Here is a 92,686-nt window from a genome sequence, read left to right on the forward strand (position 1 = left end):
CGCACCGCGCCTCCCGTCCCTGCGTCAGCGCGCTCAGGCGCTCAGCGTCGCGAAGGCGGACCGGTGCCAGACCAGCGGGCTGTGCGCGAAGTCCGACATGAGCCCGAGGACCCGGAGCACGACGATGTCGTGGTCACCCGCCGGGTAGGTGTGCTCGACGGCGCACTCGAGCCAGATCGGAGCGCCCTCGAGGAAGACCGACCCCGACTCGGACACCGACGTGTCGACACCGACGAACCGGACCGACTTGTCCTTCGACGCGAGCTGCCGGGTGACCTGCGCGTGCCCCTCGCCGAGGATCGAGACCCCGATGGTGCCTGCCGCACGCAGCACCGGCCACGTCGACGACGTGTGCTGCACCGCGAACATCACGAGCGGCGGGTCCTGCGACACCCCCACGGTGAAGGACGAGGCGACGAGCACGGTGGGCTCGTCGTCGACGACGGCGGCGAGCGCCGCGACCCCGCAGGGGAAGCCGGAGAACGCCTGACGGAGGGCACCGAGGTCGGGGGCCTCGGGCGAGTAGGGGCTGATCATGAGCGGGTTCCTTCCTGGAGGCTCGCGGTCGCGCCGAGGACGACGTCGCGCCACCGGGCGAGCCAGACCTCGGTCGATGCGGGCTCGGAGTACTGCTTGTCGTTGAGGTACAGGGCCGGAGCCGGGACGGTCGCACCGAGCTCGACGAGCACGGGCTTGAGGAAGACCTCGGGGGCGAGGGCGTGCGCGGGGCCGGCGCCGAGCATGAGCGGCACGGCGACGACACCGGCGAGGCCGTCCCCGGTGGCGAACTGGTCGAGGAAGAGCTTCAGGACGCCGGTGTAGGTGGCCTTGAACGTGGGCGAGGCGACCACGACGAGGTCGGACGCGGCGACGGTGCGCACCGCGTCCGACACCGCGTCGTCGCCCCAGCCGAGCAGGCCCGGGCCGAGGTCGATCACGTCGACGACGTGGTCGGGTGCCCGACCGGTGAGGCGTTCGAGCACGACCGTGGCCGCGTCGAGCGTCCGCGATGCCGGCTTGGGGTTGCCGGCGACGACGGTGGTGATCATCGATCTGCTCCTGCGGTCGGGGACGGTGTGCGACTGCAGTCCATCCGCCGTTCGTTTCGCCTCCGTGGCGCGCCCGTATCGGGTGGGTTACGCCAGGGGGCGCCGGATGCCACGGCGGGGAATGCCCTGGTCAGCGGGTGCCGCTCCGGGCGGGTCCATCGCATTCCGCCAGCGGGGTCCGCTCGGCCGACCGCCGACTTGTGAGAGACGCGTTACCGGAAGTCGGCGCGATTGCTTCCGGGGTGTTTCGCCCGGGCGGCGCCGCCGCACGGACACGCGGATCCGCACCGCTCCGGGGTGGGGCGGCGGGATCGCCCGCCCCGGAACGGCGCGGCACGGCGGCTCGTCGACGCCGTGGCGCCGGTGGCCTAACACCGGCGAAACAAACGCCTAACAGGACCGTTACCGCCGGGCACCCGCTGGCGGCCCGCAGCCCGTTACATTCGCATCAGCCCCACCGGAGCGGCCCCGTCATCCCCGACGCATCGCCCCCGGCGGAGCGCTCTCCCACACCCCGAAGTGACCGACGCCCCTCGTCGTCACGCCCACCCCGCGCCGCGGGGTGTTCGGCGTACCCGCAGCACCGGCAGCCGCACCCGTCACCCGTCCCCGCACCACGTCCTGGAGGTCCTCGACCGATGTCGTCCCCCGCACCCACCCGAACGCGGCTCGCACGTCCCGCGCTCCTGGCCGCCGCACTCAGCGGTGTGCTGCTCCTGTCCGCCTGCTCCGCCACCTCGACGGCCTCGAGCGGCTCGTCCGACGACTCCGCCGGGGTCGAGCACGCCACCAGCCAGATCACGGCGGCGAGCGTCGACCCGGAGTTCACCTTCGAGGGCAAGCCGTTCGACATGTCGAAGATCGCGGGCAAGACGATCTTCAACATCCCGAACTCGTCCGCCGTGCCGTTCATCGTGTCCGTCGACGAGGCGGGGCAGCAGCTCGCCGAGCAGTACGGCGCGAAGTGGATCGAGTACACGAACCAGGGCACGCCGACCGAGCAGTCCGCCGGCATCGACCAGGCGATCAGCCGGAAGGCCGACATCATCGTCCTCGCGCAGGGCGTCAACGGCGAGCTCATCGTCCCGGCGCTCAAGCGTGCGAAGGCCGCCGGCATCCCGGTGCTCATCAGCCACACGTACCAGACGGGTGAGGCGCTCCCCGACCAGCTGCAGGACCTCGTCGCCGCCCAGGTGACCGCGCCCTTCCACGAGGCCGCGAAGCTCAACGCCGACTGGGCCATCAAGGAGACGAAGGGCGCGGGTGACGTGCTCATCATCACCTCGTCCGAGGTCCCGCCGTCGGACGGCATCGTCAAGGCCATGCAGGAGGAGTTCGACGAGTACTGCTCGGGCTGCAAGGTGAAGGTGACGAACGTGCCGGTCGCCGACTGGGCGACGAAGATCTCGTCGACCGTCCAGTCCGCGATCCAGTCCGACCCGAACCTCGACTACGTCCTGCCCGTGTACGACTCCATGGCCCTCTTCGTCGAGGCCGGGGTGACGGCGGCCGGCAAGACCGGCCAGGTCTTCACGTCCTCGTACAACGGGACGCCCGCGGTGATGAAGATCCTGCAGGAGGGCAACGTCATGACGATGGACATCGGCGAGAACATGGAGTGGCTCGCCTACGCCACGCTCGACCAGGCCGGTCGCGTCCTGACCGACACCCCGATCATCGAGGACGGCGACGAGCAGACCCCGCTCAAGGTGTTCACGAAGGACAACGTCGACGAGGCCGGAACCCCGCCCGCGCCGAGCAAGGGCTACGGCGACGCGTACAAGACCGGGTACGAGGAGATCTGGGGTCCGGCGAAGTGAGCGCCACCCGGGAGGCACGGCGCAGCCCCGCAGCGTCCACTGCGGTCGTCGAGACCGGTGCGACCACCGCGCCGGTCCTGCGGATCAGCGGGCTCACCAAGCGGTTCGGCGGACTGACCGCGCTCGACGACGTCGAACTCGAGGTCCGTCCGGGCCAGGTGCACGCGCTGCTCGGCGAGAACGGTTCCGGCAAGTCGACCCTCATCAAGATCCTGTCCGGCACCTACGCGCCGGACCCGGGAGCGACGATCGAGGTCCGCGGCTCCCGGCTCCCGCTGCCGGTGCCTCCCGGGTACTTCCGCCGCGTCGGCATCAGCTTCGTCCACCAGGACCTGGCCCTCGTGCCGTCGCTCGGGGTGACCGAGAACCTCCGGCTCGCCACCGTCGTCGCCGGCCGCGGTCCGTTCGTCCGCTGGGGCGCCGAGCACCGGGCGGCCGCGGAGCTCTTCGCCCGCTACGGCGTGGACATCGACCCGCGGGCCCGGATCGAGGAACTGACCGACACGCAGAAGGCGCTCGTCGCGATCCTGCGGGCCGTCGCCGAACTGGGTGACGACCGGGCGCTCATCGTCCTCGACGAACCGACCGTGTTCCTGCCGAAGGAGGACGCGGACCTGCTCTTCCGCGTCGTCAAGGACCTCGTGTCCGACGGCCGCACGTCGGCCCTCCTCGTGTCGCACGACATGTCCGAGGTCCTCGAGCACGCCGACCGCGTCACGGTCCTCCGGGCCGGTCGGGTCCAGGCGCACCGGGACACCGCGACCACGACCGCGGACGAGCTCGTCTCGCTCATCGTCGGACGCGGGCTCGACGGCGCGGCCGCACGCAGTGCCCGCCCCGCCACCACGGGCGACGCGGTCGTGACGGTCCGGGACCTCCGGGCCGGTGTCGTCGACGGGCTCTCGTTCGACGTCGCGGACGGCGAGGTCGTCGGCATCACCGGGCTCGCCGGCTCGGGCGTCGAGGACGTGCTGCCAGGCCTGTACGGCGCCCGGGCAGCGACCGGGACCCTCACGGTCCGGGACGCCACGGTCGACCTCGGCGCCACCAGCCCGGCGACCTCGATCGCCCGCGGGGTCGTCTACGTCCCCGCCGACCGCAAGCGCGAGGGCGGTGCCCTGACCCTGTCCGTCGAGCAGAACGTGACCCTGCCCGTCCTCGGGAAGCTCCGCGGACTGCTCGGGCTGTCGCCGGCACGGGAGCGGTCGCACGTCGAGGGCCTCGTCCGCGACTGGGACGTCCGTCCCGCCGACCCCTCCGCGCTCTTCGGCACGCTCTCCGGCGGCAACCAGCAGAAGGCCGTCCTCGCGAAGTGGATGCAGGACGACCCGCGGCTCGTGCTGCTCCAGGAGCCGACGCAGGGCATCGACGTCGGCGCTCGTGCGGCGATCTTCTCGATGCTCCGCCGGACCGCCGACCAGGGCGTCTCGATCGTCTGCGCCTCGACCGACTACGACCAGCTCGCCCAGATGTGCGACCGGGTCGTGGTCCTCGCCCACGGCCGCGTCCACGACGTGCTCACCGGCGACCGGATCGACCGCGACGTCATCGCGGCGGCCGTCGTCGCCAGCCTCGTCGACCCCGCTCCCTCCTCCCCCGACTCCTCCCCCGTCAAGGAGACCGCCTGATGTCCACCACCGCCGAACCCGCCCTCGAGACGTCGATCGTCCGCCCCACCCGCCCGCGCTTCTCGTGGGGGCACACCGAGCGCTACGCCCTGCTCGGCGCCTGGCTCGTCATCGTGATCGCGTTCAGCATCGCGCTCCCCGACACCTACCCGACCCTCGGGAACCTGCAGAACATCCTCGGGTCCCAGTCGGTGCTGCTCATCCTGGCGCTCGGCTTCCTGTTCCCCCTGACCGCGGGTGAGTTCGACCTGTCCGGCGCCTCGACGATGTCGCTCTCCGCCATGACGATCGCCGTCCTCAACGCCAAGATGGACATCCCGCTGCTGCCGGCGATCCTGGTCGGCCTGGCGATCGGCGTGGTCGTCGGCCTGGTGAACGGCCTGCTCACGGTCGCGTTCCGGATCGACTCGTTCATCGTGACGCTCGGCACCTCGACGTTCATGATCGGGATCATCCAGTGGATGAGCGCGTCCTCGTCGGTGACCGGCATCGACCCGGCGCTCGTCCAGGCGACCGTCGGGTGGCGCGGGCTCGCCGGGCTGCCCCTGGCGTTCGTCTACGGCCTGATCGCCACCGTGGTCGTCCTCGTCGTCCTCAGTGCCACGCCGGTCGGTCGACGGCTGCTGTTCGTGGGCACCGGTCGCACCGTCGCCGAGCTCTCCGGCCTGAACGTCCGCCGGCTCCGCGTCGGCGCGTTCGTCGGCGCCGGCCTCACCGCCGCGGTGGCCGGGGTCGTCTACGCCGGCACGCTCGGCGGGGCGGACCCCTCGAGCGGGCAGTCGTTCCTACTCCCCGCGTTCGCCGCCTGCTACCTCGGGGCCACCGCGATCATCCCCGGGCGCTTCAACGCCATCGGCACCTTCATCGCCGTCTACTTCCTGTTCTCCGGCGTCGTCGGGCTCCAGATGCTCGGCGCCGACAACTTCGTCCAGCAGCTCTTCTACGGCGGTGCGCTCATCGTCGCCGTCGCGGTCTCCCAGACGATCCGACGGCACTCCGTCGCGAGCGCCGCCAAGGCCGCCGCCAAGCAGTCCTGACCCTCCTCCACACACAGAAAGCGAGTCCCCCATGGACATCGGAGTCTTCATCCCGATCGGCAGCAACGGCTGGCTCATCTCCACCACCTCGCCGCAGTACAAGCCCTCGTTCGACCTCAACCTCGAGATCGTGCAGAAGGCCGAGTCGTACGGCTTCGACTTCGCCCTGTCGATGATCAAGCTGCGCGGCTTCGGCGGCCCGAGCGGGTTCTGGGACGAGAACCTCGAGTCCTTCACCCTGATGGCCGGCCTCGCTGCCCGGACGGAGCGCATCCGCCTGTTCGCCACCACGGCCGTCCTCACGATCCCGCCGGCGATCGCCGCACGCATGGCCGCCACGGTCGACTCGATCTCGCACGGCCGCTTCGGGCTGAACCTCGTCGCCGGGTGGCAGAAGGCGGAGTACGACCAGATGGGGCTCTGGCCGGGCGACGAGGTGCACTTCAAGCGTCGGTACGCCTACCAGACCGAGTACATGCAGGTCATGAAGGAGCTGTGGGAGGACGGCGTCAGCAACTTCCAGGGCGAGTACTTCCAGATGGACGACTGCCGGATGCTGCCGAAGCCGACGTCGCACATCCCGATCGTCTCGGCCGGGCAGTCCTCGCAGGGCATGGCGTTCGCGGCGGAGTACTCGGACTACAACTTCTCGATGGGCGTCGGCGTGAACACCCCGACCGCGTACGCCGAGCAGAACGAGGCGCTCCTCGCCGCGCGGGAGAAGACCGGGCGCGACGTCGGGTCCTACGTGCTGTTCATGGTCATCGCCGACGAGACCGACGAGGCCGCGCAGGAGAAGTGGCAGCGCTACAGCGACGGCGTGGACGTCGAGGCCATCGCCTGGATGACCGGGCAGGCGCTCACCGACACGAACGGCGAGGACGGCAACACGGCGAAGCGGATCTCGCTGCCGGAGGGTGCCGTGAACATGAACATGGGCACGCTCGTCGGCTCCTACGAGCACGTCGCGGCGATGCTCGACGAGGCCGCCGACGTCGCGGGCACCAAGGGCATCATGCTCGTGTTCGACGACTTCCTGCAGGGCATGGACGACTTCGGCACCCGCATCCAGCCGCTCATGCGCACCCGCGAGGGCGTCGTGTCGTCGGCGCCCGCCGTCACCCCGAGCGCGGTCACCGCATGACGGCCGGCAGCACGGCGCCGACCCTCGAGGTCGCGGTCGTCCAGGCCGGGCAGATCCCCGCCGACGGCGACGCCGCGCTCGACGGCCTCATCGCGCTGTTCGAGCAGGCCGCCGAGGGCGCCGACCTCGTCGTCTTCCCCGAGCTCACCACGACGCCCTACTTCTGCGGCGTCCGGAACGACAGCCGCAAGGCCTGGGCGCAGCCCGTGCCCGGTCCGGCGACGGCACGGTTCGCCGAGGCCGCGCGACGACTCGGCACGGCGGTCGTCTTCGGCCTCTACGAAGACGCCGGCGACGCGCAGTACAACAGCGCGGTGCTCATCGACGCCGACGGCACACTCGTCCACGGCACCGACGTGCACGGCGACCGCGTGCCGGCGTACCGGAAGACGTCGATCCCGACGAACGCGATCTCCGACGTCGACGAGAAGCACTACTTCGCGCCGGGCTCGGGGCCGGTCGTGTTCGACGCGCTCGGCACCCGCTTCGGCATGCTCATCTGCTACGACCGGAGCTTCCCCGAGTACTGGCTCGCGTCACGGGCCGCGGGTGCCGAGGTGATGCTCGTACTCGTCTCCTCGATGGGGTTCCGCGAGACGCTCTTCACGCAGGAGCTGCAGGTCCGCGCCCTCGAGACGCAGACCTGGGTCGTCGCCCCGAACCGCGGCGGCGAGGAGACCGTGGACGGCAAGACCGTGAGCTACTTCGGCCGCTCGTCGGTCGTGTCGCCCCGCGGCGAGCTCGTGGTCTCCGCCCCGGCGCACGAGGCCGGCCCGATCGTCCGGGCGACGCTCGACGTCGCCGAGGTGGCCGCGGCACGCGACGACTTCCCGCTCGGCCGGGACCGGCAGCCCGGGGTGTTCCGCTACCTCGCGGACGCCCACGCCGCGGCGGTGCCGGCGTGACGGACGTGTTCGCCGTCGTGCGCGGGACGATCGCGCCCCAGCTCGAGCAGGCGCTGCACGACAGCCGCGCGAACCCGCTCCCGGCCGCCCCGTCGTCCCTGCCGGCGGAGCCGAGCCACAGCCACGCGCTGTTCGCCCGGCTCCTCGCGGCGACGGTCGACGCGGCACCGGCCCCCGCGGCACCGGCGGTCGCCCTCACTCCGGGGGCGGACTCCACGGCCGCGACGGCGTCCGACCCCGCAGCGGCGAGCGTCACCGAGCTCCTCGCGGCCTATCGCGACGGCTCCACCACCCCCACAGCCGTCGTCGAAGCCCTCGCCCCGCACTGGACGAGCGACGACGTGTGGTCCGACGCCGTCCTCCGCCTGGTCGACGGCGCCGAGCAGGCAGCGGCCGAGTCGACCCGGCGCTGGGCCGCGGGCGAGGCCCGTGCGCTCGAGGGCGTGCCGTTCGCGGTGAAGGACATCATCGACGTCACGGGGACCGTCGTCACGAGCGGCTCGCTGCAGACCGGGGACCGCGTGGCCCCCGCCGACGCCACCGTGGTCGCACGGCTCCGTGCTGCCGGGGCGATCCCGGTGTTCACGGCCGCGACGACCGAGTTCGCCTGCGGCGGCCCGCACAATGCCCGGTACGGCGCCGTGCGGAACCCGTGGGACCCCGAGCGCTGGACGGGCGGGTCGTCGACCGGCTCCGGTTCCGCCCTCGCCGCACGCATCGTCCCGCTCGCGCTCGGGTCGGACACCGGCGGATCGATCCGGGTGCCGTCGGCGCTGTGCGGGACGACCGGCATCAAGCCGACGTACGGCCTCGTCCCGCGCACGGGCGTCGCGAGCCTGTCGTGGACGCTCGACCACGTCGGACCGATGGCCCGCACCGCCGAGGACCTCGCGCTCGTGCTCGCCGTGATCGCCGGTGGCGACGGGCAGGACCCCACGACGCACACCGCGGTCCCGCTCGTCGAGGCGGCACCGGGACGGATCGCGGGGATGCGCATCGGCGTGCCCCGGGTCTGGTTCACCGAGCGGGTGGACCGTGCGGTGCTCGACGCGCACGCGGCCGCGGTGGACCGGTTCGCGGCACTCGGGGCCCAGATCGTGCCGATCGAGTTCGACGACCTCGAGGCGATCGACGCCGAGTGCTGGACCGTCTTCTACGGCGAACTCGCGGCCAACCAGGAGGCCAACGCCGCCACCGCCGACCTGTTCGACGCCGGCACCCGTGCGCGGTTCGACGTCGCGTTCACGCCGACGGCCGCGGACTACCTCCGGTCCCTCCGACGCCGTCCGCTCGTGCAGGCCGCGATGGTCGCACGGATGGACGAGGCCGGGGTCGACCTCGTCCTCACGCCGGGGATCGGTGCCACGGCGCCCCGACTCGACGACCTCACGATGACGGTCGACGGCGTGCCGTACAACCTGCACGACGTGATCCCCCGGAACACCCGGGTCTTCGACTACGTCGGCTTCCCGGCGCTCATGATGCCCGCCGGGACCGCGCCGGACGGTCTGCCGGTCGGCGTGCAGCTCGTCGCACGCCCGTGGGACGACCGACTCGTCCTGTCCGCCGCCGCCGCGTTCCAGGAGGTCACCGACCACCACCACCGGGTGCCGCCGGCATCCGCCACGAGAGGGTCGACCGATCAGTAACCGCACCACGGACGAGGACGGCGCCCGCCGACGCGCGTGGCAGGTGCTCTGCGCGTCGAGCCTGAGCGTCGTCCTCGTCTTCATCTCCTCGAGCGCCCTGCTCGTCGCGCTCCCCGACGTCAGCCGTGACCTCGACGCCACCGCCCTGCAGTCCAGCTGGGTCCTGCTCAGCTACATGCTCACCACGACGACGCTCATCCTCGTCTTCGGCCGGATCGCGGACCTCGTCGGGCGTCGCCGTCTGTACATCGCCGGCATCCTCGTCTTCCTCCTCGCCTCGCTCGCGTGTGGTGCAGCACCGGACGCCGCCGTCCTGCTCGCCGCCCGACTCGTGCAGGGCGTCGGTGCCGCGGCCATCGTCACGAACACCACGGCGCTCCTCACCGACGTGTTCCCGGAGTCGATCCTGTCGCTCGGCCTCGGGCTGAACGCCACCGTCGCCGCCGTCGGACAGGTCATCGGCCCGGTCGTCGGCGGCCTCGTCGCGGAGTCGTTCGGCTGGCGGTGGATCTTCCTCGCCGGGGTCCCGATCTCGCTCGCGGGGCTCGTCTGGTCGCTGCGACTCATCCCCCGCACCGCCCGACCACGCTCCGGCGAACGCCTCGACGTCCCGGGCTCGGTGCTCTCCGTGGCCGCGGTCGGGCTGCTGGTCGGTGCCGTGTCGGTCGGCGGTTCCGCGGGCTGGGCCGCCGTCCCGGTGGTCGCGATGGCCTCCGGCGCGGTGCTGCTCGGAGCGGTGTTCGTGTGGACCCAGCGCCGGGTCCCGCACCCGCTCGTCGACCCGGCGATCTTCCGCGACCGGGCGACCATCACGCTCTTCTCGGCCGCCGGCCTCTGCGCACTGTCGAGCTACGCCCTCGTGCTCCTGGCGTCCCTGTCGTTCCAGGCCGTCTCGGGCAAGGACGCCGTCGAGGCCGCGCTCTGGGTGCTCCCCACCCCGATCGGCACGACCGTGGCCGCGGCGAGCGCCGGGGTCCTCGCCCGCCGGGTGCCCGCGCGCACGCTCTCCACCATCGGCATGCTGCTCATCGCGGTCGGGGCAGCGGTCCTCGCGGGGTCGCTCGCCGACGACGGTGCCTACGCCGTGACGGCCGTCGGACTCGGTGCCGTCGGGGTCGGCACCGGGGTGTTCATGACGCCGAGCACCTCGGCCCTGATGACCCGCGTCCCGGAGCACCGCCGGGGCATCGCGAACGCCATCCGGTCAGCGCTGCAGAACGCGGGCTTCCTGTTCTCCACGGCGCTCGGTCTGGCGATCGCCACGAGCGGGCTCTCCGCCGCGCAGCAGGCCGCGGCGTACGACGGCAGCCTGCTCGGCCTGCCGGCGACCGACGTCCAGGCCTTCGTCGACGGCGTGCGCACCGCCGCGCTCACGTTCGCCGGGTGCGCGGTCGTCGGCGCGCTCATCGTCGCGTTCGGTCCGTTCGGCCCCCCGGACCGCCAGGCACCGCTCCGACCGGACACGTCCGGCCCGGTGCCCGAGCCGGGGACGAGCGCATGACCGCCACGACGGGCACCGACCGCACGCAGGGGCCGACCGCCGGCCGACGTGCCGGGGTCGCGCCGCGCCTCCAGGCCCCCACCAGCCAGCCCCACGACGGAAGCAGGACCGCATGACCGACGACCACGACGACTACGTCTCGGCCGGCTACACCGGTGCGCTCGAACCGGGCCGACGGGCGGCGCTCGTCGTCGTCGACCCGGTGAACGCCTACGTCGACCCGGCGTGCGGGCTGTACGCCGGCGTCGAGGAACCCGTCGAGCGGATGCGCGAGCTCACGGCCGCGGCCCGGGTGGCCGGTGTGCACGTCGCCGTCACGACGATGGCGCTGTCGGCCGACGGCTCCAACGCGGGGGTGTTCTTCCGGAAGGTGCCGGCCCTCGCGGCGTACCTGCCCGGCACGTCCACCGGCGCGTTCATCGAGGGGCTCGCGCCGGTCGACGGGGACACCCTCGTGCCGAAGCAGTACCCGAGCGCGTTCTTCGGGACCTCGCTGGCCGCCGACCTCGTCGCACGAGGGGTCGACACGCTCTTCATCGCCGGACTCTCGACGAGCGGGTGCGTCCGGGCCACCGCGACGGACGCCATGCAGCACGGCTTCGTGCCGATCGTCGTGCGCGAGGCCGTCGGCGACCGGCTGCCGAGCGTGCACGAGGCGAACCTGTTCGACATCCAGGCGAAGATCGGCGAGGTGTGGGGCATCGACCGGGTGCTCGCGCTCTGGAGCGCCGCGTGAGCACCGAGGCCCCGGTCCGCGGACGGCCCCGGAACGCCGCGGTCGACGAGGCCGTGTACACGGCGTGCATCGCGATCCTCGCCGAGGGCGACCCCCGTGCGTTCACCATCCGGGCGGTCGCCGACGCCGCCGGGGTGGGGGCGGCGACGATCTACCGGCGCTGGTCCAGCCGCGACGTGCTCCTCACCGAGACCGTCATCCGCCTGATGGAGGAGTCGATCCCGACGATCCTCGACGCCCCGATCGACGAGGGCGTCCTCGGGCTCACCCGCGGCTGGGTGCACGCGCTCGTCGCGACCCCGGTCGGCCGGGCGCTGCCGCTCATCGTGGAGCTCGCCTCGCACGAGCCCCGGGTGGCCGAGGCGGTCGCCGCGTGGCACCTCGACCGACGGGTCCGGGTGAACGCGATGCTCCAGCGGGCGATGGACGCCGGCGACCTGCGGCCCGACGTCGACCTCGGGATCGCCGTCGACCTGCTCGGCGGTCCGACCTTCTACCGCCGGGTGTTCGTGTCCATCGACATCCAGGCACCCGACTACCCGGTGCGCCTCGCCCGGGAGTTCCTCCGGTGGGCCGGGTGGACCGGCGACACCACGACCGTGGGGGTGGTCTCGTGACCGACGTCGCACCGGACGACCGACTGGACGGCACCGCGGGACGTCGTCCGGTCCCGCCGTGGACGGACATGGCCATCGGCGACGTCACGCCCGGGCACTGGATCGGCTTCAACCGACGCTCGGACGCAGCCCGGCAGGTGTCCGACCTCATCCGCGCGGACATCGTCGCCGGTCGGTTCACCGGACCGCTGCCGTACGAGTGGGAGCTCCTCGACCTGTACGGGACGACGCGGAACGTCCTGCGTGCCGCGCTGACGCTCCTCAAGGAACAGCGGCTGCTCACCCGGGCACCGCGGTCGGGCACGTTCGGCGTGCGTCCGGTGGCCTCGGTGAGCCTCGCCCGGACCACCGAGGAGGTCACGATCTACGGCGAGAACACCGGCGGCAGCGTGTTCGACTCCCCGCGGCTGAGCATCGTGCACCTGTGCGTCCAGCTCGTGCCCGCGCCCGAGACCGTCCGGCGGAACCTCGAGATGGACGGCAGCGCCGCGTACTTCGTCGAGAGCCTCATCTCGTTCGACGGGGAGCCGAGCCGGGTGCGGACGAGCTGGGTGCCGCAGGAGCGGTTCCCGGACCTCGTGTCGGAGCCGCTCACCGAGTACGTGCCGGACGTGCTCGTACGGCGGGTCGGGCAGCGGCCGGTCGCTCGTCGACTGCTGCTCAGCACGGTGAACGCCGACCAGTGGAGCGCGGACCTGCTCGACATCGATCCGGGTCAGGCGATCTTCCACATCGAGCGGCTGATGTGCCTGGCCGACGGGACCCCGGTGGAGTACGGGTTCTCGCGGTACCGGGGCGACCGGGCGGTGATCGACTCCCGCATCGTGTGAGCCTCGACGCCGTCAGAGGAGCCCGAACACCGCCTGCGCGCCGAGGCTCGTCCCCGCCACGAGCACCCACAGCGCGATCCCGAGCAGCATCGGTCGGAACCCCGCCCGCCGGAGCGCGCCGAAGTCCGTCGAGACCCCGATCGCGGCGAGCGCCACCGTGATGAGGAACGTCGCGGCGGTGGAGAACCCCGGGGCCGCTGCGGCCGGCAGGACCCCGAGGGTGCGGAGGAGCACGACCACGAGGAACCCGATCAGGAACCACGGGACCAACCGGAACACGCGGAACCCGCGGACGCCCCCGGCGCGGCCCGTGTCCACGCCGGACGCGACCTGCGCGCGGGAGGTGCGCCGTGCCTCCAGGCCGGCCAGCCCCACGACGATCGGGATGATCATGAGCGTCCGGACCAGCTTCACGACCACCGCCGTGTCGGTCGCCTGCCGACCGTAGACGGTTGCCGTGGCGACCACCGACGAGGTGTCGTTCACCGCGGTGCCGGCGAAGACGCCGAACGCGTGCTGCGAGAGCCCCAGCGCGTGGCCGACCAGGGGGAAGACGAAGACGGCGGCGATGTTGCACAGGAAGATCGTCGACATCGCGTAGGCGACGTCCGCGCTGACCGCGCCGATCACGGGCGTGACGGCCGCGATCGCCGAGGCGCCGCAGATCCCCGTCCCGACGCCGATGAGCGTGCGGAGGGCACTCGAGACCCGGAGGAGCCGACCGAGCCCCCACGCTGCGACGAGGCACACGACGATGGTCGTCAGCATCACGGGCAGCGTCTCGCCGCCGATGCGGAGCACCTCGGCGATCGAGAGCTGGGCGCCGAGCAGGACGACGGCGAACTGCAGGACCCGGCTCGAGGCGAACTTCACGCCGGGCTGCAGCAGACCGAGATCGCCGCCCGAGCCCGCACCGGTGCCCTCGTGGTGTCGTCGTCGGCGGACGAGCCACCCGACCAGGGCGCCGAGCACGACCGCGGGGACCGGGCCGCCGACGACCGGGACCTCGCGGCCGACGACGGTGGCGGCGAGCCCGATCACGAGGGCGAGCGCGACGCCCGGCCAGGCGGTGCGGAGGAACGGCATGGCGTCCAGCATGACAGGCCCACGGCGGACGGCAGCCGGCGTGCGGCGTCGCGGCTCAGCCGGCTGGCGGACGGCAGCCGGCGTGCGGCGTCGCGGCTCAGCCGGCCGGCGGCACCTGCCCCGTCATCACCACGCGCCCGGCAGCGTCGTCCCACCGGAACGTCGCGTCCGTCCGACCGCTCGCGTCCGCCGTCGACTCGTCCGGCTTCGCGTAGCGGTAGGCGACCGCGATCGTCGACGGGTCGGTCCGGCTGATGTCCGGGACGAAGCCGTACTGCTCCTTCGTGGCCGTGCCGAGGTACCGGCCGTCGTGGAAGAGCAGGATCGCGACGGGCGAGCTGCCGGTCGCGAGGTCCAGGCTCACCGTGACCCAGGACAGCGGGGCGCACGCCTCGTACCCGGACGTGTCGGCCCGTGCGGCGTCCCACTTCGCGTCCTCGAGCCCGGCCGGCAGCGGCAGGTCGGCGATCGGCTGGGCGGCGGCCTCGGCACCGGTCGACGGGCCGCACGTCGGCGTGGGGGTCGGAGTCGACGTCGGGGTCGGGCTCTCGGCGACCGCTGTCGGCGTGGCGGTCACGGTGCGGGTGGCGGTGGCGGTGGCGGTGGGGCCGGCGGTCGTCCCGCCGCTGCACCCGGTCAGGGCAACGGCCAGGACGGCGGCGAACAGGATCCCCCCGGTGGTGTTCACGGTGCGCATCCGGACAGGTTCCTCCTCGCCCTGCACAGAGTTCTCGGCGTATTCTGGGTTTCGGAAGCAACGACGATTCCGGCCATGCCCCGTCGTGTTGCGTTCCCCGACCTCGACGGGCCCCGACCCGACCAAGAGCCCTCGTGTCTGAACACCTCATCGAGTACGTCGCCCGTGACCGAACGGGCATCACCGCCGTCGTGACGACCACCAGCGTCATCGACGTCGACACCGTGATCAAGCACATCCACGCCGGTCACGCCGGGTACTACGTCGCGGCCGACTCGTGGAAGCGCACGCCGGTGCGGAGCCTGTCGTTCCTCGGCGGCGCGTACCTGTTCGCGAACTGGGACGGCTCGAAGCGGAACATGCTGCACGATCTCGCGCTCCGCGCTCCGACCCGGTCCATCGAGACGAAGCCGGTGGCGCGGCGTCCGCGGTTCTCGCGGGTGCTCGACGCGATCCTCGGCCGGCGGCGGTCCCACCGGCACTGACCGCACCGACCGACGTCCGAGCAGGATGGGGCCGTGCAGGACGTGACGGACGGGTGGGTGCGACGGCTCCGTGACGGGACCGCGCCGCGGCAGTGGCCGATCCACCTGGCTGGGGCGATCCTGGTGTTGGGTGCACCGGCACTCATCGTCGCGGAGTTCGGCTCGCCGGCCTTCGTCGAGCAGATGGAGCGCAGCAGTCGCGTCGGCAGCATCGTCCTGGTCGAGCTGTTCCTGATCGTCGTCGGCATCGTGATGTCGGTCGGCACCTGGTGGAGCGGACGTCGCGACCGACGGACACTCGCCCGCATCCGCGCGGGCGGTCGCGAACCCGCGTTCTTCCTGCCGGTGCTGACGAAGGGTATCCGGACCTCCGAGGACCTCCCGCGTCCCCGTCCCGAGGTGTGGACGCTCGATCGTGCCGGCATGCACGGATGGACGCCGGACCGGGAGGCGCCGGTGATCGATCTGCCCTGGTCACGGATCCGGACGATCGACCTCGCGACGAAGGACGCACGCGGCTCCCGCGTCGACTACGCGCTCTGGTTCGACCTCGTCGGTGGAGGCGAGCTGGTGCTGCCGCCGCGGACGGCCCTCGGCCGCCCGTTCGAGGTGGGTCCCGGCGGTCTGGAGACGCTCCTGCCGGTGCTGCGGTCGCTGCGGCGCGAGCTGGTGGGCTGACGGACGGGAGGCACGGTGCGGGCCCGCCCCGCGCCTCCCGTCCGCCGCCGGTGCGCGAGATCAGTCGTCGTCGCGGCGACGCGACCGTGTCCGCCGGAACCGCTTGCCGGTTTCCTCGTCGACCGCGATGCTGCCCGTCGGCAGGTTCGAGAAGTCGGGCGCGATGACGGTCGGCTCCGGGACGCCACCCGGGCCGTCGAGGACGAGGATGTTGCTCGTGCTCGTGAGCGTCCGCCCCCGGAAGAAGTCCGGGGACCGCACCCACCAGACGACCATCAGCACGACACCGATGAGGATCGCGCCGACACCCACCACGGCGACCGCTCCGATGCCGAGGATCGTGACATCCTTCCCGTCGTCGCCCTGCAGCCAGTCGGGTTGGGCGAACTGCACGAGTCCGTAGACGAACGTCACCGCGAGCGTCAGGCCGCCGAGCAACGGGACGAGCCCCCGCATGACGAAGTTCCGTGCGGTGTTGAAGAGCGTCCGTCGGTAGACCCAGACGCACGCGAAGCCGGTCAGCCCGTAGTAGAACGCGATCATCAGGCCGACGGAACCGATCAGGGCGGTGAGCAGGTTCGTCGAGATGACGGTGAACAGCACGTAGAAGCCGATCGACGCGATGCCCATCCCGATGGTCGACCAGGTCGGCGTGAGGAAGCGCCGGTGGATCCGGGCGAAGTGCGACGGCAGGGCCTTGTAGACCGCCATCGAGAGCGAGGTGCGGGCGGTCGGCATGATCGTCGTCTGCGTCGAGGCGGACGCCGAGGTGAGGATCGAGAACGACAGCAGGGCCATCGCCGCGTGCCCGAGGAACGAGTTGCCGAAGAGCGCCGGGCCGATCGCCGAGAACACGTCGTCCGCGTTGCCCTGCGCCCCGAGGCCGATGCCCTTCGTCCCGACGCCGGCGAAGGCGATCGCCGCGATCGACACGAGGGCGTAGATGACGAGGAGCAGGACCGTGCTGATGACGGCTGCGCGACCGGGGGTCTTCTCGGGGTCCTTCGTCTCCTCGTTGAGCGAGACGGCGGTGTCCCAGCCCCAGTAGATGAAGATCGCCGTGAGCATGGCGGGGGCGATGACCGACCCGAAGTCCATGCCGCTCGGCCACAGCCACGACAGCGAGGGTGTGATCGAGCCCTCGACGCCGTTGCCGGTACCGACCCGTACGAGCGCGACGGCAGCGAACATCACCAGCACGAGCACCTCGATGCCGAGCAGGACGTACTGCAGCCGGGCCGACACCTCGACGCCGACGTAGCAGATGAAGGTCATCACGGCGATCCAGGCCACCCCGGCGACGGTCGACCAGAGCGTGCTGTTCCCGAGGGCGCTGATCGCCGGGTCGTTCGTGAGGACGCCGACGAACGAGTACCCGTACGAGCCGGCGATCTGGGCGAGGTTCGCCATCACGATGACGTCCGCGGCGATGATCCCCCACCCGCCGAGCCACCCCGTCACGGAACCGAATGCCCGGGTCGCCCAGGTGAACGTCGTGCCGCAGTCGGGGTCCTCGCGGTTGAGCTCCTGGTAGGCCACGGCGATCATCCACATCGGGATGAACGCGAGCAGCATGATCGCCGGGGCCTTCACCCCGGCGAGGAGCGCTCCCCCACTGGCCACGACCAACCCGAGGCTCGCGGCCAGGCTGTAGGCGGGCGCGGTGGACGAGATGCCCATGACGACGCTGCCGACCAGGCCGATGGCGCCCGGTCGCAGTCCCTTCTCCGTGCCGACGGTCTCGGTCGACACCGTCACGACCCGTTCGTCTCGCATGACCACCACGCTCTCTCGATGGCGAGCGACGGAAACCGTCGCCGTCGCTCCACGACTCTGTGGATACGAGCACTGAAACTAGACCTCAGCAACGATTTCCGCACCTGGCTGTGTCAATCTTGATCCAGTCCCGAGAGGAGCACCAGCATGGAGGACGCCGACGTCGTCGTGATCGGTGCGGGCGTGGCGGGGCTCGCAGCCGCACGGGTGCTCGCCGGGGCCGGGCGCCGGGTCGTCGTGCTCGAGGCCCGGGACCGGATCGGCGGTCGGGTCCACACCGACCGGACCGACGGGCACGTGACCGACCTCGGCGCCTCGTGGATCCACGGCGTCGAGGACAACGCCGTGGCCGACGCCGTCGCCGCGTTCGGCATCCGCACGGTCGAGTTCACCGTCGGCGGGTACCAGGTCGACAGCCGGCCGATCGCGTACCACGGGCCCGACGGTCGTCGGCTCGAGGCCGGTGCAGCCGCCCGGTTCGCCGACGACGTACGCACGGTCGACCGCGCCCTGGCCGACGAGGTCGAGCGATCGGCGCCGCTCGACAGCTACCGAGACGTGGTCGCCCGGGCCGTCGCGGCGCAGGGCTGGGACGCCGAGCGGGCGGAACGGGTCAGCGAGCACCTCGAGCACCGGAGCGAGGAGCAGTACGGGGTCGCGAGCGACGAGCTCGCCGCGCACGGGCTCGACGACGACACGATCGCGGGCGACGAGGTGGTGTTCCCGGACGGCTACGACGCCCTGCCCGCACACCTCGCCGCGGGACTCGACGTCCGGCTCGGGCACGTCGTCGAGCGCATCGACCACGGGGACGGCGGGGTGGTGGTCACGAGCAGCCGCGGCCCGTTCCACGCCGAGGCCGTCGTCGTCACGGTGCCCGTCGGGGTGCTGCAGGCCGACGACCTCGTGATCGAGCCACCGCTGCCCGCACGGCACCGGCAGGCACTCGGACGGCTGCGGATGAACGCCTTCGAGAAGGTCGTCCTCCGGTTCCCGGAACGGTTCTGGGACGCCGACGTCTACGCGGTCCGGCAGCTCGGTCCGGCCGGACGGTGGTGGCACTCCTGGTACGACCTGACGCGGCTCGACGGGGTGCCGACGCTGCTCACCTTCGCGGCCGGTCCTGCAGCGCGGGCGATCCGGGGCTGGAGCGAGGAGCGGGTCGCGGACTCGGTGCTCGAGCAGCTCCGGCGACTGTACGGCGACGCCGTGGGGACGCCGACGTCGGTGCTGGTGACGGCGTGGCAGGACGACCCGTTCGCCCGGGGCTCGTACGCGCACATGCTGCCGGGGTCGACGACGAGCGACCACGACGACCTCGCGGTGCCGATCGCGGGGCGCGTGCACCTGGCGGGCGAGGCGACGTGGACCGACGACCCGGCGACGGTGGCCGGCGCGCTGTACTCGGGGCACCGTGCGGCGGTCGCGGTGCTCGGCCACGAGGTGCCGATCGACCGGGTCTGGACGGGCACACCCGCCGGGTGACCTGTGCGAGGATCGTCGAACACGCCGGCACGAGGGGTCCGGCACGAGGGGGAGAGCATGCTCGCGAGCGATGTGGCGAACGCGAAGTTCGCACCGACGAAGTGGCGCGAAGGGTACGACCAGCGCGAGGTCGACGACTTCCTCGACCGGGTCCGGGCGACCCTGGCCGGGTACGAGGCCGGACGTCCGGTCGACCCGCTGACGCCCGAGGACGTCACCCTGGCGCGCTTCCAGCCGACCAAGTTCCGCGAGGGCTACCGCCAGGACGAGGTCGACGACTTCCTCGACCGCGTGGTGGTCGCGCTGCGGCAGCACACCACCCGCCGCTGACCGGACCCGTCAGGCGCTGACCGGCCCCGTCAGGCGCTGACCGCGCCCGCGGCCTCCCCGATCCGCAGCCCGGTCGCCACGAGCCGCGCGACCGCCGGCGTCTCCCGCCCGACCGGCCACCCGAGCACCGTCGTCGCGAGGGGCGCGTCGAGCACCGGCACCGCGGCGTGCTCGGGCCACTGCCAGGCCCGGCTCGAGCGCGGGATCACGAGCAGCGTCCGACCGAGCGCGACGAGCTGCGCCAGCTGCGACTGCGAGTGCACCTCCGGCCCCGGTCCCGGCGGGTAGGTCCAGTCGGCGAGGGGCCACCGCGCCATCGGCAGGTCGGGGACCGACGACACCTCGGCCATCGTGAGGGACCGGCGGTCGGCGAGCGGGTGGGACGCGGGGACGATCGCGACCTGCGGCTCGGAGTACAGGTCGACCGACTCGATCCCGGCGAAGTCGTCGAACGGCCGGTGCATGACCGCCACGTCCGCCGTGCCGTCGAGGAGGAGTCCCGCCTGCTCACCGATCTCGCAGAGCACCACGTCGACCGGGACGTCCTCGGGAGCGGCGTCGAGCAGGGCCTGCAGGAACTCGTGCGACGACCCGGCCTTCGTCGCGAGGACGAGCCGCTGCTGCGGTGCCCCCGCACGTCGGGTCCGCCGGACGGCAGCGCGCACGGCGTCGAGGGCGACCGGGGCTTCGCGGAGGAGCGCCGATCCCGCGTCGGTCAGGGTCACGCCACGACGGTCACGGTCGAAGAGCCGGACGCCGATCCGCTCCTCGAGCTGCCGGATCGCCCGCGACAACGGCGGCTGCGCCATCCCGAGCCGGAGCGCCGCGCGGCCGAAGTGGAGTTCCTCGGCGACGGCGACGAAGTACCGGAGCTCGCGCGTCTCGACATCGTCCACGACCGGCAGCCTACGCCGACCGATACCCGGCGAGTATCACCACCCACCCGATCGGTGTTGGACGCGGGAACCGCCCCGGACCGACGATCGAGCACATGGACGACAAGACGACCGCGCTGGTGACCGGCGCGAACAAGGGCATCGGGTACGCGATCGCCGAGCAGCTGGGTGCGACGGGGATGCGCGTGCTCGTCGGGGCACGGAGCGACACCGGCCGCGAGGAAGCAGTGGAACGACTGCGGGCGAGCGGGGTCGACGCCCACGGGGTCCGGCTCGACGTGACGAGTGACGAGAGCGTGGCGGACGCCGCAGCAGAGGTCGAGGAGCGCTTCGGCCGACTCGACGTCCTCGTGAACAACGCCGGGATCTCTGGACCGTTCGACCCGGTGACGTGGACGCAGGACCCGACGACGCTCGACCTCGACGTCGTCCGGCAGGTCGTCGACGTCAACGTCTACGGCGTCGTCCGCGTGACGAACGCGATGCTGCCGCTGCTGCGCCGCTCCCCCGCGCCGCGCATCGTGAACGCGTCGAGCAGCATGGGGTCCCTCGGCCGCCAGCCGGGTCCGGTGATGGCCGCGTACGCCCCGTCGAAGACGTTCCTCAACGGCATCACGACCCAGTACGCGAGGGCGTTCGCGGACACCCCGATCATCGTCAACGCTGCATGCCCGGGGCTCGTCGCGACGGACTTCAACGGCTTCAGCGGCGACCGCTCGGCCGCGCAGGGCGCGGCGACCGCGGTGCGGCTCGCGACGCTGCCGGACGACGGCCCGCGCGGTGGCTTCTTCGAGGACGCGGGCGTCGTTCCCTGGTGACCACGGACACGACGGGAGGCCCTGCGCACGTTCCGCACGAGGCGGACGTGAGCAGGGCCTCCCGTCTGGTGCCCCGGTCGTCAGACCGCGGCCGGCGCCGTCTCCAGCGTGGCAGCGAACGGGTCGAAGTCCTCCGGCAGGGACGCGATCGCCCCGACGGTGGACTCGACCTCGACGAACGACCGCCGCTCGATGGACTCCTCCACCGAGACCATCGCGTCGAGCACGTGGTAGCCGACCGCACCGGTCGCGATGTGCGAACCGCCGCCGCGGATGGCCCGCGCCATGTCGAGCACGCCGAGGCCCCGGCCGACCGTCGGCTCCTCGTCGAGGAGCGTCTCCCACTCCTGTTCGAACGGCCACGAGGCACCGGCGGGGATCGGTCGGGCGATCCGGATCGGGTGCCCGCCGCCGAAGGTGTTCGGGTCGGGCATGACGATCGTGCCCTCGGTGCCGTTGACCTCGAAGACGCCGTGCCGGAACAGCGGGGTGTCGAACGACAGCAGCGACTGCGCGTTGCCGCCCTGCTCGAACGACGACAGGACGGACACGTGGGTGGGCACCTCGACGGGGAACGACTGGCCCGCGTTCGGCCCGACGACGAGCTCCCGGGTCTCGCGGGACCGCGACCCGGTCGCGACGACGGAGTCGATCGGCCCGAGCAGGTGCACGAGCGCCGTGAAGTAGTACGGGCCGATGTCGAACAGCGGGCCGGCGCCCTTGGCGTAGAGGAACGACGCGTTCGGGTGGAACACGTCCGGCCCCTGCCACTGCATGCTCGTGACCGCGGTCAGCGGCGTGCCGATCGCACCGGCCTCGATCGCCCGCTTGGCGGTCTGCCACCCCGGGCCGAGCACGGTGTCGGGCGCGATGCCGAGCTTGAGCCCGAGCTCGTCGGCGAGGGCGACCAGGCCCGCCGCGGACTCGCGGTCGACCCCGATCGGCTTCTCGCTCCACACGTGCTTGCCCGCGCGGAGGGCGTCCGTGGACACCGCCACGTGCGTGGCCGGGAGCGTCAGGTTGATGACGATCTCGACGTCGGGGTCGGCGAGGACCGACGCACCGTCGCCGGAGGCCGCGACGCCCCACTTCGCCGCGGACGCCGCCGCCCGCTCCGTGTCGATGTCGCCGATCCGGACGACCTCGACGTCGGGGAAGGTCGTGAGGTTCGCCAGGTACTGCTCGCTGATCATGCCGGCGCCGATGAAGCCGATGCCGACCTTGCCCGTGCGGGTCATGCGGACACCGCCGATCCGCTCGGTGCGAGCTGCGCGGCGAGCCACTCGTACGACTGGGCGACCCCGTCGAAGACGTCCCCCGCGAAGCCGTCGAACTCGATCACGGCGTACTCGAGGGCCGTCGCGGCACGCAGCGCCTCGGCGAGCCGGACGTCGCCCTGGCCGGCCGGGGTCTGGTCGGTGGGGATCGTCGCGGTGGAGATGTCGTCGCGCATGGGGCCGTCCTTGACGTGCACGGCGACGATGCGGTCACCGAGCTCCTCGATGAACGGCACGAGGTCGATGCCCGCGGCGGAGGCCCAGTACAGGTCCAGCTCGAGCACCACGCCCGGGTCGAGCAGCGAGGCGAGCACCTGCAGTGCGGGCTGGCCGTCGATCTGCGGTCGGAGCTCGTGGTCGTGGTTGTGGTAGCCGACACGGAGGCCGTGCTCGGCTGCCTCGGCAGCGGCGGCGTTGAGTCGGGCCGCGACGCGCTCGACGCCCTCGCGGGTGGTCCAGTGGTCGGGGCCGACGAACGGGTCGATGACGATCTCGAGGCCGAGCTCCTTCGCCGCGGCGAAGGTGTCGGCGTGCGACGGCGCGGTCATCACGGTGCCGTCGGGCAGCGGGATGGTCTCCTCGACCAGGAAGGCGTGGCCGGTCTTCGCGGTGATGCCGTGGGCGTCGAACGCTTCCTTGAGCTGCGCTGCTCGGTCGACGAACGCGAACGCCTCGACGGTGTCGAAGCCGATGTCGGCGAGGCGGCGGACGCCGCCGTCGAGGTCGGGCTCCAGCGCGGCGTTCACCGTGTAGAGCTGCAGGGAGATGGCGGGTGCCATGGCTGGTCCTTTCAGGGAGGCTTGCGGTGTGTGCGGTGACCGCCTGGAGGCGCGACTCGCCTTCGTGAGTCGGGTCGCGCCTCCAGGACCGTGCGCTGGTGCGCCGTCTACCGGACCGACTTGATGGGGAAGATCACGAGTGCGCCGAGGATCACCGCGACACCCGCGCCCCAGAGCATGAGCGTGTAGTTCTGACCGCCCCCGACGCCGAGGAGGAAGAGACCGACGGCCGGGGCGAGCGACTGCGGCAGCGCGTTCGCGATGTTGATCACGCCGAGGTCCTTGCCGGGGCGCTCCGGGTCGGGCAGCACGTCGACGATGAGCGCGGTGTCGATGGCGGAGTAGATGCCGAAGGCGAAGCCCATCACGATCTCGGCGAAGTAGAACCCGCCGACCGTGTCCACGTGCGCCAGGATCACCAGGCCGACGGCGGTGAGGGCCGTGGAACTCCACACGAAGACCTTGCGGCGGCCGATGCGGTCGGACACCCACCCGGAGAGCGCGGCGCTGACCAGCAGGGCGACGGTGTAGAGGAGCACACCGAACGCGACGATGCCGACGGCCTCCTTCTGCGGGAGGCCGATGCGGTCCTCCATGTACAGCAGGCGGTAGGTCGTGAACATGAACGTGCCGAAGGTGATGAGGAAGCGCCCCCACCAGGCGAGCCCGAAGTCGCGGTGCTTGATCGGATTGGTCCAGAACGAGCTGATCAGGTTGACCCAGCTGAACGGCTTGATCGGCGTCGTGGGCAGCTCGTCGCGGGCCACGAACGAGTAGACGAGGATCGCGATGATCGCGATGATGCCCGGGACGATGAAGAGCATCGGCAGGTTGCCGACCAGGTAGACGGCCAGGTACAGACCGGCGAGGATCGCGGTGTTCTGCGCGAGCGCGATGACGCTCGAGGCCTTGCCGCGCTGGAACTCCGGCACGTTGTCGGCGAAGCTCGCGGTCAGGGTGGCGAGGACCGCGTTGGCGGTGACCTGCGCGAGGACCCACGCCAGGGTGAGCTGCAGGACGTTCGGTGAGAAGGCGAGCCAGGCGAGTGCACCGACGAAGACGATGACGCCGCCGACCATCCACGGCCGACGACGACCCCAGCGGGTGCGGGTGCGGTCCGAGATCGCGCCGAAGAGCGGGTTCGCGAGCAGGGCACCGATCGCGCCGAACGGCAGGACCGAACCGACGATCGTCTCGGGGTTCGACGGGTTGAGCTCGGTCGCCTTGATCGACATGCTCACGAAGACCGGCGTGAGCAGGGCGACGAAGAGGCCGAACTGGGCGAAGCTGAGGCCCCAGAGGTAGCCGCGGCCCACCCGCATCGTGCTGACGGACTGCGTGATGCCCTCGACCGAGAACGCTCGGGACGCCGCTGCGTCCGTGGCGGTGGTGCCGGCGGCGGCGGTGACCGCGGGGGATGCGGTTCCGGCGATGCCGCGTGTGGGTTCTTCCTTCGACGTCGGTGTCGACATGACTCCTCCTCGAGTCATAGGGGGCTTCGGGGCCCGCTGAATCCCTAGTGCTACTAGGTGATCGGGACAGTAGCACCCAAAACCTCCGACCGGAAGTTTTTGTTTCGGTACTTTGCGCCAGCACTTCGGCGACTCATGGCTGCCGGTAGGTTGGTCCGAGTGACCTCCAACGATGGAACCGGCAGCCGCGGGCCCTACGCCAAGGGCGTGCAGCGCCGGCAGGAGATCCTCGACCAGACGCTCGAGGTCGTCGCCTCCCGCGGCATCGACGGGACCTCGCTCCGGGCCATCGGCGAGGCGATCGGCATCTCGCACGCCGCACTCCGGCACTACTTCTCGTCGCGCGAGGCCCTGCTCGTCGAGGTGCTGCGGGAGCGTGACGACGCGTCGAACCGGGCGTTGGGCGACACCGGCGGCGTGTTCCCCCGGCTCGAGTTCGTCGCCCACCGGAACGTCAGCGAGCCGGCCCTGGTGACGCTCTACACGACGCTGCTCGGTGCCTCGGTGGAGGCGGGGAACGAGACCGCGCGGTCGTACTTCGCGGCGCGGTTCGCCACCGCGCGGGCCGATCTGGCACAGCAACTGCGCGACGAGCTCGTCGCCACAGGTCGGCACAGCGATGCGGACCTCGACCAGGTCGCGTCGCTCATCATCGCGGCGTTCGACGGGTTGCAGGTGCAGTGGTTGCTCGACCGCGACGTGGACATCGCGGGGACGCTGCGGTTGTTGGAGCGGGTGCTCTAGCCTCCGAGCTCACAGTCGGGTGCGGCCTGCGCTTCGGGCCGTCAGTCGAGCCAGACCTCGGCGACACCGCTCCCCCGGCACTGCAGGGGTGCGCCGAAGCCGTAGTCCGTCCAGGCCAGTTCGACGCCGCGCTCGTCGAGCCGCGTACCGTCGGCGTCGAAGAGCGCCACGCGGCCGCGTTCGTCCTGCGTCTGCTCGACCGGGACCGTCCAGGTCGCGCCGTCGACCTCGGACGTCGCCGACTCCTGCTCGGGCGTGCAGGCGGCACCGACGCACACGGCGACCGACTCGACGGCGGTCGCGAGGTGGTCGGGCACGACGACGTTCACCGTGTTGCCCTGCCCGGAGTCGGCGCAGACGGACCCGGGCGACGAGCACCCGGCGAGCGCCAGGGCCAGCCCGACCCCGATCGTGGCGGTCACGAGCATCCTCCGGCGGTTCCCCATGCTCCATGGTCCCAGGTCACCCGCCGGCCGGCCACCGGCGTCTCGCTCACTCCGTGCCGTCGTCCTCCTCCGGGTTGAAGTGCGAGTCGTCGCCCACGTGTCCGGCGGCGAGACCGTCGGGCTCGTTGGGGATCGTGCCGTCCTCGCCGAGGCCGTCCGGCTTCGGGGTGCCCTCGGGGTCGTTCTTCGGTGCGGTGCCGTCGGTGTCGCTCATGGTCTGCTCCCGTGCAGTGTCGGTTCGGGACCGCCGTGGTCCCGGTGGTGCTGACTCGGAACGTACGGGTCGTGCCTCGGAGATCCCCCGGGGGCGCACCTTCCGGATGTTCCGCCTCGGAGCGCAGCACCTAGGCTGACGACGTGAACCCGGCGCGTCAGCAGCTCTCCGCGCTCGTCGGTCCCGGTGCCGCCCCGCTCGTCACGGGCATGCCGGTGGCCAGTGCCTCCCGCAACGCGGCCGTCCTCATCCTGTTCGGCGAACTCGACGACGTCCCGAGCGACCGCCCCGCCGTGGGAGCCGCCGGCACCGACGTCTCGCGGGACCTCGACGTCCTGCTCCTCGCACGGGCCACCACGCTCCGCGCCCACCCCGGCGAGATCGCGTTCCCCGGCGGCCGGGTCGACCCCGGTGACACGGACGCGACCGCCGCGGCACTCCGTGAAGCCCGCGAGGAGACCGGCATCGACACCGCGGGCGTGGACGTCCTCGGCACGATCGCCCCGGTGCCGCTCGCGTTCTCGCGGCACCTCGTCACGCCGGTGCTCGGGTGGTGGCGCGAGTCCTCGCCCGTCCGGGTCGTCGACCAGGCCGAGTCCGCCGCGGTGTTCCGGGCGCCGGTGGCCGACCTGCTCGACCCCGCCCACCGCGGCGTGACGGTGATCCGCCGCGGCGGCCAGGAGTGGCGCGGTCCGGCGTTCACGATCGACTCCGGCCCCGCGCAGCACGTCGTCTGGGGCTTCACCGCGATGCTCCTCGACGCCCTGTTCGACCGCCTCGGCTGGGCCGAGCCGTGGGACGAGCGCCGCGAGATCCCCCTGCCGGGCTCGCGCCCCTGAACGGCGCCGTCCCGTACTGTTCGACTGTGCGTACCGGTCCAGCTGATTGGTTCCTCTCCCGCGACGAGCGAGGCAACCTCGCCACCGGCGTGCACGCGGGACACCCCGACGACGACACGGACCGGAACCGGCCCGACGCCGAGGGGGACACCGGCGCCGATGCGGCACCGTGGTCTGAGGGCAACCACGTCCGGCCGCTCGTGCACGGCGCCGCCTACTTCGACCGCATCCACGCGGAACTGACCGCCCTCCGCCCCGGTGACCGCGTGTGGTTCACCGACTGGCGCGGCGACGCCGACGAGCGGCTGCTGCCGGACGGCCCGACGATCGGGGACCTGCTGGCCGACCGTGCACGAGCGGGCATCGAGGTGCGCGGGCTCATCTGGCGGTCCCACGGCGAGCGCGTCTCGGCGTCGATCAGCGCCCGGTCGAACGAGCTGCTCGGCCGGAAGATCAACGACGCCGGCGGCCAGGTGCTGCTCGACCAGCGCGTCCGGGTGTTCGGCTCGCACCACCAGAAGTTCTTCGTCATCCAGCACCGCGACGACCCCTCCCGCGACGTCGCGTTCGTCGGCGGGATCGACCTCTGCCACAGCCGTCGCGACGACGCCGCGCACGAGGGCGACCCGCAGCCCGTCTCGATCGACGCCCGCTACGGGGAGCGCCCGGCCTGGCACGACGCGTCGATGGAGCTCCGCGGGCCGGTCGTCGCGGACGTGCTCGCGGTCTTCGCCGAGCGCTGGGACGACCCGCTCCCCCTCGACCGCAGCCTGCCGTACCGGATGCTGCTGCAACGCCTCGTCCACATGCCGCGGCGCCCCGAGCCCCTGCCCGAACGCACGGCGCCACCACCACCGGCCGGGCACCACGCCGTGCAGCTCCTCCGCACGTACGGGGTGAAGCGCCCGCCGTTCCCGTTCGCGCCCCTGGGTGAGCGGAGCATCGCCCGTGCGTACGGCAAGGCCTTCGCCCGAGCACGATCGCTGCTCTACATCGAGGACCAGTACCTCTGGTCCCGCGAGGTCGCGACCGGCATCGCCGAGGCCCTCGAACGCAACCGGGAGCTCCGTGTCGTCGTCCTCGTGCCGCGGTACCCGAACTCGGACGGGCCGCTGGGCGGTCCCCCGAGCCGGTTCGGCCAGATCGAGGCGCTCCGGACGCTCCGCCGCACCGCACCCGACCGTGTCGGCGCCTTCGACCTCGAGCACGAGGACGGCCGCCCGATCTACATCCACGCCAAGGTCTGCATCGTCGACGACGAATGGTTCACGATCGGCTCGGACAACTTCAACCGCCGCTCGTGGACGTCCGACAGCGAACTCACGTGCGCCGTCGTGGACACCTCGGACGACGGCCGGTCCCTCGCCCGTGACCTCCGCCACGAGCTCTGCGCGGAGCACCTCGCGACGACGCCCGACGACGAGCGGTTCACCGGGTCCGGCGCGGACCTGCTCGCCCTCTGGCGCTCCACGGCACGTGCGCTCGACCACTGGCACGAGGACGGGCAGCCCGGCCCGCGGCCCCCTGGACGCATCCGCCAGCACGAGCCGGAGCCGGTCTCCGCGCTGCAGCGTCTGTGGGCGCGTCCCGCCGCGCGCCTCGCCGTGGACCCCGACGGCCGGCCGCGCCGGTTGCGCGGCTCGACCCGCTTCTGACGGGAGGCGCGGTGCGGGCCCGACCCGCGCCTCCCGTCCGCCGTCCACTCGCGTCCACCGCTCCCACCTACGCTGGGTGCATGGGGGCACGCGAGGACTGGTGGGACGATCCCGGCGACGACCTGGTGCTGCGCCCGCCGCGAGCCGAGCAGGCGCCGCCACCCCGCGACCCCGGCTCGGTCGACCTCGTCGCCACCGTCCTGCTCCTCGGCGCGGCCGTCCTGGTGAGCCCGGCGGCGTGGTTCGTCGTCCTCATCGGCCAGCTCGCGTTCGCCGGGTGCGCGCAACCGTCGCCGGGGTGCAGCAGCGCTGACGACCCCGGCGCGGCCGTGCGCAACTGGCACCTCGTCCTCACGCTCGTCGTCCTCGTCGCGGGGGTCGTCGGTTCGATCGCGCGCCGTGCCCGACGCCGGACGGGGTGGCCCGTCGCACTCGCGACGCTGGTCGGCGTGCTGGTGGTCTTCGCCGGAGCCGTCGTCGCGATCCAGGTCGCCAGCGGGGGCAACCTGTTCTAGCGACCCCGGCGTCGACGCGCCGCCCAGCCGTCCGGTGGCCCGCTGCGGCGCGACCGCTCAGGCGAGGATCGCGTCGAGCGGGTACGCCGCGAGTGTCCGGATGCGCTCGGGTGAGGCTCCCGCGTCGCGGAGCACGATCTCCCAACTCGTCTGCACGCTCTGGTCGACCGGCGTGCCGGAGAGTCGGAAGAGGTTGGCCGCGTGCGCGCCGAGCGCGCCGGTCAGCAGCCGACGTGCCAGCACGCCCGCGTCGACCGTCGCCGGGACGTCGCCGTCCTCGATCGCGGCCCGCACGTTCCGCCGCACGAAGTCCAGGGCGTGCTCGACCCGGCTCGACCGCTGCTCGCCGCTCTGTTCGATCATGAGCCGCAGGGCGCCGCTCGCGATCGGACTCGTTCGGTCCAGGTGCAGGCCTGCGCGCATCGCGATGAGCAGTGCGTCGAGACCGGGGCGCATCGTGCGCTCGACCCGGCCGAGCAGGGCCTCGAGCCGATCGAGGTGCTGTTCGACCACCGCGTTCGCGAGGGCCTGCTTCGAGGGGAACGCCTCGTACCCGATCGAGGACTTGGGCTTCCCCATCGACGCCGCGATCGACGAGAAGGACGTCCCTGCGTAGCCGTTCCGGGCGAACTCCTGCGCCGCGGCCTCGATGATCCGCTGCCGGGTCCGAGCTCGCTGTTCCTGGCGCTGGTTCACCCGACGATCCTAGGTGGGCGCGGGGCCACCCGCCCGTCGGTCACTCCACGGGCACACCCCGTTCCGTGCGGTGGTCGCGCCCGAACCCGCAGTCGCAGAGCACGCGGATGGGTTCGCCCTCGCGGAGTGTGAGGAACGTCTCGAGGTGGAGCTGCACCGGGGCGTCGAGGCTCGGGATCTGGTCAGTGAGGGACATGCGGGGTTCCTTCCGGTGGAGTCGGAGCGGTCGTCGAGCGGCGGCGCCGGAGCACGAGGGCCGTCACCGTCGCCGAGGCGAGGACGAGCAGGACGAGCAGGACGGGGACGAGCCCCACGGACGGATGGGAGCCGGACGCCCGGTCGATGCGCGTGGCGGCACTCGGCGAGGCGCTCGGCAGGGCGATGCTCCCCGCGGTCCGTTCGGTGGTGACGCCGTCGGTGACGGCGATCCGTGCGAGCCAGGTGCCGGGCGCCACCGCAGCCGGGACCGTGAAGCTCAGCGCGGCCCGCTGACCCGGCGCGAGGGTCCGCGGCCGGTCCCCGGCGATCGACGGGAGCACGGCCCCTGCCGGTCCGTCCGCGAGCACGAGCGTGCCGGTGAGGTCGACCGCGCGCTCGCCGGTGTTGCGGACGTCCGCGAGCACGGTCCGCTCGTCCCCACTCGGTCCGACGCGCGGCTCCGACACCCGGAACGCCGTGCGGAGGGCGGCCGGCCCGCTGACGGCCACGTACGCCCGCACCCCGACCCGGCTGACCATCCGGAGACCGGTCCCGTCCGGCCGCTCGGAGGCGGTGGCCGCCCAGACGACCGCGTACCGCTCCCCGCCGGTCGCGTCCGGAGGGACGGCGATGCGGACCCGGACCAGGGCGGACGACCTCGCCGGAACGTCGACGGACGCCGGGTCCAGCCCGATCCAGTCGGTCAGCTCGCTCCGCGGTGCGGTGTCGATCCGGAACGCTCCGTCCGTGATCCCGGCCGCGGTCGTGGTCATCGACACCGCCCGCTCCGTGTCCGAAGCGTTGGTCACACGGATCATCCGCTCGACCGTCTGCCCGGGCCGCAGCGCGTCCCGGATGTACCGACTGGTGGGTGACCGGTCCGTGGCCTCGGCCCCTGGGAGCAGTTGCACGCCGATCCCCGGTTCCGGCCTCGATCCCGTCCCCGCGACGGCGACCCCGGCCGGGACCACGAGGACGGACCACACGATGCTCGCCGCGGCGACGAAGAGGAGGCTGTGCGCAGCTCGTCGAGTCACGCCACCGAGTGTGTGATCGTCGCCGTGTAGTCATCGGCGGCCAGGGCGTCCGCGGGCACGGCGAGACCGACAGTCGCGTCCCAGGTCGCGGTGTTGTTCCCCGAGACGGCAGCCGCGGTCTGCACCGCCGCGGCCGTCGTGCTGCCGGTGACCGTCGACGGCGTCAGGGTGGCCGTCCCCGTCACGACGGCCTGTCCGGGAGCGTAGGTCAGCGCGGACGCCGGCAGCTGGCGGTCCACGCTGGCCGACGAGAAGTCGGTCACCGTCACGGATGCGACCCACCCGTCGGTCCCGGCGCGATCGTCGGTCACGACGACGCCCTCGAGGGTCGCGGAACCCGTCGTCCCCGGTGCCGCCGACCCGAGGGTGAGCGCGGTGGGCGCGGAGATCGACAGTGCTCCGGCTTCGACTGCGGCGACCGCCGTGGTCTGGCTGTCGGCGGCGGCAGGGGTCGCGACGCTGATCATGGCCGCAATGGCGAGGCCAGCGACGGCGGTGCTGGCGAGGGCGGTACGTGTCCGGTACATGGGGCTCCTTCGATCGGCGCGCAGGTGATCTGCACTCAGTAGACGATCGTATTTTGAGCAACACGTGACGTCTACCCCTCGGATGCGGGTGTCGTGGCCGGCACCGGGACCATCGATCACCGATGTCAACCGCTGGACTGACGAACCACCCGCCGCGCCCTCCTATCGTTGGACCGCCGCGCGGCGCATCCCTGCGCCGCGGCGGACGAGGGGAGAACGACGTGCTCGAGAACCTGGGCGGCGCACACGTGCTGGTCCTGCTGGTCGTGCTGGCGCTGGACGTACTGGCGCTGGTGCAGGTGTGGCGGGACCGACGTCGGAGCGACCTCGTGAAGATCGTCTGGACCGTCGTGATCGTCGCGGTGCCGGTCATCGGCGTGGTCGGGTGGGCCGTGAACTGGCTCCTCGGGCGTGCGGCCGACCGGTTGAACCGGACGAGCGGCCCGAGCGCCTGACGCCGACGGCCTCGGCTGGTGGGGCCACGTCCCGATGCGCCGCGCGGAGCGGCGGCGCTGACCCAGCCGGGTCCGGTCGCCGGCCCGGCAGCCGTGGACGCGACCACGGCTCGACCAGGAGGCGCGGTGCGGCGCCGCCCCGCGCCTCCCGACCCACGGTCGCTGCGGTTCAGAGCCGCTTCGCGTACCACCGGTCCGAGTAGGGGTCGTCGGTGAAGGCGGGCACGCGCTCGAACCCGAGCCGCTCGTAGAGCGCACAGGCCTCGGCGAGTTCGGCACGGGTGTCCAGCCGGAGCACGCCGATCCCGCGGCGACGGCACGCCGCCTCGAGCTCGCGCACGAGTCGGGCCGCCGTGCCCCGTCCACGCGCCTCGGGCAGGGTGAAGACCTTCGTGAGTTCGGCGACACCGAGACCGACACCGGCACCGAACCGCGCTCCGGCGCACGCGATCGCCCGCCCCTGCTCGACGGCGACGAGGAACACCCCGGACGCACCCTGCAGGTCGTCGTACGGCTCGTCGCGCAGCGCCTGGTCGACCTCGTCCTCGGTCGCCGGGCGTCCGTACCAGCGCGACGCGACCTCGGCGAGGTACGTCCGCACGATCCCGTCGGCCACCGGGTCACCGGGGTGGACGACGTCGACGCTCGACCCGTCGCTGATCCGTTCGTCCACGGTCCTCCCTGAAGCTCACTGCGACCGTACCGGTGAAGCGATGTCGAGCGCAGTCCAGCCCTACAACGGAGGAACCTTGCGCGGTGCGATCAGTTCGGAGCGCGGGGCCGCCGGACGCGCACGTTTCCGCCGCAGATGGGCAACTTTGCGCCCCCCGATCTTCCCTAGGCTCGATGCACCAGCGCACCCGCAGCCAGCCCAACGACGGGAGGTACGACATGTCGCAGTTCGTCCAGGAGTTCTCGAAGGACGCCATCGTCGGAGAACCCGAGGTCGTCGAGGACCGCCTGTCCGTGCGCGAGGTCGCCGCCCACCCGGCATGGCTCCGGCTCCAGGACGCCGTCACCGCGCTGCAGACCGTCCAGGCGCAGGACGGCTCCGTGCCCGAGCCGGGCGACCACCGTGCCGCGACCGAGCACGTCGCGACGATCGTCCCGGCCATCGCCGAGCTCGCACCGCACTTCCCGCACGACGCGGCTTTCCTCGAGGCCGTGCAGCACGACTTCGCCCGGTGGCGCGACGAGGGGTTCGGCGTCCCCGACTTCCTCGACTCCCTGAACGCGTTCCAGCCGCAGCAGCACCGCGTCGACGGGCTCGGCCACCTCGTCGTGTTCCCGATGGTGACGCAGAACGGCAGCTCCTCGCGGTTCGTCGAGGCCGTCCTGGTCGAGGTCATCTGGCCCGAGTTCATCGCCGAGCTCGAGGCCGGGGACTACGGCAACGCGCTCTTCGTCGCGCTGCGGTTCGTCGACTTCACGCCCGGGTACGACACGAACTCCGCCGTGCTCTTCCCCGAGACCGTCGCGATGCGCGAGCTGCCGACGTTCACGTGGGGCGCGATCTTCCAGGACCGCGAGGCCGCCCGCTACCGCCGGGTCGTCCGCGCAGCCGCCGAGATCACCAAGCTCGACCTTCCTGACGACGCACGCGCGATGCTCGACGACCAGGAGCTCACCGAGCAGGTCTTCGTGATGTGGGACATCATCCACGACCGGTCGCACATGCGCGGAGACCTGCCGTTCGACCCGTTCATGATCAAGCAGCGGATGCCGTTCTTCCTCTACTCGCTCGAGGAGCTGCGCTGCGACCTCACCGCGTTCCGCGAGTCCGTGCGTCTGGAACGCACCCTCTCGGCGCTGCCGGATGCGAGCCTCCAGGACGCGCAGCGCGCCATCCGTGACCACGCGCGCCTCGTGCAGTACGCCGTCGTGTTCGACCGCATCTTCCGCTTCGCGATCACCGGCAGCCGTGTCCGCAACTACGACGGCCTCGGCGGCCAGCTGCTCTTCGCGTGGATGCACCAGCACGACGTCCTGCACTGGACGGACACGCAGCTCACCATCGACTGGGAGGCCGTCCCGTACGTCATCATCGCCCTCAGCGACGAGATCAACGAGCTGTACCGGCGCTCGATCGACCGGCCGAAGGCAGCGCACTGGCTCGCCGCGTACGAGATGCTCACCCGGACGCTCACGCCGCACCCGGCCTCGGCCTGGGCGCGCGGACTCCCCACCGAGACGCTCGCCGGACCGCCGAAGGGCTACACCGACGCGGTCATGGACGACGAGTTCCCGCTGTCGATGTTCTACGAGGCGCTCAACAAGAAGATGGCGCCGGTCATCGCGTCGACGGCCGGGATCACCGGGACGACGGACGTCGCCGCGTGAGCGATCGGTCGCTCTCCGGTCGCGTGGTGCTGGTCGCGGGCGCGACCAGCACCAGCGGCGAGGCCGTCGCTCGGTCGCTGGTCACCGCCGGTGCGACGGTGGTCGCGGTCGGCACGAGGGCGGCGGGCCTGGAGGCGCTCAGCACCGCCGTCCCGGGCGTCACCACCCACACGTGCGACCTCTCGTCGCGTGCGGACGTCGCCGCGCTGGCTTCGCGGATCCACGCGGACCTCGGGCCGATCGACGGGCTCGTCCACCTGGTCGGTGGCTGGCGTGGCGGTGGCAGCATCGCCGGCCAGTCGGACGACGACTGGGACTTCTTCGACCGGGCCTTCCGGACGCTCCGGAACACGACGCGGGAGTTCTTCGCCGACCTCGTCGCCTCCCCCGCCGGACGCCTGGCCTTCGTCTCCTCCACCACCGTCGACTCGCCCACCGCCGGCGCCGCGAACTACGCCGCCGCGAAGGCCGCCTCGGACGCCTGGGTCCGCGCCGTCGCCCAGGGGTTCGGCACGGACGCGCCCGACACCGCCGCCGCGGTCGTGTTCGTCGTGCGTGCACTCGCCGGCCTCGAGGTGCGACTCGGCGACGAGGTCGTGCGGCTCTGGTCGGCCGACCCCGCGGCCGTGAACGGCACCCGCGTCCCGCTCTCGGCGGGCGACGCCCCGAACCTAGGATGAACGCGTGACCCTTCGACTCCACGACCTGGACCTGCGGGGCTTCGCCTCGGACAACTACGCCGGCATCCACCCCGAGATCCTCGCGGCGATCACCGCGGCCAACGACGGCCACCAGATCGCCTACGGCGAAGACGTGTACACCGCACGGCTCAACGAGGTCGTCGGGGAGCACTTCGGGTCGCAGGCGCAGGCGTTCCCGGTGTTCAACGGCACCGGCGCGAACGTCGTCGGACTGCAGTCGATGCTCCCCCGCTGGGGCGCCGTCGTGTGCACCTCGACCGCGCACATCCACACCGACGAGGCCGGCGCCCCCGAGCGCGTGGGCGGGATCAAGCTGCTGCCCGTCGAGACGCCGGACGGCAAGCTCACCCCCGAGCTCATCGACAAGGAGGCCTGGGGCTGGGGCGACGAGCACCGCGCCCAGCCGCTCGTCGTCTCGATCACCCAGACCACCGAGCTCGGCACCGCCTACTCGGTGGACGAGGTCCGCGCGATCGCCGACCACATCCACCCGCTCGGCATGACGCTGCACATGGACGGCGCCCGCATCTCGAACGCGGCCGCGAGCCTCGGGGTCCCCCTGCGCGACTTCACCACCGACGCCGGCGTCGACGTGCTGAGCTTCGGCGGGACGAAGAACGGGATGCTCTACGGCGAGGCGATCGTCGTCCTGAACCCCGATGCCTCGGAGGGCCTGCACTACCTCCGCAAGCTCAACATGCAGCTCTCGTCGAAGATGCGCTTCGTCTCGGCACAGCTCATCGCGCTGCTCACCGACGACCTCTACCTCCGGTCGGCCGGGCACGCCAACGCCATGGCGCAGCGACTCCGCGGCGCCCTCGAGGCGGGGATCGCCGACGGCAGCATCCGTGGCGTCGGGTTCAGCCAGGAGACCCAGGCGAACGGGGTCTTCGCGACGCTGCCGGCCGGCGTGGCCGATCGGCTGCGCGAGCACTTCCGGTTCTACGACTGGGACGCCAGCCGGAACGAGGTGCGGTGGATGTGCTCGTTCGACACCTCGGAGCAGGACATCGACGCGTTCGTGGCGGCGCTGTCACGGGAGCTCGCCGCCGTCTGAGCCACTGACATTTGCGCATTTCACCGGCTACCGGCAGGGTGGAGCCGCCGGCAAGGGGTGCCGGACCGGAGGGAACGCACATGCAGTCATCCATCTTGTCACCGTCGAAGATCGCCGTCGCCGTCCTGCTCGCGGCCGGACTCTGCACACCGCTGTTGTCAGCGCCGCCGGCGTCCGCGACGCAGGGTCCGATCGCAGTCGACACGGCGACGGTCGCCATGGAACTCGAATTCCAGGCCGCCGACATCGCCGGCGGTCTCGAGCTGATCGAACGAGTGCCCGAGCGCGTCCTGCTCGAAGGTCAGGCGGCGTACGACGCGTGGATCGCCGCGAACCAGCACGTCCTGACAGCGGCGCGCGCGAGTGTCCTCGAATGCACCGGCGCGATCGCGCTCCTGATCGCATCCACCGCGTTCCCCGTCGCGAAGATCCTGAAGATCAAGCGCCTGATCAACTCGCTCGGCGGCGTCACGAAGGCCGTCCGCGTCATGTGGGGCGCATCCTTCAGCTGGGAGAAGATCCGCGCGCTCGGCGGAGCTGCCGCAGCGCTCGGGGCCGAGCTGCTCGGCGTGGCCGCCGTCAAGCGCGGGTGCTTCCGGTGAGCCGCTGGGGCCCGGCACTGATCGTCTGCGGCGGGCTCGCTGCCACCGCTGGCGCCTGGTACGCGCTCGATCTCGTGTACGCCTGCGTGGCGGCCCTGGGGACGCTCACCTACGCCGCGTTCGCGTCGCCGGTGATCGGCTCGACAGCAGGGCCGCCTGGGAGCACACCGGACCCGACGGAGGTCCGGCGTTGGCGGGAGCAACACCCCGGTTCGACGGTGAGCGAGGCCATCGCGGCAGTGTCTGCGCGGTGATCGCGGCCTGGACCGCGGCCGACGCACCACAGCGGCGGACGGGAGGCGCGGGGCGGGGCCGCACCGCGCCTCCCGTCCGTCAGCCGGTCACGTGACGGTCCGCACCAACTCGACCAGGCGCAGCGACGGGGCGTCCCGCTCCTGCCCCAGCAGTCGGAAGTCGCGGGAGCGACCGCTCGCCCGGAACCCGTGACGTTCGTAGAAGCGCCCAGCCGGCACCGCCTGGTCGTACACCTCGAGGCGGAGCCGCTCGCCGTGCCCCGCTGCCCACCCGACCACGTGGTCGAGCAGCGCATCCGCGACGCCGTTCGCCCGGCCGCGGAACGACGGCGTGACGTACACGCCGGTGAGCACGGGATCGTTGCCGTACGCGTCACCGACCTGGCCGCTCATCATCCCGATCCAGCGGCCCGTTCGGTCGACCGCCACCACGCTCGTCGTCTCGGTCCCCTCGCCACGCCTGGCGCGGAGCCGCCAGTCGTCCTCGGTCATCGCGAGCGTGTAATCGAGCGTCGCGCCGTAGGAGATCGGGTCGTCCGTGGCGTTCTCGATGCGGAGGGCGCGCACCTGCTCCCAGTCGCGCTCGGTCGTGGTTCGGATCATGAAGTCCCCCGGCATGTCCGCAGCGTACCGGCGGCGGGGTGCTCAGCCCGTGAGACCGAACAGCCGGCGGGCGTTCCCCGACGCGATGGCATAGCGGGCCTGCTGATCGGGCAGTGCCGTGAGGAAGGCGGCGATCTCCTCGCGGGTGGGCTGCTGGAACGGGTGGTCGGTCGAGAACAGGAGCCGGTCCGGCGTCGTGATGCTCAGGGCGTGCCGCAGCATCGCCGGGTCGAGCATGCCGGAGGCCGTGATCCAGACGTTCTCGCGCAGGTACTCCGTGATCGACCGTTCGAGGCCGGCCGCACGTGCGAGTCCGTCGGCGCGGTCGTGCCAGAACAGCAGGAGCTCGCCCCAGTGCCCGAGCACGAGCTGCAGCGACGGGTGGCGATCCAGCACGCCGCGCGCCATGAGCCGGAGCGCGGCCGTTCCCGCTTCGAGGTGCCAGCCCCACGAGAAGGTCGCCAGCGCGAGGTCGGGCAGGCCTCCGACGCCGGTGTAGGAGGCGTCCCGGACGGCCCGCGGCGGGATCTGCGGGTGGATGAACACCGGCTGCCGGAGCTGCTCCGCGACGGTCCAGAGATCCTCGAAACGCGGGTCGTCGATCAGGACGTCCCCGGTCCGGCCGTGCAGCATGACGCCGACGAGGCCGAGTGCTGCGGCGCGCTCCAGCTCGACGGCGGCGGCGTGCGGGTCGCCGAGCGGCAGGGTCGCGAAGGCCCGGAAGCGATCCGGGTGTGCGGCGACCGCGGCAGCGACCTCGTCGTTCGCATCGCGGCTCAGGGCGATCGCGTCGGCGGCGTCGAGCCCCTGCGTGCCCGGAGGGGCGAGGGACAGGACCTGCATGTCGACGCCCTGTGCGTCCATCGCGGCGAGGCGCTCGCTCCCGATGTCGCCGAGGCGCCGCGCGGCATCGCCGTGGTCGTTGAGGACGAGGCTGTCGTCGCGCCGGTCAGCCGGCAGCGCGCGCTGCGCACGGTCGATCCCCTCGTGCACCCAGTGCTCCTCGATCCCGATCAGCAGATCCGCCATGGTGTCGTCCTCGCGCTCGCCCCCTGTCGAGTGAACCGTACGGCCGCCGTCGGCGACCATCTGTGCACGGTCCTCTGAGCACGCTGCGGAGCATGATCGACCCGTGCACTCGTGGACACGCTCGCTGCGATCACCGCTCGGCACGGAACTCGTGCTCTCGGTCCCTGACGCGCCGCGTCCGACCGGCACGACGTGGGTGCTGCTCCACGGGTCCGACGGTCACGAGACCGACCTCCTCCCCCTCGCGGATCGGCTGGCACCCGACGACGCGAAGATCGCGCTGCGCGGCACCGAACCGACGCCGCAGGGGTACGCGCACTTCCGCCGTCGCCCCGACCGGAGCCTCGACGAGGACGACCTGCGGGCGCGCATCGCACTGCTCACCGACGCCGTCGACCACGGGAGCGCGCAGCTCGCGCCGGCCGCACACCGGTTCGTGCTCGGCTTCTCGAACGGGGCGATCGCGGCTGCCGCCCTCCTCGAGCTGCGTCCGGACCTGTTCACCGCCGGAGTCCTCATCCGACCGCAACCGCCCTTCCAGTCCGAACCGGTCGGCACCGGCTCCGGCGTCCCGGTGCTGGCGCTCGACGCCCGGTTCGATGCCCGCCGCACGGCGAGCGACGGCCTCCGGACCGCCGAGCGCCTGCGTGCCGTGGGAGCCGTCGTCGACCACGTCACCCTCCCGGTGCACCACGGGATCACCGCGCTCGACGAGGACGCCGTCCGGCGCTGGTCGGGCGGCCCCGCACCAGGCCCGCTCCCCCGCGATCTGGGGTAAGCAGCCCGACCCTCTCGACGTGACCCGATTCCGAATCCCCTGGACGCATCCACCCGAGGATCGGAGCCCACCGTGCTCATGCGCGCCCCCACCGCAGCACCACCGCAATCCGCGGACTTCGCATCGATCGTGCGACGGCACACGCCGCTCGTGCACGCCACCGCCATGCGCGTCCTGCACTCCCACGCGGACGCCGACGACGTCGTGCAGGAGACGTTCCTCGCGGCGTGGACGCACCTGGGGTCGATCGTCGATGCAGCGGCGATCGGCGGCTGGCTCGTGACCACTGCTCGGCGGCGGAGCTACGACCGGTTCAGCGGGGCCGCCGCGCGGGTCACCGGACGGCTCGACGAGTCCACGCCTGCAGCGGACGACCACGCCCCGACCGGTGTCACCGAGCGTGCGTCCCTCGCGCAGGCTGCGTCGGCGGTGCTCATGACCTTGCCCGCGACGCAGCGCCGGTGCTGGGAGCTGCGGCACGTCGAGCAGCTGTCCTACCGGGAGGTCTCCGATGCGCTCGGCCTGCCGGTCTCGACCGTGCGCGGGATGCTCGTCCGGGCGCGGGCGACGTTCTCGCGTGAGCTGGCGGCGTGGCGGTGACCTGACGGTGGACGGGAGGCGCGGTGCCAGCTGGCACCGCGCCTCCCGTCCCGCACTCACCGCGAGCCGCATCACAGGATCCTCACGCCTGCGGTTCGCCAGCGCTGGATGTCGCCGCTGACGCCCGCTCCCCCGACTCGCTCGCTGACGACGGGTGCGTCAGCGCATCACGGATGATCCGGCGCGGGTCGTACCGACGCGGGTCGAGCTCGGACCAGTCGATCTCGACGCCGATCTCCTCCTCGACCTGGGCCTTCGTGGATTCCGCCCAGTGACGGAGCTGTCGGACGAACCCAGCGAGCTGCTGCGCGAGACCGACGAGGCAGTGCGGTCCGACGAAGACCGCGGCGACGATCCCGATGACGATCAGCTTCTCGGCGTCCACGGTGCGCTCCGCTCAGCCCGAGGCGGTGTCGTCACTCGCCGGGCGTCGTCGGGGTCGACGTCGCGGCGGGAGTGGAGTCGCCGGTCGGGGTGCCGTGCGGCTCAGTGTCGCGGACCTCGCGGCGGAAGATCGTGAGCGACTGCCCGAGACCCTTCGCCAGGGCGGGGAGCTTGGTGGCGCCGAAGAGCAGGATGACGATGCCGAGGATGACGAGCAGGTGGATGCCGGTGAGGTTGCCGAGCACGGTGTTCTCCTTCGAGGGTTCAGGTGGTGGACGAGGGTCGGTGGGTCCGCACGGTCGACGCGGTCACCGGACGGCCTTCGGGCCGGAGGCCAGCCGGACGTCGTCGATGGTCGGCAGGTCGGCCCCGCGCCGCCCGACCGTGATCGCCGCGGCGATGGAACACGTCCGACCCAGCTCCTCCAGCGCGGTGCCGTCGAGGTGCCCCAGCGACGAGTCGCTGCCCGTCGACGACGAGTCCCCCGGCCACGGCCGCGAGCAGGTCAACTGCCAGAGGAGCGCCGCGGTGTAGGTGTCCCCCGCGCCCACCGTGTCGATGACGGCCGCGCGCTCCCCCGGCACCGTCACCCGCTCCGAGGCCGTGGACAGGACGGATCCCGATGCCCCGGCGGTGACGACGGCGAGCTCCGCCCCGAGCGCGATGATCGCGTCGAGCACCGCGTCGGTGTCACGCCCGGGCCAGAGCCATGCCGCGTCCTCGTCGGAGAGCTTCACCACGGTCGCCAGGGCCGCCAGCTCCTCGAACCGGGCGCGTGCTCCGGACCGGGTGCCGAGCAGGGCGGGGCGGACGTTCGGGTCGAACGAGACGATCCCACCGGCGGCCGTGGTCCGTTCGGCCGCAGCGAGCACCTTCTCTGCCCCCGGCTGGAGGAACGCGGCGATGGATCCGACGTGCAACCACTCCGGTGTCCGCTGGAGGCGCGGGAGGTCCCACTCGATGTCGAACGCGTAGCTGGGCTGCCCGTCCGCACCGAGCAGCACCGTCGCGGATGACGTCCGTGCAGCGCCGAAGCCGCCGGCGACGAGCTGCACGCCCGAGGCCTCGAGGTGCTGCGCGATGCGCCGTCCTCGCTCGTCCGCACCGAGCCAGGTCGCGAACTCGACCTCGGCGCCGAGCCGCCCCAGGCCGAGCGCCACGTTCGCGGGCCCGCCGCCGGGGACCTCGCGGCCCTGACCGACGACGTCGACCAGCGCTTCGCCGGCGACGGTGATCATCGACACGTCCGTGTCGTTCCCGGACCGGCGACGGGAACGTACCGCAGCGACATCAGGCAGTCCCGGCGCCGGCGACGACCGCCCGCGGAGCGGACGCCACCGAGGTGACCGAGCACTCGAGCGGCCACCACGACGCACCCTCCGGGGCCTCGACGGTCCACGGCGGTGCCTGCACCGGGTAGACCCGCGTCGTGACGGAGCGTCCGGCGCTGGTGAAGACCTCGACCACGGAGCCGTCGAGCAGCACACGCACCGCAGGCCGGTCCGCCGCGGCGTCGAACGGATGACGGATCTCGGCGGGGCGCCGGTCCGCCCGCTGGTCGGTGCTGGCGCAGGACCGGTCGACGGTGAGCGTGTCCGCCTCGGTGTCGACGACGATGTCGAGGAACTCGGCGTCGGAGAACCGGACCCGGATGCGACCGGTGACCGGGTCCTGGAGCACGATCTCTGCCTGGGCGCCGATCGTCTCCGCGCGGCCGTCCGTCGCCGAACCGACGCGCAGCGCATCGAGGGCCGGGTGGGGCTCGGTCAGGAGCCGTCCATCCGCGACCCAGGCGCGGCGCGGCAGGGAGATCGCACCCGACCAGCCGGCCTGCTCGGTCCACTCCTGGGTCCGGCCCTCGGTGATCCACCCGAACAGCACCGGGCCCCACGACCCCGTCCGCATCACCGAGGCCGCGTAGAAGTGCTGCCCGTCGTCGATCCGGGAGGGCCTCGGGTCACCGGTCAGGGGCACCGCGAGCACGTCGCCGGGCCCCTCCGCGTGGGACCAGGACGCGACGATCGCCACGTCGGCGCCGTCGATCGTGATGATCTGCGGGCACTCCCAGCCCTCGCCGGTGTCGATGCCGTGCACCGTCGCGCGCGGCATGGCGACGAGGTCGCCGGCGAACGCCCAGTCGACACCGTCGGTCGAGCGGTAGTGCCGGACGGACGCCACCTGGTCGGCGTCCGCGGCGCCGACGGCCATCGACCACCCGTCTCCGTCGGACCACACGAACGGGTCGCGGAACATCGTGATCGATTCCTCGGCTCCGGGGTCCGCGACGACCTGCACGGGGGCTCCGAAGGTGGCTCCGCCGTCGGTGGACTCGGCGAGCAGCACCGACTGGAAGGGGCTGTGGTCGACCTTGCCGGAGTAGTAGGCGCGGACGACCCCGTCGTGCAGGACCGTGTTGCCCGACCACGCACCACCGGAGTCGGCACCGCCCGGGACCGGCACGATCGCCGGACGGTGGAGCGTCCAGTGCACGAGGTCGTCGCTCGTCACGTGTCCCCACTCCACCGGGACGTCGAGGTCGACGCGCGGCCGGGACTGGAAGTACAGGTGGGCCTGCCCGCCGATGTCGATCGGGCCGTTCGGGTCGTTGACGTACCCGCGGGGCAGGCGGACGTGGAACTGCGGGAGGTGGTGGTCGGCTGGTGCGATCACGGTCGGTGCTGCTTCCTGGGACGGGGTGGGGACGGCGCGGGCGTCGGCCGGCGGGGCCGCTGCCGAAGGCGCCTCGGTCACGGGGGTGTCGGTCATCGTGACGACCCCGCCGTGACGCCCTCGATGAAGTACCGCTGGGCGACGATGAACAGCAGCACGCTCGGGATCATCGTCAGGACCACGCCGGCGAGCACGACCGAGATCGAGCCGGTGCCGAGGTTGCCCTGCAGGCCGACGAGGCCGAGCGGGAGCGTGAACGTGTCCTGCTGGTTCAGGAAGATCAGCGGCCGGTAGTACTCGGCCCAGAACCCGGAGAAGTTCAGGATCGCGAGCGTCGCGATCGCCGGGCTGGCCATCCGCGAGTACACGTGCCAGAAGACGCCGAACTGCGTCGCTCCGTCGATGCGCGCCGCCTCACCGAGCTCCTTCGGCATCTGCATGAAGTACTGCCGCATCAGGAAGGTGCCGAACGCGCTGCCGAGGGCCGGGACGATGAGGGAGGCGATGGAGCCGGTCAGTCCCATGTCCTTCAGGATGACGAACACCGGGATGATGATCGTCTGGATCGGCACCATCATGGTGGCGAGGAAGATCCCGAAGATCGTGTTCTTCCCCGGGAAGCTGATCATCGCGAACGCGTAGCCCGAGAGCGTGCAGGTGATGGTCTGGCCGACCACGATGAGCAGTGTGACGAGCACGCTGTTCACGAAGAACTGGCCGATCGGGATCTGGTTGAACACGGCCGCGTAGTTGCTGAAGTCCCACGAGAGCGGGATCCACTGCGGCGGGTTGTCGAACGACTCGGCCGGGGTGCGGAGCGAGGTGGTCAGGGTCCAGAGCAGCGGCCCGAGCGCGAACACCGCGGCGATGATCAGGATGACCAGCCCGATGACGCTGCCGACCTTCGCCACCGGTCGGCGGCGACGGACGATGTGGGCGACGCTCGGCTGCGCGACGGTCTCCGGCGCGTGGAGCGGGTTGATGACGTCGGTGGTCGTCATTGGTAGAACACCAGCTTTCGTGCGGCGATGAACTGGATCCCGGTGATGATGCCGATGATGACGAGCAACAGGATCGCGATGGCGGAGGCGAACCCGAACTGCAGGTTCTGGAAGCCGGCCTGGTAGAGGGAGATGGTCGCGGTCGTCGTCGCGGTGCCCGGCCCGCCCTTCGTCATGATGAACGGCTGGTCGAACAGTTGCATCGCGTTGATCATCGCGATCACGGTGGCGAAGAGGATCGTCGGGCTGATCAACGGGATCTTGATCCGGAAGAGGGTGCGCCACGGCCCGGCTCCGTCGATCGCTGCGGCTTCCTGGACGTCGACCGGCACGGACATCAGGGCGGCCACGAACAGGACGAACGTGAAGCCCACCTGCTGCCAGACCACCACGAGCACGACCGTGACCTTCGCCCAGAACGGGTCGTTGAGCCAGTGCGCGCCCGGGAGCCCGATCTCGTTCAGGTAGTAGTTGATGAGCCCGAACTTGGTGTCGAAGATGTAGCCCATGAAGATCGACACCGCCGCGGACGACGCGAGCAGCGGCAGGTAGAACGACGTCCGGAAGAACACGCGCGTGGCGTTGCGCTTCCGGTTGTTCGCCAGCACCGCCAACAGCATGCCGAGCGAGATCTGCAACGCGACGATGCAGACCGCGAGCACGACGGTCACCCCGAACGAGGCCAGGACCGGACCGTCGGTGAACAGCCGCACGTAGTTGTCCAGACCGACGAACTCCGGGCTGCTGATCACGTCCCACGACGTGAAGGAGAGCCCGAGCGACGCGAGGATCGGGATGAAGGTGAAGACGGCGACGAAGACCACCGCCAGTCCGATCATCGCGTAGCCGAACGAGGCTTCACGGCGTCGGACGCGCTTGGCCGCCGGGCGGCGGGCTGCGACCTCGGCAGCCCGCCGGGAGCGGAATCCTGTCGTCGCGGTCATCACGACGCCTGCGCGGCGGCCTTCTCGATGTCGGCCTGCAGGCCGTCGAGCGCCTTCTTCGCGTTGCCGGACGAGATCGCCTGGGTGGTGCGCTGGTTGAGGGCCGTCGCGAGCGCGTTGTAGTAGGGCGGTGCGGAGATCGGCACCGAGTTGTCGAGCTGGTCGTAGAACACCGACCAGTGCTCCGGCCCCGTGGTCTCGTACCGATCGGCCGTCAGCAGCGACTTCTGCGCCGGTGTCGTGACGTTGCCGGGCCAGAGCGCGTCGAAGCTCTCCGGCTGCACCATCAGCTTGATGACCTCGAACGCCAGGTCCTTCTGCTTCGACGAGTCGAAGATGCCGTACCCGCCGGCACCGAAGAGCGACTTGTTGCTCTTCCACGTCGGGAACTCCACGACGTCGAAGCTGCCGTCCTTCATGCCCGCGTTGTGGAGACCACCCGCCCAGAACCCGCCACCGATCGTCATGCCGATGCGCCCGGACGCGAAGAGGCCCTGCAGCGTGCCGCCACCGCCGACGTCGGGCGACGGGGACGCCCCCGACTTCTGCAGGTCGATCACGTACTGCAGCGCCTCGACCGCGGCGTCCGAGTTCGCCGTCGGGTCGCCCCACTTCCAGCCGCCCTTGCGGCCGCTCACGCCCACGGCGTTGCCGTCGAACGCCTTGCTGCCCCAGAGCCAGTCGCCGCCGGAGTAGCGCCCCTCCTCGAGGAGGTTGCCGTCGTTCGCGTAGAGGAACGAGGTCCAGCTGCCCCAGAGCCGCACGACCCAGTCGAACGCGTAGGTGCTGCCGCCGACCTTGGCCAGGCTCTCCGCCGACGAGTGGAAGTCGTCCATCGACCAGTTCGCAGCCGGACGCGAGAGCCCCGCCTTGTCGAACAGCGACGTCGAGTAGAACATGCTGCCGGCGTTGAAGCTGTCGGGCAGCGTGTAGAGGTGCCCCTGGTACATCGTCGACTCGACCAGCGAGGGGTGGATGCCCCTGAAGTACGTCGACAGCCCGGACAGGTTCTTGGTGACGAGGTCGTCGAGCGGCGTCAGCAGGTTCTTCGAGGCGAGCAGCTGCTGCCCCTCGGTCGCGACACTGACGATGTCGGGCACGTCCCCGGAAGCGATCTGCGTGAGCACCTTCGCCAGGAAGTCGTTCCAGTCGGTGCCGTTGATGGCCGTGACCTGCAGCTTCGCCGTCTTGTCGAGCTGCCGGATCTTCGGCTCGATGGCCTTCTGGAGTGCGGTCGCCGCGCTCTGCTCCCCGAAGTAGAGCATCTTGATCGTGCCCGTCGCGCCACCGCCACTGCCGGAGGTGGAGCACGCCGCGAGCGATCCGATGCCGGCCAGTGCGAGTCCGGCACCACCGAACTTGAACAGCGTGCGTCGGTCGATCGGAGTGCTGAATCCGTTCGCCATGGGTCGCTCCTCTCTGAGCGATCGTGGCCCCGTCGAGTCGGAGCCAATACGTATTTGCTCGCCGACTGTACACACGTCGTCCAGATGGGGCAATACGTATTTGCTTCTGCCATGATGAGCATGTCGAAGGAGGACAGATGGCGAGCCGAAAGCAGACGGAACCGTCGCACCGCGTCACGATGAAGGACGTCGCGCGGCATGCCGGCGTCTCGCAGCCGACGGTCTCGTTCGTGCTGAACGACCGGCGCGACGTCTCGATCGCCGCGGACACCCGGGCCCGTGTGCTCGAGTCGGCGAAGGCGCTCAACTTCCAGCCGAACCGTGCCGCGCAGTCCCTGCGGTCGAACCGGTCCTACACGGTCGGGGTCATCGCGGACCGGCTCGTCTCCCAGCCCTACGCCGGTCACATCGTGCTCGGTGTGCAGCAGGCCGTGCAGGAAGCCGGGTACGTCTGCTTCGTCGTCGAGACCGCGCAGACGTCCGACGGCGGCACGGCGGCCGTCGCGAACCTCGTGCAGCAGGGCGTCGCCGGCCTGATCTACGCCGCCCCCGGCCCCGAGGACGTCACGCCGGTGTCGGGCGTCGAGGGCGTGCCGACGGTCTTCGTGAACTGCTTCCCGCCGGACGGCGCCCCGGCCGTCACCGTGCTGGCCGACGAGTTCCAGGGTGGCCACGACGTCGCCGCTGCCGTGTTCGCCGCCGGGCACACCGACGTCGCGTTCCTCGGTGGTCCGGAGGACGACTACGCCTGCCGCGAGCGCAAGCGCGGGTTCGACGAGGCCGCGGCCGAAGCCGGGCTCCGAGCAGACGCCGTCCCCGTCCGGTACGGCACCTACCAGGTGGGTTCCGGCTACGACCTCGCGATGGAGTTCCTCGCCGACGACCCGCCGACCGCGCTCGTGTGCGGGAACGACCGCATGGCCGTCGGCGCGCTGATGGCGGCGCAGTCCCTCGGGCTCCGCTGCCCGGAAGACGTCAGCATCGTCGGCTTCGACGACCAGCCCGACCTCGCCGACCAGATGCACCCGCCGCTGACCACGGTCGCGCTCCCCCACCAGCAGATGGGCTTCGACGCCGGCACCCTCCTGCTCGCCGAGACGCACGATCCCGGGCGCCACCTCGTGCCCTGCGAGTACGTCCCGCGAAGCTCCCTCGCAACGCCACGGGACGCACCAGCACCCGCACCCGCAACCGCAACCGATCCGCAGGAGCCCCAGTGACCGCCGAACCGAGCACCCACTTCCGCCCGTCGAACGGCTTCGTGGGCGACGTCATCCCGTTCGCGGCCGACGACCGGGCCTGGCTGTACTACCTGCTCGACGAACGGCCGGACGCGGCACCCGTCGACCGTGCGACGGGCATGCCCTGGGGCGCGGTCTCGACGACGGACTTCGTGACCTTCGAGGACCACGGCGTCGTGCTCCCCTCGGGCGGACCCGACGCCAGCGACTTCGACTGCTACACGGGCAGCGTCGTCCGCGACGACTCCGGGCTCCTGCACCTGTTCTCCACCGGCCACAACCCGCGCATCACCACCGACACCGATCTCGGCCGGAAGGACGTCCAGGTCGTCTGCCACGCGACCTCCGACGGCGATCTCACGCGCTGGACGAAGCACCCCGAGTGGGACCTGCCAGCACTCCCCGGCTACGCGCCCGAGGACTGGCGCGACCCGTTCGTCTTCCGCCCGTCGCCCGAGCGCCCCTGGCAGATGCTCCTCGCGACCCGCCGCCCGGACGAGCCCCACCGCCGCTCCGGTCTCGTCGCCCGCCTCGAGTCGGACGACCTCGTCACCTGGCGCGACGCCGACCCGATCTGGGCGCCGCACCGGTTCATCGCCCACGAGTGCCCGGACGTCTTCCGGTGGGGCGACTGGTGGTACCTCGTGTACTCCGAGTTCTCCGACGCGTTCTGCACGCGCTACCGCGTCGCGACGTCGCCCGACGGACCGTGGCTCGCGCCCGCCGACGACACCGTCGACGGCCGCGCGTTCTACGCCGCGAAGACCGTCGCCCTCGGCGAGGACCGCTTCTTCGTCGGGTGGATCGCCACGAAGGAGGGCGAGCGCGACGCCGGGGCGTGGCAGTGGGCCGGCACCATGGCGACCCTCCAGGCGCACCAGCGACCGGACGGATCGTTGCGCTTCGACCTCCCCCGGACGCTCCGAGCGGCGTACGCGAACGAGGTCGACGTCACCGATGTCTTCACACCCGTGAACGGCGCGGCACCGGTCGTCGGAGACGGCGCATCGAGCCGCTTCGCATCCTGGACCGGGCCGGAACTCCCCGCCGAGGCACTCGTCACGATCGAGCTCGACGTCGCCCCGGACACCCGGTCGTTCGGTGTGCTCCTGCGCACGAGCGACGACGCGGAAGCCGGCTACGCGCTCCGCCTCGAACCGGACCGCTCCCGACTCGTCCTCGATCGGTGGCCGCGCGGTACGACCGGCGGTGAGCAGTGGCAGATCCTCGGTGACGTCCCGCACGCGGTCGAGCTCGAGCGCCCGGTCCCGCTCGCTCCCGGCCCGCACCGCATCGACGTGCACCTCGACGGCGACCTCTGCGTCGCCGTCGTCGACGGTTCCGTCGCGTTGAGCACGCGCCTCTACGACCGCCCGTCCGGGCGCCTCGCGCTCTTCGCGCAGGACGGTGCGTTCGCGCTGACCCGGGTCACCGTCAGCACACGCTGACGGGCTCCGCACTGACGGACTGGAGGCGCGGTGCCAGCTGGCACCGCGCCTCCAGTCCGTCAGTCGTCCTCGTGCGCAGCCAGGGTGGCGAGCACGAGCTTGGCGATCCGCCGTTGGCCGGAGTCGTTCGGGTGGATGCCGTCCGTCGAGTAGATCCCCGTGCCGGAGTGGTCGGCCTGCGGGAGAGCGTCCGCCAGGCCGACGAAGGCAGCGCCACCCTTCGCTGCGGCGTTCTCGATCTCGGCGAGGTAGGTCGACCACGGGCTCGCCATGCCGTCCGTCATGCTCGAGGCCGGGTCGAACTCACCGATCACGAGCAGCGAGGGCTTCGTGGGGAGCGCCGCGAGGGCCTTCAGGAACGCCACGTACTGCGTCCCGAGTTCCTCGGGGGTGAGCTTCGACGCGTCGTTGCCACCCAGCGTGATCGTGACGAGGTCCGGGGCAGCACGACGCATCGCTGTCAGGAAGCCCTCCTGGTCCTCGGTGAAGGTCGCGATCGTCGCTCCGGAGTGGGCGGAATCGTAACGGTGGATGCCCTTGCCCCGGTCGCCGTCGCCGTCGAAGATCGTGAACCCCAGCAGGAAGAACGGCGAGACCGCGGTGACGGTCACCGTGTGCTCCCCGCTCGACAACCCGTCCACCGTCGTCGTCGTGCCGGTGCTGGCGGTCCCCGTCGTGGCGACGGTCTCCGGTGCGGCTCCGTCGACGCTGTAGGTGAAGTCGCCGGACCCGGGGTAGCGCGCCCACCAGATGTCGATCCCGGTGCCCGTGAAGGCGTAGGTGCGCGAAGCGCCTGCCTGCATCGCGACCGATCGGTAGCCGAGGTCGGGTGCGGTGGCGTCGAACTGGCTCGACCCCGTGCTCGCGGTCGCCCAGTCACCCCACGTCGAGTCCGGGCCGTACACGGCGAACTGCGCCGGGAGGTACCCGGCGCCACCGGTGACCCCCTCCGTCGGGTGCTCCGTGCGGAGCCCGTCGAGCGTGAGGTCCATCCACCGGGTGGAGCGGGCGGAGGCGCCCTGCCCCTCGGTGATCGAGTCCCCCAGAGCGACCCAGTTCGCGGGTTCGTCGGCCCGGTCGGCCACGGCCGCGTTCCAGGTGGCGAGGGGATCGGCGGCCTTCGGGGCCGTCTGCGTGGAGCACCCCGACACGACGATGCCCAGGAGTGCGACGGCCACACCGGCCACGACCCGGGCTCCCCCTCGACGCCGTCCACGAACAGTGCTCCGCAGTGGGCCGTTCACGTTGCCTCCCGTGCGTTGGGGTGTGTTCCGCGACCGAGCGCCGGGTCGGGCAATGCTACGCGCCCCGCTCGCGGACCCGGAACGAGACGTCACCACTGACGAGATCGAGTGACCACGCGACCTCGCGTCCGAGCTGCCCGGTCGACGTGAAGAGGCGCACCTGTTGCGTCCCGGGCAGGACGGAAGCGAGCACGTCGCGGTCTGCGGGAGTGAAGCCGAGCTTCTGCCAGAAGGGCCCCGACCGCCGCGAGAACAACCACGCTCGACCCGCGCCCGCTCGAGCCGCTTCAGCCAGCGCGAAGCGCGCGAGCCGCGTACCGGCCCCGGACGCCCGCATCGAGCCGGACACCGCGACGCTCCGGATCAGGGCGTGCGCGCCGTCCGCGCTGAGCTCGAATCCGGTGCTGCCGGTGATCCCGCCCTCGGGTCCGCGTTCGAGCCAGATCTGCACGGCCGGCGAGTCGAGGCCGGCGACCGTCAGGTCGGCCTCGAGCAGGAACGTCCGCAACTCGTCCAGGTCGTCGCTCGTCGCTCGTGTGCAGGGCACGACTCGTCCTCGTCCGGTGACGACTACGGGAGCAGCTGCTGGAACACCGCGACGGCCCGACCGATCCCGACGATGATGCCGATGACGACGACGGCGATGCTGATCCACAGCGGCCACATGGGCCGTCCGGGTGCGACCTTGCGGACGACGACGTACCGGCCGATGACGTAGACGATCGGCGACAGGAACGCCCACGGCCACGAGAACGGCCGGATGACACCCCGCCGACCGAGGACCCGGTGGTCGAAGAACGCGAGCACGACGTTCGCGGCGTACAGGAGCACGGAGAACGCCTGCAGCAGGAAGTACCCGGCGGTGTAGATCGAGGTCGGGTCGACCGTCCGGACGCCTCCCGGACCGACGCCGTACCGGACTTGCGGCTCGTAGAGGAAGGTGACGGGGAGGGAGAGCAGCGGGAGCAGCGCGAGGACCCAGACGAACACGGTGTCCGTCGGCACGTGCTCGGGGAGCCGCTGGCGGGGCAGCTGCGCGGGCGGCGGGCCGACCTGCACGGTCCACTGGGTGCCGTCCCACCACCGGGTGGCGTGTTGACCGGACGGGTCGGGGTACCAGCCTGGCGGCGTCGGTGACGACACGGTGCGCTCCTCGGGGGTCGGCGGGAGCATCGAACCCCCGCCCCGACCGTAGTGCAGCACGGCGGCCGAGTGCACCTACGCCATCGCCGGACCCACCTCGTCCGGAGCGACGTCCTTCTGCACCGCGAACTGCGTCCGGTGCAGTTCCTCGTACCGCCCGCCCGCCGCGAGCAGCTCCTCGTGCGTCCCGCGCTCCACGATCGAGCCGTCCTCGACGACGAGGATCTGGTCCGCACTCCGGATGGTGGAGAGTCGGTGCGCGATCACCATCGCCGTGCGTCCCTCGAGCGCCTCGCTGAGCGCGGCCTGCACCGCGGCCTCCGAGGTGGAGTCGAGGGCCGCCGTGGCCTCGTCGAGGATGACCACCCGCGGCTGGGCGAGCAGGAGCCTCGCGATCGTCATCCGCTGCCGCTCCCCGCCGGACAGCCGGTAGCCGCGCTCCCCCACCATGGTGTCGAGCTGGTCCGGCAGGGACCGGATCAGCGTCTCGAGGCGCGCGCGGCGGACCGCGTCCCACACCTCGTCGTCGGAGGCGTCCGGCCGCGCGAGCCGCAGGTTCGAGCGGATGGTCTCGTGGAACAGGTGCCCGTCCTGGGTCACCATGCCCATCGTGTGCCGGAGGGACTCGAAGGTCACGTCGCGGACGTCCTCGCCGGCGAGCCGGACGGCGCCCTGGTCGACGTCGTAGAGCCGCGAGAGCAGCTGCGCGATCGTGGACTTGCCCGCGCCCGAGGTCCCGACGAGCGCGACGGTCTGTCCGGGCTCGATCCGGAACGAGATGCCGTGCAGCACCTCGTCCCCGCCGCGGGTGTCGAGCGTGGAGACCTCCTCGAGCGACGCCAGCGACACGCGGTCCGCCGAGGGGTAGGCGAACCGGACGTCGTCGAACTCCACCGCGACCGGACCGTCCGGCACGGCCACGGCGCCGGGCTTCTCCTGGATGAGCGGCTCGAGGTCGAGGACCTCGAACACCCGCTCGAAGCTGACCACCGCGCTCATGATCTCGACACGGGCGTTCGCGAGGCTGGTCAGCGGCACGTACAGCCGGGTGAGGAGGAGCGCGAGCGTGACCACGTCACCCGTGTTCAGCTGGCCGCCGAGCGCGAGGACCCCGCCGAGGCCGTACACGAGCGCGAGGGCGAGGGCCGCGACGAGCGTCAGTGCCGTGACGAAGACGAACTGCAGCATCGCGGTGCGCACCCCGATGTCCCGGACGCGCGCCGCACGGACGCGGAACTCCTCGGACTCCTCCTCCGGCCGACCGAAGAGCTTCACGAGGGTGGCTCCGGGAGCGGAGAAGCGCTCGGTCATCTGCGTGCTCATCGCCGAGTTGTGGTCGGCGGCCTCGCGACGCAGGGCCGCGAGTCGACCACCCATGCGGCGAGCCGGCACCAGGAAGAGCGGCAGCATGAGCACCGCGATCACCGTCACGAGCCACGACGTGCTGAGCATCACGGCGAGGGTGAGGACGAGCGCCACGAGGTTCGTGACCACGCCGGACAGCGTGCCGCTGAAGGCCTGCTGCGCTCCGATCACGTCGTTGTTGAGGCGGCTGACGAGCGCGCCCGTCCGGGTCCGGGTGAAGAAGGCGATCGGCATCTTCTGCACGTGGTCGAACACCGCCGTCCGCAGGTCGAGGATCACCCCTTCACCGATGCGGGCGGAGTACCACCGGGTCGCGAGCGACGAGGCAGCGTCGGCCACGGCGACGACGGCGATGACCACCGCGAGCCAGACGATCGTGCCGACCGCGCCACGAGCGGCGATGACGTCGACCACCTGGCCGGCGAGCACCGGAGTCGCGACCGCGAGGAACGCGCCGACGATCGAGAGCGCGATGAAGACCACGAGCTTGGCGCGGTACGGCGTCGCGAACGTCATGATGCGCCGGAGCGACTCGCGGGAGAACCCGTTCCTGCCGTCCTTGGCGGTGGAGATCTTGTAGAGCGAGCTCCAGGCCGCGCCTTCCATGCTCATGGCAGTTCCCTCCGCACCGCGGAGTCGACGCGGGCCGGCAGCCAGGATACGGCGGTCCGTCGCGCCCCGCGCCGGTCGCGGGAGCCTGGAGGCGCGACCCGCCTGGCGGAGGCGGGTCGCGCCTCCAGGCTGGTCACCGCGCGAGCGGTTCGACGCCGTAACTCGTGACCACCGCTCGCAACTCGTCCAGGTACGCCTGCGCCTGCACGGTGAGGGGAACCGAGGCGTGGGCGATCCACCCGATCTCGATGCGTTCGTCGACGTCGAGCGGGATGGCGACGATCTCGGGGTCGAGGTCGTCGCTGATGAGGCCCGTCGAGATCGTGTACCCGCCGAGGCCGATCATGAGGTTGAAGATCGTCGCCCGGTCCGACACCCGGATCTCCCGCTTGCTCGACATCGTCGACAGGATCTCCTCGGCGAGGTAGAAGGAGTTGTTCGCGCCCTGGTCGAACGTGAGTCGGGGCAGGTCGGCGAGGTCCTCGAGGGTCGCGCGCTCCCGTGACGCGATCGGGTTCCGCCGGGAGACGAAGATGTGCGGCTGGGCGACGAACAGCGGGGTGAACACGACACCGGCGTCCCGCAGCAGTTTGCCGAGGACCTGCTTGTTGAAGTCGTTGCGGTAGAGGATGCCGACCTCGCTCCGCAGGGTGCGGACGTCCTCGATGATGTCCCAGGTGCGCGTCTCGCGGAGCGAGAACTCGTACTCGTCCGCGGCCGCCGCTTCGACCATCCGGACGAACGCCTCGACGGCGAACGAGTAGTGCTGCGCCGACACCCCGAGCAGTCGACGCGACGCCTGCCGCCCGACGTACCGCTGCTCGAGCAGGGAGACCTGCTCGACGACCTGCCGGGCGTACCCGAGGAACTCGACGCCGTCGACGGTGAGCACGACGCCCCGGGCCGAACGGGTGAAGAGCGGGCGTCCGATCCGTGTCTCGAGGTCCTTCATCGCCGCGGACATGGTCGGCTGCGACACGTAGAGGAGATCGGCCGCGGCGCTCATCGAGCCCTCGGTCGCGACCTCGATGAAGTACCGGAGCTGCTGCAGGGTGATGTCGTTCGAGACCCGGGCCATAGGCCGAGGCTATACCGCCGCATAGTGTCTCGGTATTACCTGATGGCCTCGGGATCCCGCCATGATCGATGCATCATGGCGAGCGAGATCACCTTCAGCATCACCCGGACCCGGTTCGACGAGGACTACTCCCCGTCGGACAGCTCCCGGCTGACCACGAACTTCGCCAACCTGGCGCGCGGCGAGCGCCGGCAGGAGAACCTCCGTGCCGCGCTGGCGATGATCGACGGGCGCGCGAACGAGCTCTCGGCTGCCGGTGATCGCTACCGCTTGCAGCTCGACATCGTCTCGGCCGCACTGCAGTTCTCCGACGGTGGATCGGACGCCGAGTTCCCGCTGCTCGAGATGCTCGACGTCACGATCGTCGACCAGCACACCGGTGAGCACCACCACGGCATCCTCGGCAACAACTTCTCGTCGTACCTGCGCGACTACGACTTCTCGGTGCTGCTGCCGTCGTCGCCGGGCCTGCCGTCCGACTTCGGTGTGCTGCACGGGGCGCTCTTCCAGCGCTTCCTTGAGTCCCCCGCGTTCCGCTCGGAGTTCGGCGCCGAGCCCGTCGTCTGCATCAGCGTCTCGACGAGCCAGACCTACCGCCGGACCGGGTACGTCCACCCCGTCCTCGGTGCCGAGTACGAGCACGAGCACTCCTCGCTCACCGACGACTACTTCGGCCGGATGGGCATGCGGGTCCGGTACTTCCAGCCCGCCGGAGCGTCGGCCCCGCTCGCGTTCTACACGCGCGGCGACCTGACCGGTGACTACACGGACCTCCAGCTCATCGGCACGATCGCCACCATGGAGACGTTCCAGAAGATCTACCGCCCGGAGATCTACGCCGCGAACACCCCCGCCGGCAGCACCTACCGCCCCACCCTCGACCACACCGACTTCACGCCCACGCCGGTCACCTACGACCGCGAGGAGCGCAGCCGCCTCGGGATCACCCAGGGCCGGTGGACCGAGGAGCACCTCGTGACGCCACACCACGCGCTCCTCTCGCAGTTCGCTGCCGAGCCCGTCCCCGCCCGCTGACCGTCTGGACCGTCACCTCCATGAGTTCTCTCCTCCCCACCGCGATCGTCGGCAGCCTGCCGAAGCCGTCCTGGCTCGCCGAGCCCGAGCGCCTCTGGTCCCCCTGGCAGCTCGACGGGGCCGCCCTGACCGAGGGCAAGCAGGACGCGCTCCGATCCGCCGTGCACGAGCAGGAGCACCGCGGGATCGACATCGTCAGCGACGGCGAGCAGACCCGCCAGCACTTCGTCACGACGTTCATCGAGCACCTCGACGGCATCGACCAGGAGCGCAAGGAGACCGTCCGGATCCGCGACCGCTACGACGCTGCCGTCCCCACGGTCGTCGGCGCCGTGAGTCGCCCCGCCCCGGTGTTCGTCGACGACGCCAAGTTCCTCCGCGCGCAGACCGACCGGCCGATCAAGTGGGCGCTCCCCGGGCCGATGACCATGATCGACACGCTCTCCGACCAGCACTACAAGTCTCGCGAGAAGCTGGCGTGGGAGTTCGCCACGATCCTCAACCAGGAAGCCCGGGAGCTCGAGGCCGCCGGCGTCGACATCATCCAGTTCGACGAGCCCGCCTTCACCGTCTTCCACGACGAGGTGCAGGACTGGGGCGTCGCCGCCCTCGAACGCGCCACCGAGGGCCTCCGCGCCGAGACCGCCGTGCACATCTGTTACGGGTACGGCATCGAGGCGAACAACAGGTGGAAGGAGACGCTCGGGGCGGAGTGGCGGCAGTACGAGCAGTCGTTCCCGCTGCTGCAGCAGTCGTCGATCGACATCGTGTCGCTGGAGTGCATCCACTCCCACGTACCCCTCGACCTCGTGGAGCTCATCCGGGGGAAGAAGGTCATGCTCGGGGCGATCGACGTCGCGACCGAGGTCGTCGAGACCCCGGACGAGGTCGCGGAGGTGCTGCGGCGGGCGCTCGAGTTCGTGGATGCGGACAAGCTCATCCCCAGCTCGAACTGTGGGATGGCGCCGCTGGCGCGGGGTGCGGCGCTGGGGAAGCTCAGTGCACTGTCCGCTGGTGCGGACATCGTGCGGGCGGAGCTCGTCGACGCCACGGTCCCGTCGGCGCGCTAGGCGCTCAGCTCTCGGTCTGGCCTGGAGGCGCGACAACCGTCCGCTGAACAGGTCCCGCTGGTCCTGGCGTCACCCTTGACCGCGCGCGACCGACCGTTCACGTCGCCTGGCGACGAACCACGTTGCCGGCCCGACGATCGGGACGAAGAGGATGACGAGGGCCCAGGCGAGCAGACGCCAGCCCGAGGCCGTCGTGGCGAGCAACAGGGAGATGAAGGCCGCGAGAGCCAGGAGCAGTGCGACGACCGACAGGGCCATCAGCGCGCCGTCGAATGCTGTCGGGACGAATGGGTTCATGGTTTCCTCCTTGGTCCGTCGTGCAGCCTCGTTCACTCCCAGCGGTTGGCGGTGATCGCGCCGTTGCCCTTCGCGCTGAGGCGCTGGACCGCTGAGTAGGTGCTCCAGGCGATCGTTCCCCACGGAGTCAGCACCCCGCGCTTCACAGTGACCTTGCACTTCGCCGTGGCCTGCCCGCCAGTGACGTACCCGCTGCTCTTGGAGGTTCTCACCTCCGTGAAGGGCTGGACGTTCCTGACGACGGTGCACGAGTAGCCGAGCATCTTCTTCGCTGTCGTGCCGCTGTACTCGTACGACATCGAGACCTTGGTCTCGGTGAGCCGGATGCCGGCGAAGGCGAACCACTGCGTCCCCCAGGACGATCGCGACGCCCTGGCCTCGATCGAGCCCTCATCAGACACGGCCTCTGACGGTTCTTGCGCAGCTCCCCACTCGAAGTCCCCGCTCGTGCGAACGGTCGTCGGGCCGAGGACGCTCTCGGTCGACTCGGCCGTTGCCGCCGACGCTGCAGCTGGATCCAGGAAGTACGAGGCGAGTTCGTGGCGCTGATCGGCGCTGAGGCGGTCGAAGGCCGCAACGTCGGAGAAGGACCCGGAAGCAGCCAGCTCAGCGCGGATGGCCGACAACATTGCCGAGGGCGTGCGCGGAGGGACCTCATCGCTCGCGGCGGGCGCCAGTGCCACAGCGTTGGCCGGGGCTGCTCCGATGACAGATGCTGCCACGACAGCGCACGCTGCGCCGATCGAGACGATCCGCCCATTGGTCGAATGCTTCATCAACGTTCCCCTCGTCCTCCGGCGCCAGCGCCGGCCTCGTCGCCGGCCGCATTGCCGACAACACCATTCAAGTACTTGATACATCAGATACGCAAGTGCGGAATGAGCTCGAAGGTGCCACGCCGCGCGGCTTCGGCAACGGGAGGGCTCGCCCGTCGTCGGGTCACACCGTCGGGCCCCGGATCTGAGGGCGACGGGCGGGGCCGCAGCTCACATGTCGGTGATGAGGCGGAGCGTGGAGCGGTCGAGAGCGTCTTCGCCTGCGATGGACCTGGCGCGGCATCGACCGAGCCTTGTCCGGAGGCTGGATCGCACCGTCGGGGGCGAAGCGTCAGACGCACGGCGTTGACTGTGGCCATGATCCCCAAGAGCCTCATCCATCAGGTCGAGAGCGCGACGATCCGTGATCGCGACGGCGCGACGGTCGGCAAGGTGACGCAAGTGTTCCCCTCCGACGAGGACGGCAGTGCTGCCTACGTCAGCGTCGCGACGGGACTGCTGGGGAGGCATCAAGTGCTCGTCCCGGTCGAAGACGCCACCTTCGACGGCACGGATCTGCACGTCGGGTACGCGAAGAGCTCGATCCAGGGCGCGCCGTCCCTCGGCGCCGATCACACCCTGTCGCTCGCTGAGGTGAATGCTGTCCGCAAACACTTCGGGCTGTCCGCAGCTGGCGCGGCGACCGGGGACATGGGCGACCCGAACGAGAACCTCGACCAGGCCGGGACAGGACCTGCGGGTGCGGATGACACCGACGGTGCGGGGACGACGCCGCCGGCGTAACGGTGCCAGAGCGGGGTTTTTCGCTGATGCTGCCTTTCCCCCTGCGAGCGGCCATGCCCTAGGGATTCTTGAGGCGAGCGTGTGTCGGCGTCTCAACAGATCGGGTCTTGCGACCGTTGCCTCTCCTCCGCGCAGTTCACTGCGGCTTGGCTTCGAGGCGGATGAGGTACTTCCAGCTTCGGGCGCCAGCGGATCTCGAGGTCAGTTCCCCGTGTCGCTCTCGGCGATGGTCGCTGCCCATGTCTGACCGTCTCGGCCGTTGATGGTCACCGCGTAGGACGCGCCGACGCCCACCTCGAACTGGTTCAACGACCCCGGTCCTGTCTGGTCACAGTTGAGCTGGTACGTCCCCAGGGGCTTGACGACGAGATCGATGTTGCCCGGTCCTGAGCAGGTGACGTAGACGAAGGCGATGCGCTTCTTCGCCGTGAAGTCTCCTAGCAAGGACGATCCCTGCTGATCGTCGACGGTGTTGATGACCGTCACTCCATCGTCGGCCGGCTCAATGTGGACCACCGGCGCTGTTGAAGCGGACACGGCCGCCGACGGAGTCGACGCCGGGTTGCTCGTGTTCGAGGGGGACGGGTCATGGTGAGTATCGGTGCAGCCCCCCAGGGCGAGAGCGGCGGCGAATACTCCCACCCCTACCGCGAGACGCCGCTGACGCGTGATCAAATCCGTGACCTTTCAACCCGTCGTGCGCGGTGCCGTCAGCGTTCCCTAGCCGACCACGGAACGGTGGCAGCTACCGCTTTGACTCGTGCTGAGCACGGTCGACTAACCGGCTCCTGATATGTCGGTGGTCAGGAGCCTACCCTGATCGGCACAATAGCTAGCCAATCCCTTCTCGCCGCCCGACGCCATCGCTCTAGCCAATCCGGCTGTGAGACGTTGGACAGCCATAGATGCACGCCTTCGGTATCCGGACCGGACAGCTCAATTTGGCTGCGCTGCAAAATGGACGACGGTCACAGCGAGGGAAAACAGGGCGACGATGCTAAGAACTGCTGCTGCTCCAGACATCCACGCGCGACGGCGGGTCCGCCGGCGGCGGTGAGCGACGGACGCCCAAAGCACTGTGCTGAAGGCGGCCGCGATCGGGAAGCCGAAGTAGGCGACCGATCCGGCGGTGTAGTTGCATCCCCCGTCACCGCACGCGTCGAAGGCGAACATCGAGAGCAGGACTCCGAACCAACCAACAACGAGCATCGGCAGGCTCAGACCGAACAACGTCAGCGTGACCGCTAGATCCTTCCAGCCTGCGGGAGACTGAATCGAGTGCGTGTGGCGGTCACGGGGCCCGAGCGGGAAGAGTTCGTCATCGTTGTCTTCCTGCCTCATGGCTCTAGTGTGCCGTGGAGCAGCGCCACGCTGCCTGCCACTCCCGATCACAGGGCCAGGCAGCCCCGACATGGTCGGCCCGGCGCACATGTTGCCTGTCAAGCCCAGGCAGTGTCTTGCTGGGTCCCCCGCACGGACCATCGCCGCCGACCCACGTGCCCGTCTTCGCCGAGAACCGGGAGGATGCGGATCTTGTTCGCGACGCTCGCTTCAACCCGTCTCCGTAGCCCATCGGCTACCGAACGGCTCGGAGAGCCCGAACCCTCGTATGAAGGCTCGCTAGCCATACGCTTCCATCCGAGGGAAGGACATCCACGATGGCGAAGATCAGCGCAAAACCAAGCCGGCGAATCGTTGTCGATGGGGAGACCTTCCGTTTGACGATCGATGGCCCGTCATATCAGCTGACCTGGCTGACCGGCCCGAATCCTGGTTACGGGTTCGGGGGAACGCTCGCCGGCGCCGGCAGCGTTCCGGAACGCTCGGCGCTGCTAGCAGCGCACCTCACAGACACGGACCTCATCGCGCAGATCCGCGAATTTCTGCTGGAGATAGACCCAACGACCGGCTACCTGCGGGACTAGCCAGCACTGTCCCGGAAGGCGATCGGCTATCGAAACGCTCGGCACCCCCATTTCACAGCTTGGAACGTCTGTAGCCCAACCAGGCGCTCGCCATGATGACGATGGCGCTGATGAGGGTGATCCATCCGAACAGCCTCGATGATTCGTGCGCGAACAAGGCGGCTGTGGCTCCAAGGAACACCACGCCGAGCAGCGCGAACATGAGCCACAGGGCGTTCGAACGGTTCATTGGGTCACCGTACCTCCGACCGTCCCCGTAGCGGGTCGGCTGTCGAGACTGATTACTGAGGCCAGAACGCGCACCGGGTGCGTCGCCGGTCAGCTCTCATCGGGTTGCTCGAAAGCGGGACACGAGGGAAGCGATTACACAGACCACGCCGATGATCACGAGCGGGATCCCGAACACGACGCGACCCGAGCCGTTGCCGACGAGTTGCGCTATGCCCGAGAGTAGAAGCGCCAGTCCACAAAGAAGGAACACCCAGAACTTCGCCATGACCGCAATCTACGTCGTCCGGTGCTTGGCAGGTCCGAGCTGCCTCAGGAGCGGATCGGCTACCGGACACCGATACCAGCGCTGCTGTAGTTTCCGACGACGCCATCCGCTTCGCACTCGGGAGCTGCGTTTGCCCTGTCTCGCAACTCACCATCATCACGCGTGAGCCACCGAGCGCCTGCGAGGCATGGCTGCAAGGCGGTCAACGCTGGGTCTGTTTTGGGAGAGTGGAACGCACTGCGAGACGTCTCGCAACCGTAGGGTTGCAAACACTCTGATCAGCCCATCTGAGGCAACAGAGAGAGGCGCGGCCGAAGCCGCACCTCTCTCTGTTGCGGCGCAACCATTCGCCACGCCGAATCTCTCGCGGAGCAGCGCCGTAATAGCGCCGCGACCCGCGCTATTTAAACTCGTACCCGATAGACGGACCGGACACGAATTCGATTACGCCGAAAATCAGGAAAATAATGCTGGCCATCGCGCCGACTGCAAGAACGACCCGATCTGAACGCTTCAGATACTCCCGAGGAATGGCAAGTAAAAGGAGAAACAAGATTCTCAATCCGGGAAATGCTAGATTGCTCACAACTTGAGCGATGAATACCCCACCCACCAGAATGCTTCTTTTTCGGCATGAGCGTCCGCCCAACACTCCTCGAACTCTGAACCGGCGCTCGTTAGCCGATCGGCTAGGGAGATCCGATGTCTCGTCGCGCTTACAGGTACGCGCACGGGCTCGATTGCCGCATCGAGCCGGTCACCTCGCCAGTGTCAATCCGAGGTGCTCCGAGGCATTGGACCGAGAACAGTTGAGGTCCGTGGTCCCTGCTCAGTCTCGAACAGGGCAGCAGTCACGTCTTCTGGGGTCGTCTGAAGGAGTTCGGGCTGGGCGAAGACACCGACCGAGTCAAGAACCTCACTGACTTTCGAATCGCGTCGCTCTACGTAGATCCTCGCAACCTCGCGATGCGCTGGGTTCGGCAGGTCAGAGTCGCTCGGCATGTTGAAGTCGCGCGCGACCAGCATTTGCACAATGCGCATGCCCTCGAAGAAAGTCTGCATGAAACTGAAGTCGTGGGGCACTGGACACACGACGAGGTTCTTCTGTTCATCCACGCGAACGGCATCGGAAGCTCCCGCCGAAGACGGAACGATCGCTATCCGGAGTCCTGCGGCAGCTTCCAGCCTTGACGGGTTGATTTTCACTGTAGTGCCCACCCAGTGGTCACGCCCCGTTGACCCGAGGAAAAGATCGGCTTTCCACAGGCCTTGAATACTGCGCGGCAATTGCGGACGAGACGCAGGGCGATGGAATGCCGCCGCAAGCTGGTTCATGTATCCCTGCAGCTTCACCGGCTGGCCTCGTCCTCCCGAAAGCACACGGGAATCGGGGGTGATCAGTTCACGTTTGGTGTCGACGAGCTGCTTCGAGCCCGACTTCTCGATTGCGAAAAGAATCGACTTGGGCTCTGTTTCGGTGATACGAACCTGCCCCAGTGCAGTTGCGACGCGATCACTGATGATGGGCTCTTGCCGCATCACTGCGTCGTGCACTGCATACTCGAATGCGACCCCCAAATCACCATCGCTCGACTTACGCACTCGACCGAGATTCTTTAGGCGCAGGCCCTCTCGACCACCGTGAGGCTCCAGATACTCCTCCCCAATCGAATGCAGCAGCCCCACAAGAATCGGGCGCGTGACAGCGACAAGAGCGCTGACAGGCTCTGAAACGGGGTTGAGCTGATGCTCCTGCCGGATCTGAATCATGGCTCGATCCTCCCAGAGCGAGGAACATTCAACAGCTGGGGCTGGTTCGCCCTCTATTCAGCCGCCGCTTCCCGGTCCGTCAACGTTGTCTCGGCCGCAGGTCAAAATCTCGACGGTGGATCCGTGTCCGGTCGCGGCTAGGTTGTCAGCATGGTCCATTGGGAGCGCCGTCGCATCAACATGTTCTGCGACTACGAAGCCCAGTGGCCGCTCTGGGACGGCGGCATGCTCACCCCGTCATCGCTCGGGCTGTCGCCCGGGCTCACCTCGAAGCTCCGCGCTTGGACCGACTACTACCTCGACCACGCGCGAATGAATCAGCCGTGGCTCGTCTCGAAGGAACGTGATGCGGAGTGGTACGCCGAGGGACAACGCTTGAGCGAACACCTCGCTAGGGAGCTCGGCGGCAACGTCGAGATCCACTACACAGGCACATGACTCTTGGCGTCCGTTAGCCGGTCGTCCATCGGGCACAGCCTCCCGCGGCATGCGCTCCACGGCCTTCGCGTGTCACCTAGCTCGTCCGGAACGAATCTCGATGAGCGCCCCCTATTCGGCCGCATCAGCGACTCCGCCCGTGAACGAAGAACGCCCCGTCAGCCGAAGCCAACGGGGCGCTCCCACGAATCAGACCAGACTCAGAAGTCCCAGTCCTCGTCCTCAGTGTTCACAGCCTTACCGATCACGTACGACGACCCCGACCCCGAGAAGAAGTCGTGGTTCTCGTCGGCGTTCGGCGACAGGGCGGACAGGATGGCCGGGTTCACGTCCGTGATGTTCTTCGGGAACATCGGCTCGTAGCCCAGGTTCATCAGCGCCTTGTTGGCGTTGTAGTGCAGGAACTTCTTGACGTCCTCGGTCAGCCCGACCTCGTCGTAGAGGTCCTGCGTGTACTGCACCTCGTTCTCGTACAGCTCGAACAGGAGCGAGAACGTGTAGTCCTTCAGCTCGTCCCGCTCGGCCTGCGTGAGCTGCTCGAGACCCTTCTGGTACTTGTACCCGATGTAGTACCCGTGAACGGCTTCGTCACGGATGATCAGGCGGATGAGGTCGGCCGTGTTCGTCAGCTTCGCCCGCGACGACCAGTGCATCGGCAGGTAGAACCCGGAGTAGAACAGGAACGACTCGAGCAGCGTCGAAGCGACCTTGCGCTTCAGCGGCTGGTCGCCCTGGTAGTAGTCCATGACGATCTGGGCCTTCTTCTGCAGGTTCGGGTTCTCCTCGGACCAGCGGAAGGCTTCGTCGATCTCGGGCGTCGACGCGAGGGTCGAGAAGATCGACGAGTAGCTCTTGGCGTGCACCGACTCCATGAACGCGATGTTCGTGTAGACGGCTTCTTCGTGCGGGGTGATCGCGTCGGGGATCAGCGACACGGCGCCGACGGTGCCCTGGATGGTGTCCAGGAGCGTCAGGCCGGTGAAGACGCGCATGGTCAGCTTCTGCTCGGCCGGCGTCAGCGTGTTCCACGACTGCACGTCGTTCGACAGCGGCACCTTCTCGGGCAGCCAGAAGTTGTTGACGAGGCGGTTCCAGACCTCGACGTCCTTGTCGTCCTGGATGCGGTTCCAGTTGATGGCCTGGACCCGATCAATGAGCTTCAGCTTCTCGACCAACGCACGTTTCCTTCAAGAGATGGTGACTAAGTGACGGACTGGAGGCGCGGTGCGGGGCCGCCCCGCGCCTCCAGTCCAAAGATGATCGCGCGAGCGATCAGAGCATGCAGGACACGCAGCCCTCGACCTCGGTGCCCTCGAGCGCGAGCTGGCGGAGACGGATGTAGTAGATCGTCTTGATGCCCTTGCGCCATGCGTAGATCTGCGCCTTGTTGATGTCACGCGTGGTGGCGGTGTCCTTGAAGAACAGCGTCAGGGACAGGCCCTGGTCCACGTGCTGCGTCGCCGCGGCGTACGTGTCGATGATCTTCTCGGCACCGATCTCGTACGCGTCCTGGTAGTAGTCCAGGTTGTCGTTCGTCATGAACGGCGCCGGGTAGTAGACGCGACCGAGCTTGCCTTCCTTGCGGATCTCGATCTTCGACGCGATCGGGTGGATCGACGACGTCGAGTGGTTGATGTACGAGATCGAACCGGTCGGCGGGACGGCCTGCAGGTTCTGGTTGTAGATGCCGTGCTCCTGGATGGACGCCTTCAGCGCCTTCCAGTCGTCCTGCGTCGGGATCGTGATGTTCGCGTTGTCGAAGAGCGAGGCGACGCGAGCCGTGGCGGGGGTCCACGCCTGGTCGGTGTACTTGTCGAAGAACTCGCCCGACGCGTACTTCGAGTCGCGGAACCCGTCGAAGGTCTCGCCGGTCTCGATCGCGATCTTGTTCGACGCACGAAGGGCGTGGAACAGCACCGTGTAGAAGTAGATGTTCGTGAAGTCGATGCCCTCTTCGGAGCCGTAGTAGACGCGCTCACGAGCGAGGTAGCCGTGCAGGTTCATCTGGCCGAGGCCGATGGCGTGCGACTTGTCGTTGCCGTCCTCGACGGAGCGGACCGACGTGATGTGCGACATCTGCGACACCGAGGTGAGGCCGCGGATGGCGGTCTCGATGGTGCGACCGAAGTCCGGCGAGTCCATCGTCAGCGCGATGTTCAGCGAGCCGAGGTTGCAGGAGATGTCCTTGCCGATCTCGTTGTACGAGAGGTCCTCGTTGAACGTGGTCGGGGTGTTGACCTGCAGGATCTCCGAGCACAGGTTGGACATGTTGATCCGACCCTTGATCGGGTTGGCCTTGTTCACCGTGTCCTCGAACACGATGTACGGGTAGCCCGACTCGAACTGGATCTCGGCGATCGTGGTGAAGAAGTCACGCGCCTTGATCTTCGTCTTCTTGATGCGCGAGTCGTCGACCATCTCGCGGTACTTCTCGGAGATCGGGACGTCGCCGAACGGGATGCCGTAGACCTTCTCGACGTCGTACGGCGAGAAGAGGTACATGTCCTCGTTGTTCTTCGCGAGCTCGAACGTGATGTCCGGCACGACGACACCGAGGGACAGCGTCTTGATGCGGATCTTCTCGTCGGCGTTCTCACGCTTGGTGTCGAGGAACCGCATGATGTCCGGGTGGTGGGCGCTGAGGTAGACCGCGCCGGCACCCTGACGAGCACCGAGCTGGTTCGCGTAGGAGAAGGAGTCTTCCAGCAGCTTCATCACGGGGATGATGCCCGAGGACTGGTTCTCGATCTGCTTGATCGGGGCGCCGGCCTCGCGGATGTTGGAGAGGAGCAGGGCCACGCCGCCGCCGCGCTTCGAGAGCTGCAGCGAGGAGTTGATGCCGCGCGAGATCGACTCCATGTTGTCCTCGATGCGGAGGAGGAAGCAGGAGACGAGCTCGCCGCGCTGGGCCTTCGCGGTGTTGAGGAACGTCGGGGTCGCGGGCTGGAAGCGGCCGGCGATGATCTCCTCGACGAGGTCGATCGCGAGCTGCTCGTTGCCCTGTGCGAGGCCGAGGGCGGTCATCACCACGCGGTCCTCGAAGCGCTCGAGGTAGCGCTTGCCGTCGAACGTCTTGAGCGTGTAGCTCGTGTAGTACTTGAACGCACCGAGGAACGTCTGGAACCGGAACTTCTTCGAGTACGCCAGGTCGTTGAGCTTCTGAATGAAGTCCAGCGAGTACATGTCGATCGTCTCGCGCTCGTAGTACTCGTTCTCGACCAGGTAGTCGAGCCGCTCCTTCAGGTTGTGGAAGAAGACGGTGTTCTGGTTGACGTGCTGCAGGAAGAACTGCTTCGCGGCTTCACGGTCCTTGTCGAACTGGATGTTCCCGTCCGCGTCGTAGAGGTTGAGCATCGCGTTGAGGGAGTGGTAGTCCATCCCCGTCTGCGGCGACGTCAGATCGACGTCTGCAACTGCTGCGTCCAAAATGCATCCAATCCTGAGTTGACCGCCTGCACATCGTCAGGCGTGCCGAAGAGTTCGAAACGGTAGAGGACGGGGACGTTGCACTTGCGTGCGATGACGTCCCCCGCGAGGCCGTAGGCCTCGCCGAAGTTCGTGTTGCCCCCGACGATCACACCGCGGATGAGCGAGCGGTTGCGTTCGTCGTTGAGGAACTTGATGACCTGCTTGGGGACCGCTCCCTGCCCGTTGCCGCCACCGTAGGTGGGCAGCACCAACACGTACGGCTCGTCCACGTGGAGGAACGGGTCGTTCGGGTAGAGCGGGATCCGGTCCGCGTCACGGCCGAGCTTCTCGACGAAGCGTGCGGTGTACCCGGACACGCTCGAGAAGTAGACCAGTCGGCTCATGGTGCCCCTCCGATGAGAAGGTGCGGACAGACGGACCGTGGGTGTCCTGCGGTGGTGATCCGAGCCTCCTGAACGAGCTCGGGTCACCACCCGCGGACGTGGGTCGAACTACGCGAGTTCGGCGCTGAGCGTCGCGATCTTGTCGGGACGGAAGCCCGACCAGTGGTCGTCGTCCGTGACGACGACGGGCGCCTGCAGGTAGCCGAGGCTCTTCACGTGCTCGAGCGCGGCTTCGTCGGTGGAGACGTCGTGCACTTCGTACTGGATGCCCTTGTTGTCGAGCGCCCGGTACGTCGCGGTGCACTGGACGCAGGACGGCTTGGTGTAGACGGTGACGGCCATGATCTCCCCTGGTTCTGCTGTTGCTGTGGTGGTTGTCTTGGTGCCTGTGTGCAGCAGGTTCCGGGAGGTGCCGCTGCGATGCCTCCACACTACATCTAGTGGCTGGCGGAGTCACCGACCACAAGAGGAAGTGTTACAGCCGTGTAGTTCTCCACAAGCTCCTCCACAGTGTGAACAGCTCGGAGAGGCCCGTGATTCCGCCATTCTCCAGCGGACCACCGACACTTCCCCACACCCGTGGACAGCGTCGATCCACATGTGTGGAATCAGCGTGTCGGCGTGTCGCGGGCAGCTCGCCGTCCACACCTCCCCCGGACGGGTGACAGGGCGATCCGTCCGGTCCGTACACTCGTCTCGTGAGCACGTACGGCCCCCTCCTCAAGACTCCCGGCGTGGGTCGCGTCATCGCCGCGCAGCTCACCGCACGGTTCCCCTTCGGCATGCTGTCGCTGGCCTACCTGCTGCACGTCGAGCACGTCTTCGACTCGTACGGTGCCGCCGGTCTCGTGCTCGCGACGACGAGCATCGGGCAGGCGATCGCGGGTCCGCTCACCAGCCGCTGGATGGGCAGCTGGGGCATGCGGCCAGTGCTCATCCTGACGAGCCTCGTCGCGCTCGTGAGCATGGCCGTCATCGCGTTCTTCGTCATGCCGCTGTGGGCCTACGTGGTCGTCGGGTTCCTGGGCGGCCTCGCCGTCCCGCCCGTGCAGCCGGCGGTGCGCACCATCTACCCCAAGATGGTGACCTCGTCGCAGCTCACGCCCCTCTTCTCCCTCGACGCGAGCGCGCAGGAGCTCATCTGGGTCGCCGGCCCGGTCATCACGACGTTCGTCGCGACGCAGATCGGCACCGTCCAGGCGATCGTCGTGGCGATGGTGTTCCTGGTGGTCGGCGGCACGTGGTTCATCGCGTCACCGGAGCTCGGCCGGGTCCGCATCCCGCGGTCGAAGCGCGCGTTCGGCGTCGTCCTGAAGCGGCCGTCGGTCGTCGTCGCCACCCTCACCGGCCTCCTCCTCATCGGGGCCTGCGCAGCGGTCGAGGCGAGCGTCACGAGCGTCTTCGGCGAGGGCAGCCCGAACGCCGGCATCGTCCTCGCCGTCTTCGCGGTCGGGTCGCTCATCGGCGGCCTCACGCTGGGCCACCTGCCGATCTCGCGCAACACCCTGTGGACGCGCATGTCGATCGTGTTCGTCGGACTCGCGCTGGCCGTGGGCGGCACGAACTTCTGGTGGCTCTGCCTCGCCCTGGTCATCGCCGGCGCGGGCATCGCTCCGGCCCTCGCCGTCATGTTCGGCTCGGTCTCGGCGACGGTGAAGTTCTCCGACACGGCCGAGGCGTACGGCTGGATGGGCACCGGCCAGCTCATCGGTGCAGCGGGCGGTTCCGCGGTCGCCGGGTTCCTCATCGACAGCCAGGGGGCGACCGGCGGGATGATGGTCGGTGCCGTGATGGCCGCGGTCGGCGTCGTCCTGCCGCTCGTCACGAGGCGCTGGCTGCCCGACCTGCGTGGTCGCGACGCGAGCCCCATCCCCGACACCGAGCCGGTCAACATCCCCACCTAGCCGCGAAACACGCGTGTTTCGACGTCCCCTGCGTCGATCGACGCGTGTCACGTCGATGTCGTGGTGCGTCGCCCGGCCTGGAGGCGCGGCGCACCCCCGCCACGATCGGCAGGATGGGTGCATGGTCACCTCAGTCCCCCTCCGCGACGGCGCGTCGATCCCCGCCATCGGTTTCGGCGTCTACAAGGTCGACGACACCGAGGCCGAGACGGCGGTCGGTCTCGCGCTCGACGCCGGCTACCGGCACGTCGACACCGCCGAGATGTACGGCAACGAGACCGGCGTCGGGAAGGCGATCCGCGCCTCCGGGCTCGACCGTGACGACGTCTTCGTGACGACCAAGGTGTGGAACGACCACCAGGGGCGCGACGCGACCCTGCGGGCGTTCGACGCGAGCCTCGAGCGACTCGGGCTCGACACCGTCGACCTCTACCTGATCCACTGGCCGGCCGCGGCGAACGACCGCTACGTCGACACCTGGCGCGCCCTCGTCGAGCTGCGCGAGTCGGGGCGCGCGCGCAGCGTCGGGGTGTCGAACTTCCAGGTGCCGCACCTCGAACGACTCATCGACGAGACGGGCGAGGTCCCGGCGGTGAACCAGGTCGAGCGGCACCCGTGGCTGCCGCAGCGTGAGCTCACGGCATTCCACGCGCAGCACGGGATCGTGACCGAGGCCTGGTCACCGCTCGGACGCGGGCGGCTCATCGACGAGCCGGTGCTCACCGGCATCGCGGACGCCCACGGGGTGAGCGTGGCGCAGGTGCTCGTGCGGTGGAACGTGCAGCAGGGGGTGGTGGTGCTGCCGAAGTCGGTGACGCCGTCGCGGATCCGGTCGAACCTCGACGTCGAAGGGTTCGTGCTGAGCGACGACGACCTGGCGGCGATCGCGTCGCTCGAGTCGGGGCAGCGCACGGGGTCCCACCCGGACTCGGTGTCCTGACGCGCTCAGCCGGTCGGGAGCAGCCCACTAAAGGCGACCACGGCGATCCCGGTCCCCACGACTGCGAGGAAGATGCCGATCACCCGGACGAACCGCGGGATGAGTGGCCTCCCGTTCATGAGCTCGTCGCCACCGATGGACTGCGCCCACCGGTTGAACACCGCGATCGTGACACCCCACAGCGCCGCGACGACCGCGCCGACGCCGAACCAGGTCGCGCCGGTCACCGCCCCCGCGTCCGCTCGATCTGCTGCCGGAGGTTCCGGACGAACACGACCTCCAGGGTGACCGCGATCGCCGTCAGGACGATCGCGAAGACGACGTGCGCGAGGTCGTGCCCACGGCTCAGCGCGCTCAGCGGCAATCCGATGACGAGCGCCGCGCAGACGACGACGTTGAACCACGCACCGACGACCCCGCCTGGGGTCCGACCAGTGCGCTCCATCCACGGAACCGGCATGCGCGGGACGCTACGCCGGCGGGCTGGGCGATCCGTACCCCGGAACCTCAGCCCCGGCGGTCCTCCTCGGACTGCCACGGCAGGTGCAGGTCGCCGGGCTCCGGCTCGACGTCTCCCGCGTCGTCGGCACCACCCGTGCCCGGAGCGGCGACGATCCTCGACGGGTCGATGCCGTCCGCCTCGAGGTCGGCACGATCGCGCTGCGACGTGTGCGAGGCCTCGGTCTCCCGCTCGCTCGACGGGCTGTACGAGGTGTCGGCCGCGCGCTGCTCACGCTCCCCGACGCCGTCCGCGCCCTCGTGGTGTGCGGCCTCGCGCAGGGCGTCGGTGCGTGCGTGGTCGTCGGAGTGCTCGGGGCCCGGGACGTCGGGGATGCTGTCGCTCATGGCGCCGACCGTAGGCCTCGCTGCCCGAGCGACGTCGCCGGCAGTCCGATCGACGCACCCGACCGGTGGTCCGCACGAGGGCGACCGCTCGATCCCGCAGCATCGGTACCGATCCGGTCACGGGCCCGGAACACGCCCCGACCCCACGCTACGATCGCCGCGGGCCAGGCGAGATCCGACGCCGGCCGGGGACGAGGGGGATCATGCGACGAGCGGTGACGAGGGGACGGACGACTGCGGTGGTGCTGCTGGCGGCGGTCGCAGCCATCGGACTGACCGGCTGCTCGGTGTTCAGCGGACCCGATCCGGTGCCGAGTCCGACCCGGCTGGCCGTGCAGGGACCGGACGCCACCGAGCGACCGACGCCCTCCGCCTCCCCCACCCCCGAGCAGGTCCTCCCCGCCGGGACCGTCGCCGCCGAGACCGACGTCGTGTCGAAGACCGGGGACACGTCGATCCACGTGCGGGTCACCGCCGATGCCGACGGCGTGTTCACGGTGCACCTCTCGGACTACTGGACGACGAACCCGCAGCCGATGTCGATCCAGTTCCGCCACCGCGTCGCCGGGTTCCAGGACGGCTACGACGCGGTCGCCCGTGGGTTCGTGCAGTGGGATCGCGCGTCCGGACCGCCCGATTCGTACACGCTCGACGCCGGTGCACGGCCCGACTACCTCGCGAGCGCCGTCCTGGTGCCGATGTCGTCCGGCGACGGCAGCAGCGACGCGGACCGTCCGTGGGTCGGCTCCGTGCTCGCGGTCGGCAAGCTGACGTGGAAGATCCCGAACCCCTACCCCGACCTTCGCGTCACCGTGGGGAAGGCCCGCCCGGGGGCGTACGGGTACGTGAAGGACGTCGACGGCACGCCCACGTGGTACATGGTGTCGCACGGGGACGACCTCACCACGGTGTCGAAGCGCTTCGGCGTCACCCCGGCGCAGTTCGAGTGGATGAACCCCTACCTCGAGCTCCGCGGCGACAAGTGGCTCAACGAGGACGCCACCCTCAACATCTCCCCCGCGAACCGCTGACGCCGGGGGTCGGTCCGGTCCGTTACGGTTGACCAGCACTCGCCACACGCAGGAGGTCCCACCGTGACGATCGTCGCCGCAGCAGACGGCTCAGCCCTCGGCAACCCCGGCCCGGCCGGCTGGGCCTGGTACGTCGATGACGACCGCTGGGCCGCCGGTGGGTGGCCGAACGCCACCAACAACCAGGGCGAGCTGACCGCCGTCCTCCAGCTGCTCCGCGCCACGAAGGACACCGGCGAGCCGCTGCACATCCTCTGTGACAGCCAGTACGCGATCAAGGCGTGCACCGAGTGGCTCGCGGGCTGGAAGCGGAAGGGCTGGCGGAAGGCCGACGGCAAGCCCGTGCTGAACGTCGAGATCATCAAAGAGCTCGACGCCGAGCTGCAGGGGCGCAAGGTCACGTTCGAGTGGGTCCGCGGCCACGTCGGGCACGAGATGAACGAGGCGGCGGACGTCCGCGCCCGCGGTGCCGCGACCGCCTACCAGCAGGGCACCGAGGTGCCGCACGGCCCGGGGTGGCCAGGGGTCGAGGTCACCGAGCCGGCCGCGCTGCCCGAGGCGACCCCGCCCGCGACCCTGTTCTGACCTTCAGAGCGGCCGCTCCCAGAGCGCGACCGCGCTGACGAGGTGGTCGTACCGGTACGGCTTCTCCTCCCCCGTCGGCTCGTACCCGAGCGCCCGCCAGAACGGCTCCGCCACCGACGCGTTCGACGCGACGATCCCGAGGCGCAAACGGCGCGAGCGCCCCACGCCCGAGCGCCCGGACGCCACCCGGACCCGCTCGACGACCGCGTCGTGCATCGCCCGCCCGAGCCCCCGACCCTGCTCGCCCCCTCGGACGACCAGCAGCCCGATGTACGCGACGGAGGGCGACGGGTACCCGAGCAGCACGTCCGCGAACGCCACGAGCCGCTCCCCCTCCCACAGCCCGAGCCCGACCTTCCCCGCCGGATCGAACCCGTCCGGCACCGACAGCACCGCGCTCAGCCCGTCGGACGGCCCCGGCGGGTACCCGGTGATCCGCAACGCGTAGTCCGGCACCGACTCGAGCAGGTCCTGCAGCGCGGCGACGTCACGGTCGGCCGAGGAGCCGCCGAGCTCGCGCACCACGGGCATCAGTCGACGTCCACGTCCGACCAGCCGTCGAAGCGACCGATCTCGGTGACCCGCACCACGGCCTCACCCGCCTCGTCCGAGGCGTCGAGGTCGATCGTGGCGGAGAACCCGAAGTCCTTGTCACCGGCGGGATCGGCGAAGATCTGCCGCGCACGCCAGACGCGCACCGAGCCCGACGCGCCCGCCGCCCCGGACACCCCGGTGGCCCCGGCCTCGTCGAGCACCAGGTACTGCATGGACCGGGCGTCGGCACCCGTCCCGATCTCGTCGTGCGCCTCGTAGTACTCCTCGAGCACGGCGTCCCAGGCGTCCTCGCCGAAGCCCGCCGCTCCGTCCAGCGCCGCGAGTCCGGCGACGTCGTCGGCGGCGGCGAGCAGGACCCGCTGGAACAGGGCGTTGCGCACGAGCACCCGGAACGCCCGCGGGTTCCCGGTGAGCCGCGAGGGCTGCGGCGGCGCGATCTCCTCGTGTTCCTCCGACGCGAGCAGGACGTCACCGTTCAGCAGGGCCTCCCACTCGTCGACGAGCGAGGAGTCGGTCTGCTTGACGACCTCGCCGAGCCACTCGATCAGGTCGTCGAGCTCCGGGGTGCGCTGCTCGTCGGCGATCGTCTGCCGCATCGTCCGGTACGCGTCGGACAGGTACCGGAGCACGAGCCCCTCGGAGCGGGTGAGCTGGTAGAACCGCACGAAGTCGCCGAAGGTCATCGCCCGCTCGTACATGTCGCGCACGACGGCCTTGGGCGAGAGCGCGAAGTCGAGCACCCACGGCTGTTCGGCCGCGTAGGCCTCGTACGCGGCCTCGAGCAGTTCCGCGAGGGGGCGGGGCCACGTGACCTCCTCGAGCAGCTCCATCCGCTCGTCGTACTCGATCCCCTCCTGCTTCATCCGGGCGACGGCCTCGCCGCGCTCCTTGAACTGCTGCTGCGAGAGGATCGCCCGCGGGTCGTCGAGGGTGGCCTCGACGATCGAGACCATGTCGAGCGCGTAGCTGGGAGACGAAGGATCGAGCAGCTCGAACGCCGCGAGCGCGAACGGCGAGAGCGGCTGGTTGAGCGCGAAGTTCGGCGCGATGTCGACGGTCAACCGGTACTCCCCGTCGACCTTCTCGATCACCCGCGCGTTGATGAGCGTCCGCGCGATGGTCAGTGCCCGCCGGGCCATCGCGAGCTGCCGTGACCGGGGTTCGTGGTTGTCGAAGACGAGCGACCGGACGGACTCGAACGCCGAACCGCCCCGCGCGACGACGGAGAGCACCATCGCGTGTGTGATCCGCATCCGCGAGACCATCGGCTCGGGCTCGGCCGCGATGAGCCGCTCGAACGACGCCTGGCCCCACGACACGAAGCCGTCCGGCGCCTTCTTCCGCTTGATCTTGTTCTTCTTCTTGGGGTCGTCGCCGGCCTTGGCGACCGCCCGGGCGTTCTCGATGTCGTGCTCCGGCGCCTCGGCCACGACGTCGCCCTCGGTGTCGTACCCGGCACGACCGGCTCGACCGGCGATCTGGTGGAACTCGCGAGCGGACAGCTGTCGCATCTTCGTGCCGTCGAACTTCGTCAGCCCGGTGAGCAGCACCGAGCGGATCGGCACGTTGATGCCGACGCCGAGGGTGTCGGTGCCGCAGATCACCGGCAACAGCCCGCGCTGGGCGAGCTGCTCGACGAGCCGTCGGTACTTCGGCAGCATGCCGGCGTGGTGGACGCCGATGCCCGCCCGGATGAGTCGGGACAGGGTCTGCCCGAACCCGGCGCTGAAGCGGAACCCGGCGATGGCCTCGGCGATCTGGTCGCGGCGTTCGCGTGACGCGACGCGCGCCGACATGAGCGCCTGCGCCCGTTCGAGTGCGGCGGCCTGGGCGAAGTGGACGATGTAGATCGGCGCCTTGCCCTCCTCGAGCAGCCGTTCGACCGTCTCCTGCACGGGCGTCATCACGTACTCGTACTCGAGCGGCACCGGACGCGAGACCCCGGTGACCCGCGCGGTCGGCCGTCCGGTCCGGCGCGACAGATCGTCCGCGATGGTCGTGACGTCGCCGAGCGTCGCGGACATGAGCAGGAACTGCGCCCGTTCGAGGACGAGCAGCGGCACCTGCCACGCCCATCCGCGGTCGGGGTCGCCGTAGTAGTGGAACTCGTCCATCACGACGACGTCGACGTCGGCGTCCGGTCCCTGCCGGAGCGCGAGGTTCGCGAGGATCTCCGCCGTGCAGCACACGATCGGGGCATCGGCGTTGACGCTCGAGTCGCCCGTGACCATGCCGACGTTCTGGGCACCGAACAGCTCGACGAGCTGGAAGAACTTCTCGGAGACGAGTGCCTTGATCGGGGCCGTGTAGTAGCTCCGCTTGCCCTCGGCGAGGGCGGCGAAGTGCGCACCCGCGGCGACGAGTGACTTGCCGGTGCCGGTGGGCGTCGAGAGCACGACGTTGGCGCCGGAGACGAGCTCGATCACGGCTTCGTCCTGCGCCGGGTAGAGCGGGCGCCCGCCCTCGGCCGCCCAGGCTGCGAACGCCTCGTACACGGCGTCCGGGTCGACGACACCGTCGACCGCCGCCGGCAGGGCGGCGACGAGCGGGGGCTGGGTGGTGACGTCGGTCATGGGACCATCCTCCCAGGTGCATGGTGACGGACGGGAGGCGCGGGGCGGCGCCGACCCGCGCCTCCCGTCGGTCAGACGCGACGGGAGGCGCGGCTCGATACGCGCGCATAGACTCACGTCGTGCGCGAACTCGGCTTCCTCTCCTTCGTCCCGAACCACGGCGGCACGGCCGGCGCCGCCGCTGCCCTCGAGGACGGCCTGCGCCTCTTCGAGACCGCCGAGTCGCTCGGCTACGGCACCGGGTGGGTCCGGGGCCGCCACTTCGAGCCGTTCCTGACCAGCCCGATGACCTTCTTCGCGGCCGCCGCCCAGCGCACCAGCACGATCGGCTTCGGCACCGCGGTCCTCGGCATGCGCTACGAGGACCCGATCCGCCTCGCCGAGGACGCCAGCACGGTCGACCTCCTCAGCGACGGCCGCGTGCAGCTCGGCATCTCGACCGGCATCGCGGGCTACGGCCCGATCCTCGACCCGGTGTTCGGCGCGTCCGACCGCAGCTTCCGCGACGAGGCCGAGGCGCGCGCGTCCCGCCTCCTCGAGGTGCTGCAGGGCGAGCCGCTCGGCACCGCCGGCACGGGCTACGAGAGCATCCCGGCCGACACCGACCTCACGCTGCAACCCCTCAGCCCCGGACTCCGCGACCGCGTGTGGTGGGGCGGCGGCAGCATGGGCACCGCGGTGCGGACGGCCGAGAAGGGTCTGCTGCTGCACTGTTCGACCCTGAACACCGAGGACACCGGTGCGCCGTTCGCCGAGGCGCAGGCGGACCAGATCGCCGCGTACCGCGAGCGCTTCGCCCAGCTGCACCCCGACCGCACCCCGAAGGTCGCCGTCGGCCGGATCGTTGTCCCGCTGCTCGACGACCACGACCGTGCCGTGCACGAGGAGTTCCTCACCGGGTACGCGAGCGGCATGGACGACGAGGGGCGGCCGCTCTCGGGGAACCCGCCGTTCCGCTTCAGCAAGGTCGTCTCCGGCGAGCCGTCGGCCATCGTCGACGCGCTGCTCGCCGACCCGGCCGTGCGGTCGACCGACGAACTCGTGATCACCCTGCCCGCGAACGGTGACGCCGCGTCGCACGAGCGGATCCTGCGCATCGTCGCCGAGGACGTCGCACCGGCCGTCCGAGCCCGGTGATGCAGGGCATCCGGCGGGCCCGCACCAGGTGGTGGTGAGGCTCCCCGGGAGCCCGGCCGGATGACCATCTCGTCCCTGATCCGCACGGGATGGTGCACCCATCGTTCCACCTACCGAGTGGTTTGTCACACCGGATTGCGGTTCGTGGACCGAAAAAGTGACGTTCGTTCACTGGTTTCTCCCAGACTGGCGGAAGTCAACCGGTTGGCACCTGCCCCGGACAAGCGAATGCGCCCCCGCGCGGACGCGGGGACGCATTCTGGACGCACCAGGGCCACCAGGGCTCCATCGGCCGGATCAGGAGACCGTGTCGCACGCATGGCGACCCAGTTCTCGGTGCGCGCGCCGACGGTAACCAGCCGCCTGGCGCAGATCGATGTTACTGAATGATCACGGCGTCAGCGCGGAAACCGGACGACTTCACGCGGATTGGACCGTCACGGTGCCGGATTCGTCCGACACCGATGCGCCGACGTGCAGCGTGAAGGTGCCGGACTCGTGGGCCCACGCACCGTCCCAGTGCGCGAACGCCCGGGCCGGGACCTCGATCGAGACCTCGGTGGACTCGCCCGCGTCGAGCCGCACGGGCGCGAACCCGACGAGCCAGCGGACCGGACGGTCGACTGCCGAGGACTCCCGCGAGGCGTAGACCTGCACGACGTGCTTGCCGGCCCGGTCGCCCGTGTTCGCGACGGTCGCGGTGACGATGACCGCGTCGCCCTCGCGGACGGTCGGCGTCGCGGTGACGCCGTCGATCGTCCAGGTCGTGTAGCCGAGTCCGTGGCCGAACGGGTAGGCCGGCTCGGTGCCCGCGCGGAGCCAGGCCCGGTAGCCGATGTGCACGCCCTCGTCGTAGGACACCTTGCCGTCGACGGGGGTGACGTCGAGCACGGGCACGTCCGCCATCGCGACCGGCCAGGTGGTGGGCAGACGGCCGCCCGGCTCGCGAGCACCGGTGAGGACGTCGGCGAGCGCGTTGCCGTACTCCTGTCCGCCGAACCACGTGAGCAGGACCGCGGCGACGTCGTTCCGCCACGGCATCTCGACCGGCGAGCCGGCGTTCACGACGACCACGGTGTTCGGGTTCGCCGCGGCGACCGCACGCACCAGGTCGTCCTGGTGCCCGGGGAGCGCGAGCGAGGAGCGGTCGTATCCCTCGGACTCGACCTTCGAGTTGGTCCCGACCACGACGACGGCGATGTCCGCCCCGGTCGCGGCAGCCACCGCCGCGTCGATCAGCACCGACGGGTCCTCGTCGCTCGGCTCGGTACCGAACTGGTACGCGAGCACGCCGCCGAGGGTCTCGTCCTGGATGACGTCGTACTCGATGCGGATCGCGACGTCCTGGCCGGCCCTCACCGACACGGGCACCGACCGTGCCGGCGGGTTGAGGAAGGCGGCGCCGAGCTGGTCGCCCTCGAAGGGGACGTCCTCGTCGAGCACGAGCTCGCCGTCGATCCACATGCGCGAGCGACCCGCTGCGCCGATGCCGATCCGGACCGTGCCGGTGGACGGCGCGGTGTAGGTCGTGGTGATGTCGAGCCGGTCGGCTTCACGCGTGGGGGCGTCGCCGCCGAACCAGAACAGCGCGGTCGCACGGCGGTCCTCGACGTACAGCTCGGTCCCGTCGCGCACGAACGCGACGCGGGCGCCGGGCTCGCCGGTGCCGGGGTTGGTGATGGTGGACAGCGGGAACTCCGCGATGCCCTCCTGCACGACGGCACCGATCGCGTAGTCCACCGTGGCACCCGGGAACGCCGAACGGATCCCGTCGAGCGGCGAGACGACCTGCGACGGCACGACGGTGGCCGAGCCACCGCCCTGCGTGCGGGCCTGGTCGGCGTTGTGGCCGATCACGGCGATGCGGGAGACGGCGGGCGCGTCGAGCGGCAGCACGCCCGTGTTGCGGACGAGGACGGTGCCCTCGGCCTCGGCCTCGCGGACGAACGCGACGCCGTCCTCGACGTGCACGGGCTGCGCGGCCACGGGCTCGAAGCCCTCGAGTGCGCCCACGCGGGCGGCGAGGGTGAGGATGCGGCGGACCTTCCGGTCGATCGCCTCGATCGGCACGTCGCCGGACTGCACGGCGGCGAGCAGCGGCCCCTCGCTCCACCACTGGTTCGGCCCGGGCATCGCGACGTCCTGGGACGCCTTCGCCGAGTCGACCGAGCGGACACCGGTCCAGTCGGAGACGACGATGCCGTCGAAGCCCCACTCGGAGTTCAGCGGGGTCTCGAGCAGCTCGTTCTCGGACGCGGTGACGCCGTTGATCGAGTTGTACGACGACATGATCGCCCAGGCGTGCGCCTCGGTCACGGCCTTCTCGAACGCGAGCAGGTAGAGCTCCCGCAGGGCACGGTCGGAGACCTCGGTGGACGCGGTGAAGCGGTCGGTCTCGTAGTCGTTCGCGATGTAGTGCTTCGGGGTCGCGGCGACGCCGTTCTCCTGCACGCCCTCGACGTACGACGCCGCCAGGTCACCGGTGAGCACCGGGTCCTCGCTGAACGCCTCGAAGTGCCGGCCACCGAGGGGCGAGCGGTGCAGGTTGATGGTCGGGCCGAGGACGACGTCGACCCCCTTGCGGCGGGCCTCGACGGCCGCTGCGGCGCCGTAGCGCTTCGCGATCGCGCGGTCCCACGACGCACTCAGCGCCGTCGCGGACGGCAGGTTCAGCGACGGGTCGCGCTCGTCCCAGACCTCACCGCGGACGCCGGACGGGCCGTCCGACATGAGGATGCGGCGCAGCCCGATCTTCTCGATCGGCCAGGTGGTCCAGAAGTCGCGCCCGGTCAGGAGCTGCACCTTCTCGTCAGTGGTCAGCTGGCCGACGAGCGCCTCGATGCGCTCGGCCGTACTGGAGGCAGTGGTCACGTCGTCCACGGTAGTCACGGTGGTCGGTCCTTTCGTTCAGAGCCAGAACAGGTGGTCAGCGCACGCCGCGGATGCGGGACACCGAGGCGATGCCGAGCAGTCCGACGACGGCGCCGGTGATGAAGAAGCCGCTGTACCCGCCGGTGAGGGCGATCACGCCGGGGGCGGAGGCGGGGACGATCGACTGCGGCAGGGCCTGCGCGATGTTCACCACGCCGAGGTCCTTCGCGTTGTCCTCGTCGGAGGGGAGCACGTCGGTGATGAGAGCGAGGTCGACGGCGTAGAAGACACCCATGCCGGCGCCCATCACGAACTCCCCGACGAGCACCATGCCGAGCGACGGCGCGAGTGCGATGAGCACGAGTCCCACCACGCCGACGACACCGGCCACGGCGACGAAGAGCTTGCGGCGGCCGAGCTTGTCGGACAGCCACCCGGCGACGAGGGACGTGAGGACGATCCCCACGACGTTCCACAGCGTGCCCTGGAACACCGCGTTCGCGACGTGCTCCGACTCGACGCCGATGTCGTCGCGCAGGAAGTAGGTCAGGTAGCTCACCGCGGTGTACTGCGCGGCGACCATGAGGAAGCGGGTCAGCCAGGCCCAGCCGAGGTCGGGGTGCTTGACCGGGTTGAACACGAACGACCCGAAGACCTGCCCGACGCTGAGCTTCGACGTCGGCCGGTTGGTGAGCACGCGGTCGCGGAACACGAGCGCGTAGAGCACGACGACGATCGACCCGATCGCGCCGGGGATGATCATCTGCGTCGCCGAGGTCGAGAAGAGCTGCACGAGGAACGTGCCGCCGACGAGCGCGAGGTTCTGGGAGAGCCCGAGCAGCGCCGCGACCCGGCCGCGCTGGGAGCGCGTGACGTGGTCCGGCATGACGGCGGTCAGCGCCGCGATCGTGGCGTTGTAGGCGATCTGCGTGACGCCCCACGCGAGGACCAGCACGACGGTCGAGGTGGTCGTCGCGACGACCACGAGGCCCGCGAAGCCGACCACCGTGCCACCGATGATCCACGGACGACGCATGCCGAGCCTCCCGGCAGTCCGATCGCTGAAGCGACCGGCAAGGGGGTTGGCGACCATCGCGGCGAACGCGCCCACACCGAGTGCCAGGCCGAGCACGCCCGCCTGGTTGTCCGGCGCGATCTCGGCGACCTTCAGCGCCATGGCGACGAGCACCGGCGGCAGCAGCGCGATGTACAGGCCGAGCATCGCGATCGGCATGCCGAGCGTGTACATGAGCGGATTCCCCCGGCCGCGCGTGGGGGCGACGGCGGTCGGGGTGTCGTTGACGGTCAGGGCATCGTTGGCCACTGCAACCTCTTCTCGGGGACGCCGCCTGCGTCGGCGACTCGCACGCCTTCGTCGGCGGCTCGTGCCACCGTAACACCAAAACCAACCAGGGCTAGGTTTTCTGGGCGGTCGCCGAGAGCGGTACAGTCCTGCCATGGCACGACGGGGTTCGTACGCGAAGGGCATCGCGAAGCGCGAGGAGATCCTCACGACGGCGCTCGACCTCGTCGCGTCGCAGGGCTTCCGTCGCACGAGCATCAAGGACATCGCCGATGCCGTCGGGCTGACGCAGGCCGGGTTGCTGCACTACTTCGACTCGAAGGACGAGCTCTGGGTCGAGATCCTGCGGCGCCGCGACGAGATCGACCTGCAGCACGACTGGCACGCCCCGGACCCGGCAGCGCTGCTCGCCGCGATCGTGCGGCACAACGCCGAGGTCCCCGGCCTCGTGCAGATGTTCGTCAACCTCTCCGCCGCGGCCGCGACCGACCCGGAGCACCCGGCGCACGAGTACTTCCGCGAGCGCTACGAGCGCAGCCGCCGCGACCTGTCCTCCGACTTCCGCGCCATGCAGGAGGACGGACGACTCCGCGTCGACGTCGACGTCGAGGAACTGACGAGCGTGCTGCTCGCGGTCTCGGACGGCATGCAGATCCAGTGGCTGTTCGACCCGACGCGGGACATGGCGCAGCACGTCGAGCTCGTCGCACGGCTCGCGATCGCCCAGGTCGCCCCCACCGCCTGACCCGGGCAACGGGGTACGGACAGGGCCTGGTCGGGTCAGGTCGCGCCGGGCAGGATGGAGCCAGCCCGCGAGGGCGACCCGACGACGATGTGGAGTGACGCGATGACGCGTGTAGTGGTGACCGGCGGCAGTGGGAAGCTCGGGCGAGCGGTGGTCCGCGACCTCGATGCGCACGGGTACGACGTGGTCCTGGTCGACCGCGTGCCCTTCCCCGACAAGCCCGAACGGGTGCAGTTCGTCCGCACCGACCTCACCGACCACGGCCAGGTGCTGAACGTCCTGCTCGGCGTCGACGACCGGTACGACCACGTCGACGCCGTGGTGCACCTCGCCGCGGTCCCCGCCCCGGGGCAGGTCCCCGACGTCGCGCTCATCACGAACAACGTGACGTCGTCGATCAACGTCTTCCACGCCGCTCGTGCCGCGAAGATCAAGAACCTGGTGTGGGCGTCGAGCGAGACCCTGCTCGGCATCCCGATGGGCGAGCACCACCCGCCGTACCTGCCCGTCGACGAGGAGTTCGCGGTGCGCCCGCAGTCGTCGTACTCGCTCGGCAAGGCGGTGGAGGAGGAGATGGCCCGCCACTTCACCCGCTGGGACCCGGAGCTGAAGATGATCGGTCTGCGGTTCTCGAACGTGATGGACGAGACCGACTACCCCGCGTTCCCGTGGGACGCCACCCCCGAGGCGAAGACGTTCAACCTCTGGTCGTACATCGACTCCCGCGACGGCGCCCAGGCCGTGCGCAAGGCCCTCGAGGCCGAGCTCACCGGCTTCGAGGCGTTCGTGATCGCGAGCCCGGACACCGTCATGGACACTCCGACGATCGAGCTCGTCGAGCGCTACGTGCCGGACATCGAGCGCCGCGCGGACATCGACGGCGTCAGCTCGCTGCTCTCGTCGGAGAAGGCCCGCGAGCTGCTGGGCTACGCCCCCGAGCACAGCTGGCGCGACCACCGCGCCTGATCGTCAGGCGGCCGGGACGAGCAGGCCGTCGAGCACCAGGTCGCGCGCCGCCGGCAGCAGGTCGGCGGCGAGCACCTGCTCGTCCACCCCGGTGATCTGCGCGAGGGCGCCGACGATCGCCGCCACCGACAGCTCCCCGTCGCAGGCCCCGACGAACGCGGCGAGCGCGGTGTCGGCGTCCACGCGGCGTCCGAGTCCGCCGCCCTGCACGAGCGTCATCACGGTCGGGTCGTCGTTGCCCGGCCAGTAGAAGCGCTCCTCGGTGACGTCGCCGGCGACCGCGAGGTGGGCGGCGGCGAGCGCGACGTCGTCGTGCGCGGCGAGCCACGCGGCCGCGTCGAGGACCCGCGCGACCGTCGCGCCGAGACCCGCGGGGTTGGAGCCGAGCGTCTCGGGGACGCGCTCGAAGCGGCGGAGGTGCGCCGCGCCTCTCCCCACGGGCTCGGCCGCCACGTCGCTCCGCAGGCTCCGCGACGCGTCGGAACCGGCCCGTGTGGGCCCCGGCCGGGGCTTCCGGACCACGACGTACCCGAAGCCGACGCCGGTCACCCGACGGTCCGCGAAGTCGTCGAGCCACGCGCCGACCAGCCGGTCGAACTCGGGCGTCCCGGGCTTCGTCCCGCCGTCCCGGATCCACGTCTCGGCGTAGGCGGTGGGGTCCTGCCGTTCCCGCTCGATGACCCAGGCGTCGAGCCCGAGCCCGTCGGTGTCGGCCCGCTCGAACCAGGACCGCACGCGGTCGAGGCCGTCCGTGCCCCAGTGGTACTCCCAGTTGCCGAGCAGCTGCGCGGTCCCGCCGGGTTCGAGGTGCTCGCCGAGTCCGGTGAGGACGGTCTCGACGAGGGCGTCGCCGACCATGCCGCCGTCGCGGTACTCGTAGGCGGGAACGCCCTCGCTGCGGGGCGTGATGACGAACGGCGGGTTCGAGACGATGCGGTCGAAGCGCTCCCCCGCGACCGGTTCGAACAGGGAGCCGAAGCGGAACTCGATGCCGTCGATGCCGTTGAGCTGTGCGTTGAACCGGGCGATGTCGAGGGCCCGGCGCGAGATGTCGGTGGCGACGACCTCGTCGGCGAAGCGTCGGGCGTGCATCGCCTGGATGCCGCAGCCAGTGCCGAGGTCGAGCACGCGACGGACGGGCACGGGGACCTGCAGGCCGGAGAGCGTCGTGGTGGCACCGCCGATGCCGAGGACGTGCTCCTCGCCGAGTGCCGTGCCGAGTGCGAGTTCGCCGAGGTCGGAGACGATCCACCAGCTGCCGGCGCCGAGGTCGTCGACGAAGGCGTAGGGGCGGAGGTCCACGGCGGGAGCGACGGAGCCGGCGTCGACGCGGACCAGACCGCTCGCTTCGACGGACTGCACGCCGGCGGACGGGAACGCGGCGTCCGCGTCGGCGCGGCGGACCGGGAGCCCGAGCACGAAGAGCGTCGCGAGGGTGCCGAGCGGCGTCGTGTCGCGGGCGGCGAGCGCCCGGAGCGCTGCGACGCGGGAACCGCGGTGGAGCGACGCGGCGGCCTCGGCGCCCCACAGGGCGTCGACCCGCTCGACCGTGAACCCGGCGTCGGTCAGGTCCTGGCGCAGCGCGTCGGTGACGGCGGCGTCGGCACCGATCGTCGGGAGCGTGTGCGGGGTCCGGGCGGACGCGGCGGAGGCGGCGGCGGCGTTCACGCGGCGCCCTCGACGAGGTCCGTGCGCATGAGGGCCGCGGGGACCTCCCACGCGAACACGAGGTCGAGGAGCCCGGGGAACCGCTGCTCGACGTCCTCGATGCGGACGCGGCTCGACCGGGTGAGCCCCTCCTGGTGCTGCTCGAGGAGTCCGGCCTCGCGCAGGACGCGGAAGTGGTGGGTCAGCGTGGACTTCGGCCGGTCGATGCCGACCCAGCCGCAGCTGCGGATGCCACCGGCGGCGTCGACGAGGTAGCGGTGCAGGATCGCGAGCCGGATCGGGTCGCTCAGGGCGTCCATCACGACCGGCAGGTCCATCTCGGCCACGGTCGGCTGCGGCAGGTGTTCGGGAGCATCCACGGTCGCGGGCATGGACGGGACGCTACCACCGTTCCGCTCGTAGTACGACTTGCGTCGTACAGCACGACTCGATACTGTACGACTCTCTTCGTACTGTCCCGCTCGCAACGGAAGGTGGCGCACATGGCGCAGTCAGCTCGCTCGGTCGCCGGGTTCTGGATCCTCGCGGCGATGCTCCTCGTGTCCGTCGCCTCGTCGGCGGTCCCCTCGCCGATCTACCCCGTGTACGCCGCGGAGTGGCACCTCACCCCGCTCATGCTCACCGGCGTGTTCGCCATCTACGTCGCGGGGCTGCTGGCCAGCCTGCTCGTCGCCGGGCGCCTGTCCGACCACGTCGGCCGCAAGCCCGTGCTCGTCGTCGGCGGCCTCGGCGTCGCGCTGTCCCTCGGGCTCTTCGCGGTCGCGGACGGTGTCGGCGCCCTGATCGTGGACCGCATCGTGCAGGGCGTCTCCGTCGGGCTGCTCATCGGCGCCCTCGGAGCGGCGCTCATCGACAACTCGCTCGAGCGCTTCCCCACCCTCGCCGGGGTGCTGAACGGTGTCATCCCGCCGATCGCCCTCGCGACCGGTGCGATGTCGAGCGGCGCCCTCGTGCAGTGGGGTCCCGCGCCGGAGCAACTCGTGTACCTGCTCTTCGGCGCGCTGCTCGTCCTCATGGTGATCGCACTCGTCGTCGTCCCCGAGCGGGTCACCCCGCGACCGGGTGCCCTCCGCTCCCTCGTCCCCCGGATCAGCGTGCCCCGGTCCTCGCGGCGGCTGTTCCGCAGCGTCGCCGGATCGCTCATCGCGAGCTGGGCCCTCGGCGGGATGTTCCTGTCGCTCGTCCCCTCGGCGCTCGGCGCGGTCTTCGGCATCACGAACCACTTCGCCGCCGGTGCCCTGATCGCCGTCGTCACCGGGGTCGGCGCGCTGACCGGTCTCGCGACGCAGCGGATGGACGCCCGTCGCGCAGTCCTGATCGGCCTGGTCGCCCTCGTGCTCGGACCGATCGTCACGGTGGCGTTCGTGATGGCGCACTCCCTGCCGGGCCTCGTCGTGGGCAGTGCGATCGCGGGCGTGGGCTTCGGCGCCGGGTTCCAGGCACCGCTGCGGATGCTGCTCGCCACCGCGGCACCGACGCACCGTGCGGGGCTGCTCTCCACGATCTACGTCGTGAGCTACCTGGCGTTCGGCGTGCCGGCCGTCGTCGGAGGGCTGCTCGAGCCGACCGTCGGGCTCGTGCCGGTCATCGCCGGGTACGGGGCGTTCATCGTCCTCGCCGCGGTCGTCGCCCTCGTGCTGCAGCTCGTGTCGCGGGACGCCGCCGCCGTCGAGGAGCAGGCCGCCGAGGTGCTCGAGCGCACCTGCACCGGCTCGGTCCGAAACGCGCTACCGAAGTGACACTCGGGCCGAAAATACCAACACGCTCATCCACTATCGTCGTTCCGCCATGAGCGACACACACGCTTTGATAGCTAGGTTCCAGAGTCTGCAACCGCTGATCAAGCGTAGCCCGCAAGACGTCAACCCTTCGGGGCCTCCAAGCCGTTCTGACCCAAATTGTTCATGAAACGCACGAACGATTTCATCATTGGATCAGAGAAGGCAGTCAAGTTGTGGATGCGTTGTCCGGAGATCGGACGATCGACATCCCGCAGGACCTTTCCGTACTGCTCCGTCTTCAACTCACGCAGAGGACCACTGAGCGTCGTCGATGGCACCTCTTCGCCTAGCGACTCGGATACTCCGCGTCGAATGTCATCCATCGTCGCGCAGTCACTCGGAATCATTGCCATCGCCATCAGCACCTGCTTCCGGTAACGTTTTGGCCCTGTCGTTTCAATGGCTCGCCAGTAGTACTCCGCAAGACGACCGCCATGTTCCTTCAGATACAGATCGACCGCAGCCTGGAGATCACCCGCCTCCACCTCATCCCGCCCATCCTGAATAACACTCTCTGCCGCGTCTAGACACAGAGATTGAATGATGGTTGGAGCCCCAGCAGCTGCTCCGACAACACGCTCGCGAAGCTCCGGAGTAATTTGGAGGCCGAGACGGGCAAAACCCTCGTCCACGATGTACCGCCCTTCCTCGAGCGTCATCAGATCGACCGACATTTCCTTCACATATCGATCAATTCCCGTGTCGAGGGCAACAAGGCGGCCGGCGTCCGTGCTAGTTCCGACCAGCACAAGCGTAAGGCCCTCGGGCTCCGCCCGCGTCGCCTTGATCCAGTCGACCAAGCTTTCCCTTAGCGCTGGAGAAGCCTTGTGCATCTCATCTAAGACAACTGTGAGGTCGGCCGCAGTAATGATCTGATTCATGCGGGTGTCAGTAGGCGACGTGACGATCAGTTGCGATGTGCTCGTTTCGGAGCCATTCATCTTAACATCAGCCTTCACAATTTTGAGGTCGATGCCGACACCAACGCCACCATCAGTCGACCGGACCTTCTGCACCTCCACTCGGTAGTCGAGGTGCTCCAAGATCGTCCGGAAGATGTCGTCGATTTCTAGATTGGCGACACTGGCGATGTAAACCAGCTCTGCGCGCTCATGTTCTGCGCGGAAGAATCTCTGCACTAGTGTGGTTTTCCCAACGCCGTACTCACCCCACACCACAGGGACTTGGTGTCGCTGCACATAGCGGCGAAGCGCCTGTTCCGCGGACGTTCGGTTCACGTAAACGTTCTGCGGGTTCAGCGGCGGGCTGCCTGGGGTGAAGACTTCATGCGGAGCTGGGTGAGATCGAGCCATTATCGAATGCTAGGGCATGGCGGTGATGCTCGAGGCAGACGGACGCGGCACACGACTCATCCGCTCCGCGCGGCTCAGTGCCCGGGCCGCGCCCGCTTCGCGCCGCGCCCGCGCACCCCGACCGTCCGGGCAGCACCGGTGTGCGCCGCGTCGACGTCCGCCTTGCCGCGGTCGGCGGCGTTCCGGAGCCACTGCGGCCCGTGCGCCTTCGCCCAGTCCCAGAAGCGGTGCAGCTGGGCACGGAGCCACGTGATGATCCGGTGGAAGAAGTGGAACTCGCTCGCGAGGATCGTCAGCCCGATGAAGACCACCAGCCATCCCGGCCCGGGCAGCGGCACGAGGATCAGCCCGATCACGACGACGAGCCCGCCGACGATCCCGACGAGCACCTTGTAGAAGAGGTGCAGGTGGGGACGCGCGTGGATCCAGGCGCGGACGTCGTGGAACCACTGGAACCGCCGGTGCGGCGTCTCGGCACGTTCGACCGCGTCGGTCCGGTCGTTCGGGTCGCCTTCCATGTGCCGCAATGTAGGGCGCGCGGCTGGGAAACCGCGGCGCGCGCGGTGGACGTGCGGTGCGTCCGTGACGGGAGGCGCGTGGCGGGGGCGACCCGCGCCTCCCGTCAGACGGTGTGGGCCAGGAGGCTCGTCACGCGTGCGCCACGCAGGTCGCGGCCCACGGGACGGCGGCGAGGCGCGCCTCCGGGATCGGTTCCCCACCGACCGCACAGCGGCCGTAGGTCCCGGCGTCGAGCCGCGCGAGCGCGGCGTCCACCAACCGGATCCGCTCGCGGGCGTCGTCCCGCACGGCGCCGAGCGAGCCGCGCTCCCAGGCGAGGGTCGCGCCCTCGGGGTCGTGCTCGTCGTCGGAGTTGGCGTCCTGCCGGGCGTCGCTGACGTCCCGCATGCTCCGCTCGACGTCCGCGAGGAGGCGCTCGTTGCGCGCCCGCTCCGCGACCAGTGCCTGGCGAGGGTCGTCCATGCCGGACACCGTAGTCGGCCCGGAATGGTCGTGCTGTCGGATGCGTTCGTATCGACATGACGAAGATCGGGTTCCTGTCGTTCGGACACTGGCGCGACGTGCCGGGGTCGAAGGTGCGCAGCGGTCGTGAGGCCCTGGTCCAGGCGATCGACCTCGCGGTCGCCGCCGAGGAGGCTGGCGTCGACGGCGCGTACTTCCGCGTCCACCACTTCGCGCCCCAGCAGGCGGCGCCCTTCCCGTTGCTCTCCGCGATCGCAGCGAAGACCAGCCGCATCGAGATCGGCACCGGCGTCATCGACATGCGCTACGAGAACCCGCTGTACATGGCAGAGGAGGCGGCCGCGACCGACCTCATCTCCGGTGGTCGACTGCAGCTCGGGGTCTCCCGGGGCTCACCCGAGACCGCCCTCGCCGGTTACCAGCAGTTCGGCTACGTGCCGGACGCGTCCGACGAGAACGGCGGGGACATGGCCCGCGCGCACACGTCGGTGTTCCGGCGGGCGATCGCCGGTGAACCGATGGCGAACGCGAACCCGCAGATGACCGGCTCGGTCGGGTCCCTGCCGATCTCGCCGCTCTCCGACTCGCTCGGCGACCGCATCTGGTGGGGCGCCGGCACCCGGGCGACCGCGGAGTGGACGGCCGAGCAGGGCATGAACCTCATGTCGTCGACCCTGCTGACCGAGGACACCGGTGTGCCGTTCGACGAGCTCCAGGCCGAGCAGATCGAACGCTTCCGTCGGGTCTGGGCCGAGTCCGGCTGGGAGCGGACCCCTCGGGTCTCGGTGTCCCGCAGCATCATCCCGATCATCGACGACGAGTCGCGGCACTACTTCGGTGTCCGGGCACAGGTCGAGGGCCAGGACCAGGTCGGGCACCTCGACGGCGGGCTTGCACGGTTCGGCCGGTCGTACATCGGGTCGCCGGAGGACCTGGTGGCCGAGCTCGCGGCGGACCAGGCCGTGCGGGCTGCCGACACCGTGCTCGTCACGGTGCCGAACCAGCTCGGCGTCGAGTTCAACGCCCGGCTGCTCGCCTCGGTGAAGGACGTCATGCGCGAGGTGGACGCGGCGCCCGTCCCGGCCTGACGGGCGGTCAGGCGACGGCGGTGGGGTCCGGGGCCGGCGGGGCCGGCGGGGTCGTCGCCGGTGCGGGCGCGGTCGTCGCCGGTGCGGGCGCGGTCGTCGCCGGTGCGGGCGCGGTCGTCGCCGGTGCGGGCGGGATCGTCGCCGGTGCGGGCGGGATCGTCACCGGTGCGGGCCAGACGAGCCGGAAGCGTTCGCACACGACCGGCATCCGCGGATCGAACCCGCGCGGGGCCTCCGAGTGCGCGCGCCAGTACGCCTCGTGCACCCGGCGCCAGTGCGCGAGCGTCCGGTCGCCCTCCCCCTCGGCCCGGGCGTGGTCCGCATCGACCTCGTCGAAGGGGACGATCCGGACGCTGGTCGTCTCGACGACCGCCCGCGGTGCCCCGGTGGAGTCCGTGACGATGCCGATGTCCCCGACCTCCGGCACGCGGTCCCCGGACGCCTCGTAGTCCCAGAACGACGACGCCGTCCCGTCCTTCACCCCGCGCAGCACGAGGTCGAGCAGATCGTCCGCCTGCGCCGGCGTCGCGCCGAACGTCCACGCCTCCGGCAGGGCCGTCGGCAACTCCGGTCGCTCGTCGCGCCGGTCACGCCAGAAGTCGTCGAGCGTCGAGGTCACCCGCTCGACGCTACTGCACGCGGGTGGTCCCCCTTCCTGCCGACACCCGGGCTGGGACTGTGGCCGCTTCCCGCACTCCCGTAGCGTCGACGTGCACCTTCCCACGCACCCCGAGGAGCACCCCGTGACGCTGCCGGCCGCCGGCTGGTTCCCCGATCCGCAGGACGTGAGCCGCCTGCGCTGGTGGGACGGGCGCGCCTGGGGAGCGGCGACACGGGTGCTCCCGAGCCGGACCGAGCCGATCGTCCCGGTGGTCGTCGCGCCCGTCGGACCGTCCTTCTCGGTGCAGCCGGCGGCGATCCGGACGCGTTCCTGGGCGTCCGGGGGCTCCGGCGTCCACCGGTTCAGTGCGTTCTCGACCCTGGCGGTGCTGCTCGCGGCGGCCTCCGTGGTGGTGAACCCCTGGGGAGCGAGCAGTGCGGCGGCGATCGTGGCGGGGCTGCTCGGCGTCGCGTGGCCGGGGGCGACCGGGGGCTGGCGGGTGCTGGCGCGCAGTGCTTCGGCGAGCGCCCTGGTCCTCGCGGTGGCGACGGCTGCCGTGGCGGCGTCGGCGCAGTTCCACCTGTTCTGACTTCGTGAGCAGGAACGGTCGGGTGCCCTCAGGCGACCCGACCGTTCCTGCTCACGAAGTACGCCGCGCCCGCGGGTGCGCCGTCTGGTACACGTCCCGCAGCATGTCCGCCGTCACCATCGTGTAGATCTGCGTCGTCGCCACGCTCGCGTGCCCGAGCAGCTCCTGCACGACCCGCACGTCCGCTCCCCCCTCGAGCAGGTGCGTCGCGAACGAGTGCCGGAACGTGTGCGGCGACACGTGCTCGGAGAGCTCCGCACGCTCCGCTGCCGCCTGGATCACGAGCCACGCACTCTGCCGTGAGAGCCGTGCACCCCGGGCGCCGAGGAACAGCGCCGGCGTCGACGCTCCCCGTGCCGCGAACACCGGCCGCGCCCGCACGAGGTACGCGTCGATCGCCGCCCGCGCGAAACTGCCGAGCGGCACCACCCGCTGCTTGTTGCCCTTGCCGGTGACCTTGACGACGGAGAGCCCGTCGTCGAGGTCTCCGGAGCCGTCGGACAGCGTCGTCACGTCGTCGACCGAGAGCCCGACGGCCTCCGAGATGCGCGCTCCCGTGGCGTAGAGGAGTTCGAGCAACGCCCGGTCCCGGAGCCCCACGAGGTCGTCGGCGGCACCGTCGGGCGACCCGGCGGACGCGGCCCCGAGCAACCGCTCCATGTCGTGCACGGAGATCGCCTTCGGCAGCCGCATCGGGGCCTTCGGCGGCCGCACGGACGCGCCGGGGTCGAGCTGGAGCCACCCCTCGCCGGCGGCGAACGCGGTGAACGACCGCACCGAGCTGAGCATGCGCGCCACCGACCTCGGCGCGAGCGGCCCGGACGGTCGGGTCGCGAGGTGCTCCACGAACCCCGCGAGGTCCGCGCGCGCGATCCTCCCGACGTCGTCGAGCACCGCCGGTCCCCCGGCTCGGTCGGCGCCGTCCGACTCCACGACCGGAGCGGTCTCGAGCCACGACCCGAACGTCAGCAGGTCCCGCCGGTAGGCCGACAGCGTGTGCTGCGAGAGCCCCCGCTCGATCGCGATGTGCCGCAGGTACGTCTCCGTGGCACGCTCGAACGGGATCACCCCACGAGGCTAGCGCCGCTCGGGGAGCGTCAGTGCAGCGACCCGTCCGGCTCCCCCACGCGGAACCCGGTGAAGGCGACGGTCAGTCCCGCGCGGGACGGTGCCGCGCAGAGCAGCCCCGCCGACACGTGGGCGTCGGGGTCGAGGTACGCCACCCGCACGAGCCGCGGCGGCTCGTCGTCCGCCCACGCCCGGATCGTCACGGCATCGCCGTCTCGGCTGGCCCGGACCGTGACGACCCGACCGGTCCACTCCGGCACGGGGGCCACCGACCAGTCCGACGCATCGCGCGTGACGACGGCCCCGACCTGGGGCGTCCCGTCGGCGAACTCGACGCCGGCCTTGATCCAGTTCCGCTCGTCGACCCGCAGGAACACCCCCGCCTGGTCGAACTGCTCCGTGTAGTCGAGCGCGAACGACACCTCGACCGAGAACGCCCCGTCGACCGGGCGGAGCAGCGCGTGCTCGGAGTCGTGCACGAAGCCGTACGAGGTGGTGCGCCAGGCGTCGCTGCCCTCGACGGCCGTCACCCGCAGGACGTCGCCGTCGAGCGTCGCCGCAACGGGCTCGTGCGTCCACCGCCCCTGGTCGAGCAGCGCCGCGAGGCTCATGCGGCACCCCGCTCGAGCGCGTCCACCGCGAGCACGGCCACGACGAGCCCGGAGTTGTGCAGCCGACCGTCGAGGATCGCCTCGACCAGCTCGGCCCGGGGCACCCACCGCTTCACGATGTCGGCCTCTTCGGCTTCGCGGTCGAACGCCGTCGCGGTCGCGCGCACCCCACGGGCGCGGTAGATCTGCAGGAACTCGTCGCTGCCGCCGGACGAGGTGTTGTAGGTGACGAGCGGCTCCCAGTCGTCGGCCTCGAGGTCGGCCTCCTCCGCCAGCTCGCGCTGCGCCGCGGTCAGGTGGTCCTCGCCCGCCATGTCGAGCAGCCCCGCCGGCAGCTCCCAGTCGCGCATCCGCACCGGGTGCCGGTACTGCTGGATGACGAGCACGCGGCCCTCGTCGTCCTCGGCGTAGACCGCGACTGCACCGGTGTGGTCGATGTACTCCCGGACCATCGTCTCATCGTGGTACGCGATGCTGTCGCGGCGCACGTCCCAGACGGCGCCCTCGTACACGACGGTGGACTCGGTGACCTCGAACGAGGCGGGTTCGTCAGCGATGGGTGCGTCAGTCACGCGACCATCCTGGCACTGGAGGCGCGGTGCCAGCT

General features: G+C 70.5%; 99 protein-coding genes and 2 pseudogenes. 44 read left to right on the top strand and 57 right to left on the bottom strand.

Going from position 1 to position 92,686, the window contains the following annotated elements; translation table 11 throughout:
- Positions 1–33 precede the first annotated feature (33 nt).
- Positions 34–537, bottom strand: coding sequence for a flavin reductase family protein (locus tag BIV01_RS12140; RefSeq protein WP_071303004.1), 504 nt, complete (start codon positions 535–537; stop codon positions 34–36).
- Positions 534–1,049: an NADPH-dependent FMN reductase gene (locus BIV01_RS12145; protein ID WP_071303005.1), complete on the bottom strand. Its 516-nt coding sequence runs from the start codon at positions 1,047–1,049 to the stop codon at positions 534–536. Before BIV01_RS12145 ends, BIV01_RS12140 begins: the two co-directional genes overlap by 4 nt.
- A gap of 638 nt (positions 1,050–1,687) precedes the next feature.
- On the opposite strand from BIV01_RS12145, the gene BIV01_RS12150 reads away from it, so the two are divergent.
- The 10 genes from BIV01_RS12150 to BIV01_RS12195 all read left to right on the top strand — a co-directional run bounded on the left by BIV01_RS12150 (position 1,688) and on the right by BIV01_RS12195 (position 12,916).
- Entirely contained in the window at positions 1,688–2,869 is a 1,182-nt protein-coding gene (locus BIV01_RS12150) for a sugar ABC transporter substrate-binding protein (protein ID WP_071303006.1), read from the top strand.
- Positions 2,866–4,497 carry a sugar ABC transporter ATP-binding protein gene (locus BIV01_RS12155; protein ID WP_071303007.1) on the top strand — a complete coding sequence of 544 codons (1,632 nt, stop codon included), beginning with the start codon at positions 2,866–2,868 and terminating at the stop codon, positions 4,495–4,497. Before BIV01_RS12150 ends, BIV01_RS12155 begins: the two co-directional genes overlap by 4 nt.
- On the top strand, positions 4,497–5,534 hold the full coding sequence (locus BIV01_RS12160) for an ABC transporter permease (protein WP_071303008.1): 1,038 nt from the start codon (positions 4,497–4,499) through the stop codon (positions 5,532–5,534). The genes BIV01_RS12155 and BIV01_RS12160 overlap by 1 nt, the downstream gene beginning before the upstream one ends.
- Positions 5,535–5,565: 31 nt before the next feature.
- Positions 5,566–6,678 carry a pyrimidine utilization protein A gene (rutA, locus tag BIV01_RS12165; protein WP_070418017.1) on the top strand — a complete coding sequence of 371 codons (1,113 nt, stop codon included), beginning with the start codon at positions 5,566–5,568 and terminating at the stop codon, positions 6,676–6,678.
- On the top strand, positions 6,675–7,583 hold the full coding sequence (locus tag BIV01_RS12170; protein ID WP_071295726.1) for a carbon-nitrogen hydrolase family protein: 909 nt from the start codon (positions 6,675–6,677) through the stop codon (positions 7,581–7,583). The genes rutA and BIV01_RS12170 overlap by 4 nt, the downstream gene beginning before the upstream one ends.
- Complete coding sequence (locus tag BIV01_RS12175) at positions 7,580–9,232, top strand: amidase (RefSeq protein WP_071303009.1); 1,653 nt, start codon at positions 7,580–7,582, stop codon at positions 9,230–9,232. Before BIV01_RS12170 ends, BIV01_RS12175 begins: the two co-directional genes overlap by 4 nt.
- A gap of 43 nt (positions 9,233–9,275) precedes the next feature.
- Complete coding sequence (locus BIV01_RS12180; protein WP_071303010.1) at positions 9,276–10,733, top strand: MFS transporter; 1,458 nt, start codon at positions 9,276–9,278, stop codon at positions 10,731–10,733.
- 112 nt (positions 10,734–10,845) lie between these two features.
- Entirely contained in the window at positions 10,846–11,469 is a 624-nt protein-coding gene (locus BIV01_RS12185; protein ID WP_071303011.1) for an isochorismatase family protein, read from the top strand.
- Positions 11,466–12,086 (top strand): TetR/AcrR family transcriptional regulator, encoded by a 621-nt coding sequence (locus tag BIV01_RS12190; protein WP_070418012.1) that lies wholly within the window; start codon positions 11,466–11,468, stop codon positions 12,084–12,086. The genes BIV01_RS12185 and BIV01_RS12190 overlap by 4 nt, the downstream gene beginning before the upstream one ends.
- Positions 12,083–12,916 (top strand): GntR family transcriptional regulator, encoded by an 834-nt coding sequence (locus tag BIV01_RS12195; protein ID WP_070418011.1) that lies wholly within the window; start codon positions 12,083–12,085, stop codon positions 12,914–12,916. Before BIV01_RS12190 ends, BIV01_RS12195 begins: the two co-directional genes overlap by 4 nt.
- Before the next feature lie 12 nt (positions 12,917–12,928).
- On the opposite strand, the gene BIV01_RS12200 is transcribed toward BIV01_RS12195, so the two are convergent.
- Complete coding sequence (locus BIV01_RS12200; protein ID WP_071303066.1) at positions 12,929–14,002, bottom strand: YeiH family protein; 1,074 nt, start codon at positions 14,000–14,002, stop codon at positions 12,929–12,931.
- A 97-nt stretch (positions 14,003–14,099) separates the two neighbouring features.
- Positions 14,100–14,690: an LppP/LprE family lipoprotein gene (locus BIV01_RS12205; RefSeq protein WP_139199332.1), complete on the bottom strand. Its 591-nt coding sequence runs from the start codon at positions 14,688–14,690 to the stop codon at positions 14,100–14,102.
- A gap of 143 nt (positions 14,691–14,833) precedes the next feature.
- On the opposite strand from BIV01_RS12205, the gene BIV01_RS12210 reads away from it, so the two are divergent.
- Together BIV01_RS12210 and BIV01_RS12215 are read left to right on the top strand one after the other, a co-directional pair.
- Positions 14,834–15,184, top strand: coding sequence for a hypothetical protein (locus BIV01_RS12210; protein WP_071295720.1), 351 nt, complete (start codon positions 14,834–14,836; stop codon positions 15,182–15,184).
- Between the two features lie 33 nt (positions 15,185–15,217).
- The gene (locus BIV01_RS12215; protein WP_071303013.1) at positions 15,218–15,862 is read left to right on the top strand and encodes a hypothetical protein; all 645 of its coding nucleotides are present in this window, start codon (positions 15,218–15,220) and stop codon (positions 15,860–15,862) included.
- Positions 15,863–15,922: 60 nt separating this feature from the next.
- Here the strand turns inward: BIV01_RS12215 and BIV01_RS12220 are convergent, their stop codons facing one another.
- Complete coding sequence (locus BIV01_RS12220; protein WP_083414014.1) at positions 15,923–17,638, bottom strand: APC family permease; 1,716 nt, start codon at positions 17,636–17,638, stop codon at positions 15,923–15,925.
- A gap of 147 nt (positions 17,639–17,785) precedes the next feature.
- On the opposite strand from BIV01_RS12220, the gene BIV01_RS12225 reads away from it, so the two are divergent.
- From BIV01_RS12225 to BIV01_RS20110, 3 genes and pseudogenes are all read left to right on the top strand, one after another.
- Entirely contained in the window at positions 17,786–19,123 is a 1,338-nt protein-coding gene (locus BIV01_RS12225; RefSeq protein WP_071303014.1) for a flavin monoamine oxidase family protein, read from the top strand.
- Between the two features lie 57 nt (positions 19,124–19,180).
- Positions 19,181–19,276 (top strand): annotated as a pseudogene (locus BIV01_RS20105) (DivIVA domain-containing protein); the annotation flags it as partial.
- 45 nt (positions 19,277–19,321) lie between these two features.
- A pseudogene (locus BIV01_RS20110) lies at positions 19,322–19,435 on the top strand (DivIVA domain-containing protein); the annotation flags it as partial.
- A gap of 47 nt (positions 19,436–19,482) precedes the next feature.
- Here the strand turns inward: BIV01_RS20110 and BIV01_RS12235 are convergent.
- A complete protein-coding gene (locus BIV01_RS12235; protein WP_071303016.1) occupies positions 19,483–20,349 on the bottom strand; it encodes a LysR family transcriptional regulator in 867 nt (288 codons plus the stop codon).
- 95 nt (positions 20,350–20,444) lie between these two features.
- On the opposite strand from BIV01_RS12235, the gene BIV01_RS12240 reads away from it, so the two are divergent.
- Positions 20,445–21,167, top strand: coding sequence for an SDR family oxidoreductase (locus BIV01_RS12240; protein WP_071303017.1), 723 nt, complete (start codon positions 20,445–20,447; stop codon positions 21,165–21,167).
- An 80-nt stretch (positions 21,168–21,247) separates the two neighbouring features.
- Here the strand turns inward: BIV01_RS12240 and BIV01_RS12245 are convergent, their stop codons facing one another.
- From BIV01_RS12245 to BIV01_RS12255, 3 genes are all read right to left on the bottom strand, one after another.
- Positions 21,248–22,405 (bottom strand): Gfo/Idh/MocA family protein, encoded by a 1,158-nt coding sequence (locus BIV01_RS12245; protein WP_071303068.1) that lies wholly within the window; start codon positions 22,403–22,405, stop codon positions 21,248–21,250.
- Positions 22,402–23,223, bottom strand: a complete 822-nt coding sequence (locus BIV01_RS12250) for a sugar phosphate isomerase/epimerase family protein (RefSeq protein ID WP_071303018.1) — start codon at positions 23,221–23,223, stop codon at positions 22,402–22,404. Before BIV01_RS12250 ends, BIV01_RS12245 begins: the two co-directional genes overlap by 4 nt.
- A gap of 107 nt (positions 23,224–23,330) precedes the next feature.
- Complete coding sequence (locus BIV01_RS12255) at positions 23,331–24,695, bottom strand: MFS transporter (RefSeq protein ID WP_071303019.1); 1,365 nt, start codon at positions 24,693–24,695, stop codon at positions 23,331–23,333.
- A 159-nt stretch (positions 24,696–24,854) separates the two neighbouring features.
- On the opposite strand from BIV01_RS12255, the gene BIV01_RS12260 reads away from it, so the two are divergent.
- Entirely contained in the window at positions 24,855–25,439 is a 585-nt protein-coding gene (locus BIV01_RS12260) for a TetR/AcrR family transcriptional regulator (protein ID WP_254790859.1), read from the top strand.
- A gap of 41 nt (positions 25,440–25,480) precedes the next feature.
- On the opposite strand, the gene BIV01_RS12265 is transcribed toward BIV01_RS12260, so the two are convergent.
- Both BIV01_RS12265 and BIV01_RS19805 read right to left on the bottom strand, forming a co-directional pair.
- On the bottom strand, positions 25,481–25,861 hold the full coding sequence (locus BIV01_RS12265; protein ID WP_139199333.1) for a hypothetical protein: 381 nt from the start codon (positions 25,859–25,861) through the stop codon (positions 25,481–25,483).
- Between the two features lie 70 nt (positions 25,862–25,931).
- Positions 25,932–26,099: a hypothetical protein gene (locus BIV01_RS19805; protein WP_175473708.1), complete on the bottom strand. Its 168-nt coding sequence runs from the start codon at positions 26,097–26,099 to the stop codon at positions 25,932–25,934.
- 209 nt (positions 26,100–26,308) lie between these two features.
- Here BIV01_RS19805 and BIV01_RS12270 point away from each other — a divergent pair, with 209 nt between their 5' ends.
- From BIV01_RS12270 to BIV01_RS12280, 3 genes are all read left to right on the top strand, one after another.
- Positions 26,309–26,938: an NUDIX hydrolase gene (locus tag BIV01_RS12270; protein ID WP_083295441.1), complete on the top strand. Its 630-nt coding sequence runs from the start codon at positions 26,309–26,311 to the stop codon at positions 26,936–26,938.
- 26 nt (positions 26,939–26,964) lie between these two features.
- Positions 26,965–28,593 carry a phospholipase D-like domain-containing protein gene (locus tag BIV01_RS12275; protein ID WP_139199334.1) on the top strand — a complete coding sequence of 543 codons (1,629 nt, stop codon included), beginning with the start codon at positions 26,965–26,967 and terminating at the stop codon, positions 28,591–28,593.
- A gap of 80 nt (positions 28,594–28,673) precedes the next feature.
- Positions 28,674–29,108 carry a hypothetical protein gene (locus BIV01_RS12280; RefSeq protein ID WP_071303020.1) on the top strand — a complete coding sequence of 145 codons (435 nt, stop codon included), beginning with the start codon at positions 28,674–28,676 and terminating at the stop codon, positions 29,106–29,108.
- Between the two features lie 57 nt (positions 29,109–29,165).
- Here the strand turns inward: BIV01_RS12280 and BIV01_RS12285 are convergent, their stop codons facing one another.
- The 4 genes from BIV01_RS12285 to BIV01_RS12295 are packed head-to-tail and all read right to left on the bottom strand — an operon-like array spanning position 29,166 to position 31,566.
- On the bottom strand, positions 29,166–29,804 hold the full coding sequence (locus tag BIV01_RS12285) for a TetR/AcrR family transcriptional regulator (protein WP_071303021.1): 639 nt from the start codon (positions 29,802–29,804) through the stop codon (positions 29,166–29,168).
- 40 nt (positions 29,805–29,844) lie between these two features.
- Positions 29,845–30,000, bottom strand: a complete 156-nt coding sequence (locus BIV01_RS19810; RefSeq protein ID WP_175473709.1) for a hypothetical protein — start codon at positions 29,998–30,000, stop codon at positions 29,845–29,847.
- Entirely contained in the window at positions 29,987–31,039 is a 1,053-nt protein-coding gene (locus BIV01_RS12290) for a hypothetical protein (RefSeq protein ID WP_071303022.1), read from the bottom strand. Before BIV01_RS12290 ends, BIV01_RS19810 begins: the two co-directional genes overlap by 14 nt.
- Positions 31,036–31,566, bottom strand: a complete 531-nt coding sequence (locus BIV01_RS12295; protein ID WP_071295709.1) for a WxL domain-containing protein — start codon at positions 31,564–31,566, stop codon at positions 31,036–31,038. The genes BIV01_RS12290 and BIV01_RS12295 overlap by 4 nt, the downstream gene beginning before the upstream one ends.
- Before the next feature lie 221 nt (positions 31,567–31,787).
- Between BIV01_RS12295 and BIV01_RS12300 the strand changes: the two genes are divergently transcribed.
- A complete protein-coding gene (locus tag BIV01_RS12300) occupies positions 31,788–32,021 on the top strand; it encodes a PLDc N-terminal domain-containing protein (protein ID WP_022907408.1) in 234 nt (77 codons plus the stop codon).
- 169 nt (positions 32,022–32,190) lie between these two features.
- Here the strand turns inward: BIV01_RS12300 and BIV01_RS12305 are convergent, their stop codons facing one another.
- The gene (locus tag BIV01_RS12305; RefSeq protein ID WP_217642555.1) at positions 32,191–32,694 is read right to left on the bottom strand and encodes a GNAT family N-acetyltransferase; all 504 of its coding nucleotides are present in this window, start codon (positions 32,692–32,694) and stop codon (positions 32,191–32,193) included.
- 218 nt (positions 32,695–32,912) lie between these two features.
- On the opposite strand from BIV01_RS12305, the gene BIV01_RS12310 reads away from it, so the two are divergent.
- From BIV01_RS12310 to BIV01_RS12325, 4 genes are all read left to right on the top strand, one after another.
- Positions 32,913–34,361 carry a DUF6421 family protein gene (locus tag BIV01_RS12310; protein ID WP_071303070.1) on the top strand — a complete coding sequence of 483 codons (1,449 nt, stop codon included), beginning with the start codon at positions 32,913–32,915 and terminating at the stop codon, positions 34,359–34,361.
- Positions 34,358–35,041 (top strand): SDR family oxidoreductase, encoded by a 684-nt coding sequence (locus BIV01_RS12315; protein WP_071303023.1) that lies wholly within the window; start codon positions 34,358–34,360, stop codon positions 35,039–35,041. The genes BIV01_RS12310 and BIV01_RS12315 overlap by 4 nt, the downstream gene beginning before the upstream one ends.
- A gap of 4 nt (positions 35,042–35,045) precedes the next feature.
- Positions 35,046–36,119 carry a threonine aldolase family protein gene (locus BIV01_RS12320; protein WP_071303024.1) on the top strand — a complete coding sequence of 358 codons (1,074 nt, stop codon included), beginning with the start codon at positions 35,046–35,048 and terminating at the stop codon, positions 36,117–36,119.
- Between the two features lie 80 nt (positions 36,120–36,199).
- Positions 36,200–36,721, top strand: a complete 522-nt coding sequence (locus BIV01_RS12325; protein ID WP_071303025.1) for a hypothetical protein — start codon at positions 36,200–36,202, stop codon at positions 36,719–36,721.
- Positions 36,722–37,062: 341 nt separating this feature from the next.
- On the opposite strand, the gene BIV01_RS12335 is transcribed toward BIV01_RS12325, so the two are convergent.
- Together BIV01_RS12335 and BIV01_RS12340 are read right to left on the bottom strand one after the other, a co-directional pair.
- Positions 37,063–37,593 carry a GNAT family N-acetyltransferase gene (locus BIV01_RS12335; RefSeq protein WP_071303027.1) on the bottom strand — a complete coding sequence of 177 codons (531 nt, stop codon included), beginning with the start codon at positions 37,591–37,593 and terminating at the stop codon, positions 37,063–37,065.
- 27 nt (positions 37,594–37,620) lie between these two features.
- A complete protein-coding gene (locus BIV01_RS12340; protein WP_071303071.1) occupies positions 37,621–38,607 on the bottom strand; it encodes an amidohydrolase family protein in 987 nt (328 codons plus the stop codon).
- Positions 38,608–38,710: 103 nt separating this feature from the next.
- Here BIV01_RS12340 and BIV01_RS12345 point away from each other — a divergent pair, with 103 nt between their 5' ends.
- Positions 38,711–39,385, top strand: coding sequence for an alpha/beta hydrolase (locus tag BIV01_RS12345; protein WP_071303028.1), 675 nt, complete (start codon positions 38,711–38,713; stop codon positions 39,383–39,385).
- A gap of 129 nt (positions 39,386–39,514) precedes the next feature.
- Positions 39,515–39,985, top strand: a complete 471-nt coding sequence (locus BIV01_RS12350) for an RNA polymerase sigma factor (protein WP_175473710.1) — start codon at positions 39,515–39,517, stop codon at positions 39,983–39,985.
- An 82-nt stretch (positions 39,986–40,067) separates the two neighbouring features.
- On the opposite strand, the gene BIV01_RS12355 is transcribed toward BIV01_RS12350, so the two are convergent.
- The 7 genes from BIV01_RS12355 to BIV01_RS12385 all read right to left on the bottom strand — a co-directional run bounded on the left by BIV01_RS12355 (position 40,068) and on the right by BIV01_RS12385 (position 46,390).
- Positions 40,068–40,370 carry a hypothetical protein gene (locus tag BIV01_RS12355; RefSeq protein ID WP_071303029.1) on the bottom strand — a complete coding sequence of 101 codons (303 nt, stop codon included), beginning with the start codon at positions 40,368–40,370 and terminating at the stop codon, positions 40,068–40,070.
- A 31-nt stretch (positions 40,371–40,401) separates the two neighbouring features.
- Entirely contained in the window at positions 40,402–40,614 is a 213-nt protein-coding gene (gene tatA / locus BIV01_RS20360) for a twin-arginine translocase TatA/TatE family subunit (protein WP_071303030.1), read from the bottom strand.
- Positions 40,615–40,677: 63 nt separating this feature from the next.
- Positions 40,678–41,607, bottom strand: coding sequence for a carbohydrate kinase family protein (locus BIV01_RS12365; protein WP_071303073.1), 930 nt, complete (start codon positions 41,605–41,607; stop codon positions 40,678–40,680).
- Between the two features lie 52 nt (positions 41,608–41,659).
- Positions 41,660–43,135 (bottom strand): glycoside hydrolase family 32 protein, encoded by a 1,476-nt coding sequence (locus tag BIV01_RS12370; RefSeq protein ID WP_071303031.1) that lies wholly within the window; start codon positions 43,133–43,135, stop codon positions 41,660–41,662.
- A complete protein-coding gene (locus BIV01_RS12375; RefSeq protein WP_083295207.1) occupies positions 43,132–44,040 on the bottom strand; it encodes a carbohydrate ABC transporter permease in 909 nt (302 codons plus the stop codon). The genes BIV01_RS12370 and BIV01_RS12375 overlap by 4 nt, the downstream gene beginning before the upstream one ends.
- Positions 44,037–44,984: a carbohydrate ABC transporter permease gene (locus tag BIV01_RS12380; protein ID WP_071303032.1), complete on the bottom strand. Its 948-nt coding sequence runs from the start codon at positions 44,982–44,984 to the stop codon at positions 44,037–44,039. Before BIV01_RS12380 ends, BIV01_RS12375 begins: the two co-directional genes overlap by 4 nt.
- Entirely contained in the window at positions 44,984–46,390 is a 1,407-nt protein-coding gene (locus tag BIV01_RS12385) for an ABC transporter substrate-binding protein (protein WP_071303033.1), read from the bottom strand. Before BIV01_RS12385 ends, BIV01_RS12380 begins: the two co-directional genes overlap by 1 nt.
- 137 nt (positions 46,391–46,527) lie before the next feature.
- On the opposite strand from BIV01_RS12385, the gene BIV01_RS12390 reads away from it, so the two are divergent.
- Both BIV01_RS12390 and BIV01_RS12395 read left to right on the top strand, forming a co-directional pair.
- Positions 46,528–47,610: a LacI family DNA-binding transcriptional regulator gene (locus BIV01_RS12390; RefSeq protein WP_071303034.1), complete on the top strand. Its 1,083-nt coding sequence runs from the start codon at positions 46,528–46,530 to the stop codon at positions 47,608–47,610.
- Positions 47,607–49,079 (top strand): glycoside hydrolase family 32 protein, encoded by a 1,473-nt coding sequence (locus BIV01_RS12395; RefSeq protein WP_071303035.1) that lies wholly within the window; start codon positions 47,607–47,609, stop codon positions 49,077–49,079. Before BIV01_RS12390 ends, BIV01_RS12395 begins: the two co-directional genes overlap by 4 nt.
- Before the next feature lie 59 nt (positions 49,080–49,138).
- On the opposite strand, the gene BIV01_RS12400 is transcribed toward BIV01_RS12395, so the two are convergent.
- The 5 genes from BIV01_RS12400 to BIV01_RS12420 form a co-directional block, all read right to left on the bottom strand.
- Entirely contained in the window at positions 49,139–50,257 is a 1,119-nt protein-coding gene (locus BIV01_RS12400; protein ID WP_175473711.1) for a GDSL-type esterase/lipase family protein, read from the bottom strand.
- Between the two features lie 121 nt (positions 50,258–50,378).
- Positions 50,379–50,870: a GNAT family N-acetyltransferase gene (locus tag BIV01_RS12405; RefSeq protein ID WP_071303037.1), complete on the bottom strand. Its 492-nt coding sequence runs from the start codon at positions 50,868–50,870 to the stop codon at positions 50,379–50,381.
- Between the two features lie 23 nt (positions 50,871–50,893).
- The gene (locus tag BIV01_RS12410; RefSeq protein ID WP_229085493.1) at positions 50,894–51,466 is read right to left on the bottom strand and encodes a DUF2510 domain-containing protein; all 573 of its coding nucleotides are present in this window, start codon (positions 51,464–51,466) and stop codon (positions 50,894–50,896) included.
- A gap of 75 nt (positions 51,467–51,541) precedes the next feature.
- Positions 51,542–53,443: an ABC transporter ATP-binding protein gene (locus BIV01_RS12415; RefSeq protein ID WP_071303038.1), complete on the bottom strand. Its 1,902-nt coding sequence runs from the start codon at positions 53,441–53,443 to the stop codon at positions 51,542–51,544.
- A 133-nt stretch (positions 53,444–53,576) separates the two neighbouring features.
- A complete protein-coding gene (locus BIV01_RS12420; protein ID WP_070417972.1) occupies positions 53,577–54,521 on the bottom strand; it encodes a LysR family transcriptional regulator in 945 nt (314 codons plus the stop codon).
- Positions 54,522–54,596: 75 nt separating this feature from the next.
- Here BIV01_RS12420 and BIV01_RS12425 point away from each other — a divergent pair, with 75 nt between their 5' ends.
- Positions 54,597–55,556, top strand: a complete 960-nt coding sequence (locus BIV01_RS12425; protein WP_071303039.1) for a putative oxygenase MesX — start codon at positions 54,597–54,599, stop codon at positions 55,554–55,556.
- 20 nt (positions 55,557–55,576) lie between these two features.
- Positions 55,577–56,626: a methionine synthase gene (locus BIV01_RS12430; RefSeq protein WP_071303040.1), complete on the top strand. Its 1,050-nt coding sequence runs from the start codon at positions 55,577–55,579 to the stop codon at positions 56,624–56,626.
- Between the two features lie 69 nt (positions 56,627–56,695).
- Here BIV01_RS12430 and BIV01_RS12435 read toward each other — a convergent pair whose 3' ends face one another.
- Positions 56,696–56,923, bottom strand: a complete 228-nt coding sequence (locus BIV01_RS12435; protein ID WP_071303041.1) for a PLDc N-terminal domain-containing protein — start codon at positions 56,921–56,923, stop codon at positions 56,696–56,698.
- 32 nt (positions 56,924–56,955) lie between these two features.
- The gene (locus tag BIV01_RS12440) at positions 56,956–57,699 is read right to left on the bottom strand and encodes a hypothetical protein (protein ID WP_139199335.1); all 744 of its coding nucleotides are present in this window, start codon (positions 57,697–57,699) and stop codon (positions 56,956–56,958) included.
- A 357-nt stretch (positions 57,700–58,056) separates the two neighbouring features.
- Between BIV01_RS12440 and BIV01_RS12445 the strand changes: the two genes are divergently transcribed.
- Entirely contained in the window at positions 58,057–58,482 is a 426-nt protein-coding gene (locus tag BIV01_RS12445; RefSeq protein ID WP_139199336.1) for a hypothetical protein, read from the top strand.
- 201 nt (positions 58,483–58,683) lie between these two features.
- On the opposite strand, the gene BIV01_RS12450 is transcribed toward BIV01_RS12445, so the two are convergent.
- Both BIV01_RS12450 and BIV01_RS12455 read right to left on the bottom strand, forming a co-directional pair.
- Positions 58,684–58,998, bottom strand: a complete 315-nt coding sequence (locus BIV01_RS12450; protein WP_139199337.1) for a hypothetical protein — start codon at positions 58,996–58,998, stop codon at positions 58,684–58,686.
- Positions 58,999–59,418: 420 nt separating this feature from the next.
- A complete protein-coding gene (locus BIV01_RS12455) occupies positions 59,419–59,823 on the bottom strand; it encodes a hypothetical protein (RefSeq protein ID WP_071303045.1) in 405 nt (134 codons plus the stop codon).
- Positions 59,824–60,140: 317 nt separating this feature from the next.
- On the opposite strand from BIV01_RS12455, the gene BIV01_RS12460 reads away from it, so the two are divergent.
- Entirely contained in the window at positions 60,141–60,407 is a 267-nt protein-coding gene (locus tag BIV01_RS12460; RefSeq protein WP_083414005.1) for a hypothetical protein, read from the top strand.
- Between the two features lie 52 nt (positions 60,408–60,459).
- On the opposite strand, the gene BIV01_RS19815 is transcribed toward BIV01_RS12460, so the two are convergent.
- From BIV01_RS19815 to BIV01_RS19390, 3 genes are all read right to left on the bottom strand, one after another.
- On the bottom strand, positions 60,460–60,636 hold the full coding sequence (locus tag BIV01_RS19815) for a hypothetical protein (RefSeq protein ID WP_175473712.1): 177 nt from the start codon (positions 60,634–60,636) through the stop codon (positions 60,460–60,462).
- Positions 60,637–60,732: 96 nt separating this feature from the next.
- Positions 60,733–60,903 (bottom strand): hypothetical protein, encoded by a 171-nt coding sequence (locus BIV01_RS19820; protein WP_175473713.1) that lies wholly within the window; start codon positions 60,901–60,903, stop codon positions 60,733–60,735.
- Between the two features lie 771 nt (positions 60,904–61,674).
- Positions 61,675–62,673: a hypothetical protein gene (locus tag BIV01_RS19390; protein ID WP_071303046.1), complete on the bottom strand. Its 999-nt coding sequence runs from the start codon at positions 62,671–62,673 to the stop codon at positions 61,675–61,677.
- A 150-nt stretch (positions 62,674–62,823) separates the two neighbouring features.
- Between BIV01_RS19390 and BIV01_RS12470 the strand changes: the two genes are divergently transcribed.
- Positions 62,824–63,111 carry a hypothetical protein gene (locus BIV01_RS12470; protein ID WP_071303047.1) on the top strand — a complete coding sequence of 96 codons (288 nt, stop codon included), beginning with the start codon at positions 62,824–62,826 and terminating at the stop codon, positions 63,109–63,111.
- Positions 63,112–63,311: 200 nt separating this feature from the next.
- Here the strand turns inward: BIV01_RS12470 and nrdF are convergent, their stop codons facing one another.
- From nrdF to nrdH, 4 genes are all read right to left on the bottom strand, one after another.
- Positions 63,312–64,286, bottom strand: coding sequence for a class 1b ribonucleoside-diphosphate reductase subunit beta (nrdF, locus tag BIV01_RS12475; RefSeq protein ID WP_071303048.1), 975 nt, complete (start codon positions 64,284–64,286; stop codon positions 63,312–63,314).
- A gap of 97 nt (positions 64,287–64,383) precedes the next feature.
- Complete coding sequence (gene nrdE / locus BIV01_RS12480; protein WP_083295195.1) at positions 64,384–66,489, bottom strand: class 1b ribonucleoside-diphosphate reductase subunit alpha; 2,106 nt, start codon at positions 66,487–66,489, stop codon at positions 64,384–64,386.
- 17 nt (positions 66,490–66,506) lie between these two features.
- On the bottom strand, positions 66,507–66,923 hold the full coding sequence (gene nrdI / locus BIV01_RS12485; protein ID WP_071303049.1) for a class Ib ribonucleoside-diphosphate reductase assembly flavoprotein NrdI: 417 nt from the start codon (positions 66,921–66,923) through the stop codon (positions 66,507–66,509).
- A 108-nt stretch (positions 66,924–67,031) separates the two neighbouring features.
- Positions 67,032–67,265, bottom strand: a complete 234-nt coding sequence (gene nrdH, locus BIV01_RS12490) for a glutaredoxin-like protein NrdH (RefSeq protein WP_022904483.1) — start codon at positions 67,263–67,265, stop codon at positions 67,032–67,034.
- Positions 67,266–67,621: 356 nt separating this feature from the next.
- On the opposite strand from nrdH, the gene BIV01_RS12495 reads away from it, so the two are divergent.
- Together BIV01_RS12495 and BIV01_RS12500 are read left to right on the top strand one after the other, a co-directional pair.
- Complete coding sequence (locus BIV01_RS12495) at positions 67,622–68,827, top strand: MFS transporter (protein ID WP_070417915.1); 1,206 nt, start codon at positions 67,622–67,624, stop codon at positions 68,825–68,827.
- A 121-nt stretch (positions 68,828–68,948) separates the two neighbouring features.
- Positions 68,949–69,767 (top strand): aldo/keto reductase, encoded by an 819-nt coding sequence (locus BIV01_RS12500; protein WP_071303050.1) that lies wholly within the window; start codon positions 68,949–68,951, stop codon positions 69,765–69,767.
- A gap of 5 nt (positions 69,768–69,772) precedes the next feature.
- Here BIV01_RS12500 and BIV01_RS12505 read toward each other — a convergent pair whose 3' ends face one another.
- The 3 genes from BIV01_RS12505 to BIV01_RS12515 are packed head-to-tail and all read right to left on the bottom strand — an operon-like array spanning position 69,773 to position 70,613.
- Positions 69,773–69,994 (bottom strand): hypothetical protein, encoded by a 222-nt coding sequence (locus BIV01_RS12505; protein WP_071303051.1) that lies wholly within the window; start codon positions 69,992–69,994, stop codon positions 69,773–69,775.
- Positions 69,991–70,227, bottom strand: a complete 237-nt coding sequence (locus BIV01_RS12510; RefSeq protein ID WP_139199338.1) for a hypothetical protein — start codon at positions 70,225–70,227, stop codon at positions 69,991–69,993. Before BIV01_RS12510 ends, BIV01_RS12505 begins: the two co-directional genes overlap by 4 nt.
- 47 nt (positions 70,228–70,274) lie before the next feature.
- Positions 70,275–70,613: a hypothetical protein gene (locus BIV01_RS12515; RefSeq protein ID WP_071303053.1), complete on the bottom strand. Its 339-nt coding sequence runs from the start codon at positions 70,611–70,613 to the stop codon at positions 70,275–70,277.
- A 203-nt stretch (positions 70,614–70,816) separates the two neighbouring features.
- On the opposite strand from BIV01_RS12515, the gene BIV01_RS12520 reads away from it, so the two are divergent.
- Positions 70,817–71,644 carry a hypothetical protein gene (locus BIV01_RS12520; RefSeq protein WP_139199339.1) on the top strand — a complete coding sequence of 276 codons (828 nt, stop codon included), beginning with the start codon at positions 70,817–70,819 and terminating at the stop codon, positions 71,642–71,644.
- Positions 71,645–71,707: 63 nt separating this feature from the next.
- Positions 71,708–72,229: a ribonuclease H family protein gene (locus tag BIV01_RS12525; RefSeq protein WP_070417909.1), complete on the top strand. Its 522-nt coding sequence runs from the start codon at positions 71,708–71,710 to the stop codon at positions 72,227–72,229.
- 3 nt (positions 72,230–72,232) lie between these two features.
- On the opposite strand, the gene BIV01_RS12530 is transcribed toward BIV01_RS12525, so the two are convergent.
- Positions 72,233–72,754 (bottom strand): GNAT family N-acetyltransferase, encoded by a 522-nt coding sequence (locus BIV01_RS12530; RefSeq protein ID WP_254791828.1) that lies wholly within the window; start codon positions 72,752–72,754, stop codon positions 72,233–72,235.
- Positions 72,755–72,759: 5 nt separating this feature from the next.
- The gene (locus BIV01_RS12535) at positions 72,760–75,357 is read right to left on the bottom strand and encodes a DEAD/DEAH box helicase (RefSeq protein WP_071303056.1); all 2,598 of its coding nucleotides are present in this window, start codon (positions 75,355–75,357) and stop codon (positions 72,760–72,762) included.
- Positions 75,358–75,477: 120 nt separating this feature from the next.
- Here BIV01_RS12535 and BIV01_RS12540 point away from each other — a divergent pair, with 120 nt between their 5' ends.
- Positions 75,478–76,494 (top strand): LLM class flavin-dependent oxidoreductase, encoded by a 1,017-nt coding sequence (locus tag BIV01_RS12540; protein ID WP_071303057.1) that lies wholly within the window; start codon positions 75,478–75,480, stop codon positions 76,492–76,494.
- Positions 76,495–76,914: 420 nt separating this feature from the next.
- Here the strand turns inward: BIV01_RS12540 and BIV01_RS12545 are convergent, their stop codons facing one another.
- Positions 76,915–79,374, bottom strand: coding sequence for a glycoside hydrolase family 3 protein (locus tag BIV01_RS12545; protein WP_254791829.1), 2,460 nt, complete (start codon positions 79,372–79,374; stop codon positions 76,915–76,917).
- Between the two features lie 46 nt (positions 79,375–79,420).
- On the bottom strand, positions 79,421–80,689 hold the full coding sequence (locus BIV01_RS12550; protein ID WP_254791830.1) for an MFS transporter: 1,269 nt from the start codon (positions 80,687–80,689) through the stop codon (positions 79,421–79,423).
- Between the two features lie 133 nt (positions 80,690–80,822).
- On the opposite strand from BIV01_RS12550, the gene BIV01_RS12555 reads away from it, so the two are divergent.
- On the top strand, positions 80,823–81,413 hold the full coding sequence (locus BIV01_RS12555; RefSeq protein WP_083414008.1) for a TetR/AcrR family transcriptional regulator: 591 nt from the start codon (positions 80,823–80,825) through the stop codon (positions 81,411–81,413).
- Positions 81,414–81,515: 102 nt separating this feature from the next.
- Complete coding sequence (locus BIV01_RS12560) at positions 81,516–82,379, top strand: NAD-dependent epimerase/dehydratase family protein (RefSeq protein WP_070419385.1); 864 nt, start codon at positions 81,516–81,518, stop codon at positions 82,377–82,379.
- Between the two features lie 3 nt (positions 82,380–82,382).
- Here the strand turns inward: BIV01_RS12560 and BIV01_RS12565 are convergent, their stop codons facing one another.
- On the bottom strand, positions 82,383–84,047 hold the full coding sequence (locus tag BIV01_RS12565; protein WP_083414009.1) for a DUF7059 domain-containing protein: 1,665 nt from the start codon (positions 84,045–84,047) through the stop codon (positions 82,383–82,385).
- Positions 84,044–84,418, bottom strand: coding sequence for an ArsR/SmtB family transcription factor (locus tag BIV01_RS12570; protein ID WP_071295666.1), 375 nt, complete (start codon positions 84,416–84,418; stop codon positions 84,044–84,046). Before BIV01_RS12570 ends, BIV01_RS12565 begins: the two co-directional genes overlap by 4 nt.
- 111 nt (positions 84,419–84,529) lie before the next feature.
- Here BIV01_RS12570 and BIV01_RS12575 point away from each other — a divergent pair, with 111 nt between their 5' ends.
- Complete coding sequence (locus BIV01_RS12575; RefSeq protein ID WP_071303058.1) at positions 84,530–85,786, top strand: MFS transporter; 1,257 nt, start codon at positions 84,530–84,532, stop codon at positions 85,784–85,786.
- 122 nt (positions 85,787–85,908) lie between these two features.
- On the opposite strand, the gene BIV01_RS12580 is transcribed toward BIV01_RS12575, so the two are convergent.
- The 3 genes from BIV01_RS12580 to BIV01_RS12590 all read right to left on the bottom strand — a co-directional run bounded on the left by BIV01_RS12580 (position 85,909) and on the right by BIV01_RS12590 (position 88,122).
- Complete coding sequence (locus BIV01_RS12580; RefSeq protein ID WP_083414010.1) at positions 85,909–87,141, bottom strand: AAA family ATPase; 1,233 nt, start codon at positions 87,139–87,141, stop codon at positions 85,909–85,911.
- Between the two features lie 74 nt (positions 87,142–87,215).
- Positions 87,216–87,659: a TIGR02611 family protein gene (locus tag BIV01_RS12585; protein WP_070417903.1), complete on the bottom strand. Its 444-nt coding sequence runs from the start codon at positions 87,657–87,659 to the stop codon at positions 87,216–87,218.
- Positions 87,660–87,789: 130 nt separating this feature from the next.
- Positions 87,790–88,122: a TraR/DksA family transcriptional regulator gene (locus tag BIV01_RS12590; RefSeq protein WP_071295664.1), complete on the bottom strand. Its 333-nt coding sequence runs from the start codon at positions 88,120–88,122 to the stop codon at positions 87,790–87,792.
- Positions 88,123–88,178: 56 nt separating this feature from the next.
- Between BIV01_RS12590 and BIV01_RS12595 the strand changes: the two genes are divergently transcribed.
- On the top strand, positions 88,179–89,210 hold the full coding sequence (locus tag BIV01_RS12595; protein ID WP_267484136.1) for an LLM class flavin-dependent oxidoreductase: 1,032 nt from the start codon (positions 88,179–88,181) through the stop codon (positions 89,208–89,210).
- A gap of 7 nt (positions 89,211–89,217) precedes the next feature.
- Here the strand turns inward: BIV01_RS12595 and BIV01_RS12600 are convergent, their stop codons facing one another.
- Positions 89,218–89,829, bottom strand: coding sequence for an ASCH domain-containing protein (locus tag BIV01_RS12600; RefSeq protein ID WP_083414011.1), 612 nt, complete (start codon positions 89,827–89,829; stop codon positions 89,218–89,220).
- A gap of 91 nt (positions 89,830–89,920) precedes the next feature.
- On the opposite strand from BIV01_RS12600, the gene BIV01_RS19395 reads away from it, so the two are divergent.
- Complete coding sequence (locus BIV01_RS19395) at positions 89,921–90,400, top strand: DUF2510 domain-containing protein (RefSeq protein ID WP_139199340.1); 480 nt, start codon at positions 89,921–89,923, stop codon at positions 90,398–90,400.
- A gap of 51 nt (positions 90,401–90,451) precedes the next feature.
- On the opposite strand, the gene BIV01_RS12610 is transcribed toward BIV01_RS19395, so the two are convergent.
- From BIV01_RS12610 to BIV01_RS12620, 3 genes are read right to left on the bottom strand one after another with little or no spacing between them, the layout of a single operon-like run.
- Positions 90,452–91,465 carry a site-specific tyrosine recombinase XerD gene (locus BIV01_RS12610; RefSeq protein WP_071303079.1) on the bottom strand — a complete coding sequence of 338 codons (1,014 nt, stop codon included), beginning with the start codon at positions 91,463–91,465 and terminating at the stop codon, positions 90,452–90,454.
- A gap of 32 nt (positions 91,466–91,497) precedes the next feature.
- A complete protein-coding gene (locus BIV01_RS12615; protein ID WP_071303061.1) occupies positions 91,498–92,079 on the bottom strand; it encodes a DUF1349 domain-containing protein in 582 nt (193 codons plus the stop codon).
- Positions 92,076–92,651 (bottom strand): NUDIX domain-containing protein, encoded by a 576-nt coding sequence (locus BIV01_RS12620; RefSeq protein ID WP_070417897.1) that lies wholly within the window; start codon positions 92,649–92,651, stop codon positions 92,076–92,078. The genes BIV01_RS12615 and BIV01_RS12620 overlap by 4 nt, the downstream gene beginning before the upstream one ends.
- Positions 92,652–92,686: the final 35 nt, after the last annotated feature.

It is taken from the genome of Curtobacterium sp. MCBA15_013 (assembly GCF_001865095.1).
In the GTDB taxonomy this organism is placed as follows: Bacteria; Actinomycetota; Actinomycetes; order Actinomycetales; family Microbacteriaceae; genus Curtobacterium.

Bases quoted from the DNA above. Each gene is read 5' to 3' on its own strand.
- BIV01_RS12500 (WP_071303050.1), top strand. From the start codon at position 68,949: ATGGTCACCTCAGTCCCCCTCCGCGACGGCGCGTCGATCCCCGCCATC.
- BIV01_RS12445 (WP_139199336.1), top strand. From the start codon at position 58,057: ATGATCCCCAAGAGCCTCATCCATCAGGTCGAGAGCGCGACGATCCGT.
- BIV01_RS12225 (WP_071303014.1), top strand. From the start codon at position 17,786: ATGGAGGACGCCGACGTCGTCGTGATCGGTGCGGGCGTGGCGGGGCTC.
- BIV01_RS12460 (WP_083414005.1), top strand. From the start codon at position 60,141: ATGGCGAAGATCAGCGCAAAACCAAGCCGGCGAATCGTTGTCGATGGG.
- BIV01_RS12580 (WP_083414010.1), bottom strand. From the start codon at position 87,141: ATGGCTCGATCTCACCCAGCTCCGCATGAAGTCTTCACCCCAGGCAGC.
- BIV01_RS12270 (WP_083295441.1), top strand. From the start codon at position 26,309: ATGCCGGTGGCCAGTGCCTCCCGCAACGCGGCCGTCCTCATCCTGTTC.
- BIV01_RS12375 (WP_083295207.1), bottom strand. From the start codon at position 44,040: ATGACGACCACCGACGTCATCAACCCGCTCCACGCGCCGGAGACCGTC.
- BIV01_RS19815 (WP_175473712.1), bottom strand. From the start codon at position 60,636: ATGAACCGTTCGAACGCCCTGTGGCTCATGTTCGCGCTGCTCGGCGTG.
- BIV01_RS12470 (WP_071303047.1), top strand. From the start codon at position 62,824: ATGGTCCATTGGGAGCGCCGTCGCATCAACATGTTCTGCGACTACGAA.
- BIV01_RS12250 (WP_071303018.1), bottom strand. From the start codon at position 23,223: ATGGCACCCGCCATCTCCCTGCAGCTCTACACGGTGAACGCCGCGCTG.
- BIV01_RS12575 (WP_071303058.1), top strand. From the start codon at position 84,530: ATGGCGCAGTCAGCTCGCTCGGTCGCCGGGTTCTGGATCCTCGCGGCG.
- BIV01_RS19820 (WP_175473713.1), bottom strand. From the start codon at position 60,903: ATGGCGAAGTTCTGGGTGTTCCTTCTTTGTGGACTGGCGCTTCTACTC.
- BIV01_RS12365 (WP_071303073.1), bottom strand. From the start codon at position 41,607: ATGATCACCGTCGCCGGCGAAGCGCTGGTCGACGTCGTCGGTCAGGGC.
- BIV01_RS12325 (WP_071303025.1), top strand. From the start codon at position 36,200: ATGCAGTCATCCATCTTGTCACCGTCGAAGATCGCCGTCGCCGTCCTG.
- BIV01_RS12570 (WP_071295666.1), bottom strand. From the start codon at position 84,418: ATGCCCGCGACCGTGGATGCTCCCGAACACCTGCCGCAGCCGACCGTG.
- BIV01_RS12430 (WP_071303040.1), top strand. From the start codon at position 55,577: ATGAGTTCTCTCCTCCCCACCGCGATCGTCGGCAGCCTGCCGAAGCCG.
- BIV01_RS12590 (WP_071295664.1), bottom strand. From the start codon at position 88,122: ATGGACGACCCTCGCCAGGCACTGGTCGCGGAGCGGGCGCGCAACGAG.
- BIV01_RS12595 (WP_267484136.1), top strand. From the start codon at position 88,179: ATGACGAAGATCGGGTTCCTGTCGTTCGGACACTGGCGCGACGTGCCG.
- BIV01_RS12435 (WP_071303041.1), bottom strand. From the start codon at position 56,923: ATGAACCCATTCGTCCCGACAGCATTCGACGGCGCGCTGATGGCCCTG.
- BIV01_RS12295 (WP_071295709.1), bottom strand. From the start codon at position 31,566: ATGTACCGGACACGTACCGCCCTCGCCAGCACCGCCGTCGCTGGCCTC.
- BIV01_RS12615 (WP_071303061.1), bottom strand. From the start codon at position 92,079: ATGAGCCTCGCGGCGCTGCTCGACCAGGGGCGGTGGACGCACGAGCCC.
- BIV01_RS12385 (WP_071303033.1), bottom strand. From the start codon at position 46,390: ATGGCGAACGGATTCAGCACTCCGATCGACCGACGCACGCTGTTCAAG.
- BIV01_RS12535 (WP_071303056.1), bottom strand. From the start codon at position 75,357: ATGACCGACGTCACCACCCAGCCCCCGCTCGTCGCCGCCCTGCCGGCG.
- rutA (WP_070418017.1), top strand. From the start codon at position 5,566: ATGGACATCGGAGTCTTCATCCCGATCGGCAGCAACGGCTGGCTCATC.
- nrdI (WP_071303049.1), bottom strand. From the start codon at position 66,923: ATGAGCCGACTGGTCTACTTCTCGAGCGTGTCCGGGTACACCGCACGC.
- BIV01_RS19810 (WP_175473709.1), bottom strand. From the start codon at position 30,000: ATGTCCCTCACTGACCAGATCCCGAGCCTCGACGCCCCGGTGCAGCTC.
- BIV01_RS12160 (WP_071303008.1), top strand. From the start codon at position 4,497: ATGTCCACCACCGCCGAACCCGCCCTCGAGACGTCGATCGTCCGCCCC.
- BIV01_RS12150 (WP_071303006.1), top strand. From the start codon at position 1,688: ATGTCGTCCCCCGCACCCACCCGAACGCGGCTCGCACGTCCCGCGCTC.
- nrdE (WP_083295195.1), bottom strand. From the start codon at position 66,489: ATGGACTACCACTCCCTCAACGCGATGCTCAACCTCTACGACGCGGAC.
- BIV01_RS12185 (WP_071303011.1), top strand. From the start codon at position 10,846: ATGACCGACGACCACGACGACTACGTCTCGGCCGGCTACACCGGTGCG.
- BIV01_RS12240 (WP_071303017.1), top strand. From the start codon at position 20,445: ATGGACGACAAGACGACCGCGCTGGTGACCGGCGCGAACAAGGGCATC.
- BIV01_RS12560 (WP_070419385.1), top strand. From the start codon at position 81,516: ATGACGCGTGTAGTGGTGACCGGCGGCAGTGGGAAGCTCGGGCGAGCG.
- BIV01_RS12585 (WP_070417903.1), bottom strand. From the start codon at position 87,659: ATGGAAGGCGACCCGAACGACCGGACCGACGCGGTCGAACGTGCCGAG.
- BIV01_RS12280 (WP_071303020.1), top strand. From the start codon at position 28,674: ATGGGGGCACGCGAGGACTGGTGGGACGATCCCGGCGACGACCTGGTG.
- BIV01_RS12520 (WP_139199339.1), top strand. From the start codon at position 70,817: ATGCGACGAGCGGTGACGAGGGGACGGACGACTGCGGTGGTGCTGCTG.
- BIV01_RS12140 (WP_071303004.1), bottom strand. From the start codon at position 537: ATGATCAGCCCCTACTCGCCCGAGGCCCCCGACCTCGGTGCCCTCCGT.
- BIV01_RS12170 (WP_071295726.1), top strand. From the start codon at position 6,675: ATGACGGCCGGCAGCACGGCGCCGACCCTCGAGGTCGCGGTCGTCCAG.
- BIV01_RS12310 (WP_071303070.1), top strand. From the start codon at position 32,913: ATGTCGCAGTTCGTCCAGGAGTTCTCGAAGGACGCCATCGTCGGAGAA.
- BIV01_RS12425 (WP_071303039.1), top strand. From the start codon at position 54,597: ATGGCGAGCGAGATCACCTTCAGCATCACCCGGACCCGGTTCGACGAG.
- BIV01_RS12515 (WP_071303053.1), bottom strand. From the start codon at position 70,613: ATGAGCGACAGCATCCCCGACGTCCCGGGCCCCGAGCACTCCGACGAC.
- BIV01_RS12370 (WP_071303031.1), bottom strand. From the start codon at position 43,135: ATGACCGACACCCCCGTGACCGAGGCGCCTTCGGCAGCGGCCCCGCCG.
- BIV01_RS12420 (WP_070417972.1), bottom strand. From the start codon at position 54,521: ATGGCCCGGGTCTCGAACGACATCACCCTGCAGCAGCTCCGGTACTTC.
- nrdH (WP_022904483.1), bottom strand. From the start codon at position 67,265: ATGGCCGTCACCGTCTACACCAAGCCGTCCTGCGTCCAGTGCACCGCG.
- BIV01_RS12220 (WP_083414014.1), bottom strand. From the start codon at position 17,638: ATGCGAGACGAACGGGTCGTGACGGTGTCGACCGAGACCGTCGGCACG.
- BIV01_RS12510 (WP_139199338.1), bottom strand. From the start codon at position 70,227: ATGCCGGTTCCGTGGATGGAGCGCACTGGTCGGACCCCAGGCGGGGTC.
- BIV01_RS19805 (WP_175473708.1), bottom strand. From the start codon at position 26,099: ATGAGCGACACCGACGGCACCGCACCGAAGAACGACCCCGAGGGCACC.
- BIV01_RS19390 (WP_071303046.1), bottom strand. From the start codon at position 62,673: ATGATTCAGATCCGGCAGGAGCATCAGCTCAACCCCGTTTCAGAGCCT.
- BIV01_RS12390 (WP_071303034.1), top strand. From the start codon at position 46,528: ATGGCGAGCCGAAAGCAGACGGAACCGTCGCACCGCGTCACGATGAAG.
- BIV01_RS12335 (WP_071303027.1), bottom strand. From the start codon at position 37,593: ATGCCGGGGGACTTCATGATCCGAACCACGACCGAGCGCGACTGGGAG.
- BIV01_RS12415 (WP_071303038.1), bottom strand. From the start codon at position 53,443: ATGAGCATGGAAGGCGCGGCCTGGAGCTCGCTCTACAAGATCTCCACC.
- BIV01_RS12440 (WP_139199335.1), bottom strand. From the start codon at position 57,699: ATGAAGCATTCGACCAATGGGCGGATCGTCTCGATCGGCGCAGCGTGC.
- BIV01_RS12340 (WP_071303071.1), bottom strand. From the start codon at position 38,607: ATGGCGGATCTGCTGATCGGGATCGAGGAGCACTGGGTGCACGAGGGG.
- BIV01_RS12200 (WP_071303066.1), bottom strand. From the start codon at position 14,002: ATGCCGTTCCTCCGCACCGCCTGGCCGGGCGTCGCGCTCGCCCTCGTG.
- BIV01_RS12145 (WP_071303005.1), bottom strand. From the start codon at position 1,049: ATGATCACCACCGTCGTCGCCGGCAACCCCAAGCCGGCATCGCGGACG.
- BIV01_RS12555 (WP_083414008.1), top strand. From the start codon at position 80,823: ATGGCACGACGGGGTTCGTACGCGAAGGGCATCGCGAAGCGCGAGGAG.
- BIV01_RS12255 (WP_071303019.1), bottom strand. From the start codon at position 24,695: ATGTCGACACCGACGTCGAAGGAAGAACCCACACGCGGCATCGCCGGA.
- BIV01_RS12245 (WP_071303068.1), bottom strand. From the start codon at position 22,405: ATGACCCGCACGGGCAAGGTCGGCATCGGCTTCATCGGCGCCGGCATG.
- BIV01_RS12455 (WP_071303045.1), bottom strand. From the start codon at position 59,823: ATGAGGCAGGAAGACAACGATGACGAACTCTTCCCGCTCGGGCCCCGT.
- BIV01_RS12380 (WP_071303032.1), bottom strand. From the start codon at position 44,984: ATGACCGCGACGACAGGATTCCGCTCCCGGCGGGCTGCCGAGGTCGCA.